The following is a 112,892-nucleotide window of genomic DNA, read 5'->3' as shown; positions in this document are numbered from 1 at the left end:
CCCGACAAGGCGATCGACCTGATCGACCAGGCGGCCGCCCGTGTGCGGATCGGTGCGACTTCGCGTCCGGCCGATATTCAGGAACTGGAAGCGGAAATCGCGCAACTCAAGCGCGAGCAGGACTATGCGTCGTCACGCAAGCGTTACGATGAGGCGAAGAAGTTTGAAGAGCGCATCAACGAAAAGCAGTCGAGGCTCGATGAGCAGGTTGAAGCATGGCAACGGAAAACAGGATCGGAAACGCTCGAGGTGACGGTTGCATCGATCGCGGAAGTAGTGTCCCGTTTAACCGGCATTCCGGTCACTGAACTTACTCAGGAAGAACGCCAGAAACTGCTCGATATGGAGAACAGGCTGCGCGAGCGCGTGGTAGGGCAGGACGATGCCGTTGTTGCCGTCAGCGACGCCGTGCGCCTGTCGCGCGCGGGCCTCGGCCAGGCGAACAGGCCTATCGCGACCTTCCTGTTCCTTGGACCCACCGGCGTCGGCAAGACGGAACTTGCAAAGGCGCTCGCTGAAACCGTGTTCGGCGACGAGCAGGCGGTCATTCGTATCGACATGTCTGAATACATGGAGCGTCACGCGGTGGCGCGGCTAATTGGCGCGCCTCCTGGCTATGTGGGCTACGACGAAGGTGGTCAGCTGACCGAGCGTGTGCGGCGGCGACCCTACAGCGTGATCCTGCTCGACGAGATCGAGAAGGCGCATGCGGACGTAAGCAATGTCTTGCTGCAAGTCTTCGACGACGGGCGCCTGACCGACGGCAAGGGCCGCGTCGTGGATTTCAGCAATACGATCATCATTGCCACGAGTAATCTCGGTGCACACCTCATCATGGACAACCTCGAGAAGCCCGAGGGGGATCGTTTGCCCGAGAAGAAGCTTCGCGAGGAGTTGATGGGCGTGCTCAAGGGCCATTTCCGCCCCGAATTCCTGAACCGGATCGACGAGGTCATCGTTTTTCATGGGCTGTCTCGCGACAACATCCGCTCAATCGTACAGATTCAGCTTGAACGGGTCATGCGTACCGCGGCCGCCCAGGACATCTCGCTCAAGATGGACGAATCGGTCATCGATCATCTCGCCGAGGCCGGTTACCGGCCGGAATTCGGCGCGCGTGAGCTGAAGCGGCAGATCCGACAGGAACTGGAAACGCGGCTCGCCAAGGAGATTCTCAACGGTAACCTGAAGCCGGGCGACAGTGTCGAGGTCAGCTACGACAAGGAAAGTGACGAAGTAAAGTTCGGCAGGAGCGAGGTATCTCCGCCGCCTAAGGCGACAGGCGCGAAAGGCGGGGGCGGACGCGCGAAGAAGAAGGCGTCCAAAGGGGAGGTCACGAGCCCTGAGTCAACCGAAAGTGCGCACGCTAAGGGGTGAGCATGGTGCGAACTGGGAGGCGCCGCCAGGTCACGCCTGATGCTGTGCGGTGTCCCAGTCTGGAGAAACGCGAGACTGTCGCGTTCACGAGGTTGGCCTGTTGCGGCGTTCTCCATGACCGTATCCGCCTTGGCGGATCAGTCACTTGCTGTCCTTCTCAAGCTGCTCATGGAGATTCCTCCGACAATTCCCATGCGGCGCGCAGCGGCGTTTACCGGGCCTCTTGCCCGGTTTGAACGGCGCTTGCGTGGCCCTGCCGCCGCCTCGCGCGAAGACCGTGGCAGAACTGTACTGATCCAAGTCAGCCGGATGTGTGCACTCTACGGCAGCTGGCCCCACCTTAATCTGTACCCATCAGTTCAACATTGCCGGACCCCCGGATCGGGACCTTTCGATGCGTCAGGGTTGGTTCGATTCGTGCGAAACCGGCACATACGGAGGATGGGTACTATGAATCTGCTGGAAGCCATGCGGATTTACGTCAGGGTGGTTGAACGAGAGAGCATCTCCGGCGCGGCGAGAGATCTCAACATTGGGCAGCCGGCCGCGAGCGAGCGCATCGAGCGGCTCGAGAAGCATCTCGGCTGCCGGCTTCTGCTGCGTAGCGCACGCGCTTTCAACTGTACGCCCGAAGGCGCCACCTTCTACGAGCGCAGCAAGCGGATTCTGCGTGCCGTGGAACAGGCGGTCGCTGAAGTGTCGAACGACGGGCAGGATATCAAGGGAACGATTCGCATAGCGGCTCCCCATTGCTTTGGCGAGACCATCGTGCCGGAGGCGTTGGCGCTTGTGCGCGCTACCTATCCACAACTGGATCTGGAGCTGGTTCTCAATGACAGGATCGTCGACCTCGTCACCGAGGGCGTCGACATTTCTTTTCGTCTTGGGCAGCTCGGAGAAGGGGCATTCATCGCCCATCAGTTGGGACAGGTCGGTCGGGTTCTCGTCGCGGCGCCAGACTATCTGACCCGGCACGGACCGATCACTGAGCTGCCGGACCTGATAAAACACCCTTTTATTCGGGTTCAGAGTATGTTTGGCACCGACCAGTTGCCGCTCAGACATGCTGAGACCGTCGTGGAGAGCGCGCCGATCCGTACTGCGATTAAAACGAGCCACTGGCGGCCCATGTATGAAATGATCCTCTCGGGTGTCGGCATCGGGGTGCTGGAAGAGCCGGCTTGTGTCGAGTCTCTATCAGACGGCCGTTTAGTGCGCATACTGCCGCAATTCGAAGTGTTGCCCTTCGATCTCAATGTCCTGATCCAGGCGCAACGCCCTTTGCCGCAAAGGGTACGGATGATTGTGACGATGTTGAGAAAGTGCACCTCCGAAATGCTGGAGAGGGTACACGTCGACTGTGACGTAATGACAAGCTGCGTTGAAAGATGTCTGGGCGACAAGGTGGCGGCATTTCAAAGGCCCTCTTTGCCGACTTAGTTCGACAACGATTATGAGGCCCGGAAAGGTGCGGCCTGGTTCCCTAGGGGTTTCCGCATGAGGCAAGCGAATCCTGCTTGCTGCAGAGCAGGCCGCGCGGGATCTATCGAGAGACAGGCAATGTTTCAGGAGCGCGGTCCGTATCGCGGCGCCCGGCTGTCTTGGTGAGACGATCGTGCCGGAGGCAATGACACTTGTCCGCGGTGCAAATCCGCAGGTGGATCTGGAGCTGGTTCTGAGCGACAGGGACGTCGACCTTGTCGCGGCGGATATAGATATCTGCTTTTGCCATGGACCGCTCGGTGAGGGCGCCTTTGTTACTCATCGGCTTGGCCAGGTAAGCAGCGGCCGATGCACATTTCGCGCGATACCTGGAAGCAGAGCCGGAGAAGCGGCATCAAGGAAAAAAATCGATAGAGAATTGGTCGCTTGGGTTGGAGCCGGCTGCCAAAGGGGGGCTGTTGCGATATGCGCGGAACCGCACAGAGCCATTTGGATCAGGGCCATATTCTGTTCGATGCAGCAGACACGCCTCCACCTGAGCTGCTGGAGCCGTATTTCTGTAGGTCCTTCGCAAGCCCCGCTCTACGAAAAGTTGGGGAATGGACGCGCACAACGCCGGGTCGACATTGGGGGCCGTGCTGCCCCGCCGAAAGCAGCTTTACGCAATCAGGTGCCGCCGATGTGTCTTCGAGCCATCAAATATGCCTTGATTCTTGCCTGCGGGTGCGTGGCGGTCGCCGATGCGCTGGCCGCCGATGCTGCCGGCGTCGTCAAGACGGTTAAGGGCACGGTGAAGATCGAGCGGGCTGAAGGAAGTTCGGGTGCGGCCATCGGCAGCGAGGTTTACGGCAACGATCGCATCGTGACGGGCCCGGAGTCCTCGGTCGGTATCACGCTGCGGGACACCACCCAACTTTCGGCCGGCGCCAATACCATCCTCGAACTCAACAAATTCGCGTTCAATACCAAGACCCATGAAGGCACGCTCGACGCCTCCATCAAACGTGGCTCCCTGGCCGTGATTTCCGGGAAGTTGGCGAAGGCGAATCCGGATGCGGTCCGCTTCAGCACGCCGACTACCACGCTGGGCGTGCGCGGGACCGAATTCATCATCGAAGTGGGCGATAAATAAAAGGGAGGGGCACGTTGAAGGCTGCAATTCGACCGCACGGGCTGGCCTTTGCCGCGGCATGCGTCATGCTGCTTTTCCTCGCTGCGTGCAGCACGCCGGACAAAATTATTCTATTGCCGGATCCTGATGGCAAAGTCGGAGCGGTCATCGTTCACAGCGCCTCGGGAGAGCGGAAGATAGACAAGGCCTACGCCGGCGTCGATGTCACCAAGGGCGGAGCCATAGAAAAAACGATGGATAGCCAATCCACCGTGGAGACACGATATGGCGAGCTGCTTGCGGCCCGGCCGCCTCGCCCCATGACATTTACGATCTTCTTTCTGTTTGATTCCTCCACTGAATTGGCCCCTGAGTCGGCGGCCACGGTCAAACAGCTAAAAGCCGTTCTGGCGACCTGGCCCGCGCCGCAGCTGGTGGTGGTCGGTCATACCGACCTGGCGGGCTCTCAGGAATTCAATGACCAACTCTCCATGCAGCGGGCGAAGACGGTTGCAGCATTCCTGATCAAGCAAGGCGTTCCCACCCAAAAAATAGAGACCGCTGCCCGCGGCAAGCGAGAGCCACTGGTGCCCACCGCAGATGGCGTTCCCAATCGCATGAACCGGCGCGCAGTCATCACACTCCAATGATCCGCGCCATTCATCGGCGCTGAATGGCCTTCCCGTCGATGAAACGTTTTTTCGACCTATGGCATGCCCGTATCAGGAATCTGCTGAAGGCGGCTCAGGGTCGTCCGGTGGCACTGGCGGTGCTGTTTGGCCTGAGCCTGCTCAACCTGTGCAGCGAATGGCCGAGCGACATAGCGCGTCCCGCTTTCGTGGATACGCTCGACGAGGCGCTTCCCGACTCTTTTAAAACGGCCCGGCAAATTCTATTCGATCAGTATCAACGCCACTTCCCACGCATTCCGACTGCTCAGCCTGTGACTATTGTCGAGATCGACGAGGAGACGCTCGCAACCGTCGGTCAATGGCCCTGGCCGCGAAATCGACTTGCGAGCCTGATCGATGCCATTGCGGCACTGAAACCGCTGGCTATCGGTCTCGACATTTACATGCCGGAGCCGGACCAAACCTCACCCGACAAGGTCGCCGGCAATCTGCCGAAAACGGCTGAAACGCTCGCCGCCGGCTTACGGGCTTTACCCAGTCACGAAGCCATTCTCGCCAGATCGTTGCGCGCGGCGCCGACTATCCTGGGTGCCGCGGCGCTCGATCATTCCGCCTTCGCCACCAGCACTGATATGCGAAGCGCTCCGATCCTCGTGCACGGCACCGACCCACTGGACTACGTGAGACGGTTTGACTATGTGCTCGCCAGCCTGCCGGAGCTGCAGGCGGCGGCGCACGGGCAGGCGATGCTGAGCGTGGCGGTCGAACAAGGCGTCGTCCGGCATATTCCTCTCATCATGGGATTGAGGGAGAAGCTGGTCCCCGGTCTGCCAATTGAAATGCTCCGCCTCGCCACGGGTTCAGCTGCGATCGACGTTTTTGCCGACACATCGGGCGTGCAAGCGGTGGGTGTTGCTGATGCGCTGGTGCCCACACAGCCCGGCGGGGACATCTGGTTGCATTTCGCGTCCATTCGATCGACGCTGAGCCGCTACGTATCGGCACGCGACCTCCTGCAGGGAACAGTCGATCCGGAACGGATCCGGGACAAATTGGTGCTGGTCGGACTGACCGGTGCCGGCGTGACTGACATGCGCACGACCGCGTTGGGCGAGTTGGTGCCGGGTATCGAGATTCAGGCGCAGGTCATCGAGACGATTTTCGAGGGACGTTTTCTGCGCCGCCCCACGTGGTTGAAATGGGCTGAATGCGCGTTGATCATGACGTTCGGTATGCTGATCATCTGGTATGTGCCTCGCCCCCATTCTCGGTTCGCGTTATTCATCAGAACCCTCCCCAAGGGTGTCACCGCTCTGGGTATATGCCTGCATCTGCTGAATCTTCTGTGCTGCTTCTTTATTTTCATGCGCTTCGGACTGTTGGTCGATGCGGCCGCCATATTTATTATTCTGTCCGCGGTCATGGGCTGCTTCCTTTCACCGGCGTTACTCGGCCTCGACGAACCAATCAGAACGGAAGTCGTGGACGCGCCGGCGCGGGGGCAAGACAACGGCCGCGCCGGCAAAACGCCATAAACCTGAGGTGGCGGTTGTGCGTATCGAATCGACAACGGTCGATGCACATCACACCAGGTCGTCTGCCGCCATGGTCAGGATGATCTTTCCAACATTGGTGGCTGATTCCATGCGCCGATGTGCATCAGCGGCCCGAGCGAGCGCAAATGTGCTGTCCACGACCGGCTCCAGGCGGGCACCGCCGTCGAAGCGCTCGAGCCAATGCTCGCGAAAACGCCGCACCATCGCGTGTTTCTCCTCTTGCGGGCGGGACTTCATCACCGTTCCCTTGATCTGCAGGTGACGGTAAAGGATCTGCTCCAGTTCGACGGCCACCTGAGCGCCACCGCCAAGAATGCCGACCTGGATCAGCCGTCCGCCGTTGGCTAGCGTTGCCACGTTGCGCGCGAAATACGGGGCGCCCACGAAGTCGATCACGACGTCAACACCTCGGCCGTTCGTCGTCTTCTTGATGACTTCAGCGAAATCTTCAGTGCGATAGTCGATGACCACGTCGGCCCCAAGTTGCACCACGCGCTCAAGCTTGCTACCTTCGGCTGTAGCGAAGACCCGTGCACCGGTCGCATACGCCAGTTGGACCGCGGCCGAGCCCACGCCCCCTGCCGCCGCGTGAATCAGAACGGAGTCGCCGCGCTTTAAGCCCCCAAGATGCAGCATCGCTTCGTGAGCGGTGACGAACACTTCAGGAATCGCCGCGGCGTGCACGTAGTCGAGCACGGCGGGAATCGGCATTGCCATGCGCCAGTCGATGCGTGCAACCTCTGCGTACGCGCCCCCGCCTACTACGCCCATCACGCGATCGCCCACTTTGTAACCCTGCACCTCGTTGCCGACCTCGATCACTTCACCCGCTATTTCAAGGCCCATGATGGTCGAGTCGCCGAAGTTGGGACGGCCATAGCCGCCCCGGCGATGTGTCAGATCGGCGCGGTTCACGCCGGCGGCATGCACGCGCACCAGCAGATCGTCGGGACGCACCTCCGGTACCGGGACGTCGGCAAGTTTCAGCACGTCGGCATCGCCGAATTCCTCGAGTGTGATGGCTTTCATGATTGCGCTTCCTTGGTTGTTTGGCTCGGGTTCAAAGCACGCTCGTGTGGCGTGGCAAGCGTGGCCTGCGCAACGGCAGAGGCCGAGATCGCGGCCGGAAAACCTGCGTAAAACGCGAGGTGGGTGATCGCGGCGGACAGTTCTTTGGATGTCACGCCGTTATTCACGGCGCGGCGCAAATGCGCGGGGAGTTCGTCGAGGTGGCCGCCCGCGATCAGCGCGGCGACCGTCACGAGACTACGGTCGCGCGGCGAAAGCGCGGGATCGTTCCAGATTTGCGGATAGAGCGTGGCGTCGACGAACTCTGCGAGTTTCGGCGTGAAGGCGCGCGCTGCTTCGCGTGGGCTGCTGAAATCTGCGTGTGACATGACGATTCTCCTTTCAAGCCTGGCTGATGAACTTGTGCGTGAGGTAGTACTCGATACCCTCGACACCGCCTTCCGAACCGTGACCGCTTTCCTTCATGCCGCCAAACGGCAGTTCGGTCGCGACAATGCGGTATTGGTTAATGCCGATCATGCCGGCCTCAAGGCCATCGCCTACGTCGATCGCGGTGCGTGCGTTCTGCGTGAATGCATAGGCGGAAAGGCCGTACGGCAGACGGTTCGCTTCGGCAAGACCGTCGGCGAGTGATTCGAAGCGCATCAGCACGGCGATCGGGCCGAACGGCTCTTCGTGCATGACGCGTGCGTCCATCGGCACGTCGGCGAGCACGGTCGGCTCGAAAAAGTAGCCGTCGCCTTCAATCCGTTTGCCGCCCGCGAGCACTTTTGCGCCGCGCGCCACCGCGTCCGCCACCAGTTCTTCCATCTTGGCAAGCTGGCGCGGATTGGCAAGCGGCCCGACCTGGGTGTCGGGGTCCATGCCGTCACCCACCTTGAGTGCCTTTGTTGCCCGCACAAAATGTTCGACGAACTCCTCGTAGACGCCGCGCTGGATCAGGAATCTCGTCGACGAGATGCAGACCTGGCCGGTGCCGCGAAAGCGGTTAGCCGCACCGTCGACGGCCGCCTTCTCCACGTCGGCGTCGTCGAATACCAGCACCGGACCGTGGCCGCCGAGCTCGAGTGTGATGGGCTTGACGCCTTCCGCCGCGCGCGCCGAGAGCAGACGGCCGATGGGCACCGAACCCGTGAAGGTGACTTTGCGGATCACCGGTGATGCGATCAACCGCTTCGAGACCTCATCGGGCACGCCGAACACAACCTGCAGAACGCCTTTGGGCAGGCCTGCATCGTCGAGCGCGCGGGCCAGCGCGAGGGCTGTGGCGGGGCTTTCCTCGCCGGGCTTGATGATCACGCTGCAGCCTGCTGCCAGCGCCGCCGAGAGCTTGCGAGCGGGCGTGATGGCCGGGAAATTCCAAGGTGTGAAAGCGGCCACCGGACCGATTGCCTGCTTTTTCACAAGTTGCTGCACGCCAGGGCGGTTCGACGGCACGACGCGGCCGTCGATGCGGCGCGCCTCTTCCGCGAACCATTCGAAGTACTCCGCGGCACGCAGTACTTCATCGCGGCTCTCGGCAAGCGGCTTACCTTCTTCGAGTGTCATCAGTTCTGCGATTCGCGGCGCGCGTTCGCGCATCAGCTCGGCGGCGCGCCTGAGAATGCGCGCGCGTTCGGCGGGTACCGTCTTGCGCCAGACCTCGAATGCGCGGCGTGTGACAGCGAGCGCGTGGTCGAGATCGGCGCTAGTAGCGAGCGGCACGCGACCCAGTTCGCGTTTCGTGGCAGGGTTGACGACCGGTGCGGTTTCGCGTTCTTGTGCAGCAATCCATTTGCCGTCGATAAACAGGTATAGCGGTTCGTAGCTTGCGTTCATGATGTTACCTCCGTCAGTAATTAAAAATTAGGCATCCGTATCAAGAGAGCGGTATGTTCGCGCAATCGAAGCGCGTCTGATCAGGTTGCTCGGATAGGCACCGCGAGCGTGGCGGCGAGCATGAGCATGGAAAGCGTGCGTTTCATCTTTCGACTCCTGGAAGGAAAGCGGTGTTCGATTCGATGTGAAGTGCAGTGAGTGCCTGACTACGGAACCAAGTCTAGGCCTGAAGACGATTGGCTTTTAGGGGAGCAGGAAAGAATCAGTCTTGTTGCTGGAGGAAAAATCGCGCCGTTGTTATGGAACGCCCGTGCTGTTTTTGAACGTGCTGCCTGGGGGAATAGAGCTGCCTGACCCCGTCGCTGCTCTCGGCGAAACCCACGCGTATCATGCTGGGTGTGCTTGTGGCGTGGCGTTGAACCTGTCGCACGCGATTGAGGAAAGAAGAATGAAAGCTCAACGGGAAGAATCGGAATGGACAAGGTCTACAACATGTCGGTATTCGTGAAGGTCGTGGAGATGAGCAGTTTCACTGCCGTCGCCAACCATCTCGATACCACGGTCGGTAATGTTTCGCGAGCCGTTTCAGTGCTCGAGGAAGGGCTCAACACGCGACTGTTGCAAAGGTCAACGCGACGCCTCGTCGTCACCGACGCGGGCCGCCGCTTTTACGAGCGCTGCGTGTCGATCCTGGCCGACATCGAGCATGCCGAAGCCGAGGCGAGCAGCGCGTTGCTCGAGCCGCGTGGGACGTTGCGCGTCCACGCTGTGCCGGGACTAGGGCGTGAGCTTGTAACGCGTGCGGTGCTTTCTTACCGCGAAGCGTATCCGGAGGTTTCGGTCGACTTGCTGCTCTCGCAACGCATGCCCAACCTCCTCGAGGAACAACTCGATCTGGCTGTCGTGATCGCCCGCGCGTTGCCCGATTCTGCCTATGTCAGCCAGAAGATCGGGAGCAGCCATTGTGTGCTGGCTGCTTCCCCTGCGTACCTGGCGCGGCATCCCGCGCCCGAGAAGCCGGAAGATCTGGCCGATCATGCGCACGTCCTGCTGAGCACCGTGGATTACACACCCGACGAATGGCATCTTCAGAGTTCCTCCGACACTGCCGTTTTCCGGCCCTCCGGCCCGCACTTCAGTGTGAACGACATGGAGGCCATGGCCGTGGCGTTGCGCGACGGCGCTGGAATAGGGTTGCTTGCGGCATTCTCCGCGATCGACGACCTGCGTAAGGGAACGCTCGTTCGTGTGCTGCCGCAATTTCACACCTACGAGCGGAATGTGTACGCGGTCTATCCGTCACGGCAGTTCGTAGACGCGAAAATCAAGCGCTTTGTTGATGCGCTAAAAGCTCAGGTCGGCGAGCAGTTGCAAACTTACGCAAATGAGCTTGCGATCGAATGTGCGCCATCTTAGACGGAACAGTGTGTTCCGATGTCAGCTTGTCGCGGCTGAAAGAGGAGGACCGTTGTGCCTCTGGTCGAACTGGACGCAGCCGTCGTCGCTGTGTAGCCATCTGACGATCAGGTCAGGAATCTGCACACGCGGATCAACGATTCGGTGCGGTAGATTCGCAAGCAGGTCAATGCGTCATCCCGCGTCAAGCCGCTTCTCCAGCCAGCGCGTGAATTGCGAAATCCGACGAAGCCGGTTCGAGCGCCGGTTGAATGGTCCGGTAATCGCGCCATTCAGGGTCGCGCTGTTGTAACGGATAAAGCAGCGGTGCAGCGTCATGTACAGCCGCGACACAACTCCCGCCGCGCAATGCGGGCAGCGATTGCGACGCGCCGGGAAACGCGCGTGGAAGCGCGCCGTACCTCTCCACGACCGGCCGGATATGGCTGCTGCCCTGCGAGATGCACACGGGCTTGCCGCGCAGATTTTCCCATTTCGTGATGCCGCTCGATTTCGGGATGATCGCCGTACCGCCCACACGATAGTACGGTGTCGGCACGTGATCGCGAATCTCCCCACGCTGCCGGTTGTATTCCATATTGGCGATCAGGATGTCGACCTTGCATTGCTGCAGGAACTGTACACGAGTAGTGGGCTGTACCGAAACCAATTGGACCTTGGCACAGGGGCGCTTGGCGATGTCGTTCGCAAGGTCCACGTTGATGCCGCGCGGCTGCGAGTTTTTCTCTCACATAGCAGATCGATAGATAAGGTTTCGCGCATTCATTGGTTAGCGAATGTCTTCTGCGTTCCTAAAATAATTTGCGGCTGATTCGGCGGCCGGTTGATCGGCCGTCCACTCGAATACCGGCACGACCGCCCCGCACTCACGACAGGACACCCAACGAATGACGAAACTGGCTCTCTCCGAGCGCGTGGCGCGCATCGGTATCGCGCCCAACGCAGCGGCCACGGCGCGCGCGCAGACGCCGGCCGCGCTCGCCGATAGCGATACCCTGCAAGTCGCTCGACAGCGCGGTAACGGGGCATTGCTGTCACTGCGCAACGTGCCGCGAACCAGCGAGATTCACGTCGACGGCATCGACGTGCGCGCGAAGAGAACCGACACCCATGTGCTGCTCGCCAAAGTGTGTCTCGCGGACAAAGCCCGATGTATCCGGGCGCATTGTCGGGCGGTCAGCAGCAACGCGTAGCAATAGCACGCTCGCTGGCAATGCAGCCCGACCGGATCCTGTTCGACGAAGTGATGTCGGCGCTCGATCCGGTCCTCGCCGCGAGCGCAATTCGTCCCATTCCTCACGATCATGACCACGACCACCACCACCACGACTGACGAAACCCGCAACGACCTCTCCGCTCAACGACACGAAGCCGTGCAGGCACTACTCGCCGACGCCCGCCGCATCATCGGCGAAAACGGCGTGAGGCGCGAGGCGCTCAAAGCGCTGAGTGAACGGCTGGTCGAACTCGCGGCCCAGCGCACGCTGTTCGATGCCACTGACTTTCCACCGCCGCAACCCGGCAGCGGCGACACGTCGACTCGCTACCGGCTCAACCCGGGCGAAGACGGTTTCGCGCTTTATCTGAACTCGCTATTGCCGGGCAAGACGACAATCCCGCATAACCACGACACATGGGCCGTGATCGCTGCAATCGACGGCGCGGAACTCAACCGCCTCTACCGGCGTATCGACGATGGCCGCGACCCGGATCGCGCGCAACTCGAACTGGCGCAGGAAGTGGTGGTGCGCCCAGGCGTGCCGATCGCATTTCTGCCGGACGAGATCCACAGCATTCATGTGGGCGGCGCGGAACCTACGCTGCACTTTCACCTGTACGGCCGGCCGCTCGAAACGTTGACAGGGAGACTTGGCTTCGAAACTGACACAGGTCTCGTGGTGCGTTACAACGCGACGCACATGCAACGCGCGACCCAGGCGGTCGGCTGATGTCGGCGCGCGGCGATGGATTGCTGACGCGCGTTCTGCACGCATCGATCGCGCCGACGACAGGATCGCCCAGGACCGGCACGGCACGGGCTTCCTGACCGACGAAGGCAACAAGTCACACAGGCCGCCTTCGCAACGGTTGCGCGAACTGAATCGGCAATATGCCGCCAACAAGGAAAACAGATCGATGACACACACGACTCACCCCGACGACGAAGCGCGCCGCACCCTCGAACTGCTCGGTCCGGCGCCCGAGAACTGGGTCCCGGACCAGCCGGGTATCGATCACAACGTGTTCATCGTCGGTGGTGGGCAGACCGGCTGTGCGTTCGCGTTTGCGCTGCGGCGGGCCGGCATCGGCCGAGTGAGCGTGATCGATGCAGCCAATGACGCGTCGAAGGCCGGCGTGTGGCTGACTCGCGCGCGCATGAACAAGCTGCGTACGCCGAAGTCGCTGGTCGGGCCTGAAGTCGGTTTACCGGGGCTCAGCTTTCAGGCGTGGCACGAAGCGCGTTTCGGCGCGGCGTCGTATCGTGAGATCGATCGCATTCCGCGTGAGCAGTGGGCGCAGTATCTGGCGTGGTACCGCGAATTTCTCGGCATCCCGATTCGTTACGGCACACGGCTCGTGAGAATCGAACCGCTGGGCACACATTTCCGCCTGCATCTCGAAGAGAGTGGCAACGCGCGCGTCGAGACGGCGCGCAAGGTGCTGCTGTGCAACGGTGTAGCGGGCAATGGCGGCGCGTTCGTGCCGCGCGTATTGGCACAATTGCCGGCGTTGTTAGTGGCGCATACGTCGCACGACATCGACTTTGCCGCGTTGCGCGGCAAGTCAGTCGCGGTGCTCGGCGGCGCGGCCTCCGCATTCGATGCCGCGGCGAGCGCACTCGAAGCGGGCGCGGCCAACGTGCATCTGTTCGTGCGACGTGCGGCGCTGGCGGCCGTGCCGGTCTCACGTGCGCGCGCCTACCCCGGCGCCTACGACAACTATTTCGATTTGCCCGACGCGCTGCGTTGGGCGCAGGCGCTTCGCTTCAAGCGCTCGGGATCGACCGCACCGCTGGACTCGCTTCAGCGCGTCACACGTTTTCCGAACTTTCACCTGCATACCGGCGCGCAATGGGAATCCGCGCGTGAAGTGGAAGGGCGCATCGCGGCGCAGGTGTCGGGCGAAACGTTCGAGTTCGACTTTGCGATTGCGGGCACGGGCTATTTCATCGATCCGTCGGCGCGGGCAGAGCTTGTGGATTTCGCGTCGCACATCCGGCTGTGGAGCGATCAGTACGCACCACCCGCCAGCGATGCCGACGAAGGGCTCGGCGCGCATCCGTATCTCGGCGCGGCGCTGGAGTATCTGGAGAAATCGCCGGGACAGGCGCCGTATCTGAAAGACATCCACGTCTACAACCCGGCGGGTTTCGTCAGCGCCGGTGTGCCGGTAGGCGACGTGCCGAGTATGAAGCGCGATATTCCCGCGGTGGTCCGCCGTATCAGCCGCGACCTCTTTCTTGCGGATCTCGATTCGCATGCCGCGCGACTTGCGGCGGATGTCCCGGCGGATTTCGACGAAACGGCGTATGCGTCGAGCGTCTGGCAGCGTGAGGCGTCCAACGCTTGAGGTGGAGAGATGCAGGTGCGCCTGGCATCTGCATCTCCGTTGTCACGACTGTCGTTTGTGCGCCGGAGCAGAGTCCACGTAGTTGATGCCGAGGTCGATTCGGTCAGCAAAGCAAGGTGAGCCGGGTATTACCCGCAAGGTCTCATTTAGCTGTGGTCGCTACGCCGGAGATCGCGACACGCCGCGGCACGAGCAGCGTGGCGCAAAGCAGGCTGCCGATCCCCATCGCCGCGATCACGGCGCCCATTGGCCAGGGCGTGCCATCGGCGAAGAAGCCCATGAGTGCCGAGCCCAGAACGCCGGTGCCGTACTGGCTTGCGCCGATGAGCGCCGACATGGTGCCGGCGCGCGCGGGGAATGTGCCGAGCGCACCCGCAATCGCATTGGCGACGATAAAGCCGGTCGCTGAAACGAAAAGGAACAGGGGAATCACGAGGCCGGCCAGCCCGCCCCAGTCCGTCCATGCGTCGATGGCTAGCAGCATGCCCGCGATTGCCGCGCCCCATGTGCCGGCACGCATCAGGCGATCACTCCCGTAGCGTCTCACCAGCCTCGCGTTGATCTGGTTCGTGATCATGATGCCAGCGATGCCCGCTGCAAACAGCACGCCATAGCGCTGCGGCGAAACGTGGTGATAGGTGATGTATGCGAACGGCGTGCCGGCAACATACGCGTACACGCCGCCGTAAAGGAATCCGCCTGCGCCCGCGTAGCCGAGCACCCGGCGATGCTGCAATAGCGTGGCATAGGCGGCGAGCGCGCGGCCGAGCGGTTCGTGATTGCGGCGCGCCTCGGGTAGCGTTTCGGGCAATGCGCCCAATGCGGCGAGCGTCGCCAGCCCGACACCGACCAGCACCCAGAAAATCGCGCGCCATGACGCCACGTGAAGAATGAGGCCACCCACGCTCGGTCCGATCAGCGGTGCGATCGCCATGATCGTCATCAATGTCGACATCATCTGGGCCGCGCGATGGCCGGTGTAGAGATCGCGCACCATCGCGCGGGCGAGCACGACACTCGCGCACGCGCCCCCGGCCTGCACGACTCGCCAGCCGACCAGCGCGCCGCTGCTGGCCGACAGCGCACAGCCGGCCGATCCAATGATGAACAGCACGAGTCCGATGGCGATCGGCATACGGCGGCCGTAACGGTCGCCGATAGGACCCCACAGCAGTTGGCCCACACTGAACCCGATCAGATAGCTGGAGATCGTCAGCTCGATCGCACCGGTGTCGGCGTGCAGCGAGAGCGCCATCGCGGGCAGGGCAGGCAGATACAGGTCCGTCGAGATCGACGCGAACGCCATCAGGAGGCTCAATATGGCGAGGATCCGCAGACCGTGCTGGTCGGCTGCGGGTGTCACGCGTTCCGTTGCAGTGCCGGGCAATGATGCCGCTGGAGCGGGCGAGCGATTATTCAACGACATGATCTGGCATTTCTTTTAAGCCAATAGCGCACCTGCGTTGCCGCAACCTTGCGACGACGCAGGAGCAAACGGGTGGGGCGAAACGTTGGACTAGCGGTCGACGCGCTGCTGCAAATGGGCCGGATAACGATCACCCACGACCTTGATCTGCTTCAACGCCGCTTCGATAGCAGCGAGATCGGCCGCCGACAATTCGACCGCGGCCGCGCCAATGTTTTCTTCCAGCCGATGGATCTTGGTCGTGCCCGGAATCGGCACGATCCACGGCTGTTGCGCCAGCAGCCACGCAAGCGCGATCTGCGCGCGCGTCGCACCCTTGCCATCGGCAATTTTGCCGAGTACCTCGACGAGGCCGGCGTTGGCCTTACGGTTCTCTTCGGAGAAACGCGGCACGACATTGCGAAAATCGGTCTTGTCGAACGACGTGGTCGCATCGATCGCGCCGGTCAGGAAGCCCTTGCCGAGCGGGCTGAACGGCACGAAACCGATGCCCAGTTCTTTCAGCGTGGGTAGCACCGTCTCTTCCGGCTCGCGCCACCACAACGAATACTCGCTCTGCAATGCTGCCACCGGCTGTACAGCGTGGGCGCGGCGGATCGACTGCGCGCCGGCTTCGGACATGCCGAAGTGCTTGACCTTGCCTTGTGCGATCAGATCCTTGACGGCGCCGGCCACGTCTTCGAGAGGCACATTCGGATCGACGCGATGTTGGTAGAAGAGGTCGATACGATCGGTTTTCAGCCGCTTGAGCGATGCCTCGGCGACCGCACGGATGCGTTCGGGCCGGCTGTCGACGCCTTTGGTCACGTCGCCTTCCGTGAAGCCGAACTTGGTTGCGATCACCACCTGATCGCGAAACGGCGCAACGGCTTCTCCGACCAGTTCTTCGTTGAAGAACGGACCATAGGCTTCGGCGGTATCGAAAAACGTGACGCCTTTTTCGAAAGCCGACTGAATCAGCTTGATGCCTGCCGTCTTCTCGGTGGCCGGTCCATAGCCGTAGCTCAAACCCATGCAGCCGAGGCCTAGTGCCGAGACTTCGAGACCGCTGTTTCCAAGTTTGCGCTTTTGCATCTGCATTCTCCTTTCGAAAAGTGACGAGCGTGGAAGGCGGCCTGTTCGCACGGGCGCCACGCGACGTTCAACAGCCTCAAGCTTAGGCTGTTGTGCGTAGCTCAACAATATGGCTAGAATTGCAAAAGGTTATGAGGAAAATTCACTTATGTTGCGAGCCGGCTTATCTGAACTGACCGCATTCGTCGCGATCGCTCATCAGCGCAGCTTCAGTGCGGCGGCGCGGACCTTGGGGGTGTCGCCGTCCGCGTTGAGTCACGCCATGCGGGGACTCGAAGCAAGACTCGACGTGCGCCTCTTCAACCGGACCACCCGCTCGGTCGCGCTGACCGAGGCGGGCGAGCAATTGTTGCGACGAGTCGGGCCCGCCATTGCCGATCTCGAAGACGCCGTGAACGAGGTCGCTTTCGCACGCGACCGCCCGTCGGGTTCGATCCGTATCAGCGCCTCCGAATCAGCCGCGAAGTCGATCGTCCAGCACGTGCTGCCCGATTTTCTGGCGACTTACCCGGATATCCACGTGGAATTCGTCGTGGACACGCGGCTCGTCGACATCGTGGCCGACGGTTTCGATGCGGGCATCCGCGTTCACGAGGATGTGCCACGCGACATGATCGCCGTGAGGTTCGGCCCCGACCTGCGCTTTGCCGCGGTGGCGTCGCCTGATTACTTTGCGCGCCATGAGGCGCCGAAGGCACCGCACGATCTGGCGAAACACCGCTGCATCCGGTTCCGCTTCGAGAGCGGCACGCTCTATCGATGGGATCTCGAATATCACGGCAAAAGCGCGAGTATTGATGTCGACGGCCCCATGACGCTGGGCAACACGAACCTGATGGTCGAGGCGGCGCTGGTGGGCATCGGCATTGCCTGGGTGCCTGACTATCTGGTTGCCGAACACCTCGCAGCGGGGCGGCTCATTCAGGTGCTGGCGGAATGGAGCCCTTCGTTTCCGGGCTTGAGCCTTTATTACCCCGCTAACCGCCATCCTCCCACTGCGCTACGGCTATTCGCACAGGCGGTGCGGGATTGGGCCAACACCGCCGGTGTGCGTTGATTGCCGGCTTCGGGCAGCACGCCGCGCGCTTGGTCGGGTGTTTCGTAGAGCTTGTCGATTTCAATTTGGAGAGTCTTTCCCGCGCGTTGGGTTGAGACTCCCTGCTAGTGTTGCGTGCTTAAAGACGATTTGTGAATTGCGCGCACGTCGCAGGGCGCGATTGTCGTGCTGGGCGCGCGGCGGCTCGACCGGATCAATGCGCTGGCCGAGACAATCGTCGCGGATGGCGGAGTGGCGCTGGCCGTCGCGACCGATGTCACCGATGCGGCACAGGTCAAACATCTCGTCGACACGGCGGTCGAGCAATACGGGCGGGTCGACGTCATGCTCAACAACGCGGGCCTGATGCCGCACTCGTCTCTCAGTGGCGATCCGGCACGAAGGCGATCACATCACCACGATCGAAGGGCTGGAGAGAAACGGTGAACTCCATCCTGTTCAGCAAACGTTCTGGGAGTACGACGCATATCAATGCGGCTACTGTCCAACCGGACAGATGACGAGCGCCGTCGCGATTCTGCGCGACCCCAACATGGCTGCCGACGACGCCAGCGTGCGCGAAGTCATGAGCGTGACGCAATGTCGACCTCGCGCAAAAATAGAATCTTCGTTTGAGACTCGTCGTTCCGACGCCCCGCGTGCTCCATGAATGCAAGCGGACGACATTGACACAATTCTTCTAATCTGGAATAGTATTCAACAAATAACGTCATTCATATCTTCAGACGTTGACTGGGGGCTCGGTCGTCGATGAGCCCGGCCATGGCAGATTCAGCGCCCCACCAGGGCTCATCTCGTAGTAACTGTGGAAATGAACACTTCAACCCAGATGGACTGCGACCTGCTCGTGATCGGCTCCGGCGCCTCGGGGCTGGCCGCGGCGGTCACTGCGGCATGGCATGGTCTCAAGGTCGTCGTAGTGGAAAAAGACGCCGTATTCGGTGGTGCAACGGCGTGGTCGGGCGGCTGGATGTGGGTTCCAGGCAATCCGCTGGCGAGGCGCGCGGGCATCAATGAAGACCCCCAACAGCCCCGCACCTACCTCAGGAACGAACTCGGCCACCGCTACGATCCGGAACGTATCGATGCATTTCTCGACAACTGCGCGCACATGGTGTCCTTCTTCGAAGAGCACACGTCGCTGCAGTTTGTAGACGGCAACGGCATTCCCGATGTACATGGCAACGTCGAAGGTGCAGCAACACAGGGTCATCAGGTCATTGCCGCACCGTACGATGGGCGGCAGGTCGGCCCGCTGATCAAACGTCTGCGCAAGACAATGCGCGAAACCTCGTTCATGGGCATGCCGATCATGGCGGGCGCGGACCTGATGGCTTTTCTGAGCGTGACGCGCTCTCTCAAGTCCTTCACGCACGTCACAAGGCGTTTCACGCGGCATCTGCTCGATCTGGCGCTGTACGGCCGCGCCATGCAACTGGTGAACGGTGTCGCACTGGTCGCGCGCCTTGCCAGGTCGGCGCAGGACCTGGGTGTGACCTTGATGGAGTCCGCACCTGCAACGAGGTTGGTGTTCGAGGGTAAGGCGGTTCGAGGGGCAGTCGTCTCGACGGCCCGGGGCGAGATAACGATTCGCGCGGCGAAGGGCGTCGTGTTGGCCGCCGGCGGGTTCCCCAATGATGTGACACGGCGCAAGGCGCTTTTTCCACGCACACCCACCGGCCGCGAACACCTCGCCTTGCCGCCCGAGAGTTGCTCTGGCGACGGCGTGAGTCTGGGCGAATCGGCGGGTGGCTGCCTTGTCACGGATGTCGCCTCGGCTACCGCCTGGGCGCCCGTGTCGAAAGTTAAGCACGCTGACGGCAGCATTGGCCACTTCCCGCACATTATCGACCGCGCCAAGCCCGGTGTCGTCGGCGTGCTCTCCAACGGCAAGCGCTTCGTGAACGAGGCGGACGGTTATTACGACTACACCTCCGCCATGGTCGCGGCGGCGCCGGAGGGGCAGGAAGTAGCGTCGTGGCTTGTCTGCGATCACCGGTTTCTGCGCCGGTATGGTCTGGGTTACGCACGGCCTTTCCCTGTGCCGGTCGGATCTTTAATCCGCAGCGGTTATCTGCAACGAGGTTCAACGATCGAAGAGCTGGCGAGGCGTTGCGGTATCGATCCTGATGCGCTGGCAGCTACGGTCAGGTTCTACAACGAGCATGCGCGCCGTGGTGAGGACCCTCTGTTTGGACGCGGCTCCACGCCGTATAACCGAAAGGGGGGCGACCCCTTGCACAAAGGCCCGAATCCTTGCGTCGCGCCGATCGAGCACGGACCCTTCTACGCGGTCAAGGTATTCCCGGGCAGCTTCGGCACGTTCGCAGGCCTGAAGACCAACGGCTCCGCTCAGGTGCTCGACGAGAATGGCCAACCTGTTGCCGGCCTGTATGCGGTGGGAACGGACATGGCCAGTGTGATGGGCGGTTTCTATCCGTCGGGCGGCATCAACCTCGGTCCTGCAATGACGTTCGGTTACGTCGCCGGCCGCCATGCGGCCAATGCGACGGACTACGAACCTCATGACGTTGAGGCGCTCGCCACCACCGGCGCATCAAAGGTGTCGAACCGGATGCCGCTTCCCACCCACTGACGGCAGGACTTCTTCTAGCGCGCTGTGCACACGCTGTTTCGCGTGTGCACAGCGCGTTTTACTTATCGCGGCACGTCCAGCAAAAACTCCACCATGCGGTCGCAGACGCGGCCGAACATCTGCGTGCCTGTCACTGTCTGGCATCCCCGTGCGCGCGCTGCTTCGATCAAGGGTGTCAGCGGCGGTTTGGTCACGACATCGCCCACGAAGGTCCCGGCTCGAAGGCGTGACACATCGATCGGCAATGGGTCGTCCGCACGCATGCCGAGCGGCGACGCGTTGACCACGATATCGAACGTGTGCGCTTGCACATCGGAGGCGACGCTACGCACCCTGCCGCGTTGCAGCGCATTGAGCCGGTCGACCAGAGATGTCGTACGGCCCGCGTCGTTATCACGTATGTCGAGCGATGTCAGTCCCGCACTCACTAGCGCGTGACCGATCGCCGATCCCGCCCCGCCTGCGCCCACGAGCAACGCGCGCTTGCCGGTCAGATCACAACCCGCATTCGTCAGCGCTGCCACGAATCCTGTGCCGTCGAACATGGCGCCGTGCCAGTCGCCGTTGGGCGTGCGACGCAGCGTATTGACCGCGCCGAGGAAACTCGCTTCGTCGGAAAGCGTCGCGCAGTACCCGGCCGCGTTGAACTTGTGGGGCACGGTAATGATCACGCCGTCGACGTTGCGCATCGGCGTGACGCCCGCGAAGAACGCGGGCAGATCGGCCGGCGCCACGTGGGCGGGTACCACCAGCGCGTCGCGCCCCGCTGCCCGCAATGCGCCCGTGACGCCGGCTGGCGAGCGGACCTGGGCGATCGGGTCGCCGACAATGAAATAGATACGCGTCGCGCCGCTAAGGCCTTCATCGAGCGACGGGGAAAACGAAGATGGGTTCTGCTGGCTCATGCTGTGTTCGACCTCCTGTTGTGTCTATGTGTCCCATGCGCAACGAGTACCACGGCCCGCTTCCATCAAGGCGCCGCGATCGTCGTCGCTGCTCAGTTTCGATGAACTTTAATCTTTAGTGGAATAGTATTCAACAATTAAAGTTGATTCGATGTGTGGCCGATGCCTGTCGGGCTGGATGCGCCGCAGCGTACAGGTCAACGTGGAGCAGACGAGCGGGAGCCGGACGAGTCGCGACAGGGTAGGGATAAGTCCTGTTTGAATAAAATAGTAAAGTGGAATAGTATTCAACATAAATGAGGTATCCCTTCTGAGACGAAACGGGTTGGTAATGAAGCGTGAACCGATGCTCGAATGTGATGTGCTGGTGTTGGGCTCAGGCGCGGGTGGTCTGGCCGTTGCGGTCACCGCCGCTGTGCGCGGACTGCGTGTGATCGTTGCGGAGAAGGAGGCGGTTTTCGGGGGCACGACGGCGTGGTCCGGCGGATGGATGTGGATACCACGCAACCCCCTCGCCGTGCGCGCAGGGATCACCGAGGCGGCGGATGCGCCGCGCACCTATCTGCGCAACGAACTCGGCTCTCATTTCGATGCGGCCAGAATTGGCGCGCTGCTGGAGCACGGTCCGCGAATGGTCGAGTTCTTCGAGCAGCATACGTCGATGCGTTTTGTCGACGGCAACCGGATTCCAGACTTCCACACCACGCCGGGCTTTGGGACCGGAGGCCGCTCGGTCTGCGCGATGCCGTTCGACGGCCGCGAGCTGGGACCGTTGATCCACAAGCTACGACCGCCGCTCGGCGTCACGACGCTCAAGGGGATGGCGATCGCCTCGGGTAGTGACCTCGCTCATTTCTTCAACGCGACACGCTCTCTGCGTTCCGCACTGCATGTCACCCGGCGATTAGCGACATTTGCCGTGCATAAGCTTCGCTATGGTCGCTCGATGCATCTGGTCAACGGGCACGCGCTGGTTGCGCGGCTGCTGAAGTCGGCCGCGGACCATGGCGTCGATCTGCGCGTGAACGCGAAAGCCGTAGGGTTGCTTCGCGAGGCGGGTCGCGTGGTGGGGGCCCGCGTCGAGATTGATGGTGTCGCCAACGAGGTGCGAGCTTTGCGCGGCGTCGTCCTGGCCTGCGGCGGCTATCCGCATGACGCTGCGCGGCGCGCGCAAACCTTCGCTTACACGCCGTCGGGACGTGAGCATTGGTCGGCCGCGCCACGCTCGAATACGGGCGACGGCATTCGCATGGGCGAGGCGATTGGCGGCCATTTCGATGGCGCGCTTGAAGCGCCCGCGGCGTGGGCGCCTGTGTCGCTCGTGCCGCAGCGAAATGGCCGGCCTGCCGTTGCGTTCCCGCATCTGATCGAACGCGCCAAACCGGGTGTGATTGCGGTGACGCGCGCAGGTAAGCGGTTCGCCAATGAAGCGTCGTCCTATTACGACCTGATGAGCGCGCTCTTCGATGCCACTCCGGCAGGCGAAGAAGTGTGCGCGTGGCTGGTGTGTGACCATCGTTTCCAGCGCCGTTACGGTCTGGGCGTGTCGAAGCCGTTTCCGTTTCCGACTCGCCCGTACCGTCGTACGGGGTATCTCAAGCGGGCGAGCAGTCTCGCCGAGCTGGCAATACAGTGTGGCATCGATCCACAGGGTCTCGCGAGCACCGTGGCGGCCTACAACACGCATGCAAAGGACGGCGCCGATCCGCAGTTTCATCGCGGCACCACACCCTACAACCGCGTGCAGGGCGATGCACGGCACAAGCCGAATCCGTGCGTCGCGCCGCTCGAAAACGGCCCGTTCTACGCGATCAAACTGCTTCCCGGCAGCCTCGGCACATTCGCCGGCCTCGCGACCGATGCTGCCGCTCGCGTTCTGGACAAGGAGAACCGGCCGGTGGCCGGACTCTACGCCGTCGGCAATGACAGCGCGAGTGTGATGGGCGGCTGTTACCCGGCTGGCGGCATTACGCTCGGCCCCGCGATGACCTTCGGTTATCTCGCGGGCCTTTCTCTCTCCGGTCTGAATCAGACGGAGTCGGTTGAAGAATCCTCACATCATGCGCAAGGACAAATGCAATGACTCTCTACGACGTAGTGACGCTCACCGTGAAAATAGGCTCGAATCCGCAGGTTTTCGAAAGCATCAGGTCAAGCGGCAAGCAGCCCGGCTCGACACTGTTCGGCTGCTGGTATTCGGACATCGGCGCGCTGGGGCAAGTGATGGTGTTGCGCGGCTTCGAATCGGAAGCCGCATTGATCACCGAGCGCAAGCGCATGCTGCTCGAAGGCAACCCGTTCGGTTGCGGCGAGTTTGTCACCGACGTGAAGATCGACAGCTACTCGCTGTTCCCCTTCCTGCCGCCGATCGAACCTGCCGTGCACGGCGGCATCTACGAGATGCGCGTCTACGGCACGAAGCTCGCGAGCCTGCAGCACACCATCGACGCGTGGGAAAAAGCATTGCCTGAACGCACGCAGCGCTCGCCGCTGATCGGTGCGATGTATTCGCTCGATGGCACGGTGCCGCGCTTCCTGAACATCTGGGCATATGCGGGCGTCGACGAACGTTCGCGGATTCGCGCCGAAGCGGTGAAAGACGGCGTCTGGCCGCCCATGGGCGGTCCTGCGCATCTGACCACGATGGAATCGACGATCTATGTGCCGGCACCGTTTTCACCGCTGCGCTGAACACGCTCTGCAAATGAAATGACTAACCGAACCGAAGGAAACGACATGACACAGCACAACGCTCGCGCGCTTTCTCTCTCGGCGCTGACCGTGCTTGAGCTGACGCCGCCGCAAATGGTGGAATGCGCGGCGCAGGCGGGCTATGACTACGTCGGGCTGCGTCTGTTGCCCGCCACCGATCAGGAAGTGCGTCACGAGATCGTCGGCGATACGCCGTTGAAACGTGAAACGCTGGCGCGCTTGCGAGACACGGGCATCAAGGTGCTCGACGTGGAGATTCTCCGCCTGAAGCCGGAGACCGATGTGACGGACTACGAGCCCATGCTCGAGACCGCGGCGGAACTGGGCGCACGCTACGTGCTTGTGGCGGGTAACGACCCCGACGAAGCACGCACGTCGGAGCGCCTCGCGCAACTCTGCGATCTCGCGAAGCCGCTCGGACTGTCCCCCTCGCTCGAACCGATGCCGTGGACGAATGCGAAGGACATCACGCAGGGCGCTCGCATCGTCAAGGCAGCGGGCCGCTGCAATACTGGTCTCATCATCGACCCGCTTCACTTCGATCGTGCCGGTTCGTCGACTGCAGAACTCGCTGCACTGCCGCGCGAGTATTTTGGTTACGTGCAGTTTTGCGATGGGCCCGCGGAGCGTCCGACCGACCTCGAGACACTGCTGTTCCAGGCCCGCTGCGAGCGGATGATTCCGGGCGAAGGCGGGATCGATCTCGTAGGCATCCTGCGCGCGCTTCCCGATCATTTGCCGCTCAGCATCGAAGTGCCGACGGAGCAATGGGCGAAAACCGCGCCTGCGCTCGAACGTGCGCGCAAGCTGCGCGAGGCGACGCTGAACGTGCTCGCCCGGGCTTACGCGGTGGACTGATGCGCGTGACAGGGTAAAACGCAGTCCGTCGAAGCGCGCGCAAGATGCTGCTCGGACTGGCATCCATTATCGACAACAACAAATAACCTTCCGGAGACAACCTATGAATGCTTCACTCAAGGCCAACCGGCCGAACACACGGGCGTCGGCTGTCATCGACGTACAAAAGCTTCTCGACGAACAGCCAGTCGGACGGTTCCAGATTCTCGTCCTGATGATGTGCATGGTCATCGTCACTCTCGATGGCCTCGATACCGTGATGATCGGTTTCATCGCGCCGGCGCTATCGGGCGCGTGGGCCATTCCACGCGATGCGCTGGGTCCCGTCATGAGCGGCGGCCTGCTCGGGCTCGCTTTCGGCGCGCTGTGCGCGGGACCTCTTGCCGACCGCTTCGGCCGCAAGACGGTCATGACGATCGCCGTGCTGTTCTTCGGCGTGTGGAGCCTCGGTTCGGCGTTCGCGAGCAACGTGACCGAGTTGACCGTGCTGCGCTTTCTGACCGGCCTCGGGCTCGGTGCCTCCATGCCTAATGCGGCGACATTGATGGCCGAGTACGCGCCGCAGCGCTGCCGCGCACTGATGGTGACGACTGTGTTTTGCGGCTTCACGCTCGGTGCCGCGGGCGGCGGCTTCGTAAGCGCCTGGCTGATTGCGGCCTACGGCTGGCACTCGGTGTTGATACTCGGAGGCGTACTGCCGATTCTCTATGTTCCGCTGATGATCAAGTGGTTGCCCGAATCGGCGCGCTATCTGTCGCTCAAGGAGACGCGCCGTGCGCGGCTCGTGGGCGTGCTGAACCGCATCCAGCCGGACATGGCGGACGAAGCAACGCGTTTCGTCGCACAGGACACGCAGCAGCGCGAGCGCAGCCCGGTGCGCCTGATCCTGTCGCGCGACTACGTATTCGGCACGGTGATGTTGTGGATCTGCTATTTCGCGGGCTTGCTGACTGTTTATCTGTTGGGCAGCTGGCTGCCGACATTGATTCGGGGCGCCGGGTTCACGCTCGGGCAGGCGGCGATCGTCGGCGCGCTGTTTCAGGCGGGCGGCACGATCGGCTCGCTCGCAATCGGCTGGCTGATGGACCGCCTCAATCCCCACCGCGTGTTGGGCGCAACAGTGTTCGTGGGGGGTGTCTTTGCGTGGTACATGGGTTTGCCGGGGCATGGAATCACGGGTATCGGCATGCTTGCGTTCGGCATGGGCTACTGCATGAACGGCTCCAACACCGGCTTTTGCGCGTTGGCCGCCGGTTCCTATCCGACCCGCATGCGCGCCACTGGCACTAGCTGGATGCTCGGCATTGGGCGCTTTGGCGGCATTGCAGGGGCGATGCTCGGCGCCAGCATGCTGCACGCGAATTGGGGCTTCGGTGAAGTGCTCACGGCGCTTGCGGTTCCCGCAACGGTAGGTGCCGCGGCGGTGCTTCTCAAAGGCGCCCGCCATCGCGGCTCAGTACTGCGGGTTGAAGGCAGCGCAAGCCACTAGGCAGTCGACACGAACCGCAGCGCGATTTGCCTCCGCTTGAGTTCCGGTGTGGAATCGTGTTCTCATTCGGTATCTAAGTCGAATTGAGAGTGCAATCTATGGCTGGGAATCTTGAGCGGGCATTGGCCATCATCGAACTGCTCGCGAAACAGGGCGGCAGTTTGCAACTGGCCGCGATCGCCGACACGCTGAATATCCCGCGCAGCGGCACGCATCGCTTGCTGGCCGAGCTCACCGAAGAAGGGTATGTGCGGCAGGACGAGCACGGCGAGTATGTGCTGGCGCTCAAGCTGGTCTCGCTTGCATTGATGTGGCTGTCCACCGGGGGTGTGCTCGATATTTCGCAGCCCGTGCTCGACCGGCTGGCGTCGGCCTCGGGCGAACTCGCGCGGCTCGGTGTGGTCGAGGACGATCACATTACGTTTGTCGGCAAGGCGCAGGGCGCCCGCTCCGGTCTTCGCTATGACCCGGACATGGGCAGTCAGCCGCCCCTTCACTGCACTGCGAGCGGGCAGGCGTGGCTGTCGAGCATGAGCGACGAAGAGGCGCTCGAGCTGGTTTCGCGCCAGGGAGGCATTGGCAAGGCGGGGCAGACCGGGCCGAGAGCGCCGAAGTCGATCCAGCAGTTTCTTCAGGATCTGGCCGGCGCGCGCAAACGCGGCTATGGCGTCGCAAGCGACACGTATGAAGTCGGCATGACCTCGATGGCAGCGGTGATCCGTCATCCAGTGACGGGCCTCGTTGTCGGCGTGGTGAGTCTGGCCGGACCGACGAGCCGGTTGCCGGATGCGCGGCTGAAGGAACTTGCGCCTGCGTTGCTCGAAGCGGCATCGGATATGGGAGCGGCCACGCTCAGTTCGCCGTATTTCAAGCGCAGCCTGAAAGTGGTGCCCGTTGCTGCGGCGAGCGATGTGCGGCCCGTCGTGGCCAAGCGCAAAGGACGGCCTCGGGCGGCGTGACCGTGCGCGGAGCCGGGCGGGGCGCCCGGCTCGCGGTATGTTCATGTCGGTGAGCCACGAGGGCGCTCACCAAAAGTCTTCCTGTTTACAGATTCACCAACGGTTTCACACAGTCGCGCGCGGCGGCGGCGCGATTGCGTCGGACTGCTTCAGCGCAACCGAACCCGACGCGGCGCGTGCCGCATGCTTTGCGACTCGCCAGCCAAATACGATCGCGGGTCCGAGCGTGGTCCCAGGGCCGGGGTAGGTGCCGCGAAATATCGAGGCGAGGTCGTTGCCGCATGCGTAGAGGCCAGGAATGACATGGCCGTCGTTGTCGAGTACCTGGCCGTTGGCGTTGCCGGCCAGACCCGCGCTGCAGGCCAGATCGGCAGGCCAGACCGTCACCGCGTAGTACGGCCCCGGGCCGATCGGGCGAATGCACGGATTCGGCTGTTGGGCGGCATCGCCATTGAAACGGTTCATCGGGCTCGAGCCGCGGTGAAACGCGGGATCCAGACCCTGCGCCGCGTCGCGGTTGTAGATGCTGACGGTGCGCTCGAGTCCCGCCGCGTCGACCCCTAGCTTTCCAGCGAGTTCGGCCAGCGTGCCGCCCTTGATCAGATAGCCCGCCTTTTCAAAACTGGCGATACGATTGTGGCTTCGCTCGCGCATGAGCAGGCCGAGACCATAGTCGCGAACGAAGGCGGCATCCACGACCAGGTGGGCAGGCACGCTTTGAGCGTTGCCCGCGCTGCGCAGCATGCCCATGACGAAGTCGTGATACGAGTCCGACTCGTTGACGAATCGTTCGCCGAGCTTGTTCACCGCGATCAGTCCTGGTTTCGCCCGATCGAGAATGATGTGCGGCCAGATCCTGTCCTGTCCGTCGCGCGAACGCAAAATCGAGCAGGGCATCCAGAGGCCGGGACTATCGTGCCCATCATCGAGCTGCGCGTTGATCTTGAGCGCACTGCCTACGCCGTCGCCAGTATGCGTGTCGGGCGAAAGCGATAAGGGTTGGGCGCCGGCGGGGAACAGTTGCTTGCGCAGAACCGGATGGCGGGTAATGCCGCCGGTAGCAAGCACCACGCCGCGACGCGCGCGAATACGCTTGCGACCAGCGCCTTTCTGTTCGACCACAGCGCCGGTGACTTCGCCTTGCTCGATCACCAGCTCGATCAACGGTGTTTCGAAGCGGACCTCCACTTTCTGTTTGCGCAAGCTGTAGAAGAGCCGTGCGGCCAGCGCATTGCCCATGACAAGCTGAGTGCCGCGTGGATAGCGCAGCCTGTCCATCACGTAGCGGCCCACCACCGCCAGCGTGCGCGAGAAGTTCTTCCTGGAGGCGAACGGCGCGAGCAGCGCGTCGAGATCGGTGCGCGCCACCATCATGCCGCCGAGACCCATGAACTCTTTGCGTGGCGGTCTCACACGGACGAATTCGTCGCCGAGCAGGCGTCCGTCGAACGCGACCGGCGCGAGCGCGCGCCCACCGAAGGCCGCGCCGGGCCCCGTCACGTAATCCGGGTGCGCGGTCGCGGCGACGAATTTCACCTCGCTGATGCGCTGGAGTTCGTCGATCGCTATCGGCCCGCTTTCCAGAAACGCCTCACGCGCTTCGTCGCCGCCGCGATCGCCGACCACCGACGCGAGAAAACGCCGCGCGTCGTCGACGCTGTCGGGCACGCCCGCGCTCGCGCTCAATTGCGTGCCTGGCACCCAAGTCGTGCCGCCCGAGGTGGACGTGATTCCGCCGACGGCGTCTGTCTTTTCACACACGAGAACCTTGATGCCTTCGTGATGCGCGACCAGCGCGGCGGTCATGCCGCCTGCGCCGGCACCGAAGACCAGCAGGTCAACTTCCTCGTCCCATTGTGTTTGCCTTGCTTCGTTCATGCCTCGTGTGTCTCCGTCTGCTTTGTACAGAAATGTGTAGAACAAGTTTTGTTAATGGAATAGTATTCCAAAAAAGATGAAAATCAAATATTTCCCTGTAGAGGAGGAGCGAGCGATGCGGATATTGGTGACGGGCGGGAGCGGGTTTCTTGCTGCATGGATCATGCGCCGTCTACTGGCGCGCGGTGTTGGCGTGCGAGCGTTCGACCTGCGCCGCGACGCGCGTTTGCTGGGCGAGCTCGCGCCCGATCAGGCAGGTGAAGTCGAATGGATGACGGGCGACATTGCTGTCGCGGGCGACGTGACCCACGCGATGCAGGGTTGCGATGGTGTCATTCACCTGGCAGGTGTGCTTACGCCCAGTTGCGCGAGCGACCCCGTACGCGGCGCGCAAATCAATCTGATCGGTACGCTGAACGTTTTCAACGCCGCGCGCGCGGTGGGTGTGCGCAGCGTGCTTTATGCCAGCAGCGCAGGCGTTTTCGGCCCCGACGACGGCGCGTTGCCCCGTCCCGAAACGCACTACGGCGCGTTCAAGCTGGCCTGCGAAGGCTCGGCGCGAGCGTATTGGAACGACTGCGGCCTCGCCAGCATTGGCTTCCGGCCACTCGTTGTGTATGGCGCGGGACGGGAAACCGGCTCGAGTGCGGGCCCGAGTCTCGCGTGCCGCGCGGCGGCTCGCGGCGAGGCGTACACGATTCCATTCACGGGATCGACCGGCCTCGTATTTGCCGACGATGTCGCCGCGGCGTACGAGGCCGCACTCTTCGCGCCGGCGCAAGGAGCACACGTGTTCACGCTCGCAGGGGAGATCGCCGCGGTCGATACCGTGATCGAGCTGCTGTCCGCGTTGGCGCCCGGCGCCCGCCTCGATAGTGCCGGGCCGCCATTGCCCATCGCCACCGAATTCCCGAGCGATCCGGCGCTCGGCCGTCTGCTTCCGGGTTTGCCCGCTACGTCGCTGGAAGAGGGATTGCGACAGACGTTCGCGTTCTACCGCTCGCGGCGATAGATTGGGCTCCGCTTGTTCTTGCGCTGATCGGTTGGTTCATTTGGGGCTCGTGTTAATCAGCGCGGTGGCTTTGCGGAGCGGGGCATCGTATATTTTGATTCTTGGGGATCGCAGGCGCATTGAATTGCGCGAAGACGGTCGTGCGACAAAGAACGTCGCATGAGCCCCCTAGTCAAGGATTGATGCATCCTAAACCATGGAGCTTCGAAGGCAATCAGATGGAACGTTTCGATTACGCACGCGAAGACACGGGCAATCTGGTCCTGCTCGAACACGTCAACCTCACGATACCGGACCAGCGCCTCGCGACTGCTTTCTATGTCAGCGGACTTGGACTCACCCGCGATCCCTTCTTGATGACCGGCGTAAGCAATATGTGGATCAACATCGGTCGTTCTCAGATTCACTTGCCGCACGGCGCCGCACAACGCCTGCGTGGGCGGGTCGGTTTGATCGTGGGCACGCGGCAGTCGTTGATCGAACGACTGCGCGCAGTTCAGTCAGTGCTTGAAGGGACTAGCTTTGGATGGAGCGAGCGGGCCGACTGCATAGAGGTCACCTGCCCATGGGGAAACCGGTACGACTGCCTTGATCCGCACGCGTGCGCAGCGGGCGCGCCGTGGTCGGGCATCGATCTCGGCATCGCTTATGTGCGACTCGATGTGCCCATCGGTTGTGCGGCGCCGATTGCGGGGTTCTATCGTGAGTTGCTCGATGCGTCCGTCGACGTGCGCGATCACAATGGTTCGCAGCAGGCGGTGATCGCGGTCGGCACGCATCAGCAACTTATCTACGCGGAAACACCTGATGCAAGCCCGGACTATGACGGGCACCACCTCCAGATCTATGCGGCCCAATTCTCCGAACCGTATGCACGGCTCGCAGCGCGCGGGCTGGCCTATGGCGAAGAGCCGCATCAATATCGCTTCGCCGATCTCATCGATCTCGCGAGCGGTGCGCATTGCTTCAGGCTCGAACATGAGGTTCGCAGTTTGCGGCATCCGCTCTATGCGCGACCGCTCGTGAACCGGAATCCGGAGCAGAGTAACCGGGACTATCGTATGGGTGGAGACGTGCGCAGCGGCGCGTTCTAGGCGGGCCTCGCAACTGCGCCGATTCGGGGCCTTCATTCAGCCCGCCGGTTCGCTATGTAGTGTTGCTTGGCCCGTACAACGGCGCGAGGCATTCTAGCGCCAGGCCTCTGAATGAGGAGGCTCTGCACCCCACCAGGCGATTGCGCAGCCCTCGAGTGGGCAGAATGACGTTCGCATCTCCGCGACAGGCGGCATGATCCGACGATCGCCGCCTGTTCTGTGCCCGTTCGTCGCGAAGCATGCGGGGTTATCGCTATTTGTCGAGCGGGCTCACGCGTCGATAATCGACAATTATGACCATGCCGTGAATCGAGATGCGCGACCGAATTGACGACGAGATCACCTTTCGCAAGCTGGAAGTCCTGCTCGCATTTATGGAGACGGGAAACCTCTCGAAGGCGGCAGAGGCGCTGAACGTGAGCACGGTGAGCGTGCATCGCGCGCTGCATTCGCTCGAACAGGGCGTGCGATGCGCGCTGTTCAGGCATGAAGGCCGCAATCTCAAGTCGACGGAGGCGGCGCAAATGCTCGCCGATGTGGCGCAAGAGGTGCTCACGCTGATGTCCGATGGTATTCGCGCGACGCGTGAAGCCGCCGGCTATTCATCGGATCGGCTAAAGATCGGCTCGCTTTACTCGCTGACCATCAGGACTGTGCCCGGCATCGTCATCGACATCAAGGTGCGGCGGCCTACGCTTCAGGTCGAACTCGCGCTCGGGTCGAATGCCGAGTTGCTCGACAAGCTGAAGCAAGGCGCGGTCGATGCGGCGTTGATGGCCTTGCCGGATGCCGAGCCCGAAGTCGAATCCATCCCGCTGTTCGAAGACGACATTTTTTTCGCGGCGCCCGCTGGGTCGCCGTACGCGCATCAGGAAGCCGTCGATTTGCGGGACTGCCGCGATGAAACATTCGTTTCGCTCGGCGAGGGGTTCGTGACGTATCACGGATTTCTGGAGGCCTTCCGCGTCGCGGACTTCACTCCGAACGTGACGATGCGAGTCGGCGATATTTTTTCGCTGATGAACCTCGTGAGCGGCGGGGTCGGCTATACGCTATTGCCGGGCCGCGTGCGCGGCGTGTTCGGTGACAAGGTGCAATTCATTCCTCTCAAGCCGCAATACCTGATGCGCCAGACGATCGGTGTCAGCTTTCTGCGCGCCCGTGAGCGCGATCCGAACCTGCTGGCGCTCATGGCCGTCTGCCGTCTTCGTACGAGAAGCGTCGGCTGAGGTTGTCGCCTCATTCGCTCAGCCTTTCCCGTTCGATCAACGCGCTCAGGTCCGGTAGCGCGGTCTCGCTGCAACTCACGGCGATGCCCTCCGTAAAGATCGCGCTGCTCAAGCGGGTCAGCACGTTAGCAGGCGGCATCTCGACGGCCAGACGCGCGCCTCGTTCCCACGCAAGCCTCACCGTGTCATGCCAGCGCACCTGCCGCGCCATGTTGGTTGCCAGATCCGACGCGATGCGTGGCCCGTCGAAGAGCGGGCGCGCCATGCTGCTGCTCAGATAGACGATCCCAGGCGCACGCATGGCGACCTGGCCGAAGGCGTCGGCGAGCGCTGCCGCGGGTGCGTCGAGCAATGCGCAATGCGAAGGCACCGCTACGTCCAGACGCTCGCAACGTTGCGCTCCGCATTTGAGCGCCAGCGTGGCGAGACGTTGCATGGCCGCATCGCTGCCCGCCACCACCATCTGCGTCTGTGCGTTGATGTTTGCCAGAAAGACCGGCATGGCGGCACTGTTCACTTCCGTGATCAAGCGTTCGAGCGCGCGCTGCGTCATGCCCACGATGGCAGTCATCCCATATCCGTGCGGGAAGGCTCGTTCCATCAACTGTCCGCGCAACGAGACGAGCCTGACAGCGTCGGCGTAGTCGAGCGCGCCGGCGATGACGGCGGCTGGATACGCGCCGATCGACAGACCGGTGACGATATCGGGCGCCTGACCGTGAGCGCAGACTACCCGTGCCTGTGCGACGCCTGCAATCAGCAGGCACAGTTGAACCGCGATAGTGGAGCGCAACGCGTTCGAATCGTCCAGCGACAGGGCGTCGTAGCCCAGCGAATCGCTGGCCTCTTCGAGCGCATGAGCGGCCTCGGGGTGATCCGGCAGCGTGTGCAGCATGCCGGTGCGCTGGGCACCCTGGCCCGGAAACGTGAACAGTACGCTCATGATGCGGGTGACATGGTCTGCTCCTTCACGCGGCGCAGGCGGAGATCGCCGCACTCAAGCGCCGACCAGCGCTTTGGTCGCGAAGTAGAGCAGGGACGGTCCGAGCAGGCAGCCGACGCCTGTGTGAAACGTGGCGATCAGCGCGCCGTAGGGAACGAGGCGGCGATCCGTAGCGGCCAGTCCCGCGCTCACGCCGCTGACCGTGCCGGCGAGCCCGCCGAAGATCATTGCCGAGCGCGGTGTCTTCAGTCCCATGAAGCCGGCGGCGAGCGGCGTGCCGATCATCACGATGATCGCCTTGATCAGCCCCGTTGCGATGCTGAGTGCAATCACGTCGGAGCTTGCTCCGATGGCCGCGCCGGTCACCGGCCCTACGATATACGTGACGGCGCCCGCGCCGATGGTCGTCATGCTTACGGCGTCGGTGTAGCCGAATGCATGAGCGATGCTCGCGCCGACGATGAACGGCAGCACGGTGCCGAGCAGCAGCGACACCACGCCGATGAGTCCTGCCTTGCGGGCTTCCGTTGCCTGCACCTCGAACGCGGTCGCGACAATGGCGAAATCACGCAGCATCGCGCCGCCCATCAGGCCGACGCCGGTGAAGAGAGGAAGGTCGGCGAGTCCTTTTTGTCCGCCCGTGAGGATGCCGCCGAAATAAGCCAGTACGAGGCCGATCACGATAGCAATGGCCGAGCCGTGCACGCGTCCAAATGTCAGCTTGCGCGAAATCAGCGACGACACCCACATGATGAGCCCCACCAGCGCGAACGAAGCGACGAGGCCGTTCTGGATCAATACTTTATCGAGCATATGCAACATGGTGGACCCCTGCTTCAGATTTCTTCGAGATGCGGCGCGTTCACGAACGACGTGCTGTCGCGACCGGTGCGGGAAAGAACGGCAATGCAGCAGGCACAGACGGCGGCGGCGCCCAACGCCGAAAGCAGCGCGACTGGGCCGCCCTTGAGCGCGGCCACGACGTTCTGATTGGCGGCCATTGCCACGACGACGGGGATGTACATGGCGCCCCAGAAGCCCACGCCCGCTTCCGTTTCCTTCGGCAGCAGGCCCTTCTTGTGCAGATAGAGGCGCAGGAAGATCAGCAGCAACATGGCGATGCCAACGCCGCCGACATTCGTTTTCACGCCGATCGCGACCCCGAGCAGGTCGCCGAGAAAAAGTCCCGCCAGATGGCAGAACGCCAGCAGTGCAGTGCCGTAGATAATCATGTCGTGTCTCCAGTATTTGCTTTATCGGCTTGGGGTCCGCAGGGTTGGTATGTGCCGTGAGCCACGGCGCATCAGGGCTCGCGTCGCGGCGAGTTCAGTGCCATTGTTCGCGCAGCTTCTGCCTCACTTGCACCGACGCCGCGCGGTGCTCGCTGCCGAGCCGGCTGCCCAGACCGCGCGACGGGTCGGCGCGAATATCGTCGAACGCGGCATGCAGCGCCTTTTCGACGATGGATTGATCGGCCCCGGTCGGCGCATCGGGGTTGGTCACGTTCAACAGCTTCCACAGCAAGCCGAGCGACGCATAACTGTCGATGTCGTAGGCCATCGGCGGGACGCGGGCCGTGAACGCTTCGAGATCGGCGACCGAGCGCAACGTGACGCGTGCGGCGGATTCCTTGCCCATCGCATGGACCATGACCTGCGGATCGGCGAGCGCGATGAGGCGATTGGCCTGATAGCCGTGCGCCAGAAAAGCGCCCGACATTGCCCGGCCGACGATCAGCCCGATCACCGGATGGCCGGCAAGGCGCGCGCTTGCGTATGCGTCGGCGGCACCGGCCAGGGCCTGATGGATGCCGTAGGCTTCCTCGCGCCGTCCATAGGCCTGACTTGCGACGTCGATCACCGCGACGAGCGCGCGCTTCTCGCGGCGTTCGGCATCGGCATCGGCATCGACAACTTCGCGCACCGCTCGCGCGATTTCCCATCCTTCGACGAGACCGACCTCGCCGCTGCGTGCGCGCGCGAACGGATTGTCCGGGTCCGGCACGACAGCAACGAAACGCGCCGGGTGTTCGCCGAGCCGTGCGTCGACGACCCGCACCGAAGGCGGGTAGCCTGGCCGCAATGGTGCACTGTAGGTGAGCGCATCCAGCCAGACGGCGCCGCGCTTCGAAAGCTCTTTTGTGCTCATGACTGGAACCCCTTGCCATAGAGGGCGGCCGCCGCTTCCGGGCTGGCCTGCTCGTCCGGATTGATTTCGGAGAGCCGTTGCAGAAAGCCCGTGACCTGTTCGCTGCGACATGCGTGCGGACGTCCTGCGCGAAAGCGTGCAATCACAGCGGCGCGGATCGCATCGGTATCGTCGCCGACGTATACATCCACGAGCCCTGTGCGATATCGCTGTTCACCCCCCGTGAAGCTCCAGATCATCGGCCGGTCGCGCGAATCAAACTCCGCGATGCCCGCTTCCTGCTCGATCACGGCAGGTCCGTTCAGGCCGAGGCGCGCTTCACGCGTCGCGATCAGGCAACTGCAAAGACCCGCGGCGATCGACATGCCTCCGTAGCATCCGATCGGCCCCGCCGTAATCCCGATCACCGGCTGATAGCGCCGCAAATCGACGATCCCCGCATGGATCTCGGCGATGGCCGCGAGCCCGAGGTTGGCCTCCTGCAAGCGCACGCCGCCCGTTTCGAAAAGAATCACGGCACGCGTCGGAATGCCGTTGCGGTTGTCTTCCGCAGCGAGTTCGAGGCTGCCGGCGATTTTCGCCGCGGACACCTCGCCCATGCTGCCGCCCTGAAATCCTGCGTCGATGCCCAGCACGACGGCGGGCTGGCCGTCGATCGTTCCTTTTGCGACGACGGTGCCGTCGTCAGCCTGAGTCACGATGCCCTGACGCGCGAGCCATGGCGACCTGATGCGCTGGAACGGGTCGAGCAATTCAGTGAACGTGCCTTCGTCGAGCAACTTCTTCGCGCGCTCGCGCGCACTCAGTTCAATGAAGCTTTCGCGCTCGAGCATTTCTTCTGTATTCATGGTCTTTACGCTCCGCCTGTCCGGGTCAGCTCTTCGAATACCTGTCCGATCCGCATGCGCACGACGCCTGGCGTCGCACCAAAATCATTGATCTCGAGCCTCGCCGCTGGCAGCGAGCCGTCGCGAAAGATGCGCGCGAGCACGGCTTCCCAGACGCGGCCCATGCCGTCCACCGAAGTAGTGATGTTCACCACGGTGCGAGGGGCGTCGTGCGCTTCGAGCAGCACTTCGAGATCGCCCGACGCGACTACGCCGGCGAGCGCTCGGCCCCGGGCGGCCCGGCCCGCCGGGAATTCAAGGACGATGTTTTCCATTTGGTTTCCTATGCTTTCGTCGTGTGACGCGCTTCGCTCTGAAGCCTGTCTAGAAATAGGGCGGCGGCAAGCAGATCGGCTGCGCCGCCGGGCGAGACATGGCGTTCGACGAGCCGTGCGTCGAGCACCTTCAGATGACGGCGGCCCGCGAGCGTCGCGGCGCCGCCGTGTTCCAGCACTCGCCGCGCGCCGCTTTGCGTCTCGGCGAGCGCGCCGCGGCCGCCGCGCGCGAGCACGCAGGTGTCGTCGAGACGTGACATGACCGCGAGCAGGGCGTTCAGCCGGGCGGCTGTTTCGCTCTCGCCGCGCAGGCGTGAGCGCGCAAGTTCGGGCAGCGCCACCTCGACCACGTGCGGAAAGTCCGCATGCGCCTGCCCCCGCGCGCCGCCGACGTTGTAATCGATGCAGGCCTGCTCGCCTTTATGACCGGTCAGCGCGGGCGTGTGGCGGTCGGGCAGGCGCGCGATCGACCCGGCACGCGCGGCCACACGATCGCACGACAGGTCGGCCGGTTCGCGCGCGGCGGCCGTCACCAGCAATCCGAGCGCCCAAATCGCGCCGCGATGCGTGTTCACGCCATTCGTCGCCGTCAGCATGCACGCTTCACCTTCGCGGCCGAGTGCGCCGATCCGCTCGCGAAGCGCCAGCATGGGCCGGGTTTCGGTGCCCGCGCGCGCCATGTCGGTGAAGATCGGCTCCAACGTCCGGGCCGAGACGCACATCAGGTGCCAGTCGAGATCGTGATGCGCGCCGCGGCTGCGCGGATCGACGAGTCCAGGCTTCGGCGCGAGCGTGACTTCGTCGATCAGCGCTGCTGTGACGTGCGCGCCTAGACGTTTGGCGAACCAGTCCGACGCTTTGGCTTGCGGTTCGCGAACCGTCGCGAGAGCCGTTGCAAGGTTCTCGCGCATCACCAGCTCCGAAAGCGTGCAGGCGGCTCGTACAGACCGTCCGACCAGTCGACGAGATCGGCCATGCTCTTCGCCGCCAGCAGCGACCGGTTCGCTTCGCTGCGGTGAATGCCGAGATCTTCGGGCAGCGCGACAAAGCCGTCACGCCGCAGCGCCGCGAGCTTGTCGGGGCTGCTCGTCAGGCCGACGGGCGTGACGCCGGAAACCGCGGCGATCATCTCCTTGCGGTGTTCGAGCGAGCGGGCCTTGTAGAGATAGGCGATGCCTTCTTCCGTCAGCACGTGGGTGACGTCGTCGCCATAGATCATGATGGGCGCGAGCGGCATGCCCGACTCGCGGCCCACGTCGACTGCGTCGAGCGATTCGACGATGCTTGGCTGGCCGCCTGCCTGAAAGGTTTCGACTGTCTGCACGACGAGCTTGCGCCCGCGTTCGAGCGGGCTGTCGGTCTGCAGCAGATCGAGCCATGCCGGAGTCGCATGGCGCCGGCCGTGCGGATCGTGCCCCATGTTCGGTGCGCCGCCGAAGCCGGCGAGGCGGCCATGCGTCACCGTCGACGAGTTGCCCGCGCCGTCCATCTGCAACGTCGAACCGATGAACATGTCGACCGCGTACTGTCCCGCGAGTTGGCACATCGCACGGTTGGAGCGCATCGAACCGTCGCGGCCCGTGAAAAAGATGTCCGGCCGTTGCGCGACGTAGGCGTCCATACCCAACTCGCCGCCAAAGCAATGCACGCTTTCGACCCAGCCGGTTTCGATCGCGGGGATCAGGGTGGGATGCGGATTCAGCGTCCAGTGGCGGCAGATCTTGCCCTTGAGGCCGAGCTTTTCACCGTACGTCGGCAGAATGAGTTCGATCGCCGCCGTGTTGAAGCCGATACCGTGGTTGAGTGACTGCACCTGGTGCCGCTCGTAAATGCCGCGAATCGCCATCATCGCCATCAGCACGTGAATCGGCGTGATGAGACGCGGATCGCGAGTGAAGAGCGGTTCGATGAAGAACGGCTTATCCGCCTCGACCACGAAGTCGATCCACGAACCGGGGATATCCACGCGCGGCAGGTCTTTCGGGTCGTCGACGATTTCATTGACCTGCGCGATCACGATGCCGTCGCGAAACGCGGCGGCTTCGACGAGCGCGGGCGTGTCTTCGGTGCTGGAGCCCGTGTATAGATTGCCTTGCCGATCCGCCTTATAGCCGGCCACCAGTACGACGTTCGGTGTCAGATCGACATAGAGCCGCCCATAGAGTTCGATGTAGGTGTGGATCGCGCCGATTTCGAGGATGCCATCCTGCAGGAACTGCGAGATACGCAGGCTTTGCGCGCCGGCAAATGCGAAGTCGAGCTTTTTCGCAATGCCGCGCTCGAAGAGATCGAGATGTTCGGCGCGGCTCACGCTCGGGATGATCAGGTGCAGACCGTTGACGATGCCCGGATCGACCTTGGCAAGCGAGCGTGACAGAAAGTCGGCCTGCTTCTGGTTATTACCCTCGACGACGACGCGATCACCGGGCGCGATAAGCCTCTGCAGGACGTCGACGATACGATCGGTGGGGAGGATGACGCCATCCGCAATCGAGGCGACGCTCGCGAGGCGGCGATGCTTTTCCTCGCGGCGCGTGGCCCAGCGGGATTGATGCGCACTTTGACTGGACATGTGTGATCTCGCTCTAGACATGAAGCGAGTCTAGGGAGCGGGACATGGCGGTTCAATCACCTTGGGGACGCGTCTGTTATCCCGAGGGTAACGATCTTGTAGGGCGAATGCTGAAACCGTGACTGGACGGGCTGTTGAGGGACGCCTCGTTGTTCTGGGGGTTCCCCCTGGGTGGGCTTCCCGGAAACAGTTACCTCAACCGGCCGGACCTTGGTGCAGATACCGTCTTGGCAATCAAGCGTTCACGGGGTCGAGATTGCACCGTAAAAGTTGTCAGTGGAAGTAAGCGCCAAATAATGCAGCGCATCTTATGGCCTATGCTAACCCCGATGCGACTGGCTAAACTTTCTTACGAAATAATGAACAGCTTCGATTCATCTGTTGAAACATATCTGTCCAACTTACACTTCGGTCATTTCGCGACCCAATCCATAGAAGTCATCGCCGACCTTTACACCTTCAAAGGCCTCGTGCTCATTCCCGTGCTGTGGTGGATGTGGTTTCAGCAGGACAAGCGCCGCGAATGGCGGCGGGAAATGGTTCTCGCCACGCTTCTCAGTAGCGTCGTGGCGCTCTTCGTCGGAAGACTGCTGACTCACTGGTTGCCGTTCAGGGTGCGCCCTATCTATAGCGACGAACTGCATCTGCACTTTGCAGGTAGCGCTCTCAATGACGCACGGCTGACAAGTTGGAGTTCCTTCCCGAGCGATCACGCGATGCTATGGATGGCGGTCGCCACCGGTATCTTCCTCGTGTGGCGGGGTATCGGTGTGCTGGCGCTTTCCTATACCGTGCTGTTCATTTGCGTTCCGCGCGCCTACCTGGGCTTTCACTACCCAACCGATTTGCTGGTGGGCGCCGCCTTGGGAATCGGAATTACCTATGTCGTGACGCGAGATGCGATCCGCGTGCGCTACGCGACTCCTGCGCTGCGATGGATCGAACGCTACCCGGGGCCCTCAGCGATGCTGGCCTTTCTTCTGTGCCTCGAACTCGTTACGCAGTTCGACGAACTGCGCAGGCTGGCGAGCGGTGTGCTCAAACATCTATGAACCACGCGTTGCGGTGCGGCGCTGGGAGCATCGGTGGTGGCGCCGCCCCAACGGGGGATTTTATCGAAGCCTGTTTCATCGACGCGGCACGTGCGCCGTTCGCTCAAGCGCGATCTTAGCGGCGGATCGTGCAGTCCAAGGATCATCCGAGACCTCGCAACCAGCATTTGAGTCGCGCGTCTTAATCTGGTCGTTGAAGGTCTTTTCTACGAGCCAGGTTAATTTTCTGTCTCCATGAAGTGTCGCGCTCTCGGAGCGGGCTTGGAAGGAGCGTTGGGTGCCCCGCATGCCTCCAAAGCTGCTACGGCTTTGTTGGCAAGCGCAATCGTTTCTTCGCAAGCAGCCGGGTCGGCGATTGATTGGCATCCGCCGCCATTATTGACACGCGCAATGGCGTTGCGCACCTTCTCGAGTGCCGCACCGGGAGATCCGTTGTCCGAAATGAGCGCCGCTAAATTAAACGCGCTCCCTGCCGGGGTGACGACCCAGTCTGGACAAGCAGGCTTCGCGAGCGCGCCGACGGCAACGAAGGTTAGAAGAAGGCCAGCGCCCGGCCAACGGCGGGGCGATAGCGCAGATGAGTCGAGCATAAGCACCGCCAAGGCCGGCTATTGGTGAGCTGTAGGATTCGGAACGCCATGACATTTATTCTGATTAATTTGCTTTAAATGGAGTATTGTCTTCATTCGAAATGTATTAATGCAGGCTACATTTATGGTAGCCGATGAAGAGGCCAATGCAAGGAATCGGCCGAGAAATCGAGCCCTGATCCGTCGGCACGAGATTGCGCCACTTACAGTTGGTTACAAGGGTCCAGCGTCCTGCGAGCGCCCCGTTGGACCATCAGTCGTCTCAGCAATTCCCCTTTTTGGCTTGTCCCGGTGGGCAGAAGCCGTTGCCCGGACCGCCTTGGGGCCCACCCTGCGGCGCGACGACCACGCCCGGCGAATCAGGCACATAGAGCGCACAGCCGCCCAACAGGGCGGCACTCGTTATCAGGAGACAGAAGATTTTTTTCATGGGGTTCCTCGAGGAAGGGCATTCGCCCTTCCTTCATCACGTAATGATCGTCAGAAACTGAAGTTGACGTTGGCCTGATCGGCTGTCGATACATTGACTGCGGACGATTGGGTCGCCCCGCTCACGCTATCGGCTTCCGCGGTGTACTGTCCGGCGGCACTCCCAGCGGAAAGCGCAACCGGCAGGTTTCCTGTATAGGTGCCAGTAACTGGCGCGGCGGCGGGCAGGTTCAGCGCGTAGTTGCCGGTATCCAGGTTGGCGTTCGCGGTCGTGATCTCATAATTAAGACCGCTGATCGATTGCAGCGCTCGTACGATGGCCTGCGCACTGACCGGCAGAACGGTCCCGCTTGCGACGTGCATCGCGGAGGGCGGCAGCACGATCGGTGCCGACGACGTGGCCACGACTGTCGATGTATTCACAACGACCGGCACCGAGCGCACGATACCCGTCGCAACGTTATTCTGCACGATGACGACATCATAGTTGCCGTTGGTGGAACTCTGCTCGAGCGGCGTCAGGACGAACTGTCCGTTGCTGTCGGCAACGGTGCCCTTGATGACGTGGCCGTTCTGCTCCGCATAGACAGCGGCTCCGGCTTCGCTTGGCGCGACATAGCCAGAGATCGTGCCGCTCACGACCGTCGGCGTCGCTGTCACGACCGGCTTCAGACTGTACGAGCCGTTACCTTTCTGGACGATCGATTTGCACGCGTTGAAGTCGAGTACGAGATCGACCAGTGTGTTGGGCTGGACCGTGAACGGCCGGATGATCTTGTAGCCGCTTTGCGTGGCGCTTGGCGTGTCAAGCGGCTGCTCGCTGCCACCCGTTGGAACAATCGAATTCGCCAATGCGTTGCCCTGATTCTGCGCGAGCACCAGACGAACCTGTTGATACTGGCCAGAGGGCAACGCGGTTTGTCCGAGGTCGGCCAGCACGCCGTTGGTCAACGACAGCAGATCGATCTTCTGCGGACTCGCCAACGCCACGTCAGTCCAGCCGCCGTCAGCGTCACCGGCCTGCGCGTTCGTGTTGACGCGAACCTTGCTGACCGTCACATAGACATGATCGAAGCCGCATGACGGGGAGTCTGTCATCTGGACATGGAGCGTGCCAGTGGCCGTGCTGCCGCCATCGCCACCTCCGCCTCCACATGCGGCAAGCGCGAGTGGAAACGCCAGCATGCACGTCAGCGTTCTGAGTATCGTTTTCATGGGGAATCCTCCTTCATTGTTGTGAGCTGAAGAATACGGAAACGCCCTGTAAGTGAATCGAATAAATTGCAACGATCAGTAACCAGAATGTTTGGCAAACTGCTGGCGTGCCGGGAGAAATCTTGGGCGCCAATTTGCATGTGATGCAGCGTGCATCCGCAGTGCCAGGCCAATGCGCAATTGCGCTCGCTCGACAGCCTGCTGCCGCATCAGGGAGAACGCGAGGCCCGGATCTCGAATAAATTCACCCTCGGGCAGCAGTCAGTACTCGCTAATGGCTCTGATTAGCTGAATAGGAGATGCGGCGATTCCCGATTGCCCGTTTCAGTGCTTCCCCAAGCCGGTAAGCCGCGGATCTGACAGGAGATAAGACATGAAGAAATCTCGCGTACTTCTCGCGTCGCTGATCATCACGGGTATGCTGGCCGCGTGAAATCGGAAGGTTGCAATTCAAATGGGCACATCCCCATCCATTTCCGCACCCGTATTGTCTGAATCCGTATCTTCCGCGACGTGCATTCCGTAAGCGACCATTCGCCGATACAGCGTGCCACGCGAAATGCCGAGGGCCGTCGCTGTTTCTCCCAGCCGGTAATCGTGTCGCAGCAAAGCGGTTTCAATGACACTGCGCTCGGCTTGTTCACGTATACAATCGAGCGTCGCTGTTCTTCCGGCCGTCTGCGATTCGAGGTCGAGATCGAGATCTCGGGCTGTCAGCAGCCTGCCTTCAGCCATGACTAGCCCACGGCGCACGCGATTAATCAGCTCGCGCACGTTCCCCGGCCAGTGGTACTTGTGCATTGCGTCTATGGCCGACGGCGTGAAGCCGTGAATCTTGTGGGTGCTGTCGGCTTTGTACTTCTGCAGGACGTAGTACGCCAGGACTTCGATATCCTTACCGCGCGCGCTCAGCGGTGGTTCGTCAACGCGCAGCACGCACAGGCGATGGAACAGGTCGGCGCGGAAACGCCCTGCGAGTATGGCGGCCTCGAGGTCGACGTGGGTCGCTGAAATGATGCGTATGTCGACGGGAATCGACTCGTTGCCACCGAGCCGTTGGATTTTTCCTTCCTGTAGAAAGCGCAGCAGGCCGGCTTGGGTCTCAAGCGGCGTGTCGCCAATTTCATCGAGAAACAGGGTGCCCCCGTTCGCCGATTCGATGCGGCCGATCCTGCGTTCGTGCGCGCCAGTGAATGCGCCACGTTCATAGCCGAAAAGTTCAGACTGCAAAAGATGATGTGGAATCGCGCCGCAATTTATCGCAACGAAAGGCGCTTTTCGGCGCGGTGAGCACCTGTGAATCGCGAGGGCGGTGAGTTCCTTTCCGGTACCTGATTGGCCGGAGATAAACACGCTGGCGTTCGTGTTTGCGACCTTGCGGATGGTGCTGAACAGCTGTTGCATCGCTTCGCAGGTGCCCACCATCGTATTGTCGTCCGTGACCAGGGTGCCGGTGGCCGTATCGACGTAGTCCAGTGCCGCCATCCCTCGCGCGTGGCCAAGCGCATGCGAAATCCACTCGGCCGGCAGCGGCAGCGTGACGTAGTCGAAACAGAAGTTGCGAATCAGTTCGCGAACCGCCTTGCTTGCCGATTTGCCCTCAGCAGTGATTGCCACCCAGCCGATCGTAGTCTGGCTCAGACATGCCTTCAGGGTAGGAAAGTCGCGCGGCGTAAAACCGTCGAAATCTATCAGGCCCGCGGCTACGCCACATTTCTTCGTCGCGGCCTCGGCTCCGGCGGCGGTTTTCGCCAGGACGACTTCCCAGCCGGCTGAACGTATCTCTTCGATCAGCGCTTCGTCGGGTGCGCGAGCGACGCAGATCACCCGGCGCTGGGTGTCCGACTGGAGTGGGGGGGCGCACTGCGCCGAGTCGGCACTCACGCAGGAACTCGTTCGAAAATGGTCGGGTGAATTTGCCATGACACTCCCCCTGTCCTACTTTCTTTTTTCATTGCCCGCCTGACAATCGACAGCGCAACGACGTTTGGTATGTCGATGCTACTCGCTGTGAACGCCAAAGAAAATAGTCTTGATACTGTTGCTCCAGCGTCGTGGTCAAAGATCATGTACAGGAATAACGTCCCGACTTGCTGATGGGTAAATGCGTACTTATACCTGGGAAGTCAGATTCGATGCACATCGCCGATGTCCGACGCGCGTCATGCCGTCTCGTGTGTCCCTTGCTGTCTAACCCGTTTGATCACGTGCTAGCCCCCGCTCAACGTGGGGAGCAGAATCCTGTAGATGTGAATAAACGCCGGACCCAGCAGGACAGTAAGAAGGGCAGGAAAGATGCAGAAAATGAGTGGGAAGAGGAGCTTCAACGCGATCTTCGAGGCCTGCTCTTCGGCACGCATCCGGCGGCGTGTGCGCAGGGTGTCAGAAAGTACGCGCAACGAAGAGCCGATGCTGGTGCCGAAACGTTCGGCTTGAACCAGCATTGCGCAAAAGGCGTCGACATCCTCCACGCCGGTGCGCAGAGAAAGGTTGCGTAGCGCTTTCTCCTTGGTAAACCCGGAGCGCATTTCCAGTAGCATCAGTTGGAGTTCGCTTGCGACCACTGGGCTTCGCAGTTCGATTTCTCCCGCCACTTTCACTAGCGCCGCGTCGAGGCCGAGACCCGCTTCGACACAGACTGTGAGGAGGTCGAGCGCGTCGGGAAAATCTTCAAAAATTGCACGCTTTCGCCATGCGATGCGACGCGTCAGCACGAAATTCGGCAGGTAATAGCCGATCGCGCCGAGCAGGGCGAGCAGGGCCATCGACATGTACTTCTGCGCCGCGAGTGGCGTACTGGCGAGCCACGCAAGCGCAATCAGCGGCAGCGCGAGCGCAAGCACGGTTTTCGCGGCGAAGTAGAGCGCGGCAGCCCCCTGAGTGCGCCAACCTGCGTTCATCATTTGCACGCGCAGCGCCGAGTTTTCCCAGCCCTCAACGGGGACCGATAGTTTCGAAATCGGCTGTGAGATCTCAGCGAGCTTTTCGAGCCATGCTGACCCAGTTGGCATGTTGCCTTGTTCTGATATGGGCAGGTTGGCTCCTCCTGCCTGTTCGATCCGCCGACGCATATCGCGCGGAGAGAACAGCAGCATTGCCGCGAATACCGCGCCGAACACCAGCGCGAAAAGGCCGGCCAGCAACAACATATGCATCGAGTCGAGCGTTTGCATGAAAAACTCCTAAATATTCTGTTCCGCGGCGAGCGTGTGAGAAGCTCTATCAGACGCGAATTTTCACGATGCGCCGCATCCACAGCACGCCGAAAAACATGGAGAAGACCACAGCCTCTATGATTTTGATGCCGGCCGGGTCCTGCCACAGTACGTCGAGGAAAGTCGGGTTCAGGACCATCATGAAGCCCGCGGTGGCGAACGGAAGCAGGCCAAGTATCCACGCCGACAACTTGCCTTCGGCCGACAGCACGCGGATCTTGTCGAACAGCTTCAGCCGTTCGCGGATCAGCATTGCAATGCCGTCCAGTATTTCCGCCAGATTGCCACCCGTCTCCCGCTGAATGAGGACCGCGATCACGAAGTAACGCAGATCGCGGATCGGTACGCGTGTAGCGAGGTTCATCAAGGCCTCGTTCAGTGAGACGCCATAGTTGATTTCGTCGAACGTGATGCGGAATTCGGCACCCATCGGCTCGGCGAACTCAGAGCCGACCATGCCGATGGCGCTGGAGAACGCATGTCCGGCGCGTAGCGCGCGGCTAATCATGTCAGCGACATCGGGCAACTGGCGTTCAAGTTGACGCAGCCGCTTGCTGCGCTGACGGCTCACATGGAGAAACGGCAGTACCGACGTGCACAGGGCCGCGAGTACCGCGAACATTGTCGGTACGGGCGTGAATGTGGCCAGAGCGAGTACGGTTGCAGGCAGAGCGAAGGTCGTGCCGATCAACCGCGCTATCGACCACTTCAGTCCGCTTTGCTGAATCCACAGGTCGAGCGTCTGGATGCGAGGCATTTGCATCAGCAGCTTGTCGAGCAGTTCCGACTCGCTCAACATGCGCTGCTTCAGGATCGTCAAACGTTCCTTGTGGACCTGACCTCCAGCGGACAATGCGCGAATACGTGATTCGATCCGGCGGGCTGCTGGGCCGTGACGATTGTTCCACCACTGATACCCGCCCTCGAGTGCGAGAACGACTGCGAGGAACAGGAAGACGGCGAATGCGTAGAAGATCGGGTTCATGCAGGTCTCCTTAGACCGGCGATTCAAAAAGAGCGGATCGGTTCAGCCGGATCACGTGGTTTCAAAGTGCCGCCCCGGGTCGTAGGTCTGGTCGGGCAACGCGACGCCGAATGCCTGCAAGCGTTCGGCGAACTTTGGCCGAACGCCGGTTGCGCAAAACCGCCCACGCACAATACCGTTCTCATCGACACCAGTTCGCTTGAACGTGAAGATTTCCTGCATGTTGACGATGTCTCCCTCCATGCCGGTGATCTCCTGGATGCTCACGATCTTGCGTCGGCCGTCGGTCAACCGCGCTGCCTGAACCACAACGGAGATGGCCGATGAAACCTGCTGACGCATGGTTTTGGTCGGCAGCGACAGGCCCCCGAGGTTGATCATGTTTTCGAGGCGTGTCAGCGCATCGCGCGGGGTGTTCGCGTGAATGGTGGCAAGCGATCCTTCGTGACCGGTGTTCATCGCGTTGAGCATGTCGAGCGCCTCGGCTCCGCGCACCTCCCCGAGGATGATGCGATCTGGTCGCATCCGCAGGGCATTGCGCACCAGCGTGCGCTGCGTGATCTCGCCACGCCCTTCGATGTTCGGTGGCCGCGTTTCGAGCCGCAGCACGTGCTGTTGCCGCATTTGCAGTTCCGCCGCGTCTTCGATCGTCACAATGCGCTCATTGTCCGGAATGAAGCCCGACAGGACGTTGAGCAGCGTCGTCTTGCCGCTGCCGGTTCCCCCCGAGACCAGAATGTTCACCTTCGCGCGCGCCAGTGCATCGAGCACCTCCGCCATCGGCGGTGTGAGGCTCTGCAAGTCGATGAGGTCGGAGATTTGCAGCGGATTGACCGCAAACCGCCGGATTGAGAGCAGCGGTCCGTCCACCGCGGAGGGCGGAATGATTGCATTTACCCGTGAGCCATCTGGAAGCCGTGCGTCGACCATCGGGCTCGATTCATCGATCCGGCGTCCCACGCGCGACACGATCTTCTCGATCACCTTCATCAGGTGAGCGTCGTCGTAGAACTTCACGTCGGTCAATTCGAGCCGCCCTTTTCGCTCGACGTAGGTGTGCTTGTAAGTGTTGACGAGAATGTCGGATATCGTCGGGTCGCGCAGCAGGCTTTCCAGAGGACCGAACCCGAACATCTCGTCGTAGACGTCGATCACCAGCTGCCGCCGTTCGAGATCGTTGGCCGGCGCCTTTTCTTCTTCGAGAATGCGCGTAATGAGCGCACCGATTTCGTGACGGACCTGCTCAGGCGGCATTCGCGCCAGGCGTTCCAGTTCGACTCGCTCGAGCACGCACTGATGTATTTCGCGTTTCAGCGTCTGATAAGCGGTCCGCGCCATGTGGTTTGGCGAGTGCTGCCCGTTTTCGCGTTCGCCGAACGGCTGCACGCGTTGAGCGGAAATCTGTTCACGCAGCGACATGATGGTCTCCTATGGTGTCTGTTACATAGCCTTGAGCTTCGGTGCCGGGCTGCGTCCGAAGAAGCGGCTGAGCAGCGGCTCAGCCTTGACGCGCGCCTCTTCGGATCCCGCTGAAAGGCTGACGATGTTGTTCGCGAGCGCAAGCAGACTGCGTGACACCGCGCTGTTGTGGCTCAGCTTCGCTACCGGCACGCCGTGATTGACTGATTCCGACACGGTGTCGGCGTCTTCCGGGATGATCTGATAGGGACGCATGCCGAGAACCTCCTCGAGCGCGGTCCGTGCGCGTTCCTGATGGCGCGTGTACCGGTTAAGAAGCAGCCGCGTACGGTCAGGCGGATACGCGAGCGACGCCAGAATCTCCTGGAGACGGCGGCCTGCACGTACATGCGGCATGCTCGCCTGCAAGACGAGATGGATCTGATTGCTGCGGTCAAGCGCCACGATGGAGAGCGGATTGATCGATTGTCCGAGATCGAAGATCACCATGTCGTAGCGCGGAACGGCGACGCCCAGAATCCATTCGAGCCTTTCTTCCTTGATCTCCGATGCCTTGATCGGATCGCCCGCGCCGGCGAGGATATGAAAGGTTTCGCTCACGTGCACGAGGCAGGCATCGAAGAAGGCCGCGTCCATCCGCTCCACCTGCGCGCACACCTGCGGCAACGTCGACGGTGGTCTTTCGTCGGTGACCAGAAAGGCGGCATCTCCGTAAAGCTGGTTGAGGTCGATCAGCAGCACGCGTTTTTGCTGGCTATCGGCGATCGCATGAGCCACATTGCTGGCGATGAAGCTGGTGCCCGCTCCGCCCTTGCAGGACAGGAATGAGACGATTTGCGTTTCATGTGTGCCAGTCAATGCCAGTTGACTCTCGATGCGCGACAGTGCCTCACAGAGCGAAGCCTTGTTGAGCGGCCAACCGAGCACGTCGCGAAAACCGGCCCGCATGGCTTCGATCAGCGTCTGCGGCGACGCATCTGGAATCAGCAGGATGGATGTGACCTGGGAGCGTCGATTGCACAGCTTGCCGACGACCGGAAGCTCGGCGGTTTCGAGTGACACTGCATCGACGATCAGCACGTCGAAGGCGTCCAGACTGTCGCCGCGTTCAACGAGCGAGGATGGTCTCCCGGCCACGCGGGTCGTGCGATAGTTGCCGCATTCACCGATCAGATTCACGATTTTGGCCAATCGCGTGGCGTCTTCCGAAGCAATGAGAATATTGATCATGGTCGTGGCTGCCTGGGTGTGTTGTGTTATTGACAGACGGCGCCGCCCGTCGACGTTGCGAGACTTTCGCGCGGCAGGGTGGTCGTGAGCGGTGGCATCTTTAGCGTGAGGGGCACGAACGGAATCATGGTTTTCACGCTGACGTTGGTGACGCTGACGGAGACCAACGTGCACGTGCTGCGTGCCGTGGTGGCGTCGGAATCACAACCGGACGGTGTATACGTGACGGCGACATTGGATGCGGCGAGCAGAGGCAGCAGGCTTGTTATCCTGCTTTTGATCACCGCGGCATTGGCGTCGCAAACCGTGGCGGTACGTGCGCCGAGGCGGACCGCTTCACTCGCCGTGTTCCAGTAAAAGAGCACGCGGCCCATTTCGCAAATGCCGATCAGTAAGGTGCACAAGATGCCTGCCACCAGCGCGAATTCCACCACGGCCGCGCCGCGTTGTGCGCGCAGTCGCGGTGACCGGGAAAGAGGGCTCGGATTCATGACACTTGCCTCATCACGGTGACGATGTTGCCGAACGTCAGTTGCGACAGATTGAAGTAGGTCAGGATCGGTGAGTACGGATACCCCTTGATCTTGACCTCGACGAGGTTGATGCTGCCGGCTGCGTTCGAAGGACCGGTTCCGTTGTCGTTGTCGTACGTCGGGACGTTGGTGAACTGCGCGGGGTCCGAGGCATCGGCGCAATTGGTCGTGTGAGCACTGTCGCACACGACCACCATCGCGGTCGTCAAGCCTGCTACGAGCTCCGCGCCGCTGCCCGGCGCCGCGCAGGTCGTACTGCCGTAGACGGCGAGGCACTGCGCCTGTGCGAGCGGGTAGGCGCTATCGGACGGCAGGTAAGTCGACAGATAGCGAGCAGCATTGCGGGTGGCCTTTGTGAGCGCTTCGTACTGGTAAATTGCGTGGCCAAATTCGGCCACGCCGGCGACGAGCGTCACGAGCGGTATCAGCACGATGGCGAATTCCACTGCGGCGACACCGCGCATGCGTGCTGGACGGCTGGAGCGTTTGTTCATGACAGTCCCCTATTGAAGCAACACTGGTACTTGCGGCCCGACCGAGCTGCCGGAACCAGGAACACCCTGCGTCGCACACGGGCTTCCCGGCGCCGACGACGAACCGCGGTACTCCAGATGGACCGGGCCCGGGTTGCCACCGGAGTCCATCGGGTCAAGCATCAGCACACAGTCCCAGGAAATGACCGGAGCCTGGTGGCTGCTTGCCAGCACCCCGCAGTCCAGTTCGGGCGCAAGCGCGAGACGCCGGTCGGCACCGAGCGGGTAGTTGCTCGCGCTGTATGTACCTTTGGTGTTGGAGCCGGAGAGCGTGTCGCCCTGGTAAGGCTGAAACGTTTGACGTTTGCTGACGAAGTTGCTGTATGCGTCCTTCAGCGTGGGCCACGACGTTGCGGTGTACGCATATCCGGTGAAGTCGGGTGCGCCGTCGGCTGGCCCCTTGTACGAGGTGCCGTAGATCCCGAAGCGTGTGTTCCAGGCGCCCGAGTCGGCGACCATGTTGCCTGCCGAGCCGATGTTCGCGCCGGCAGCGGGCAGAGCGCAATAATTCCCGGTTAATTCATTCTTGATGGAATTGGCGCTATTGCTGCCGTCGAGGGCGGCCCATCCAAAGTTGCCAGGGCCGAACGCCGGCGACGCACCGGTTTTTGACGCGATCCACTGGCCGACCGTATACGTTTCGCCTGCTGTCGGTGGCGTGGTTTCGGTTCCTGCCTTACAGATGAACGCCGGAATCGCGCAGGTGGTTTGCGCGGCGCCGACAGTTGCGACGGCCGTGGCGGAAACGGTGGCATTCGCTATGCTCGTGCCGCTGAACGCGCCAAGCACCTGTATGAACCAGTTTGCGATATTGGCTTTGGCTGTCGTGCATTTTGCGTACTTGATGTTTGCCGGCGTGGCGACGGAGCTCTTGGGCAGGAACGGATTGTTCAGCGAATCGCTGAACAGCACGCTGCTGTCTGTTGTCATCTGCACGGCGCCGCTCTGGAACAGCGCGTAGTTGAGGTGGCCGGCAGTCATGCCGGCCGCCTCGGAGACAGACAGATTGACTGTTGCACCGGTGAGATCGCGTGCGGCGGCCAGCGCACAGGCATCGGCGCTGTTCTGCAACTCGCTTCGGGTCACATACAGCTTGCCGAGATCGAGTGCAAGGCCGACGAAGCCGATCAGCGCCACGAGCGACAACGCGACGATGATGGACACTGCGCCGCGCTCGCCTCGACGAGCTGCACCGCACCTGCCAGATTGATTGACGCTACGCATGTTGCCCCCCGGTGCATATTGTTCTTATTGACCGCTGGCCCCGCCGCCCCCGCTTCCGACGCCGATGACAAACGCGTTCGGCGAGGGTGCGGGTTGTTGAAATGACTTGTCGTAGTTGCCCATTGCCGCTGCGGCGGATTTGCCGTCCAGACCCTGAGCCGACTGCGCATGTTGAGCCGCGTGCGGATCGATGATCTGCGCCTGAGTGACGGATTTGAGTGCCTCGCCAAAATGCGCGTCCCAGATCGGTGTGCTGGACATGCAACCGCCCAGCGCTGCGCAGACCGGCACGATGAGCGTGGCCCAGCGTGCGAAAGCAAAGTGTTCGTGTTTCATGAGATTCCCCTTGGCATCACATCAATGTTCGATCGCGTGATTGGAAGCGTCCGCGTTCGCGACGTCTTGCCGACCCTTGCGGGAGGCGATCCCTGCCGCGGCGCTTTCGATGCGGGTGGCGCGGGCCGTTTTTCCGGTCTCCGCGGATGGCGGTGTGTCCGCTGGGCCCGTAGTCCCGGCCGTGGCATCCGGCATGAGGCGCGGCCGGTCGGCGCCGAGCGCTGCCGCTTGCGCGCTGGACTGCGGCGACGCCGTTGCGACGGGTCCGGTTGGCGGTTGCGGCGCCGGTGCGGGCGAGGGCAACGGCGCCGGTGGGTTCACCGAAGCCGGGGCTGGCATGGGTGAAGCGGCCGGAGGAGTGCCGGCAGGCGCGGTACGCATTTTCGGGTGACGCCCTTCCATGTTGCCGGTTGCGTAGACGTCAGCCTCGTTCGGCTGCGAGAAGCTGTCAGTCGGCAGTGGCAGGTCGGCAGTCTGCAGCGGCTTGACGAGATGCGGCGTGATGATGAACACGAGTTCCGTGAGGTCCTGCTGGAATGACGTGCTGCGCGCCAGAGCGCCGAGCACGGGCACTTCGCCGATGCCGGGAATGGCTTTCAGCGCGCCTGTCACATTGCTCTTCATCAGGCCGCCGATCGCAAACGACTCGCCGTCGCTCATCTGGACCATCGTGGAAGCACGGCGCGTCGTGATGAGCGGCAGAATCGACACACCGCTGACGTTGGTCGCGCTGAGCGTGATGCCGGTCGGCGACAGCTCGGATACTTCAGGTGCGACCTTCAGGCTGATTCGGCCGTTGGCGAGCACGGTCGGCGTGAACTTCAGGCCGACACCGAACTCTTCTTCCTGCAAAGTGATGGTCGTCGCCCCCGTGCTGCTGCTTTGCGGCACCGGAATGAAGATTTTCCCGCCTGCGAGGAACGTGGCCTCCTGGCCGCTGATGGCGACGAGGTTCGGTTCGGCAAGGATCTTGACGAGGTCGTCCGTCTTCTGCGCATCGATGGCAAAGCTTAATGGGCGGTTGTTCGCCTTGCTGCCCGAAATGAGGCTCGATACGCCGGCCAGCAGGTTACTCACGAGCACGCCGCTCCATGAGCCGAAGCCGCCCTGGATGTTGAGCGCCGAGCCCAATTGGTTGATGAGCGTTTTCGACACTTCGGCGACCTTGACTTCGAGCATCACCTGTTGCGGCGCGTCCACCGTCATCATGTTGATCACCTCGGCCGGCTTGCTGGTGCTCGAACTCTGCTGGTTCACGTTGGTCCCGTTGCCAAGGGTGCCGGACCCGTTCTGCGATTGCTGGGTCGGCTGTGCGCTCGCAAACGCCTTCGCGATCTCCAGCGCCTGTTGGGCCGACGGCGAACTCGACACGTGCCCCCCGAGAACCAGGTTGCCCGCAGCGGTCGATACACGGATGCCACGCTCGTCGGGCAACAACTGCCCAAGCGATTGCTGCAAGCCGTTGGCGTCGATGTTGACAATCACGTTGATAATCTGACATCCGCCGCTGCGTCCCTGAACGATCATGTTGGTCGTGCCGACAGCCATGCCGACAAGGTAGAGTGTGCGTGGCGACACGAGCGTGGCTTGCACGATCGTGGGGTTGCCGAGCGTACGGTTGCGTGCCGGTTCTGCGAGAGGCAGGAGTGTCGACTTCCCGACCGGCACGACCACGCTGGTTTCTTCGTGGACCTCGCCAGTGCAGTTCGGGCCGCGCAGCGGCACGGATGCGCCGGCTGCCCCGCCAGCCGGCATGGGCGCCATGCTGACCATCATCGGTATTGGCGCACGGCCCGCCGGCAGCGGCGTATTCGGTCGGGCCTTCTCGAGCGCCGGGCCCTCGACCGCCTCCTGCGCCGTGCCACTTTGTGCAACGAGCAATCCGGTGCACAACGCCGAGGTGAGAACGACGCCGCTCAGCGAACGGCTACGCATCGCACCACCGGTTGAGAACCTCAGTTTCGTTTTCATTTTCCTGCCCCCGTTTCTCGACTTCGGTCGATCGAGACTTCAGTTATTTGCCTTGGTTGAGTCAACTGCGGCGGCTCGTCTTCGCAGATGCCGCCGCGTCCGCCCTAGAAACATTCCACACTGCCCAACGCACCCGAGAGCACGCCGACGCAATCTCGCTTCGCCGCTGGTCGTGCGGCGTAGTGCACGCGCGCCGGCCGCGCGGGCAAAGCTGCGGGTGCCGAGGCTGGTGCGGCTACCGGCGTGCCTAGCAGCGTGATCTTCGTGGCGCCGCCGGTCGGTAGCGTCGCCTTGTCAACCTGGTTGCGCAGCACCAGCGACAACGTGCCGACGCTGCGCGCCAGGTCGAGTTTTTCTGCCTGGTCAGGCGAGACTTCAAGCGTGACCGCGTTGACGACCTTTGGCGCCGTGTCGTCGCGATTGACCTGCTGGGCCACGGCGAGCACGAGGATCTTTTCCAGCACGATCTTCGAGATGCTTTGCTGAGCGTCGCTCTTGCCCGGCTCCTGGGTATTCACGATGACGTCGACGTAGTTGCCCGGCAGGGCGAAGCCCGCTACGCCGACCACATCGTTGACGCGGACCGTGATGGCGCGGTTGCCTTCACCGATGACGGCGGAGAGGCCGCCCTTGGTGCCGATCGGCGCGAGCTTCGACTCGATCACGGGTTCGCCGCGACCGAGACTCGCACGCACCACACGGCCCTCGAGCGCTTTCGGATCCGTGAACGCGCCAGGCGGCACACTTCCCGTCGGCCAGTTGACGGTGCGAATCAGATTTGCATTGAGCGGCTCGCCGAGACTGACGTCGCCCGCCGCGACCGCGATGGGCGTAACCGCGTTCGACGAGGTTTGTATCAGCCATCGAGAAGCAAAGACTACGGCGGCCAGACCGGCCACCATGGCGACGGCCAACATGACTAAAGCGCGACTGTTTTTCATGGTGATACTCCTGCGTAGGTCATTGGATACTTGCCGGTCAACCGACTGCCAACTGCTGGCCCGGCCGGTCGGTCATAGGTGGGTAAGTACTGTCGTGGTCCATCGCGGTGCCGAAATAGCTGTGCCATGCTTCGCGCAGTCCTTCCCCCGTCACTTCCCGCGCCGCGCCGCGGTAGTGCACCGTGGCGGAGACCAGACTGAGCAGATCGCCTGGATAGCAGGCCAGGAACGGTTTGCCGCTCGGCAGATGCAGGTTGTGCAGCAGGTAGTCGAATGAGGTCTGCACTGCAGTGAGCTTGAGGGCAGCGCAACGCGCGTTGAAGACGGCGCGATAGTCATCGACCGATAAGGGGCCGACGTACAGCTTCGAGCCGAGACGACGCAGGAATGCTTCGTCGAATTGTGTCGGAGCGAAATTGGTGGAGAACACCGGCCATACGTCGAAAGGGGCAATGAAGCGCGAGCCGGATTGCAGCGTGTACTGATCGACGCCCCGATCGAGCGGCATCAACCAACGGTTGAGCAGGTCGTGAGGCGCGATGCGCTGGCGCCCAAGATCATCGACGATATACAGCCCCATGTTTGCTTTCATGTGCGGCGGCGCCTGGTAGAAGCCGGCCGTGGCGTCATGGCGCAGGTCGAGCGCTTCGAGCGTCAGTTCGCCGCCTGAGATCACTACCGGGCGGCGGCACATGCGCCAGCGCCGGTCCGCCACCTGCGTCTGACTTTGCTCGGGCGCATCGCGATGCACGAGTGGGTCGTAAAGCTGCACGATTTCGCCGCCGACGTAGAGCGCGTAGGGAATCGGCACATTGCCGCGCAGCAGCAGTCCGAGACGCTCGGCGAGGAAGGTCTTGCCGCTGCCCGCGAGGCCGTGCAGCATCAGGGGGCGCCCAGCATTGAGCGATGTCGCCGCTGCGTCGAGCAGCGCGTAATCGATGACCACGTCGCGAAAGGCCGAACTTACATCGCCTTGCGTGATGCGGACCCGACGAATCGAATGTTCGCGCACGCTTGCTGCATAGCCGTCGAACGCGACGGGAGCAGGGCCGCAATATCTGCAGCGTGTCATTTCGTCTTGTGCGAGGTTGCGGCCACTGTCCGTGAGGCGAAGCTGCACGTCGATGTCATTGGCACCACGGTGGGTGATCTCGACCAGATGTTCGCGCACGAGAAATGCCAGCACGTCGTCCAGTACGCCCACCGACAGCTTGTGCCGCTCGGCGAGATCCGCGAAACTCGACTTGCCGTGCAGCAGGACGGACTTGAGTACGAGCCGCGCCACGAACTCCTGTGGCAGTCCGGTCTCTGTGAGCGTGCGCGGAGCACGCAGCGACACGGTGGATTCCTCCGCATGACGGCTGTACGACGGCGCAGGATCGGGGAGGTGCGTAACCTGTGCGACACTCCCGCCTTCAATGTTCTGCTGGTTCATCGCTCTGTTCTCCTGGACCGGTTTGCGACCGGCATCACAGGCTGTAAAGTTCTGGCTGTCCATGCTGGCGGCAACCCCGGATTTCCTCGGCTATGCAGCCGATGCGAACAACACACCTAATGTGCCAGCGGCAATGGCGACACCGTAGGGCAGTGATCCAACCGATTCGATCTGCTGGTACTGAGGATTCCCGGCCATCTGTCGTCCGGGGCGCCACGCGCTGCTTACAATGCACCAGAGATTCACGAACAGTTGCCTTGTACGACCGCGACGCAGGGTGACGCATAGCGACCAGATCCCACCAACAACGAATGTTGCCAAGGCGATACGGACGGTCATCGCCGGCCCGACCCAGGCGCCGATCGTCAGGAGCAGTTTCACGTCGCCGGCCGCCATGCCCCGTAGCAGATAGAAGGGGAGCAACACCGCGAAACCGGTCAGGGCACCCGCTAACCAGTGCGCACTACCGGCAAGCGGACCGTTCAACCAGACCTGCACGAGAAATGCAGCGGCGAGGCCAATTGCGATGATGCGGTTCGGAATCCGACGGCATGTGAGATCCGTGCTGGCCGTTACGATAGCCAGGGCGATCACGCATGCCGGAATGGGTTGTGGGGGCAGAAACATGGCGAGTCTCGATTCGGTTCGTCTGCGTTTATCCAAGCGCCGTCGCGACTTTGGTCGCAATGCGCTGATAGAGATTGCCCAAGGAGCTGCCAAGCGTGGCGATCGCGCCGAGGATCGTCACTGCAATGAGCGACCCGATCAGTGCGTATTCGATCGAAGTGACGCCGCCGTCATCCCGCAGCAATTGCCTTGCAATGGCTCTCCATGCGTACATGGCTATCTCCCGAATTGGTTCGTCGTCGGATTCGCTCGACGGTTGAACACCCAATGATTTCTGGGAAGACGGGAGAGACGGAAATCCGCTCACCCGTCAAATCCCGTCTCTACAGGTCGTTTCCGATCGTGGTGAACACCGCGTTCAGGTCTGTCCCGACTAGCGTTACGGCACCGATGATGACCACCGCAATTAGCGAGGCGATAAGGCCATACTCGATGGCCGTCACACCTTGTTCGTCCGACACGAAACGTTTGATGCGGGCTGCGTCAATCCGGAAGGACTGCATCAGCGTAACGAATCGTGCCGCTTCTCTCATCGCATTCATTGCCCTCTCCTATGTAGGTTGTAGAGCGCTGTCAGAATGGAAAGCCCGGCGGAGACGGACGAATCAACGCATCGAAATCGTCCGTCGGCGCGCGGCTTATAGGTCATTCCCAATCGTCGTAAAGACCGAATTCAGCTTGTTGCCGACGGTCGTTACGGCGCCGATGATCACGACAGCGATCAAGGCTGCGATCAGCCCGTATTCGATGGCGGTTACACCGTCTTCGTCACGAACGAAACGCTTGGCATGGTCGATGATATGTTGCATGGTCAACTCCTTTGGATAGCTAATTAAAAGCCATCGGCCTGAATTGGCTGATGGAAGGTACTACAGGCACTGCGAAAAAGAAGGGCGCAGAGTCTAGGTCGGCCGCGCCGGCGTGCACACTGATGCGTGCCAGCCAATCTGGCCGGAAGAGTTGCTGCGAGTGAACAGATTGCGGAGCGCGTGTCTGGCGAATTGCCAGGCACAGGGTCCGTGGATATCGTTGGCGGCGCGATGATGCGCGCGGCGAATGAACGACGTGGGTGCTGCAGGGAACGTGAGACCGGTGTCGCCGTAGCAACGGCAATCCTGTCGTTTTATTTGATTGATCTTCATGTCTTGGTCCTCGACTTCTATTGCTCGTTATTGGCTTCCGGCCTAAGCCGGAGCCCGCTAGTTAGTCGGCGACCACCATCTGTTCTCCTGCCATCCGCGCCGTCTTGATAGTTGCAGCTGCGTATGTGAAGAAACTTCCCCGTGGCTGACTCCAGTTGCGTTTTTCAGGATCTCCCTTGCACCTGCTGCCTGAATCGCAACGGTCGTCACGTCGTCGACTTCCGCGCTCTTTCCTTTGCAAGCACCGGGCCAGCTTCTCAAAACGCGAGGAAATACGGGCGTGAGGCCAGTTTCATCATGGTTCGCTCTCGTCCTTGGCGCACAGGTTGGCTCTAATCTGCAACAATTTCCGGAGGAAATCGGTCCGGTAAAAAATCCCGCAGAGGCCCGCCGTTCCTTGCGCAGCGGTAAATGTCTTGGGACTTACCCTAGTCCGGTGCGAACGCTTGCGTCGACGAAATCGGCGGCATTTCCATAGTCCTCTGAGTCCAAATCGTTTCAAAGTTGAAACGCGTCACATCCAGGGCAGGAAAAAACGTGTCGAATTTGACCCGTGGCGCGCGTTTTTGACGGGTGCCGCTGCCTGTGAGGAAAACGATGGCTTGAAAGTCAACGTATTTCCTACAACAATGAATCCGACCACAAGCGTGCGATGAACCATTCGTTCGCTTAGGAATAGAAACAAAAAATCAGATAGACCGGATGAAAAAAATATCCGGCTTTCGTGCGAGGCGGGGATCATGTACTTTTCAGATCGGGGAGCGTTCGGCGCCGAACGTCGCATCCATAGTTGGCTGACACGTGAACGCGTGCTGCTGTACAGCTGCGCGATGCTGGTGATGAACATCATCGTACTGGCGGCATGGGGTTGGTCCAGCAGCGGTTTCATGGCAACCGATGTCACCCGGCCGGGCGTCGACTTCTCGGTGTTCTGGACCGCGTCGCACATGATGTTGAACGGCTCACCGGCGGCGGTCTACGATTACCCTACTTTTGCACGGGAAGAATCAGCGCTTTTTGGTGCGTATGTGAATCATGGCTTTCTGCCGTGGCTTTATCCGCCAACGCTATTGCTGCTCGTCACACCGCTTGCTCTTCTGCCTTACACCTTTTGCTATTTATTGTTCGTGTGCGTCAGCGCCTGGTTGTTCGCTACAGGCACGCTAGCTGTCAGCGGTATTTCCGCGCACTTTCGCCGCCCGTGGATTGCGATGCTCGTCGTGCTGGCATACCCGGGTGTCTATGTCGCAGCCGTCATTGGACAGAATGCGCTATTGACCGCTGCGCTGATGGCCTTCGCTGTTCGCTGGGCCGAGAAAAAGCCCGTACTGGCCGGTATCTGCATCGGCTTGCTGGCGATCAAACCGCAATTGGCGGTGCTGTTTCCAGTGGTGCTGATCGCTGCGCGTGCGTGGAGAACCATGTGGGTAGCGGCGATCAGCGCAGCGGCGTTTGGAGCACTCAGTGTGCTGGTGTGTGGCACTCAATCGCTCCACGCGTTCGCAGCCAGCACGAGCTTCGCGCGGGAGATGGTGCTCGAGAGCCGCATGCAGTATTGGTTTGCTTCTCCGACCCCGTTCGCCGCGTTACGCCTCGCTGACGCGTCGGTCACCATGGCTTATGTCGCGCAAGGCGGCGTCGCACTGATTGCGGCGGTGGCCGCATGTTATGTGTGGAAACTCACAGACGATCTGCGTCTGCGAGCCGCCGCGTTGGCCGTGGCGACAATGCTTGCCAACCCCTATCTATGGTTCTACGAATTGACCTGGCTCGGCGTGGCGCTTGCCTGCCTTGCGGTATGTGGTCTGGAAAAGGGCTGGCGGCGTGGCGAGCAGGTCATTCTGGTGCTGGCGTGGCTGCTGCCGCTATACGAGTACGTCAATCGGCTGATGCAGCTGCCGCAAGTCGGGCCGCTAGTCCTGTTGATCGTTTTGCTTACTATCGTTCAGCGTGTGCGGCTCGATAAGCAGGAGGCGGCATGAACATGAACGTGTTGCGCCGCGCGTCGCGCAAATGCCGGCCGTTTCCTCCATTGCACGCAGCGGGGCCGGCGAGGCGTCCGCATTGGCTCAACGCCAACCGTCTGCGGCTATACCCGATTATCGTATTTGGATGCTATGCGTTGTTCATCGCAATCTATCTGATCCGGCTGAGCCGGCAGAATGAGGTGAGCGGCATGAGTCCATTCGTCGTTGATTTCCTGCCGTTCTGGAGTGCAGCAGTTCTTGCATTGCACGGGCACGCAGTCGACGCGTACAACATTCAGGCGCTGTCTGTCATCGAGATCCGCACGGTGCCGTACCTGGGCACCGTCAATGGCATCCTGCCGTGGCTGTATCCGCCAAACACGCTGCTGCTGATCGTTCCGCTCGCGCTGCTTCCGTATAAGGCAGCCGCGGTGTTATGGCTCGGTGGCGCATATGTGCTCTTCGTAAAGGTGATCCGGGCCATCGTGCCGGACCGGCACGCCATGCTGCCGGTGCTGTTCTTTCCTGGTGCGCTTTTCGTCATCAGCGTCGGGCAGAACGGTTTGCTGACAGCAGCGCTTGCTGGGTCTGGCCTTGTGTGGTTGCGCACCCGGCCGGTTGCTGCAGGGGTCTGTCTGGGCCTGCTCTGCATGAAGCCACAACTGGTCCTGCTGTTTCCGCTGGCGTTACTGTGCTCGCGTTCGTGGCGCGCGCTCGCCGCTTTCTTGCTGACGGCCGGGACCACACTTGCGTTGGCTTTGCTCGCGTTCGGCGCGGAAACCCTAACCGCATTCCTGCATAACACCGGAATTGCCACTTACAGCATCGAGTCAGCGCACGCCACGCTGGCACGCGTGCCGACTGTATTCGCGTTCGCTACATTGGTCCATGCGCCGGCTGTGCTCGCCTACGCAGCGCAAGGCGCGTGCGCATTGCTCGCCGCAGCTGCCGTCTGTTACGCCTGGAGCCGGGAATGCGCGTATTCACTGCGCGCGGCAACGTTGATCTGTGCAAGCCTGCTCATGAGCCCCTATCTCTACGACTACGACCTCGCATGGTTCGGTGTCTTGATCGCGTGGTATTGCCGGCATGCGCTGGTCGCGGGTTGGGAGCGAGGTGAGCGGGAATGGCTGGCCGTGCTCTGGGTCGCCCCGCTTGGGGGCATGTTGATCGTTGCCTGCGGGCTCTTCCAGTTCTTGCCGTGGATCTCGCTGACAACGCTCGGACTGTTGGTGCGGCGCATCGTGCTGGAAGGACGCGCGGCCCCGGTCTTCCAGCGTTATGGGGTCGAGTGACGGCCGTTAAAACAGAGAAGGAAACGGCGGTAGTCAACGTGCGCGATATGCGTTGAAGGCCCGGACCGGCTCATGACATCAAATCGGATTTACGGGGAGGCAATCATGTTTGAACAAAATAATATGCAGCTGATTTCAGTAGTAGTGCCGTTCTACAACGAAGGCGAGGCGGTCGGCCAATTCTTTAGCGAAATCGTTCCGGTGCTCGAGGGGATCGCGTCGACGCGGTTCGAAATAGTCTGCGTCAACGACGGCAGCAGCGACGGCACGCTCGACAAGTTGATCGCTGCCAGCGCGCGCGATACGCGCATCCGTGTGATCGATTTGACGCGAAACTTCGGTAAGGAGGCGGCGCTGACGGCGGGGATCGACGAGGCGTGGGGCGATGCGGTGATCCCGATCGACGCGGATCTGCAGGATCCGCCGAGCTTGATTCCCGTCATGATCGAACATTGGAGGGAGGGGGCGGAAGTTGTCGCTGCCAAACGGACCAATCGGGCGTGCGACACTTTCGCGAAACGTACCGCCGCCGCGATCTACTATCGTGTTCACAATGCCCTATCGGAAGTGAAGCTTCCGGAAAACGTCGGTGATTTTCGCTTGATGGACCGCCAGGTCGTCAACGCATTGCGAAACCTGCCGGAGCGGCGGCGCTTCATGAAGGGACTCTTTGCTTGGGTCGGCTATCGGACCGTGATCGTCGAGTACCAGCGCGAACCACGCAGCGCTGGTCATTCGAAGTTCTCCGGATGGCGCTTGTGGAATTTTGCGCTCGAGGGCATTACGAGTTTCAGCACCGTGCCGCTGCGGAGTTGGAGCTATATTGGGCTTGCGATCGCCACGGTGGCTTTTGTGTATGGCGGCTTCATCATCGGGCGCACGCTTTGGCTCGGCAACCCAGTGCCGGGCTACGCGTCACTGCTTTCCGTGATGCTGTTCCTGGGCGGTATCGAGTTGGTGGGAATCGGCGTGGTCGGCGAATACATCGGCCGAATCTACTACGAGACGAAAGGGCGGCCAGTCTATCTCGTGCGCCGCCGCTATCAGGAAAATAGCAAGGTCAGCACGCTGCCTGTCGGGCGCAACAGTTCACGCGTGACGAACACATTGCGGCTCGAATCCTCGCGTAAGCGCGTGCGCTTCGCTGGACGTTGATTTGTGGAGGTATGAATCATGTCCCCTGATGCTTATCTTCAGATGGCCGAGACCGAGGCCGAACATTGGTGGTTCCGCGGTCGGCGCGATGTGGTGCGTTCGGTGTTGAACCGACTTGCGTTGCCGTCGAGCGCCCGTGTGCTCGAAATCGGTTCGGGCACAGGCGGTAACCTCGAAATGCTGGCCGAGTTCGGCAGCGTGAGCGGATTGGAGATGGACGAGACGGCGCGGATGCTGACGGCAAAAAGCACCGGAGCACGTTTCGATGTTCGCGCGGGGCGTTGCCCGGACGATGTGCCGTTCGACTGCGAAGTTTTCGACCTGATCTGTTTCTTCGATTGCCTCGAGCACATCGCTGACGACGTCGGCGCGCTTGCGCGTATGCGGGAAACCCTGGCCCCGAGCGGAAAAATCGTCGTGACAGTGCCGGCATACCAATGGTTGTGGGGCGCGCACGACGTCTATCTTCACCACCATAGACGCTACAGTCGAGCGGCCCTTGCGGCGTGCGCCGACGAAGCAGGCTATCGAATCGAACGCATGACTTACTTCAACGCGCTGTTGCTTCCGCTGGCGATTGCCGTGCGCTTGATCGATCGTCTGCTCAAGCACGACCGGTCGAGCGGCGATGCCACGCCAGCCGCGGCTCTAAACATGCTCCTCTATCGGATTTTCAGTGCAGAGCGTCATTGGGTTTCGCGGGGTACATTGCCGTGCGGCGTGTCGCTGCTCGCCGTGCTGACGGCGAAGTGACATCCCCGTGGAAAACAGCGCTGGGTTGATAAGACCGTTCGGCTTCGGTGTATGCGGATCGTCGGCGTGGCGGTCGTGCTGATATTGCACGTTTGTTTTATTAGTCGTCACCTGTCGAATAAAGCGAAATCTGGAAAAAATAAGGAAAAGCCGAACGGTAATCTGCGGCTAGATATCTGTCTCGGCTTGTCCGCTTAAACCAGAAGGTGGTCGATTTTTTCAGAATTAAACCAGAAGCTGAATTTAATTTCGACTGACGCGATCTGCGCCTTGAACTGCCCAATCTCGAGATCGCGCTCGGCAAGCAGACTATGGGCCAAGACCAGCAAGGTCTTCAGCAGTTCGATATCGCCAGGGGAGATCGGCGCCGTTCGACATGCGCCGTGGTTGACGAGTCCGCCGCGCGGTTTACGACATCGATAGTGCGCAAGTGCGAAGCGGCTGTCGCCAGTCGATACCCTCAAGCAGAATCGACAGTTGCGCAGAGCTCAGATGGACCTTGCCACCGTCGGCCTTGGGCCATATAAAACGGCCTCGTTCAAGCCGCTTCGCGAGCAGCCAGATTCCGTCCTCCGTGGCCCAGAGAATCTTTACCAGATCGCCCCGACGGCCGCGGAAGATGTAGACGTAGCCGCCCAGCGGATTCTCCTCAAGCGCTGTTTGCGCCTTCGCTGCCAACCCCTGAAACCCGCATCGAATATCGGTGACGCCCACAGAGATCCAGATGCGCGTGCCTGCCGGTAGGGAGATCATGAGCGCAGACTATCCAGCACGATCCGCAGCATATCCGCGTCAACCAGGCCGTCCACCAGGCCGTCCACTTTAACCACCGCACGACCGATCCGGATCTCGATCGTGCCGCCAGGTGAACAGCATGTTCGCGTTGATGCCATTCTGCCGAGCCAGTTTTGCGACTGATACGCCCGGCACGCGAGCGGTCGCTGCCAGTCGCTCACGAAGCTCGCGGGGGCAATTCGGGCGCCCCGTAGCCTTGAATGTCAGATGCCGATGCGAGTGAATGAGTACTCGCGACCCGGAGCTGCCTTTCGACGCATGGCGGCCGAACGGCCGTTTGCTGGAGTACAACAGACGCTAGATATTCCCGGCGCTTGACTGAAAAGCGAGTTCACTGACTACCCGGCCGCCATTGAGTATTCCGCACGGATCAAGCAAGGCTTTCAGCTTGAGCATCAGGTCGACTTCCTCAGGAGACCGGCTCAGATGGAGGAACTCCTGCTTGACTACACCAATGCCGTGCTCGGCGGAAATACATCCGTCGGCGGCTCGCACCCCCTCATAGAGCAGCCGCTCCACCTCCTGCATTGCTCCAGCTTCAGCGTACGGACCCGACAGTAGATGCAGGTTGCCGTCGCCGAGATGGCCGAAGAACAGATGAGTCTGATCCGGGAAACGCGACGTCAGCGCTTCCCTCATCGTTGTGACGAAGCGGTCCATCGCAATGAGCGGCAAGCCCACGTCGAACGCCGCATGCGGTGCCAGGCGGCCCAGCAATTCGCCGATGGTTTCCCGATACGCCCATAGCTGTCTGGAGTGGTCGAGGGACTGCGCGACGATCACGTCATCGACGATTTCACTTTCGAGCGCATATTCGAGGACTTCTTCGAGCGCTCGTCGCTCGCTTTCTTCCGAGGCGCCCAACGTTTCGACAATCGCGTATACCGCTGAGCGCTTCGCGAAGGGCGCCTTGAGTGCGCCGATCTCCATTGCGGCGCTCATGTAATCGTCCCACATCAATTCGAACGACGACAGCGCCGGTAAACGGCGCCGCAGCTCTTTCAGCAACCGTGTCGCGGCATTGAACGAACCAAGCGCACACAAGGCGGTATTCGACACGGTTGGCTTCGGCTCGAGTTTCAACACGAGCCGGGTGATCACGCCGAGAATGCCTTCGGAGCCGATGAACAGTTGCTTCAGATCGATGCCTGTCGTGTTCTTGGTGACCTTGTTCATCATCGAAAGAACGGTGCCGTCCGCGAGCGCGACTTCCATGCCGAGAATCAGATCGCGCATTACGCCGAAGCGCACGACGCGATTGCCGCCTGCGTTGGTCGCCGCATTGCCGCCGATCTGGCAAGAGCCGCGCGCGCCCAGATCAAGCGGAAAAAACCATCCCTGCGCTTCCACGTGCGTTTGCAATTGCTCGAGCGCGATGCCTGCCTGAACCGTGATCGTGCCGCCTATGCAGTCAAACTCTTCGATCGCATTCATTCTGGCGAGCGAGACCGCCACTTCGCCAGCTTGTGGCGTAGCGCCACCCGCGAGACCGGTCAGGCCGCCTTGCACGACGACCTTCTGGCGGAGCTTCGAGAGTACGCCGAGCGCCTTGGCCACTTCGTCCGGCGTACGCGGCATCAGTACCAGTTCCGGGCGTCGCTTTTCGGCTTCGCTCCAGTCGCCGGCGTGCGCATCCAGCACGCCCGCGTCGAGCGACACGCACTGTTCGCCCAGTTGCTCGATGAGTGTCCGTTGCAGGTCCGTCATATCGTTTGTCTGCTGTGTCATGTATCGATCAACGCTTTTCCGAGGCGCGGCCGATCTGTCCGCCGAAGCGTTTCAAGCCCAATCCGGCAGCCAACGCAATCACGGCAATACCGGTCAGAAAAAGCCCCGGGGCAGCCGCTGAACCCGTCTTGTGCAACAACTGGGTCACAACGAGCGGCGTGATGCCCGTGAAGATGACCGTAGCGAGATTGAGAGACAACGCGATGCCGCTAAAGCGCACGTTGGTCGGAAACAGATCCGCGAGCAGATAGGCATACGAACCGTTGACCAGCCCGCCGACAATGCCGATCACGACGAACGCGAAGACCGGATCGATTTCATGGGCGGCGATCAGCCGGTAGAACGGGTAACTGCCGAGCAGCATGAGGATCGAGCCGATGCGATGCCAATGACGCGAGGCCACCCGATCGCCGATCCAGGCAAAGAACAGCAGCGACGCCGACATCGTCGCAATGCCGACATTCTGGCCGGCGCTCGCCAGACCCGGCGAGATATGAAGCACCGTGGTCATATACGACGGCAACACCACGAACAGCAGACTGTTCGACGCATTCACGATACCCGCCACGCCGACGCCCACCGCCACCTGCTTCGGATACTCCGTCAGCACGACCCGGAACGGACGCTTGACCTTATGGCTGCGCAAGCGCTGAAATTCCGTCGATTCCTCGAGCGAGGTACGCAACCAGTACGAGACGAGCCCGATCACGCCGCCGAAAATAAATGCGATCCGCCAGCCGAACGACAACACGGCCTCAGCGCTCAAGCCCGCATGTAGCGCGAGGCTGATCAGCGTCGCCGTCAGCACACCCGAGTTCAGACAGAAAATGACGAGCCCGCTCACGAGACTCGCACGTTGCGGGATTTCCTCCACCACATAGGTGATCGAACAGGGCAATTCGCCCGCGAGGAAAAAACCTTGCGCGAGGCGCAGCAGAATCAGGAGCGCGGGCGCCATCACGCCGATCGACGTGTACCCGGGGATCAGTCCGATGCCGATAGTCGACGCCGACATCGCCAGCACGGAAACGAGAAACACCAGCCGCCGCCCGAAGCGGTCGCCGAGACTGCTGAGCACGATGCCGCCGAGCGGCCGCGACACATAGCCAATCGCGAACACGCCGAAGGTACTGATCAAGGAGGCGATCGGGTCCGCGGCCGGAAAGAACTGTCGCGCGATTTCACGGGCAAACACGCCGTAGATGATGAAGTCGTAAATCTCCAGCGAGCCGCCGAGGCTCGCGAGAATGACCGTCTTCCATCGGGTTTGGCGCGTCGGCTCATGCGCCGTCGCTGCCAGTTCTGCTGAGGCCATCGCGTTGTCTCCGTCGATCATTTGTCTTGTGTGCTGCAACGGCTATTGAGCCGGATCCTATTCGACCGGCACGGGCGTCGCCGCGGGTGTGCCGGTTCGCAGCGCTGCCTCCCGTCCGCCGAACGCGTCGACAAGACGCGCCTGATCCGCTTTCGCGAGCCGGTCCACGCCTTCAGGATCGAGCAGTTCCCGCAGACGCCGCTCGAACAGGTCTTTGACACCCGCGTAATCCGGCAACGCCGCGAGGTCGCGCAACTCCTGCGGATCGCGGCGCAGATCGAACAACTCGGGCGGCAAGCCGACGTAGTGATGGTATTTGTAGTCGGCATCCGCGAGCATATAGGCCGCCGTCTCCGAGCCGACGGCATGGTACTCGCTAAACGCAAGCCGCCCGGGTTGATCCGGCGCATTGGCCAGTTTTGCCAGCGACTCGCCGGGGCTGGTGTTGCCGGGTGCCGCGCAACCGGTGCGCTCCAGAATCGTATTCTGGATATCGATCAGCGACACCGGTGTTTCACACACCTTGCCTTTGGGAATACCGGGGCCCGCGACAATCATCGGCACGCCGGTCGACTCGCGATACATCAGGCATTTGTTCCACATGCCGCGCTTGCCGAGGTTATCGCCATGATCGCTGCTGTAGATGATCGTGGTCGTTTCGTCGAGACCGTTGGATTTCAGCGCTGCGAGAATCTTGCCGACCTGCGCGTCGAGGAACGTGACCAGGGCGAAATAACAGGCCATCGCAAGACGGCGCCGCCCGTCGCTTCCGATGGCGGCGTCATGGTCCATATGGACCGCCTGCCGTTCGACCCACGGGTGCCGCGCATAACCGCTGGACGGATGCAGCAACGGCAGTTCGATGTTGTCGGGATCGTAGAGATCGAGGAATTCCTGCGGCACCACCAGCGGGAAATGCGGCGCGACGAGGCCCGCGAACAGCACCCAGGGCTTCGAGTTGCCGCGCTGCTCGCCGAGCCATTCGACGGCCGTATCGGCCACGCGCATGTCGAAGCGGTTGTAGTTCGACAGGCCCGGACCGATCTTGTCGTAGAGGGGCGAGCGGCCCATGGTGTGCGGCAGCGGATTGCGCACGGAGCCCCAGACCTGGCCGATCCCATCGAGGATATGCACGGGATGATGCTGACGGCGGAACCCAACGGGCGCTGCGTCGCTCCGGTAATGCAGTTTGCCGATTGAGTCGGTCAACATGCCGCTCGCCGTCAGATATTGCGCCCAGCCCGGCGTGCCGCCGTCGTACGCGATGGCGTTATCCCAGCAGCGGATGTCGTGAACATAGCGCCCTGTCGCAAGGCTCGCACGCGCCGGCACACAGATCGGTGACGGCGTATAGGCGTTGCAAAAGCGCGTGCCGCGCGCAGCGAGCGAATCCAGATTGGGTGTGTGAATGAAGGGGTGGCCGGCACAGCCCATCAAGTTGTGCTGATGTTCGTCCGACAGAATGAACAGTATGTTCGTGGCATTCATGGTGGGTATGTCAGGGCGCGCTGTGAGTGCGGCTGTCTCCTGAGCTTGATGATGGTACGCGGACGCATGACAAGCAATTGACATTTTATCGAATGCGCATAACCATAAGTTATTCGCAATGAGGAGCGCCGTGGACCCGATCGAGCGTTTTTTTCAGGCCGGATTGAAACTGAGCCACCTAAGGCTGCTGACCTTGTTCGACAGTCTTGGCCAAATCCGGCTGGTTGCCGAAACGCTGAATGTGACGCAGCCCGCCATATCGAAACAGCTTGCCGAACTCGAGGCCGGCCTCGGCGTGTCGGTCATGACGCGGGTCGGCAACCGGCTTCAGTTGACGGCCGTCGGCGAGACGCTCACGAAGCGCGCGCGAGAGGTGTTCCATCAACTCGAGCAGGCACGCTACGAAGTGGACGCGCTCACTAGTGGCCTTTCCGGCAAAATTTCAGTGGGTGCGGTCGCCACTGTGCTGCCGGTGTTCGCGCCGGAGTTGATACTTGAGTTGAAGCGGCGCGCGCCACACGTCAATGTTGCGTTGCACGAAGCGACTAGCGACCGGCTCTTTCCCTTGCTCGCGAACGGCTCACTCGATTTCGTGTTGAGCCGCACCGAGCCGGTCGGATTCGGCAAAGGGGATTTTGCGTCGCGCGCGATCATGGACGACCCGATCGTGGTGGTGTGCGGGCGAGATCATCCGCTGGCGAGCCGCAGAAACGTCGTACCGGAAGACCTGGCCGGTTCGCCCTGGATCCTGCCGCCGAAGGAGGCTCCGACGTACCTCGCTTTGCAAAGCTGGCTGGCCCAGTCGGGACTCGCGTTTCCCGATGGCTGCGTTCAGTCTATTTCCTTGCCGACCAACGAGACCATGTTGGCGAACTACCCGTTTCTGGCGTTAATGCCGCTGGCCGTCGCGCGCAAGCGAGCAGGCCGTGCCGGTCTCGCCATCCTCGCCCTGCCTGGCGCGAGCTTTCTCGAGACCGTGCAATTGTTCTATAGCACTTCGTCTGTGAATTCCGTGTTGCCGGCCGCGCTGGAATGCGTCAACGCAGTTCAGGAGCGTCTATGCCGGTCGACAGCTGATTGACGTGAGCCGGTCCAATGGCCCGGAGCGAAAGACGGCTTACGAGTCGATCGCCAAGCCTGAACGGACGCCCGCCGATCGGCCCAATTAGGTCATTCGGTGATCGACAGACCTATGCGCAGAGCCTACGACGCTCCGAATGAAGCGATCAAAGCCGCGCCGTGTCGGGGGTGACGGTAACTCGATCACACCACCATTCAGTCTCCAGGCAAGCAAACTCTATACGACAGAAAGAACCGCAGGATCTCCAGAGCGCCAGACATTGTCGACCGTGTTCCGCGTGATGACCCAGACGTCACCCTCTCTTGCCAGTTCGACATCGTAGCGGTTCTTCATCAGATAGTGACGAGTGTGATCGTCCCGTGGGACATGCAGGGCTTCCACAAGTGCATCCAGGCGCGCCGTGTCACCGTTGATGGTGACGCGTGGGTTTGTCACGGAGTGCGTTGTATCCAGTGTCGCGAGAGAGGCAGTCAAGGCAGCAACGATAACTTCTCTGCCCTCGATGACCGGGTAGTCGAACCCGGCTTTAGCAGCGGCCGGGCGAAAGTCCGATACGGCGTTTTCTGCGAGAGAGGACGATAGAAGATTCCTGTCACGAAGGTCAATGCCAGCGGCGAAGCGGAAGAGGGCATCGACAGCCGCAAGCCTGTCCGCTGCGTCGCTAACAGGTGCGATCAGCCTTCGGATCTCGGCGACGTAGGCGCGCCGCGTATGCGGCGATCGGACGGTGCGTTCTGCCAGGAAGGCCATGACGGCGGCACCGTCATCCGGGACGGCAAAGCTGTTGGTCGCGCGGTCGCGGTTCGCGAACCTGCCCGTCCTTTTCAGCCAGGGATCGTTCCCGAACGACTCCAGCGTTGATGTGGTGGTGACAAATAAAGCGTAAGGTGACCGGTAGAACGGCCTTATGCTTCATTTGTCAATCACCTCACGCACCGAAACCCCGCATACACATACTGATAATGCGGCTGAAACCAGTTGCGGAAAGTCGGCCGCAACATGCACTGCGCGGTGCGCGCCGAGCCGCCTTTGATCACAAAATGCTGGCCGTCGAAGAAGTTAGCGGAATAGCCCAGATAAAACGAAAACGCTTCGAACCCGGGCAGGGCGTCGAACACCGTCGAGGTCCACTCCCAGCCATTACCGAATTGACCTTCGACACCGAATGCGCTGACGTTATCCGGATACGCGTCCACCGGTTGCGGGTTCCAACTGCGAAAATCGAAATTGCCCGACGCGGCGTGCGGGGCGCCGTGTGCGGCACGCTGCCATTGCGCCTCGGTGGGGAGCGCCTTGCCTGCCCAGCGGGCGTAAGCGCTGGCTTCGGCGTGGCTCACGTACGCGGGCCAGTCGAGCGGCAATGGGACTTCGTCGAACATGGTGCGTAGCATCCACGCGCCGCCTTCGCTATCTTCGCCGTGAGCGCGCCGCGACCAGCAGGCGGGATGCTCGATGTGCTCGGCCTCCCGCCACGCCCAATCCTTTTGCGACCACCATTTCGGCTCGCGATAGCCGCCTGCCTCGATGAACTCGCGAAACGCGCCGTTCGTCACCATGTAGCGATCGATCTCGAAGGCGGGCACGTCGACACGTATTTCGCCGAACTCGTTGTCCCAGCCGAAGCGGCCGCCTTCGCGCGCCATACCCAGCACCGTCGCGCCGGCCGGCACGCTCACCATCGACGACAGCGCGTCCCGTTCTCGGCCGCGCGTCAAGACGGGCTCGCGCAGTTCGGTGACCTTCTGCGCAAGCGGCAACTGATGGAGCATGTACGCCAGCGTCTCGGCGTGCATCAACCGGTGCTCGATGGCGACATTCAGCAATTGCCCGGCGGTCGCGGTTTGTGTGTCGTCGCGGCCGGGTTGCGCGGCGTGCGTCAGCGCATCCAGCTCGCGGTCGATCTGCTCGCGCGCGCGCAAGCCGTAGCCGCGAACGGTGTCGAGCGACGGCCAGTCGCTGGGCTGATCGGTTGGAAAACCGCCATCGACAGGGTCGATGCCGAAGGCAAAAAGCTGGTCGAGCTGCGGATCGAACGCGGGCAGATCGCACAGGCGCTGATCGAGCAGATTACGATCGAAAGCTTCCAGATGGCCGATGTAAAACACGATCCGGTGGCGTTCACGGATCGGGCGTTCATACAAAAACTCGGGTTTGACGATGGAAAACAGTGCGTCGGTGACTTGACGCGCTTCGATCAGACGCTGAACGAGCGGGTGATGCGGGGCGGGGTCGCGATTCATTTCGCCGGGTCTCCTTGCGGGGGACGGACTAAAGACTGTACCCGCTCGCAGGAGCCATGCCAAGACGAAAGCGCGTTAAAAGAAGTGGGCGTGGAGCATCGGCTGGGCTCCTGGCGGCAGGCTAGACCCGCCGCAGACCTTCCAGATCGACGATCCGTATGTGCTTGCCCTGTGTGTCGATCAGGCCGCGCTTTTGAAATCTTGACAGGGTCCGGCTCACGGTTTCAAGCGTCATGCCGAGGTAGCTGCCCATGTCTTCGCGTGTCATGCGCAGATTGAATTCCGCCGACGAATACCCCCGCTGTGCATTGCGCTCTGACACGTCGAGCAGGAATGCGGCGACCCGTTCGTCCGCCGAGAGCGAGCCGAGCACCATCATCTGCGCTGCTTCGCGCACGATCTGCTCCCCGAGCAGTTTGTGCATGCGTTCCTGCATCGAACTGATTTCTCGGCATAGCGACTTGAGTGCGGTGTAGGGCACGATGCACACGGTGCTGTCTTCGAGAGCGACGGCGCTGCAGGCATGCACGTCGTTGCTGATGCCGTCGAGGCCGAGCGCTTCGCCGGCGAGCCGCAGACCCGTGACCTGTTCGCGGCCACCGCGGTGCGCCATGATGGTTTTCATCGAACCGGAACGCACCGCGTAAATATTGTCGAAACGGTCCCCGCTGCGATACAGCGCCTCACCTCGCGGTACGGAGCGCGCGGAGCATATGAGCGTTTCGAGTTTCGCGAGTTCGTCGGGCGACAGGCCGTGAGGCATACAGAGTTGCCGCATGGCGCAACTCGAACAGCGCGCAGTGGTGCGCGTGCTTGCCCTTGACGACACCGCACGGCGGCTGCCGCGCGTCGGCAATGCGCTAGCGGCGGACGCGGTGGATTCAGCAGTTCCGTCGGAGCGCGTAACAGCAGTAGGAGTGAGCATGTTCTGCAGCCAATGGTCAGGTATAGAAGGATTGTCCCACCGGCCACACTGCCTGCTTCGCGACAAAATGACGCGTTCAGGAAGTTAGGTATCTTGATCGATATCGCTGGCGGCGATTCTGATGGAACTGCTATAAGCAATGAGCGGTGAGGCCCTGCTCGCGCTCTTGCACGAGGTCGTGCGTTGAAGCTCGGGCGCACGAGCAGCGAATACGCCGCGTGCATGGCGCGCCGTTGCATTCAGTCTGCGTCGCCGGTCTTGCCTGCGGCGGATGGAACCAGTAGCACGGGCAAGCTCGCCTGGCGCACGCAGCGTTCGGCGACACTGCCGAGAATCAGGCGTTGAAAGCCGCGCCGTCCGTGCGTGCCCATCACCAGCAGATCGGCCTTGAAATGGGCGGCGGCTTTGAGCACTACCGTTGCCACATCATCGAGCGACGACGCCTCGCCTACCACCAGCTCGCCCTTCACGCCGTGTTCGATCATGGTCTTGGCGAATTCAGCGCCGAGTTCCTTGCCCTCTTCGACGAGACGGTTTCGCAATACGGAGGGATCGTAGCCGGGCGCTTCGAAATAAAGCGGCGTGTTTTCGACGACATAGAACGGCCGCAAGATTGCGCCGTTGGATTTGGCGAGCGCGAGCGCTGCTTCGAACGCACGGCGCGAGGTATTGCTGCCGTCGACCGCTACAAGGATGCGTGTGTACATATCGACTCCGTGTCTCGAGGAACTGAATGCCGCTGCCGTTTCGATTGGCTGGGGCGATTGCCACGTTGATTGGCACTTCATTGCCAACGAAAGCTTAAATGGTCGCTGAAGAACATGCACTCAACCTGGATGTAAATCAAACTCTTGTCAAATTTTGCGTCGAGGTGTCTTGCCGGATAAGCGCCGGGCGGCCGGCACCTGTGGCATTCGCCGCACTTCGGACCGCATGGACGTGATCAGACCAGCGCCGGGTTTGCCTTACAATTGGAGCCTACTCAGACAAGCTGCCGCAGCCCGCCGATGAACGAGCGCAAAACGAAGGGTTTGCCCGACAGAATCTACGGCGACATCCTCAACCGCATTGTCGAAGGCGAGTACAAGGAAGGGGAGCGCTTGCCAACCGAGCATGCGTTGGCCGAACGTTTTGCCACATCACGGCCAACGGTGCGCGAGGCGCTGGCGCGCTTGCGGGCCGACGGCATCATCGCGACGCGGCACGGATCGGGGACAACGGTCGCGCGTCGCCCGGACCCCGACGTGCGCCGCTTCGCCCCACTCGAAACGCTGTCCGACATACGCCGCTGCTATGAATTCCGCATCGTCACCGAAGCGGGCGCGGCGGAGCAGGCGGCGCTCAAAGCCGATGCCGACGACATGGCTGCCATCCAGCATGCATGGGACCAGTTGGAGCGGATCATCGAAACGCAGGGTATCGGCGCCCAGGACGACTTCATGTTCCACCTCGCGGTGGCGCGTGCGTCGAAGAACCCGTTTTTCATCACGGTCATGTCGTTCATCGAAGAGCAGATCCTCTTCAGCATGAACCTGTCGCGCAATCTTTCGCTGGTGAAGACGGTAGAGCGGCAGCGACTCGTGCAGGCGGAGCATAAGGCGGTGCTCGAAGCGATCCGCCGCAAGGACGGGCTGGCCGCCGGAAATGCGATGCGAGCGCATCTCGAGAACGCGCTCGACCGAATGTTCGGCTCCTGAGTCTCCCTCGCTCCGTCGCCGAACCGTTGGGCCGAAGCGCCATGGCGCCGGCGGGTCGAGGCGAGCCCGACAAGGCCCGGCCCGGCGCCGGTGCCGCTCCGCCCGCTGCGGCGAAATGGCGGCGCAGCAACTGCGGTGCAGCAGCTAGGCAGCGACGGCGATCGGCCCGAACAACGCGGTACGGGTCTTCGGACTCACCGCGATATCCAGCGCCACGGCCCGCTCCACGCCGATCTGCAACGGCGACCCAAGCCGGCTGATTTCGATGCCAGTCTTGCGCAGCAACCGCTCGATCGGCGTGGTGGTGACCGTGACATAACGCGTAATGCCCATCTGGTCGGCGAATGTCACCAGTTCGTGAATCGCCTGCATGGTGACGTCCGCAAAGCCAAACGATTGCTCCTCGCCGCCGGTTTCGATCGCGAACCGGCTCAATTCCCAGATATGCCGCCCAACCGGCGCCGCCGCGCCGTGGAGCAATTGCGGGAAAGTGTCCTTCAGCATATTCGGCCCTTCGGTCGGCATCAGGCGCCAACAGCCGCGCACCTGCCTGTTGTCGCCCTGGATCAGCATGTAATGCGGCCCGAGCGCGTCATAGCCGTCGATTTCCATGCCGGCGATTGTCGGGATATCCCACCCGAGCCGCCCGTGAAATACCCGGGCGCGCAGCCGGTACATCTCGTTGATGTCCTCGTTATCGAATTCCTGACGCATTCCAATCCGGATTGCTGTTTGCATGACGTTCTCCTGAACGTGTTGGGGTACCCAATACGCAAGAAAACTTATGCATTTTGAATCGTTCCGCCACCTACCTACCTGGATAGGTGTGCATGCTTATCGGGTAAAGCAGAATTCGAGACAAGCACTTGCCCTCAACCGACAGGACACGAAAATGGAACTTCTCGAAAATCATTGGCAGCCGCAAACCGGCCTTCAAACGCGCCCGGCAGAGCCTTCCACGGCGGTTGACCGGGTTCTGATCATTGCTTACCGCAAAAAGAAAAAAGAGAGTCAGCGCCGTTTCTGGGCCCGCTTCGGTGTGACGCAGTCGCGTGGCAGCCGTTTCGAGTCGGGTGCCGAAATCCCGGCGCCGGTCGCCATCCTGCTCGGCCTGTATTTCACCAAAACCGTGTCCGACGCCGATCTGGGCCGAGCCGAGCGCGTGCTTTACAGCCGTGACGCCGCCTTGCTCAACCCGGGTCAATAAGCCCGAGCTGGGCTGCGATTACGGCCGCCGCGCGCCGCGAATTCACACCGAACTTCGTTCTGATGTTCTTCATGTGGAAGTTCACCACGGCTTCCGAACAGTTCAGGATGTGGGATATTTCCCACGTGGATTTGCCGCGTGCGGTCCATTTCAGGCATTCGCGTTCACGCGGCGTCAATTTGGGCAATAAGGTCTGGGCGTGCGTATTCAAATGCCGCTGGCTGGTATCAATGACGAGATCACGCAGCAGTACCAGATTCGGCAATGCCACGTTGATATGACGCCAGAACTCGTCGTTGGGATTGCTGTCATTGACGAAGCAAATCATGCCGGCTTCCTGGTTCGGTCCATGAATCGGCAATGTCACGCCGGCGCGCAGTCCGTGCGCACGCGCTTCCTCGTACATGGAAAGCTGCGGCGCGGTCGTGAAAATATCCGGTGACCAGATCAGCGGCGCCGCGCGTGTCGCGCAATGCGACACGGTCGGATCGATATGGACCAGTCCCTGCTCGTCATATGTACGGCGCCATACGGGCGCGTACGTGCTACGCACATAGGCGTCTTCGAGGCGGATCGTCGGGCGCGGCAGCATGGCGATCAGCAGCTTGTCGAACCCCCACGTCTCCGCAAGACCCGAGATTGCACCGAACCATTCCGCTTCGTCGGCGGCGTTCAGTAGCGGTGCCATCTCCTCGATAAAATGTAGCGGCAATTTTTACTCTCTCAGGCTCGCAAACATCCCGTTGCGGTTAACTGCGGTCGGCATTCCGTCCGGTGGTTTTTTATCTGCACAATCTATCACTAAAATTTAATTTGCAAAGCCGGAATGATTTCTAACAAAAAGGTTAAGGCCGCACTTTGGCGATCAGTGAGTTGCCTGTTTTGCCGCGATTTTATGCGCTAATTAACATTTGCCGGCTGTTAATGGCGCTAAATGTCTCGCAACAGCGTTTTGATGCCAATCGTTGGCAACTTTATTGTGAAACGATTCTAATTGGCGATCCTTGCCAAAATATCAGTCATAATCGCACTAATTGCCGAAATCGACCGGCATTGCCAGCCGATTGCCGCAGCATGCGTTCCCCACCGGCTCTATTGTCATACAAAAGAGAGGCAGAGTAATCTGCGATCTTCGCAAGCAATACAGGGAATTCGCGAGGCTCGCGTTGGAGCACGAATTCGCGCAAGCCAACCCCTACTTGAACCGCCAGCATGACCGACAACAGCCGACGCTATCCCGATCCTTCCATCCGTCAGTTCGATCCGCGCTTCAAGCCGCTGATTCTCGCTTCCGCCTCCGTCGAGTGTTTGTATCAAGGCGCGCGCTGGTCCGAGGGGCCGGTCTGGTTCGGCGACGGACGTTATCTGCTGTGGAGCGACATTCCGAACGACCGGATCCTGCGTTGGGACGAACCGAGCGGCACGGTGTCGACGTTTCGCCAGTCGTCGAACAACGCCAATGGGCATACGCGCGACCGGCAAGGCCGCCTCGTCAGTTGCGAACATCTGACGCGCCGCGTCACGCGCACGGAATACGACGGCTCGATCACCGTGCTCGCCGATCGGTATCGCGGCAAGCGCTTCAATTCGCCGAACGACGTGATCGTGAAATCGGACGGGTCGATCTGGTTCAGCGATCCGACCTTCGGTATCGACGGTTTCTACGAGGGTGAGCGGCAGGAGTCCGAACTGCCGGCATGCGTGTACCGGGTCGACGGCCAAACCGGCGAAGTCTCCATGGTTGCCGACGACGTGTTGGGACCCAATGGCCTCGCGTTTTCGCCGGACGAGTCGGTCCTGTACATCGTCGAATCGCGCGGCGAGCCGCGCAAGATCCGCGCGTTCGACGTGGAAGGCGCCGGCACCGGCACCACGCTGACGAACAACCGGGTGTTGATCGACGCGGGTCCGGGTACGCCGGACGGCTTTCGCGTCGATATTCACGGCAATTTGTGGTGCGGCTGGGGCATGGGCACGGACGAACTCGACGGCGTACGCGTCTTCACACCGCAAGGCGAGCCGCTCGGCCATATCGCGTTGCCTGAACGTTGCGCGAACGTGTGTTTCGGCGGGCGACATCGCAACCGTCTGTTCATGGCTGCAAGCCACGGGCTTTATTCGCTGTATGTGAATACGCAAGGTGTGCAAGGCGGCTAGTTGTCTGGCAAGTTGTCGTCAGATTTCATGAATGGCTCCGGGTTTGCCCTTGGATGCCGCGCGCAAACCATTGAACGGCAAGGATTCAGCGCCAGAACTGTTATTTTCGGTAGCCGGAAGCTGCCGCGAGCATTTGCTTGACATCAGCTGTCCCGCTTCGCTATGTTCCATTGGTAGAAAGACACCGTCCGCAGCGCAACCGATCGGCGGACTTACATACCAAGAAGCGAGGAGACGCAATGACTGTTTCAGACAGGTTGGCGCTCAGGCTGGTGTCCGTATGTCTCGCGGCGAGCGCCGCTTTCGCATCTGCCGCGCACGCGGCCGATCCGGTCACGCTCAATATCGTCGACGTGGCCGGCGACCTTCAACTCACGCAAAAGGGCTTCGAGGCCTTCAAGGCGAAGTATCCGAACCTCGTCGCCAATCTCACCTTCACGAACGCGCCCGCTCCACAACTGCCCGGCAAAATCAAGGCGATGCAGGCCGCGGGCCGCTCCGATATCGATCTCGTGCTGACCGGCACCGACGCGCTCGCCGCCGGCATCGAACAGTCTCTGTGGATGAAGCTGCTGCCCGACAACGCAGCGGCGTTCCCCGGCGTGCTCGACAAATACGCGCCGGGCCCGCGCAAGATGCAGGATCTCGCGCAGGGTTTCGGGCTCGAGGTCGCCTATATGCCGGCCGGTCCGCTGCTCGAGTACAACCCCGCCAAAGTCAGCGATCCGCCGAAAACGCCTGAGCAATTGCTGCAATGGTGCAAGGCGCATCCGGACAAACTGATCTACGCACGGCCGGCGAATTCCGGTCCCGGCCGCACGTTTCTGATGGGCTTGCCCTACGTGCTCGGCGACAAGGATCCGCAGGATCCGATTCACGGCTGGGACAAGACGTGGGCCTTCCTCAAGCAACTGAACGATTGCATTCCTTACTACCCGGGCGGCACGTCGGCAGTGATGAAGGAACTTGGCGAGGGCACGCGCGACATGACCGTGACGGTCACAGGCTGGGACATCAATCCGCGCGCGCTCGGCATCGTGCCGGCCGAATTCCGCGTGCAAGCGTTCGACAACATGACGTGGGTGAACGACGCGCATTACATGGTGATTCCGAAAGGCGTGCCGAAGGAAAAGCTCGACGTGCTCTACAAGCTGATGAATTTCATGCTCGAGCCGGCGCAGCAGGCCATGACCTACGACGACGGTTATTTCTATCCTGGTCCCGCGATCAAGGGCGTGAGCGTCGAGCAGGCGCCCGCGCACAGCCAGGACGTGCTGAAGAAATACGGCCGGCCGGAATACGCGAAGCTACTCGCCGAGCGTCCGCATGCATTGCCGCTCAATGCCGCCGCGATGGTCGCAGCATTCAAGAAATGGGACACCGAGGTCGGCGCGCAGAAGACCAAATAGTCTGCGCGTGTGGCCATGCATGCATGGCGTTGCGATCCACGCGTGGTGCGTGACACGACGCGCCACGCGCATCAGGAAACCGCCATGAAGCATCACTTTGAGCAGTTGCGGCTCGATTCGGTGAGCCGCAGTTTCACGAATGCGGAAGGCCAGGCGGTTGCGGCGTTGCGCGGACTCGACCTGACGATCCGGCGCGGTGAGTTCATCGCGTTACTCGGGCCTTCGGGTTGCGGCAAATCGACGGCGCTGAATTGCATCGCCGGATTGCAGCCGTTGAGCGGCGGCGGCATCTGGCTCGACGACAAACGCATCGACGTGCTGCCGCCGGAGAAGCGCGGCTTCGGCATGGTGTTTCAGAACTACGCGCTATTTCCGCATATGAGCGTGCTGGACAATGTCGGCTTCGGGCTGAAAATGCGCGGCGTCGGCAAGAGCGACGCCACGCGCCGCGCGCGCGAAGCGTTGCAGCTCGTGCAACTGGTCGGACATGAACGCAAGCTGCCCGGACAATTATCCGGTGGCCAGCAGCAGCGTGTGGCGATTGCGCGCGCAATCGTGATCGAGCCGCCGCTGATCCTGATGGACGAACCGCTATCGAACCTCGATACCAGACTGCGGATCGAAATGCGCGCGGAGATTCGCCGCATTCATAGCCAGCTCGAACGCGCGACGCTCTACGTAACCCACGATCAGGACGAAGCGCTTTCCATGGCCGACCGCATTGTCGTGATGAAGGAGGGTGTGGTGCAACAGGTGGCCACGCCGAAAGAGGTCTATACGCGGCCGCAGAATCTGCATGTCGCGCGTTTCATGGGCTATCGCAACGTGGCCGAATTCGAACTCGAAGGCATGCAGGGCGAAGGCGTGCTGGTGAGTGCAAACGGTGTACGTTTGATCGGCATGCCAATGGCCGGTTTCAACAGCAAATGCGTGAGTGTCGCGCTGCGTCCCGAAGATATGGAACGCGCCGCGCCCGGCGCGGACAATGCCTTCGACGCGCTGGTGACTACCGTCGAATACGGTGGCCGCGATTCGTTGCTGCGGGTGAAGACCGCTTTCGGTGATATCTGGGCGCGCGTGGGCGGAGAATTCGCGGAGGGCGAGCGCATCAGCCTGCGTGTGCCGCCCTCGCGCACGCTAGTCTACGAGGCAGAGGCCGCATGAACACGCCCACGCTGTCGCCGCCGCTCGCGCCGCGCGACGCCAAGGCGTGGCTCGTCGCGCCGGCGTTGATCTTCATTGTCGCGTTGTTCATCTATCCGTTCGCGTATGGTCTGGTGCTGTCGTTCCGGCCGATGAACGGCGGCGGCCTTTGGGCCAACTATCTGGCGTTCTTCACCGACACGTCGATGTGGCCCACCATTCTCGTCACGCTCAAGCTCGCGGTGCCCGCCACGCTCATCAACGTGGGCGTTTCGGTGCCGGTGGCGTTTGCACTGCGGCGCTACTCGCGCTATCAGAAGCTGGTCACGACGCTGCTGGTGATTCCCGTGACTCTGGGCACGGTGTTGATCGCGGATGGCATGCTCACGTACTTCGGCCCGAACGGCTGGTTTCCGCAGGCGCTGCAGGGTCTGCATCTCTATACGCGCGAAGTGCGCCTCACGCATAACTTCTGGGGCGTGCTGATCTCGCTGATCGTGTCGGGTTTTCCGTTCGCGTTTCTGCTGACGCTCTCGTACGTAACCGGCATCGACCCGACGCTCGCGAGCGCGGCGGCGACACTCGGCGCCAGTCCGTGGCAGCAGTTTCGCCGCATCTATCTGCCGCTGCTCGTGCCGGGGCTGACGATGGCGGCGTGTCTGTCTTTCGTGCAGGCGTTTTCGGTGTTTCCTTCGGCGGTGCTACTCGGCGCGCCCGCCGGCCCGACCCGAGTCATGTCGATCGCCGCCGCCGAGGCTGCCTTCGAAAGCTACGATTATTCGCTGGCCTCCGCGATCGCGATGGTGATGGGCTTCGTACAGTTGGTGGTGGTTGCGGCGATGCTCGGCGCGCGCCGCTTCTTCTACAGCGGTCCGGTGACGGGAGGCAAAGGCTGATGACGACCGAGCATCGCGCGGCGCCGCGTTCGTGGCCGGCGTCGGCTTCGAAAGATCACGACGACGGCGCGCACGAACCGGATAAGCGTACCGGCCACAGCCGGCAGCGCACCAGCGTGCCGGGCCGCGTCTGGCGCGTGCTCGTATGGGGCGCGATGGTGTTCTTCCTCCTCAACGTGGTGCTGCTCATCGCGACCGTGGCGGTCAATTCGGTGGCGACGCGCTGGTTCGGCACCCTGTTGCCGCAAGGCTTCACGTTGCATTGGTATGCGCAGGCGTGGGGCGATTTTCAACTGGCGAGCGTGTTGTGGGTGACCGTCGAAGTGGTCGGCGCAGTCGTGCTGCTGTCGGTTCTGCTCGGCGTGCCGGCGGCCTATGCGCTTGCCCGCGTGCAATTTCCCGGCAAGCGCCTCGCGATGCTGATCTTCCTGTTGCCGTTGATGGTGCCGCCCGTCACGTATGGCATTCCGATGGCGACGGTCATGTACAAGGTCGGCCTTGCCGGCACGCTGAGCGGCGTGATCCTGGCGAACCTCGTGCCCGCATTGCCGTTCGTCATTCTCGTGATGACACCGTTCATCGAACAGATCGATCCCAATCTCGAAGCGGCGGCGCGCATTTTCGGCGCCAACACGTTCCGCTATTTCCGCTACGTGCTGCTGCCGCTGCTCGTGCCCGGCATGCTGGCGGCCGGCTTGCTGGTGCTCGTGCGGACCATCGGCATGTTCGAGCTGACATTTTTCACCGCGGGGCCCGCGACGCAAACGCTCGTGGTCGCGCTGTACTACGCTGTATTTTCGACCGGCGTGCGCGCGCCGCAGTCGATCGATGCGATGGCGATGATTTACATGGCGATCACGCTGATCTGGGTGCTGATCGCCCTGCAATTCGTGAGCCCGACGCAAATCGTGTCGCGCGTGAAGGAACAGAAGCGCTGAAGCAGACCCGAAAAAACGGGCGAAAAAGAAACGTGGAGTGGACATTGACGAAGAGAAAGCAACCCGAGGAACTGCGCAGTCACCGCTGGTACGGCGTGAACGATCTGCGCTCGTTCGGCCATCGCTCGCGCACCGCGCAGATGGGCTACAACCGCGAGGAATACGCCGGCAAACCGGTCATAGCAATTCTCAACACGTGGAGCGAGATCAACGCTTGCCACACCCATTTCAAACAGCGTGTCGAGGAAGTGAAGCGTGGCATCTGGCAGGCCGGCGGCTTTCCGGTCGAACTACCGGTGCAGACGCTCTCCGAACCCTTCCAGAAGCCGACTACGATGCTGTACCGCAACTTCCTCGCCATGGAAGCCGAAGAGACCCTGCGCTCCTATCCCGCCGATGGCGTCGTGCTGATGGGCGGTTGCGACAAGACCACCCCGGCGTTGCTGATGGGCGCGATCTCGATGGACCTGCCGGCCATCTTCCTGCCCGCCGGCCCGATGCTGCGCGGCAACTGGAACGGCGTGACGCTCGGCTCCGGCTCCGACTCGTGGAAGTATTGGGCCGAACTGCGCGCGGGCACGATCACGCAGGATGACTGGCAAGGCATCGAAGGCGGCATCGCGCGCTCGCCGGGGCACTGCATGACGATGGGCACCGCGTCGACCATGACGAGCGCGGCCGAAGCGCTCGGCTTCACGCTGCCCGGTTTCGCGTCGATCCCCGCCGCGGATTCCCGTCATGCGCAGATGGCGGCGAAAACCGGCATGCGCATTGTCGAGATGGTGTGGGAAGACCTCAAGCCTTCCGATCTCCTCACTGCCGGTTCCGTCGATAACGCGGTGACCACGTGCCTCGCGCTCTCCGGTTCGACCAACGCGATCGTGCATATGATCGCGCTGGCGCGCCGCGCGGGCATCGAGTTGACGCTCGATCGATACGACGACATTGCGCGCCGCACGCCGGTGCTGGCGAACATTCGTCCGACCGGCGCGTATCTGATGGAGGACTTTTTCTATGCGGGCGGTTTGCGCGCTTTGCTCGCGGAACTGGGTGAACTGATCGACCGATCGCAGCAAACCGTCAATGGCCGCACGCTCGGCGAGAATCTCGAAGGCGCGCAGATTTTCAACGACGAGGTGATTCGCCGCCGCGACAAGCCGCTTCTGCCCAACAGCAGCCTTGCGGTGCTACGCGGCAATATCGCGCCCGACGGCGCCGTGATCAAACCCGGCGCCGCCGAGCCGCATCTGCTCGTGCATACCGGCCGCGCGGTGGTGTTCGCGGATTACAACGACATGGCCGCGCGCATCGACGACGAGATGCTCGACATCGACGAGAACTGCGTGATCGTGCTTCAGCATGCCGGGCCGGTCGGGGCGCCGGGCATGCCTGAATGGGGGCAATTGCCTATACCGCGGAAGTTGCTGCAAAAAGGCGTGCGCGATATGGTGCGGATCTCGGACGCGCGCATGAGCGGGACGAGTTACGGCGCGTGCGTGCTGCATGTGGCGCCGGAGTCATTCATCGGCGGGCCGTTTGCGCTGATTGAGAGCGGCGACATGATCGAACTCGACGTTCCGCAACGCAGACTCAACCTGTTGGTGACGGACGAGGAACTGGCGCGGCGCAAGGCCGCGTGGGTCAAACCGGCGCCGCGCTTTACGCGCGGCTACGGCGCACTGCATCAGGCGCACGTGATGCAGGCGAATCAAGGTTGTGACTTCGATTTCCTGCAGCGCGGCGGCGCGCATGCAGCGCCGGAGCCGGACGCCGCGGGCGAGCCGGAGATTCACTGAGTTTATCGAGGGCCGTCGAGAGCGTGACGTAGCCGCCGCAGAGTGGCGACAACACTGAGAGGGGCGCGCGATGCGGCCGGGCCGCCTCGCGCGAATCCTTGCGTCAATATCCCACGCGATACACGCGGCCGGTTTGCGCGCCTTCCACACTGCGCAGATAGGCCATCGCCGCACGTTGCGCCGTAACCGGATCGAAGCCGCGGAAGTAGGGCGCATAAGCGTCCATCGCTTCCGTGAGCACGGTCGGGCTCACCACGTTGATGCGAATGCCACGCGGCAATTCGATCGCCGCGCCGCGCACGAAACCTTCGAGTGCCAGATTCACGGTGGTCGCGCTCGCGCCCTGCAGAATCGGCTCGTCGCCGATGATGCCGCTCGTCAGCGTGAACGAGCCGCCGTCGTTCACATATTGCTGGGCGGCGAGCACCACGTTGATCTGCCCCATCAGCTTGTCGCGCAACCCGACCCAGAACTGTTCGACGCTCATGTCGGGCAGCGGACCGAAATGCACTTTGCCGGTCGTGGTGACGACGCCGTCCACTTTGCCGATCTCGCGAAAGAGCCGCTCGACGCTCGCCGGGTCGGTGCTGTCGACCTGATATTGGCCGCGCGTCGCGCCGACTTCGATCACCTCATGGCGCGCCTTCAGTTCTGCGCTGACTGCCTGGCCCAACGTGCCCGTGGCGCCGATCACGACGATTTTTTTCATCTCATGCTCCGTTGAGGGTTAACGTCCTGTCGATTGTGCCGGCACTCGTCAGAGGGAAAAAGACTCGCCAGCGCGCAGGTCCTGCAACCCGGAGTTTCTAATCACAGTAAAAAGCGCGCATCGTGAATCAAACGATGCGCGCTTCGCAATATACGGATTAATCGGGGCCGCCGTCGAAATTCAAACGGCGACGATAAATAGAGACGCAACGCGAATGTTTTATTTCACCCGATGTAATTCGATCAGCCGGGTAGGCCGCAGATGATTCAGGGCGTAATGAATGCGGCCGCGTTCCTGACGGCTGCCGGCCGGGCGCGGATCGTCGAATTGATGATCCGCCGAATACGCGCCCTGGGGCTCGACCATGCCTTTGTCGATGACCGTATAGCCCGGCTCGAGCGCGAGCAGCAGATGATTGCCGCCAACCCGGCTGTCAAAGCCGGCCATACCGTCGTGCGCCTCGGGCACGCTGTTCGAAAGGGTGGCATTGCTGGTGGTGATCTCGTCGGGCGAGATCGGGCTGTGGCCTGCTATGCGCGCGGCTTCGAGATTCTTGCCGTCGGTGTCGACGGTGCTGTCATGTGTGCGGTCGTTGTGCAGTTCCGTCGAGTTCGTGCCGCTGCTGGCCGCGGGTTGAGTCGAATCTGCTGGCTTGTTGATATCGCTGTTCATCATGCATTCTCCTTTAAAGAGGACATGGTGTGACGTGCAGCAAAACCCGTTCCGCCTCGCACAAACCCTCATTTACTTGCGCACGCACCGCGCTTTTGCCGCAGTGGCGTGACAGGGTATTCCGCTGGCGATTGCGTCCGCTATTCTTTTCGTTTTTTTTAATGGACGCGTATTTTCTACAGAGTATGATCTTACTCCGACGAGCGAAGCGCGGTTAAATTCACGACACAGGGCACGGCTGTTTTTTCACAGTCGGCAGCCCGTCTGCGCGCTACTCAAAACATTCTACGGGGCCGTCAGGGCGGGTGACACATGCACTTCGATGCTGCATTCACACATCGCGGCTATTTGTTGAATTGCGCGCCTGCGCGCGCGGGAGATGGTACTTGGCAACCTTACGTGGTCATCTCCCGTTCGAGCGACGGCGAACTGGTCGCCAATCGTTTCTTCCCCACCGACTTGCGCTTTCCTGACGAAGCGGGCGCCATTGCCCATGCGCGCGATTGGGCAGTGCGCTGGATCGATGCGAGCAGCGTGACCATCTGAGCAGCGCCTGCGCCTGCACGTCATGGGCCGTATCTCATGACCCGCGTGTCGTGCTCGCGCTCGCGCGGTGCTGCGCGAGCCGCGGGAAAACGCGGTAATCTCTTGGCATAATCACTTCGAACCGTGCTCATCGCACGGCGCTGTCCTTTATGCCTAACGTGCCTTCCCAGAACTGGGGCCTCGAACAGATCGTCGCGGACCTGCGCGCGTCGCGTGAAGAATTGCATCGCACGCGGCATCCGCTCGGCATTCGCGAACTGCCTTCGCGCGAAGCGGTCGTCAATATCGTCGCCGGCCTGCGCGCCGCGCTCTTTCCCACGCATTACGGCGCGCCTGATCTGACTGACGAAACCGTCGACTACTACGTCGGCCACACGCTTGAAAGCACGTTGCGGCTGCTCGCGGAACAGATTCGCCGCGCCTTGCGGTTCTTGCCCGAGTTCGGCGAAACACCGGATGCGGATCTGCAAGCGCGTGCGTTCGACGTGGCGCGTGAATTCGGCACGCAATTGCCAGGCATTCGCGCGCTGCTGGTCAGCGACATACAGGCAGCTTTCACCGGCGATCCGGCTGCACAGCACATCACCGAAATTCTGCTCTGCTATCCGGGCGTGTGGGCGATGACACATCATCGGCTCGCCCATGCGTTGCATCGCCTGGGTGTGCCGTTGCTGGCGAGGTTCATCAACGAGATCGCGCACTCGGCAACCGGCATTGACATTCACCCGGGCGCGACTATCGGGCCGAGTTTCTTTATCGACCACGGCACGGGTGTCGTGATCGGCGAGACCGCGATCATCGGCGAACGCGTACGGGTGTATCAGGCCGTGACCCTAGGTGCGAAGAGTTTCGCCGCGGACCTCGACGGCACGTTGATCAAGGGCAATGCACGCCATCCGATCGTCGAGGACGACGTGGTGATTTATGCCGGCGCGACGATCCTCGGGCGCGTGACGATCGGGCGTGGCTCGGTGATCGGCGGCAACGTGTGGCTCACGCACAGCGTTCCGCCGGGCAGCAGCGTGTCCCAAGGCAAGATTCGCGAAGGCGAGCGGACCGACGAGGGGCGGCAGTGATACGCGGCCCGGCTGGCGAGCCGTGGCGTGCCCTGACGCGCGAACTTCACGTTAGCGGCTGAGAAGCGACCATGCCGCACGGCCGCGTTCACATGCCTCGCTGCGCAATTGCGGGCGTCGAAGCGACGGTCGCTGAAACGGCGCATGCGTTTCCACGTCATTCGCACGACCGCTTCGGCGTTGGCGTGATCGTCAGCGGCGGGCATCGGTCGGCGAGCGGACGCGGCCTCGTCGAAGCGCGAGCCAACGACGCGATCATGGTCAACCCCGGCGAAGTCCACGACGGCAGTCCGCTCGACGAGCGCGGGCGCGCATGGCGCATGTTGTATTTCGAACCGGCCATGCTCATCGGCGCCGCGGCCGAACTGACGGGCACGGCGGCGCGCGAAATCGAACTCACGCAGCCGGTGGCGCACGATCCCTTGCTGAAGCGTTGGTTCGAGCGGCTTTTCGCCGTCGCGGTGGAGGCGCGATCCGTGCAGGACGAGCTGATGCGCGAGGAGGCGTTGCTCGACCTGTTCGGCCATCTGGTTCGCGTGCATGCCACGCAGCCCGCACGCGCACGGTCGACTGACGCATGGGGGCCGATTGCGCGCGCGAAAGCACGCATCGACGACGATCCATCCTCTCCGCTCACGCTGGCCGATCTCGCGGCCGATGCCGGCATGAGCCGATTCCAGTTGTTGCGAGGCTTCGCGCATGAGACGGGGCTGCCGCCGCACGCGTACCGAATGCAGCGTCGCGTGGCACTCGCGAGGCACTGCATCGCGCAGGGCGCAGCGCTTGCCGATGCAGCCGCCGCAGCGGGCTTTGCCGATCAGAGCCACATGACACGAGCGTTCGTGCGCCTGCTCGGCGTGACGCCCGCGAACTTCGCCGCAGCGTTGCGCTGACGTTTATCCGATTCTCAAATGCTGCAGCAGAGAAACGCCATGTACGCCGTGCAACCAGACGTGCTGCCCGACAAACCACGCCGCCGCCCACGAAGCCGCCACCACGATCAGATCGCAGTGCCCGCTATTCCAAAGATTCAACGAATGCCTGCCGGCGACCCAGGGCACGCCTAGCGGATTCGGCCAATCGGCAAACAGATGCATCAGGCCGCCGCAGGCGAATCCGAACGCCGGCGCGGCATAGACCGAATGCCCGAGCCAGTGGTACGACATGGCGAGCAACGCGAGCCATCCCACGCCCCAATGCGTGAGCGTGCGATGCGTGATCCACAAACGCCGGGCGCGCGACCACCACGCCACTTCGAGCCAGTCCGGCGCCGTACTCCCGGCCACGCCGGTGATGAAACTCAACAGCACCCCAAGATGAAATGAACCGCCGCCGCCGATGCGCGCGACGATCGCCGCCGCGATGACGCCGGCTGCAAAACCGGTAGCGTGATGTGCCTTGCTGGATGCCATCGAGACTCGCGGCGCAGCGCCGCGTAAAAGACAAAGGGCGGCTATGTTCGCAGATGCGCGGATAAAAAAATAGCCGACACGCGAGTTAAAAAAATCGCGTATCGGCGTGGCGTTCGAGACGTGCGCGTTTGACCGAAGCTCAGGTCGCGCAGCGTGCAATGTCGAAGCGCATTTCCGGTTCCGGTGGATCGTCCGGAGCGTTCGCCGGATGCATCACCTTGATGACGGATCCTGCGTGCGACGGCGTCAGCGTGACGAAATACGAGTTGTTCGAATCCGAGCCGACCGCGATCTCCGTCGTGCCGCCCACGCGCGACGTGCGCATGCGTGACAAACGGCTTTCAAGACAATCGGCTATGTCGGCAGGAGCGCGTGATGAAGACACGTAGATCATCGGCAGGGACGCGTCGCGGGCGGGGCCGCTGGATGAGCCGCAGCCGGCCAGAACAGCAAGCGTGGCAGCAGCGGGGACAAGCAGGAGAAGTCTTTTCATGGTCCGGTCGTCGGCGTCCCCGGTCGTATGCGGGAACTTGGGGCGCGGGCGAAGCGCAGCGCGATTGAACGCAACGTGATGCTTCGCGACGAAGCTACCGTTCAGCCGCAACGACACGCAGGTGTGACGGCAAGGAAGGCAGCCGGGCTCAGTATACCCACCGGGTGCGCGCGCCGTCACTAGTCATAGCCGCCTGCATTGTGTCCAAACGTAAGGCCATGAAAAAACCCGCGACGTGATCGTGCCACGCGCGGGTTGACTGCGCAGCGAATCGGTAGACTCGCTGCGCACAGACCACTGAAAAGGCTTAGAAGCGGTGACGCAGGCCGACTGCCGCCGCCACCTGATTGCCGGTCGACGAGGGCGCCAGCGTGTTGATCGCCGCGACGTTCGAGCCGAAGTTGCCGAGCTCGCCCGAAGCATGCTGGTACACGCCTTCCACGTACACGTCGGTGCGCTTGCTCAGCGCGTAGTCGCCTTGCAGCGACACCGTGTGCCACTTCGGATCGCCCGAGCCGTTCGAGCCGGACATCTTGCCGTCGGTGAACGTGTACGACGCCGCAAGGCTCAGTGCCGGCGTCAGTGCATAGCGGCCGTTCACTTCGTAGTTGTCCATATGCAGGTTGGTGCCTGCGACGCCAGGCAAGGTCGTGCCACCGACGTCCACGCCGCTGATGCCGTCCAGTTGCGTGTGCGTGTAGACGAAGCCGACCGTTGCCGGGCCGTACGTATAGTTGATGCCCGCGCCGTACGTGCGTTGCAGATCGGCCGCGACTGCTGCGGTTCCGTCGCCTTGCGACACAGCACCGCTCAGGTTCGAGCTGCCCGACTTGTTCAATTGCAGGTAAGCCGCGGCAAAGCTCAGCGGACCGTTGTCGTAAGAAGCACCCACGCTCCATGCGCGGTTGTTCGAGAACTCGCCGGACGCGTTGCTGAAGCCGTACAGGCCGCCGAACTTGAGGCCCGCGTAATTCGCGCTCGTGTACTTCACGGCGTTCTTGATCGAGAACGAGTTGTCCAGATTGTCGTTGTCGAGCGGGTGAGCCGCGAGGTTGTTGCCGTAACCCGCGCCGGCTGCGGACAGCGGTGCCAGGTAGTCGACCACGGAGTCGTATTGACGGCCAAGCGTCAGCGCGCCGTACTTATCGCTCTGCAGACCGACGAAGGCCTGGCGATTGAACATCGTGTTGTTCTCCGAGTACTTGCCGTTGTTCAGGTTGAAGCCGCTTTCCAACGTGAAGATGGCGTGCAGACCGCCGCCCAGATCTTCATTGCCGCGCAGGCCGAAGTACGTGTCCGATGCCACGCCGCTGCCTTGTTGCCAGTTGCTGTGGCCGCCCTGGTTGTTCGAGTACACGATACCGGCGTCCAGCGTGCCGTACAACGTCACGCTGCTCTGCGCGTGGGCGGTGATGGCAACCGCGCCCAGGAGGCCTGCTGCGATGAGGGGTTTTTTCATGGTTAGATAGCTCCGAAACAGTGCGTAGAGAATCGCATCCCAGTGCTTACCGCCGATTACGCCGGCTGCCTGACGATCCGGGGCGAAGTGTAGTCCCGTTATTCCTATCTTAAATTGCAAATGACACAACAATTAGTTTTGAAATTCGTAATAGATGGCTGTTAATTGGATAAGTGCGGATAAATAAAGAAGAAACATGTCGGGTGAGAAATGCACTCTGCCCATGTCAATACCAAAGATGTTGTCAGACTGCGACGCCACGTCGCAGACCATGAGCAGCAAGGGTTGGCTTTATTTAGAGATACATTGGGATTTATTCTGTTTTCTGCAACGTACTCTTCCATTTCATGTGCTCTATCCTCGCGAATTAGGGTTATACAATTCGGCTCACCCCTTGACCAAGGGTGTCTTTTTCATCTTTTAATACGCGGCTCAAGGGCCGCGTTTTTTTATGGTTTTTATAATTGGCTTATAGCTTCCGCGAATAGCGGCATTGATGATTACCATTGGCGATTGCATGGTCCGGGCTTGTCCGTTCGTCAGAGGGCGGCGTTCGCCGCGTGTGAGGCGGGTAGAATTGCGTGCCCGAGAATGTTTCCGCCCCGCGAACGTGAGTGAACCTGCAATGACCGATACACCCCTTCCATCGTCCGACTCCCCTGAAGATTTCACGACGGAAGGCTCGTCCGAACTGGGCGAAACCGTGCACGAAGCACGCCTGTGGCGCGACGACGGTTGGACCGCGCGCGTCATCAAGAATGAAGACGACGAAGGCTGGGCCGTCGAAATGATCAAGGACGGCGAAGCGGAACCCGCCCTCGTCGGACCGTGGACGATGGGCCGCAACAAGAAAGATCCGAAGCCGCTGGACACGTCCGCGTTCAACACGCTGGTCAAGACGGCGTCTGAAGTGCTGCGCCGTCATGAGCAGCAACTGCGCGCGCAGCTGCATAAGGAAGTGCGGGTGGCGAGCGCGGATGGCAACGACGAACTCGACATCACGCTCGACATCGTTCCCGACGAAGACGAACCGTACGCCGTGCTGACCGCGCTCGACACCTTCGGCGAGCAGCTCGCGCAAGTGCAGGTCGCGCCCAATTTCAAGCTCAGCAAGGCGAGCGCCGCGGCGTGGGTCGAGAACGAGTTTCGCCGGCCGGGTTAGAAACCGGTCGCGCGTGAGAGCGGATTGGGTGAGCCGGGTGGCTGACCGAAGGCTAAATAAAACATTACCAAAGCCTGTCAATATACTTTCACAATCACTTCATAGAATCCTCGCGTCATAGCGGCGCGAGCGTGAACCATGTGGTTTGGGTCTGAGTGCGTGCCGGCTGTGCATTCACCCACGCTACCCAAACACTGGATCACTACAACATGGCAGAGCCGTTCGACCTTTCCCGCCGCAAGGCCCTGAAACTCATCGCGGGCGTGCCGATGCTGCCGCTCGGCGGGCTTGCCACGGCCTCGATGCTGACCGCTTGCGGGGGCAGCGACGATCTGGCGACGCCGGTCAAACCGGCCGCCAACTTCGTCTCCGCGGCGTTCGCCAGCATGGCCGCGCCGACCCTGGCCGATCCGGCCGCGATGGCGAAGACCACGGTCGCCTCGACCTTGACGGTGCAACTGAGCGACGGCAGCAGCCGCACGTTCAAGCTCGCGTACCAGCCGTTCTTCGTGACCGGCGACAGCGTGCCGAACATCAAGGGTGGGACGATCCTGGCGGGCGGCTATTTCGACATCAACAATCAACCGATCATCGATAAGTCGGTTGCGGGCAAGGAGCGGCAGTTCTACTCGGATTGCCCGGACGGCAGCTCGCTGATCCGTCTCGACAATCCGACGGTGAAAGGTCTCAAGGGCAACGCCGTGTTCGCCGTCGTGCAGTTCGAATACACGACGCGCGATCAGAGTCTGGTGTCGATGTACGGCCAGCTGCCGTCGCCGATCGCCGTGCTGACGCTCGATCAGGACCCGGCCACCGGCAAGCTCACGCTCGCGGGCTATTCCAACGTGGATACGTCGAAGGCACATGGTTTGTGGATTACCTGCGGCGCGAGCCTGTCGCCGTGGAACACGCATCTGTCGAGCGAAGAATACGAGCCGGACGCCACCACGATTGCCACAAACAGCCAGTTCAAGGGCTTCAGCCGCAGTCTGTATGGCGACGAAACGACCGCGAACCCTTATCACTATGGCCATTTGCCGGAAGTGACCGTCAATCCGGATGGCACCGGCACGATCAGGAAGCACTATTGCCTCGGCCGTATCTCGCACGAACTGATTCAGGTGATGCCGGACAAGCGCACCGTCCTGATGGGCGACGACGCGACCAACGGCGGCCTGTTCATGTTCATCGCGGATCGCGAAGCCGATCTGTCGGCGGGTACGCTGTACGTCGCGAAGTGGACCCAGGTGTCCGCGAGCGGTGCGGGCGCGGCGACGCTGTCGTGGATCAAGCTGGGTCATGCGACCAGCGACGAAATCGAGGCGCTTGCCAACCGGCTGCGCGCGAGCGACATCATGGACGTCGCGACCAAAGACCCGCTCGATCCGACCTACACGAAGATCAACTACAACGGCACCTTCAACTGGGTGCGCATCAAGCCCGGCATGACGCAGGCGGCGACCTTTCTCGAAACGCATCGCTATGCGGCGCTGGCCGGCGGCAGCATGGGTTTCACGAAGCTCGAGGGCACGACGGTCAATATCAAGGACAAGGTGCTGTATTCGGCGATGTCGCGTATCGAGAAGTCGATGGTGCGCGGCAATGCCGCTTCCACCGACGTGGCCGTCGACAAGACGATCAACGCCGGCGCGGTCTACGCGCTGAATATGAAGGGCGGCCAGCGTGACCGCAGCGGTGGCGCGATCAACAGCGAATGGGTGCCGGTGGACATGGCGGCGCCCGCGGCGCTGGTCGGCGAGGATCTGTCGACACCCGACGCGCTCGGCAACACCGCGAATCCGGAGCGCATTGCGAACCCGGACAATCTCAAGTTCTCGGAAAAGCTGCGCACGCTCTTTATCGGCGAGGACAGCGGCCTGCACGTAAACAACTTCCTGTGGGCGTACAACGTCGATACGAAGATGCTCGCGCGCGTGCTGTCTTGCCCGGCGGGCGCCGAGTCGACAGGCCTGCACGCCGTCGACGAAATCAACGGCTGGACTTATGTGATGAGCAACTTCCAGCACGTCGGCGACTGGGAAAGTCCGTTGCACGACAAGGTCAAATCGACGCTCGACCCGCTCGTGCGGGCGAACTACAAGGACCGCTTCGGCGCGACGGTGGGGTATCTGACAGCGGACCCGGCGGCGATCAAGTTGTAACGTTGTGAGACGGGACGGCCTGTCTTAGGCCATCCGGCTGAGGAGTCAGCAAAGGGGAATCTCGCGATAATTTGCGGTTTCTCCTTGGCTGGCTCATGCAGTGGACCAGCACGGCTGGGCCCTGTTGGACAGGAGGCAGATAGACGCCCTGGCAGGCCGCGGAAAATCCATCTGCCGTCGTTGTAACGGGTGGTGCGTCGGCTTTCTATCCGCCTATTGGCCATTCCACCCGACATGCCTAGCCGCCCCGCCTCAACTCCGCTTGCAGAAAATCGCGGTAATGAGCGGCGCTACGCGATGCACGATCGCCGTGCTGCCCGAGCCGGCCACCGCTTTCTGCACCTTGGCCTCGCTGCCGACCACCACGACGCCATAGGCCGAACGGGCGACGGGCTCGCCGTCGCCGACGCGGAACATCGGGTCGTCTTTTTCGTATCCGACCACCGCGAACACATGAAAGCCGTATGCGGTCAGATCCGCGCCCGACACGGGCGAGAAAGCGTTGATCGAATTGCTTTCCACGCGCGTGGGCTTCGGATCGATCATCTGTTGCTGCGCGAGGTCGGCAATGAACTGATGACCGCTTTCGTTACAGGAGAGCGGTGCGTCGAGCGCGGTGGCGTAGCTGACGAGTGGCAGCGCGGCGGCGCCCAGAGCAAGGAGTACAGACGAAAGAAAGCGTTTCATAAGCGTGGACGGCGGCCCGGTTCGATGTAGTGTGTTCGCAACGGGCGGGCGCGATGTCGAGACCCGGAGAGAGCTTGCGCATCGAAATGTTCCCGCGTGGCAGGCGCAACTGCCTTGCACTTTATCGCGATTCGGCAAATCTTGCTTCGCGGCTGGCACCCGGCGGCAACGATTGAAGCGTCGAGAAACGTACACGAAGAAAGCAATCTTTTTCGATCCCGTATATATTTCCGGGTTATGAATTCGCGACCCCAAACTCCAACTACCGTTCCGCCGCCCAGAACATGGGACGCGCGGCTCGCTCGCCGGCTCGTGACTCCGCTTGTGAACACGTGGGTCACGCCCAATCATCTGACCACGCTGCGCCTCTTGATCGGGCTGGCAGGCGCGCTGTGCCTCGCTCACGGCGAGTTTGCGTGGGTCAACGCAGGCGCCTTGCTGATCGTGCTGTCGAACTTCGTTGACCATACGGATGGCGAACTCGCGCGCATCGGCGGAAAGTCGAGCCGGATCGGTCATTTTTACGACCTCGCTTGCGACGCCCTCGTGACCGTCATGCTGTTCGTCGGCATGGGCGTCGGGGCGGGCGCCACGCGCATCGGCGCACTGAACGTTGCCCCGGGTGTGCTCGGCGCCGTGGCCGGCGTGGCGATCGCGCTGATCTTTTTCCTGCGCATGCGCATCGAGGAGATGGCCGGCAAGGCGGGCACGAAGCAGGCCTTCGTCGGCGGTTTCGAAACCGAAGACGTGTTGTATCTGCTGCCCATCGTCACGCTGACGAGCGTCGTCATGCCCTTCGTCGTGGTGGCGTCGATCGGCGCGCCGCTCTTCGCCGCCTGGGTGGTGCTCGACTACTGGCGTGTGGCGCGCCGTGCCGCTCGCCCGGCGTCCGTTAAAGCCGACGCTTCCGAAACCAGTGAAATGTGGGCCAGCGAATGAGTATGCACGCCGAAGACGACGTGATTGCGCCTGTGCCCGTAGAAGGTTCGCCGGCTGCGTCGCCCGCACCGAATGCCGATCGTGCGGTCGCGAGCCGCACGCGCACGTTCGACAACTCGCGTCTGCGCAAGGATTTTGCCGACCAGGACGCGTTCCTTTATCTGGAAGACTTCCTCGCGCCCGAAGTCACGGCGCAGCTCGTCCACAGCGCCCGATCGCTGCTCGACGAAGTGAACCGCAACTATTTGCCGGGGCATAAGCAGGGCGGCAGCGTCAGCCGTCATACGATCGACCGCCTCGCGCCGTTCATTGCCGAGCTGTACCGCTCGAAGGAATTGATCGGCTGGCTCGAGCAACTGAGCGGCGACAAGCTGCAGGTTTCGCCTGCCGACGATCCGCATGCCTACGCGCTGTACTACTACACCCGGCCAGGCGACCACATCGGCTGGCACTACGATACTTCGTACTATGACGGCCGCCGCTACACGCTGCTGCTTGGCGTGATCGACGAATCGTCGTGCCGGCTCGACTACGAACTGCACACGCGCAATCCCAATGTCGCGGATCAACCGGGTTCGGTGCAGATCCCGCCGGGCGGCCTCGTGTTTTTCGACGGCGACAAGCTGCGCCACCGCATCACGCCCGCCGGCCCGAACGAAATGCGCGTGTCGCTCACGTTCGAGTACGTGACGGACCCCAACATGCGGCCGTGGCGTCGCTTCATCTCGAACATGAAGGACGCGATTGCGTACTTCGGTTTCCGCCAGGTTTTTCGTCAGATGACCCAGCGCGGGAAGGATCACGCATGAGCCGCGCGGCCCTGATTCTGCTGTCGATCGGGACGGCGTTGTTTGTCGGCTTGCTCGCGTGGCAGGGTTTCGGCTCGGTCGCCTCGACGCTGCTTACCGCCGGCTGGGGGCTCGCGCTCGTCGCGGCCTTTCACCTCGTACCGCTCGTTCTCGACGCCGGCGCGATCTCGGTGCTGTTCCAACGCCGTCGCGACGGCGTGCATCACGATCTGTCGTTGCGCGACGCGATGTTCGCGCGCTGGATCGGCGAATCGGTGAATAGCCTGTTGCCGGCCGGCCAGATCGGCGGGCCGGTGGTCATGGTGCGGCAATTGTCCCAGCGTGGCATGCGCATGCGCGACGCGGCCGCCGCGATCACCGTCAGCACGACCGCGCAGGCGCTCGCGCAAATCGTCTTCGCGCTGGGCGGCCTGCTGCTGTTCGGCGCTTATGCGGCGCACGGCGCGCTGCACGACCTGCAAACGGCCACGCTGATCGCCACCGGCGTGCTGGGCGCGATGATCGTCGGGTTTTACTATGCGCAGCGGCGTGGTCTGTTCGGCCGGCTGCTCGGCGTGGTCTCGAAGGTGTTCGGCAAGCGCGACTGGTCGTCGTTGATGACGCGGGCCGAAGCCGTCGACGCCGCCGTACAGGCCATGTACCGCGAACGCGGCCGCGTGGCGGCGAGCTTCGCCATGAGTCTCGTGGGCTGGATCGTCGGCACGGTGGAAGTGTGGCTCGCGCTGCGCTTTCTCGGCCATCCGGTCGACTGGGTCGACGCACTGTTGCTCGAAAGTCTGGGGCAAGCCATTCGCGGCGCCGCATTCATGATTCCCGGCTCGCTCGGCGTGCAGGAGGGCGGCTACCTGTTGCTCGCGCCACTGGTCGGTTTGCCGCCAGACGCGGCGTTGGCGCTGTCGCTCGCCAAGCGCGCGCGCGAAATCCTGCTAGGCTTGCCGGGTCTGCTGGTTTTGCACTTCAGCGAAAGAAGCTGGCAACGGCGCCGCGCCTTGGGGCGCGTGCCCGCTGTCGATTAATCTCCGTATTTTTTCAAAGGACCGCGCATGCGTGCCATCATCCTCGCAGCGGGCCTCGGCCTGCGACTCCAGCAACCGCCACAAGCTCAGTTCCCGAAGTGCCTGCTGCAATTCGACGGCGTGAGCCTGCTCGAACGGCATCTGCAAATGCTCGAAAACGCCGGCGTGACCGAAGTCGTGCTGGCGCTCGGCTTTCAGCCGGAATCGGTGCAGGCGGAACTGGAGCGCATCAACTGGCCGCATAAGGTCGAGACCGTGCTGAACAAGCGTTACGACTTGGGCAGTGTGCTGACGGTACACACGGTGGCCGAGGCACTCACGCGCGGCGGCGACGTGCTGTTGATGGACGCCGACGTGCTTTACGACGAGCGCATTCTGAGCGCGCTGGTAGCGGGCGAGACGGTGAACCGCCTGTTGATCGACCGCGATTTCGAAGCCGGCGACGAGCCGGTCAAGCTGTGCCTGAAAGACGACGTGCCGGTCGAACTGCGCAAGCAGCTCGCCGTGAATCTGGAGTACGACACCATCGGCGAGTCGGTCGGGTTCTTCCGCTTCCGTCAGGAAACCGCGCAACGCTTCGCGCAAATCGTGGCCGGCTATGTGGATAGCGGCCGGGCCAACATGCCGCACGAAGAGGCGGTGCGCGACCTGCTGCTGGAGCGCAGCCAGGTGTTCCATACCGCCGACGTGACCGGCGCGCCGTGGATCGAAATCGACTTCCCGAACGACGTGGCTCGCGCGAGCACCGAGATCCTGCCGCAATTGCAGCCGCTGGTGAGCGCGTCGCGCTAAGTTTTCCGGCGCATTGTCGTCGACACTGAAGTATCCGAGCTTGGGCCGGCTGAATGCCGGCCCAAGCTTTTTTGCGCTTATCCCTCGCGGTTTCGCCTCGTCCGCTGCTTCGTTGCGCGCTCAACCATCGCGCGCGCATGCATACGAAAACACCTTGCGCAACAACATCTGTTGCCGATGCGATGCCATAATCGACGCTTTACACCGACGGCGTTGCAACCCGTCGTCCTGCCAATGCCTCTTGCTTTAGGCACTTTCATTGTTCCGCTGATCGTCGCGTGTGCGATGTTCATGGAAAACGTGGACGGCACGGTCATCGTGACGTCGCTGCCCGTTCTGGCGCGCGATCTCGGCCAGGATCCCATTACTCTCAAGCTGGCCGTGACCGCGTATGTCATCGGCCTCGGCGTCTTCATTCCTATCTGCGGCTGGGTGGCTGACCGCTTCGGTTCGCGCACGGTGTTTCGCACGGCCATTGGCATTTTCATGGCCGGCTCGCTGATGTGCGCGGCCTCCACCTCGCTCGGCACCTTTGTGGTCGCGCGCTTCGTGCAAGGCATTGGCGGCGCGATGATGGTGCCGGTGGGCCGCATCATCATTTTCCGTTCCGTGCCGAAATCCGACTTCATTCGCGCGGTCAACTATCTGACCGTGCCGGCTTTGCTCGGACCCGTGGTCGGGCCGCCGCTGGGCGGTTTCATCACCACCTATCTGCATTGGCGTCTCATCTTCTTCATCAACATTCCAATTGGACTGCTGGGGATCTGGCTGGCGAACAAACACATCGCCAACGTGCGCGAGGCGCATCCCGGCCGGCTCGACTGGACCGGCTTCGCTTTGTCCGCGAGCGGCGCGTCGCTGTTCATGCTTGGGCTTTCGCTGGTGGGCGGCGAGCTGGTGTCGAACACGGTGTCGGTCGGCATGTGCGTGGTCGGCGTGGTGTTGCTGTTGCTTTACGCGCTGTACGCGAGCCGTGTCGAATTGCCCGTGCTCGATCTGCGGCTGTTGCGCATTCCGAGCTTTCACGCGAGCGTGGTGGGCGGCTCGCTGTTTCGCATCGGTTTCGGGGCTGTGCCGTTTCTGCTGCCGCTTGCCTTGCAGGAAGGCTTGGGCATGACCGCGTTCAAGTCAGGGTCGATCACGTGCGCGTCCGCGTTCGGCTCGATTTTCATGAAAGCTGCAGCGTCGCGCATTCTCGGGCGGTTTGGTTTCCGCACTGTACTAATGTTCAACGCGGTTTGCGCGGGTCTTGCCATTGCCGTATACGGTCTGTTTTTTCCCGGCACGCCGCACTGGCTGATCTGGGGTGTCGTGCTGTTCGGCGGCTTCTTTCCCTCTCTGCAATTCACGTCGCTCAATACCTTGGCCTATGCGGACATTCCCAGTCGCGACGTGGGGCGCGCGACGAGCGTGGCGAGCGTCATCCAGCAGATTTCACTGGGCCTCGGTGTGACGATCGCGGGCATCGTGCTGCAAATTTCACATAACTTGCAGGGTCATTCCGCGATCGTGTTCTCCGATTTCTGGCCGGCTTTCCTTGTGGTCGGCCTGTTCTCGCTCATGTCGATTCCCATCACTGCGCGGCTGCCGCATGGCGCCGGCGACGAGATTACGCGCGGCAGTCGCGGCCGCGCATAAGCAGAACGCATGTTGCGCATTGCCGCGGCATGCGTTTTGCTGACCACGCCTGTCCAGGGCGTTTCGAGCGGCGATTCTCCGCGCGACCAAACCGACTTCTTTGCGTGCCGCTATATCGACCCTACGATAACTAGCGGCTTCGCAAGCGAGCGGTTCACATGGTAAAAGCCCAAGGCAATGTTTGTAATCATTAGTCGAAGGTCGTCTTGGGGGATTGGCAATGAGGTTGTTCCACAATGTTAAATCGTCGGTCAGCGGATTCGCGCTGGTCACGCTCGTTTCTGTCTCGACCGGTTTTCTGGAGGCCACGCCCGCACTCGCGAAGCCGCCTGCGAAAGCCCAGCCCGCCGTACTCACCGCCTCTGCGATCGCGGTGGCCGACAAGTTCAGCGCCGATGCTGCCGAGCAGATCTTCAAGGAAGGCGGCAATGCCGTCGACGCAGCGGTCGCGATTGCCTTTACGCTCGCCGTGACGTATCCGGAAGCGGGCAACATCGGCGGCGGCGGGTTCATGACGCTCTACGTCGACGGCAAGCCGTATTTTCTCGACTATCGCGAGCGTGCTCCGCTCGCCGCGACCAAAAACATGTATCTCGACGACAAGGGCGAGGTCATCAAAGGCATGAGCCTGTTCGGCTACCGCGCGGTGGGTGTGCCGGGCACCGTCGACGGCATGTGGCAGGCGCAGCGCCGCTTCGGCAAGCTCACGTGGAAGCAGGTGCTTGCGCCCGCCATCCACTACGCGCGCGATGGTTTCGAGGTCAGCCAGCAACTGCAGGAACGCCGCGACGATGCCGCGAAAGACTTCGCCGGCAAGACCAACTTCGATACTTACTTCGGCAATCTGAAGCAGGGCGTCAACTTCAAGCAACCGGATCTCGCCGCTGTATTGCAGCGCATTTCCGATCAAGGCGCCAAAGACTTCTATCAGGGCAAGACGGCCGATCTGATCGCGGCGTCCATGCGCGGTCACGGTCTTATCACCAAGGCCGATCTGCAGCAGTACAAAGCAGTATGGCGTGAACCGATTCAGGCCGACTGGAATGGCTATCGCGTCTACACGGCGCCGCCTCCGAGTTCGGGCGGCATCGGCCTCGTGCAATTGCTGAAGATGAAGGCCGACATTGCGCCCGACTTCAAGGACGTCACGCTGAATTCCGCGCAATACGTGCATCTGATCGCGGAGATCGAAAAGCGCGTGTTCGCCGACCGTGCGCAGTATCTCGGCGACCCTGACTTCTACAAAGTGCCCGTCGCTCAACTGACCGACGACGCGTATATCGCCAAACGCGCCGCCGAAGTGAATCCGAATGCGCCTTCGGACACGAAGAGCGTGCAGCCCGGCCTCGGCACGTCGATGCCGGAGAAAGCGGAAACCACGCACTTCTCGGTGATCGACAAGTGGGGTAACGCCGTGTCGAATACGTACACCATCAACGGCTATTTTGGTTCGGGCGTGGTGGCGGACCGCACGGGCATCGTGCTGAACGACGAGATGGACGACTTCTCCGCAAAACCGGGCGTCGCGAATATGTTTGGCGTAGTGGGCAGCGACGCGAACTCGATCGAACCGAAGAAGCGGCCGCTCTCCTCGATGAGTCCGACCATTCTCACGAAGGACGGCAAGGTCTCGCTCGTGATCGGCACACCGGGCGGCTCGCGCATCTTCACGTCGATCTTCCAGGTGATCAACAACGTCTACGACTACAACATGCCACTGCAGCAGGCTGTTGCCGCAATGCGCTTTCATCATCAACTGTTGCCGCCGAATACGATCTTCTGGGAGCCGTACAAGCCGATCGAGGGCGAACTGGCCAGGCAGATCGAAGCCAAAGGCTACAAACTGGAGGGGCAGGACTTCAGCGGAGATATTCAGGCGATCAAGGTCAACGGCGATACGCCGGAAGCCGCAGCCGATCCACGCGGCCGTGGTGTGACGCGTGTTATTCAGTAAGCGTTGTTGCAGGGAGTCGGGCGCTGCATTTCCTAAGATGCATCGCCGCTAATGGAAAGCCTCGTGTTCAATCGAACGCGAGGCTTTTTTGCTTCGCGGGTGCGCCTAGTGCCCTTGCATCAGCCAGCCTGCTCGACCGGTGTCAGCGTTAATTCGAGCCGCTGCGCGCCGCGCAATACCGTCACTTTGACGGGTCTGTCGATACGCGATGCGTCGAGTGTGCGCTGCAGGCTGTCCACGTCCTGCACGGTCTGCGTATCGATCGCAATGATCGTATCGTCCGTGCGCAAACCGCCGAGCGCGGCCGGGCTGCCTTTGACGATCTCCATGACGTGCACGCCGCTTTCCGAGTTCAGGCCGAAATAGCGCTGCACACGGCGCGACAGCGGCGTGGTGGTGCCGGCCACGCCGATATACGCCCGCCGCACGCGGCCATGCGCGAAGATCTGCATGATGACCCACTTGGCGGTGTCGATTGCCGTGGCAAAGCAGATCGCCTGCGCGCCGGGAATGATCGCGGTATTCACGCCGATCACCTGACCCGCGGAATTGATCAGCGGCCCGCCCGAATTGCCGGGATTGAGCGCTGCGTCGGTCTGGATCACGTCGTAGATCATGCGACCCGAGTTCGAACGCAGGGAGCGGCCGAGCGCCGAGACCACGCCGGTCGTGACGGTTTGCGCGAGGCCGAGTGGATTGCCGACCGCTATCGCGATCTGCCCGACGCGCAACTTCGACGATTCGCCGAGTTCGACGTGCGGCAACGGCTCGGGAGAGCCGATCCGCAAGACGGCCAGATCGCTGCCGGGATCGTCGCCGACCAGATCGGCGTCGAATTTCGCGCCGTCGGCAAGCGTCACCTCGATATGGGTGGCGCCGTGTACGACGTGGCTATTGGTGAGCAGATAACCGTCCGGTGTGAACAGAAAGCCCGAGCCTGTGCCGCCACGCGTGTCGCGGCGTCCGCGACTCGACGGGTCGCCGGGCAGCCGGCGTTCGACGGAAATGAAGGCGACCGCCTGCTGCACGCGTTCCAGCGCGCCAATCACGGTGCGGGAGTAGGCGTCGAGCAGGGCGTCGTCGGCTAAAGGATTGAGTGTTTCGGGCCCGGGGGCGTCGGATGCGGCGCGCGACAGGTCATCGATGAAGCGTGGGCGGCTTCCCATGGCGATGCTCCGGATAAACGGAATTGCAGATGCGGGGCGTCGCGAAGGTTTTCAAGTGCGCTGGGGCGAGTTGCGCAGGCGCGGCCTGTGAGACACTTTCTGAGCGAGCCGCAAGCCAGCGAGCCGCAAACCTGCAGTCCGGCCGGCCCAGCCCAATCCAGCCCGCTCGGCACGAGCGCCACGCTCGATTGCGCGGCATGCACCATGCTAAACACATCGAAAGCCCGCCATACCCAGGAGACAGCCGCCATGAACTCACCCGCCACGTCACCCTCGTCGAACGGGCCCATTGAACCGCGCATCGAATCCATCAGCGCGATCACGCTCGCCACCCGCGATATGCCGCGCGCCGTGCTGTTTTACGAAGCGCTCGGCTTTCCCATGAAATTCGGCGGTCCACAGGAGGCATTTACATCGTTCGCCTTCGGCGGTTCGTATCTGAACCTGATCGTGGATGCGCGCGCGCCGGTCGCCTGGTGGGGCCGCGTGATCATTTATGTCTCCGACGTCGACGCGCTTTATCGCAAAGCGCTGGCGGCGGGGCTCAAGCCGTCGCTGGAGCCGTCCGATGCGCCGTGGGGCGAGCGCTATTTCCACATCACGGATCCGGACGGCCACGAAATCAGCTTCGCGAAACCGTTGCGCTAGCGCCGGATCGCCGCACAAAACTCGCTATCATGAACGTCGAAAGGCGCGGGCCCTGCCGGTAACACGGCTGACACTTGCCGCTTCGATAATCGAGCGCGTCCGCGTCGCGCTTCCCGCCGCGCGCCTAACCATTTCCGTTGCCAGGAGAGCCGCAATGAAAGAGCAGGACCCGAGACCTGAAGCCGAATTGATGGCAGAGCGGCAGCGCCGTTTCGAAGAGGACCTGATCGATGCGTACGACGAGGAACTCGAGATGGAGGTCGACGACCGCATCATCGACGGCGCGGAGGGTTTCACACCGGAGCACCGCGAAGCGCGCAAGATGTACTTCCGCGAGCTGTTCCGGCTGCAAGGGGAACTCGTCAAGCTGCAGGACTGGATCGTGCAAACCGGCCACCGCCTCGTGGTCATTTTCGAGGGGCGCGATGCGGCCGGCAAGGGCGGCGCGATCAAACGCATCACGCAACGGCTCAATCCGCGGGTGTGCCGCGTGGCGGCGCTGCCCGCGCCGAACAACCGCGAACGCACGCAATGGTATTTCCAGCGTTACGTGTCGCATCTGCCGGCGGGCGGCGAAATGGTGCTGTTCGATCGCAGCTGGTACAACCGCGCGGGCGTCGAACGCGTAATGAATTTTTGCAGCGACGAAGAGTACGAAGAGTTCTTCCGTTCGGTGCCTGAATTCGAAAAAATGCTGGCCCGAAGCGGCGTGCAGATCCTCAAATACTGGTTTTCGATTACCGACGAGGAACAGGAAATCCGCTTTCAGAACCGCATTCACGACCCGCTGAAACAGTGGAAGCTGAGTCCCATGGACCTGGAAAGCCGCCGCCGCTGGGAGGCCTATACGCAGGCCAAGGAAGTGATGCTGCAACGCTCGCACATTCCCGAAGCACCGTGGTGGGTCGTGCAGGCGGTGGACAAGAAGCGCGCGCGCTTGAACTGTATTCATCACTTGCTGAGCCAGGTGCCGTATCACGAGATCGAGCACTCTCGTGTCGAATTGCCCGCGCGCGTCTATCACGACGAATACAGCCGCCAGCCGGTGCCGTCGTCGATGATCGTGCCCGAAGTGTATTGATTCATCGGCATACGGCGGGGTGAAAAAAAGCGCGGCCATGAGCCGCGCTTTTTTACGTCGCGGCCGGTTCCGGAACCGGCCGTCGCGCGGAGTTCAGAACACCGCCCGAAAAACCCAGTACAAGCCCGCAGCCAGCGCGATGGAAGCCGGCAACGTCAGCACCCAGGCAAGAACCAGACTGCGCACGGTGCCCCACTGCAGGCCGGAACCGTTGGCCGCCATCGTGCCGGCCACGCCCGAGGACAGCACGTGCGTCGTGGAAACCGGCAGGCCGTATGCGTCGGCGGCGCCGATCGTCAGCATCGCCACCAATTCCGCCGATGCGCCCTGTCCGTACGTTAAATGCTGCTTGCCGATCTTTTCGCCGACCGTCACGACAATGCGCTTCCATCCCACCATGGTGCCCAGACCGAGCGCAATCGCCACCGCGACCTTGACCCACGTCGGAATGAACTTGGTGGCGTGATCGGTCTGCGCCTTGAAGTTGTTGATCGCTTTGGCGTCGTCGGGCGCGAAAGCCGGTTGCCTGGCTTTGTCCATCAGGCGGATCGCTTCGGAAGCCACGTACATGTTGTTGCGCACGTTGTCCACGAGGCCCTGCGGCACGGCGGCCATCGATCCCGACGCGCCCACCTGGCCGGCAATGATCTCGGTCAGTTGCTGCAAGGCCGGCAACGTGGCGGGCGTCAGCTGGCGCGTGCGGACATAAGCCTCGACATCGGCGCGTGGATTGGTGGAAGGCGCGGCGCCCTGGGTGTACTTGGCGAGCGTCGCGGAGGTTTGATGCGCGACGGCGAGGAAGGTTTGCGTTTCCGCCGGCGTGACAGCCTTGTTCAGCGCGTAGGCGGTGGGTACCGTGCCGATCAGGATCAGCATGATGAGGCCCATGCCTTTCTGGCCGTCGTTCGAGCCATGCGCGAACGAAACGCCCGTGCAGGTCAGAATCAGCAGGCTGCGGATCCAGAAGGGCGGCGGCTCCTTGCCCTTCGGCTCGGCATACAGCGCCGGAATGCGCACGACGGCCTTCAGGATCAGCAGCAGCAAGCCAGCTGCGAGAAAGCCCACCAGCGGCGAGAACAGCAGCGACTTGCCGACGCCGAGCGCCTGGTTCCAGTCCACGCCGCTCGTGCCGTTGCTGCCGTGTATCAATTGATTCATCAAGCCGACGCCGATAATCGAGCCGATCAGCGTGTGCGAACTCGACGACGGCAGTCCGAAATACCAGGTGCCGAGATTCCAGATGATCGCGGCGATCAGCAGCGCGAAGACCATCGCAAAACCGGCACTGCTGCCGACCTGCAAGATCAGCTCGACCGGCAGCAACTGCAGAATGCCGAAGGCGACGGCGCCGCTCGACGTGAGCACGCCGAGAAAATTCCATCCGCCCGACCACACCACGGCGATATTCGGCGCGAGTGAATGCGTATAGATGACAGTCGCAACCGCGTTCGCCGTATCGTGAAAGCCGTTGACGAATTCGAAGCCGAGCGCGATCAGCAGCGCAACACCGAGCAGCAGATAAGGCAGAGCCGAGCTTTCGCGAACAGGCTGTAAATCATCCATTAAGTGCACGGCGCAATACACGGCGCCGACCAGAATCACGGCGAGAAAGATGATGAGGCCGATACTGCGCCCCTTTCCGCTAGCGGTGCCTGATTGTGGATACGAAAGTTCCGGCATGACGGGAGCCCTGAAGTTTGTCGCGGAACTTCCGATGCTGCGGGGGCGGTGTGTCGCAATGATGACAGTTGCGTGACGCCCGAGGTGCGCAGCCGCTAGACGCGCACCGCTGCGGAGCACGGTGCGAAAAATTGTCCGATCGGAATGCTCAGCTGTCCGAAAAGGACTTTGATGGGCGGACAACCGGGAGGCCGAAATGCTGGCCAAGCGCTTACCGACTGGGCCCTTTTTTTGCTAGGCTGTCAGAACGGTGTATTCAGGGATCTTCAATGAAACGCGAGAGCCACAAAGCCGACCCACGCTCCAGCGACAGCGATCCACCCGCTGCTGCGCCTTCCGCGCAAGCGGCCTTCGCCTCGTACGCGGCGCCGCTCGTCGATGAAGCGATCGAACACACCAATGCGGTGCGCGAAGACGCATCACCTGAAGCACTGCACAAACTGCGCGTCTCGCTGCGGCGTTTGCGTTCGTTGTGGTGGGCCTTCGCACCATTGCTCGAAAAAGGCGAGAGCACGCGGCAGCGCGCGCTCTACCAATTTCTGGCCACGGCCGCCGGCAAAACGCGCGATTGGGACATTCTGATCGAATTGCTGACGAGCGACGACCGCGGCGCACTCGGCGCCGCCGCCGACCTGGCGCCCAAACTTCAGGGCGCTCGCGGCGGCGCAATGGCGACGAGCCGCGAAACGCTCTCGAATGCCGACGTCAAACATCTGTTGCGCGAAGCCTTGTCGAGTGCTTCCAAAGAACTGAACACCTCGCATGAACGCATGCCGCTGCGGAAGTTCGCCACTCAACGCGTGGCGACTTCCGAGAATTCCTTGAAAAAACGGATGAAGCGCGCGCGTCGGGCGAAGCGATCCAACTACGCTGCCTTTCACAATGTCAGGAAGGCGGGGAAGAAGCTGCGCTATCTGCTCGAGTTTTTCGGGCCGGTCCTGAGCGGCGGGCGCAAACGTACTCTCAAACGCTTGAAGCAGATCCAGAAACGTTTCGGTGCGCTGAACGACGTGGTCGCTAGCGAAATGTTGTTGCACGAGAATAGGGCCCTGTTCGACGGCGCCGGCACTGGCGATACCGACGCGGCGCTTCAGTGGCTCAAGAAGGAACGCAAACGTAGGATGCGCGCGGCGGCGGGTTTGCTGCGCAAATTATGATGGCGCGCCCATCGTTGCGCGCTTCTGCGAACGAAATGGCACAGATGGCATCCGCATAACGACCTGGGACGCGCGTCCGCATAAGTGGGACGCATGCGGCTCAAGTGCTTTGACTGCTGCGCGGAGCGAAGCCGCGCAGCGTGATGGCCCCGTGGGCCTCACCGCCTGGCAGCGGCGCGCGTCTGCCGGTGAACAGCTCGTCGGCGGGTGGCAGCGGTTCGACCGGAAAGCCACGCCGCTGCCAGGCGTCGAGGCCGCCCCTGAGTGCGCGAATCCTCGTATAACCGTTGTCCCGCATGCGTTGCGTGATATCGACAGCCGTCGCGCTGTCCGGGCAGATGCAGTAGATCACCGTATCGTGCGCCCGCAAGGCGCCGTCGATCTGCTCCGGCGAGTGCGGATCGAACGCGAGCGCGCCCGGAATGAGTCGCGGCGCTTCGAACGAAAGGGCTTGCGGGCGGGCGTCGAGCACCTTGGGCGGCGCGACGTGGCGCCAGCCGGGAACGGCGGTTTGGGCTGCGGCATCCGCGGCGGCTTGCGCGAAACGGCGGCGCTCGCGGCGCCGTTGCTGCAAGCGAAACACGAGATAAATCAGGGCGGCGGCCAGCAGAATGTCGATGACAGTGCCGCCGCGCGCTTTGACAAACTCGAGCAGCATGTGCAGTTGCCGTTCCGCGGCAGCGCCGCCGAGCAGCCAGAAATTGGCCCAGGCGAGGACGCCGGCAAGGTCCCAGGCCGCATAGATGCGCGCATCGACGGCGGTCGTGCCCATCAGCGGCGGGGTGATGAGCGCGAGCCCAGGGACGAACTTCGAGATCGACACGAGCGGCACGCCGAAACGCTCGAACAGCGCGCGCGCTTTATTGACCTTCGGATAGACAGCCGGCGAGAGGCGGCCTAATGCGGCGATCAGCTTGCGGCCATACAGGCGGCCGGCCGCGAACCATGCGCCGTCGCCGATCAGCGCGCCGAGTACGGCGGCGGCGAGGATCGGCCAGAAGGACAGCGTACCGGCAGCGATCGCGGAGCCCGCGAAGAGCAGCACGGGAACCGCGGGAATCGGCACGCCGAGTCGCGTCAACAGGACGTTGAGGAACACGACCGCGCCGCCCCAGGTCGATACCGCCGAAGACGGAAATTCTACCAATTGAGAAACTCCTGTTCTTGCGCTTGAACCGGCGTGCTATGCGGCTTTTCTACCGGGATGCAAAGTGTGTACCCGAAGGGCCCGATTGTTGGCTCCGCGCCGACCGTTGTAGCCGCTCGCTCAGGATACTCGATGGATTTGGCGCGGGGCCAGCATTGACGGCATGTCGTGATTCCACGAACCCGATTCATTGACTCACTCTCTCGCTGCAATTTCATTCAAGACCGTCGGCCGACGTACGCCTAATCTTCGTGCTCGTTCCAACTACACAGGACAGCACCATGAACTCGCGGCATGCCGGATACCTGTTTTGCGCGCTGGCCATGATCGGAGTCGGCAGCACGGTGGTGGTCAGTAAATCGATCGCGGCCGGGCTGCCGCCGTTCAGCGCCACCGCGCTGCGTTTCGCGATTGCCTTTCCCCTGTTCGTGCTGGTGATGCGCTGGCGCGGCGTGCGCTGGCCGCGTCTGGACCGGCGCGATACCTTGCTCGTGATCGCCCAGGCAGGGGCGGGCAGCGTCGGCTACACGGTGTTGCTGATCTGCGGGATGAAGCTCGCCTCGGCTGCCGATGCCGGCGTGATTGCCGGCACCTTGCCCGCCGTGTCGGCCGGTGTCGCCATGCTCGCGCTCGGTGAGCGCCCCGGGCCCGCGCTGCTCGGCGCGATCCTGCTGGCGACGGCCGGCGTGCTGGTCTGCACCGTGCATCTCGACGCGTTCCCTGTGCCGCATGCAGCCAGTTCTCTGGCGGGCAACGCGCTCGTGTTCCTTGCGATTGTCTGCGAGGCGTTGTTCATCCTGCTCAATCGCAAGCTGCGCACGGCGGTTGCGCCGTTGCCGCTGTCGGCATTGATGTGCGGTATCGGCTTCGCGGTGGCGGTCGTGCCGGCCTGCTTCGAACGACCGTGGACGTTGCCGGTCGATGCCAGTGCCCTCGTTGGCGTGCTCTATTACGCGCTGGTGCCGACCGTGGCGGGCTTCGTGCTGTGGTACGCGGGCGCCGCGCGAATCAGCGGCGCGGAAGCGGGGCTGATGACCGCGCTCGTGCCGGTGAGCGCGGTGGCGTTGGCCGCGCTGCTGCTGCGCGAACCCGTCAGCGCGGCGCAACTGGCCGGTGTCGCGTGCGTGCTGGGCGCGGTGTTGCTGGCCACCTTCGGGCAGATGCGCACAAGGCCCGGCGTGGCATGAGGCGCTGTTGTCGAAGCTGGGCTGTGCCTACGTGTTGGAGACAGCCACCACGCCCGGATTGCCGACGATCGACAGAAACTCGCGGCGCGTGGACGGATCCGTGCGGAACGTGCCGAGCATGCGCGAGGTGACCATCGTCACGCCGGCCTTGTGCACGCCGCGAGTCGACATGCATTGATGCGCGGCTTCGAGAATCACGCCGACACCCGCCGGTTGCAGCACGTCGTTCAAGGTGTCGGCGATTTGCACCGTCATCTTTTCCTGGATCTGCAGGCGCTTGGCGAACGCATCGACGAGGCGCGCCAGCTTCGAGATGCCGACCACGCGATGCTGCGGTAAATACGCCACGTGCGCGCGCCCGATGATCGGCACCATGTGATGTTCGCAATAGCTCTCGAAGCGGATGTCTTTCAGCACGATCATTTCGTCGTAGCCGTCCACTTCGGAGAAGGTGCGGGCAAGGATCTCGCGCGGGTCGACCTGGTAGCCCGCGTAAAACTCCTCGTATGAGCGCACCACGCGCGCGGGCGTATCGAGCAGGCCTTCACGCGCCGGGTTGTCGCCGGCCCAGCGCAGCAGCACGCGAACGGCTGCTTCGGCTTCCTCGCGGCTCGGGCGCTCTGCTGCGGCCGTGGGTTTGATCTTCTTTGCCTTGCTGCTGGTCATCCGTCGCTCCTCCGGGATCGCGCGTCGACGCTGTACGGAGCGCGCGGGTTCAATGAGTGCGGCCATTGTTCCATGTTTTTCGCCGCGCCGTGGCGATGTCCCTTCTCCTCTCATGCAACATTGCCGCTATCAGTGCGCCGATAGTCCGCCGCTCATTTCGGCCATTCGTCCATCGCGTCGTTGAACAGTTCGGCGACCACGCTGCGCAGCCAGCCTGCGCGCGGATCGTTATGAAACTTGCGATGCCAATGCTGCCGCAGATCGAAATGCGGCAACGGCAGCGGCGGCTCGACCAGCGTGATCGACGCGTGCTCCGACACGTACGCGAAGCCTATCGCGTGCGGCACGGTCGCCAGCAGGTCGGTGCGCGCGAGGATGAACGGCAGGCTCATGAAGTGAGGCGTTTCGAGCACCGCGCAGCGCTCGATGCGCTTCTTCTCCAGGTAGTGTTCGAGCACTTCCTGGCTGCGTCCTTCGGCGCGCACGACCGCATGGGCCGCCGCCACGTATTGCGCGGTGCGTGTGTCCTCCACGTTGTCGAGGCAAGGGATCCGTTTTAGATCCAGGCTCGTTCCAGACATGTTTGCGTGACCCGCGGCGCCGGGCGGGGCGGCGTACTGGATATGAGGATGGAGGTTCGTCGGGCAATCCTGACGCGGGATAGTGCCGCTTGCCCGCTATCGACACGCGAAGCACGCAACAAAACCTGCACAACGCGCGGCAAAACCTATGATTAAGGGGAATTCCCTGCCTTGACAACCTGCCCGAAGGACAACCATAATCGCCTAAACGTTCGCTAAACGAATCCATGTTCATACAACGAACAAATTTGAAGCGAGCTAACCGACGGCGCCAGCCCGCATCCGCACTTGGCGAGCCACCGCCCGCATTGGCCCGGAGACCGTTCCGCCCACGCTCTGCCTGAAACGCAGCCAGCCTCGCGGCACGCAGCGCCCCAAAAGGAAATTCGACATGATCAACAAGATTTTCGAGTCACTTCAGTCGGCCGTCGCCGATGTCCAGGACGGCGCGACCGTCATGATCGGCGGCTTCGGCACGGCCGGCATGCCGTCGGAATTGATCGACGCGCTCATTGAACAGGGCGCGCGCGACCTGACCATCGTCAACAACAATGCCGGTAACGGCGATATCGGCCTCGCGGCGCTGCTCAAGGCCAAGCGCGTGCGCAAGATCATCTGCTCGTTCCCGCGCCAGACCGACTCGTATGTGTTCGACGCGTTGTATCGCGCCGGAGAGATCGAACTGGAACTGGTGCCGCAGGGCAATCTCGCGGAGCGCATTCGTGCGGCAGGCGCGGGTATCGGCGGCTTCTTCACGCCGACCGGCTACGGCACCAAGCTCGCCGAAGGCAAGGAAACGCGCCTGATCGACGGCCGGCACTACGTGCTGGAGTCGCCGCTGCATGCCGACTTCGCGCTGATCAAGGCGTACAAAGGCGATCGCTGGGGTAATCTCACGTATCGCAAGACGGCTCGCAATTTCGGACCGATCATGGCAAGCGCGGCGAAAACCGCGATCGTGCAGGTGTCGCAAGTCGTGCCGCTCGGAGCGCTCGATCCCGAAGTGATCGTCACGCCCGGCATTTTCGTGCAACGCGTGATCGAAGTGCCGCAAGCGGCGCACGCCCCGCTGCCCAATCCTCACGACGCTGCCGCCTGAACCGGAGACCGACATGAAAAAACTGACCCGCGATGAAATGGCCAAGCGCGTTGCGCTGGATATTCCCGAAGGCGCCTACGTGAACCTCGGCATCGGCGTGCCGACGCTGGTGGCCAACCACCTCGCCGCCGACAAGGAAATCTTCCTGCACAGCGAAAACGGTTTGCTCGGCATGGGCCCGGCGCCGGCCAAAGGCGAGGAAGACGACGAACTCATCAACGCCGGCAAGCAGCACGTCACGCTGCTCACGGGCGGCTGCTATTTCCACCATGCGGATTCGTTCGCGATGATGCGCGGCGGCCATCTGGATTTCTGCGTGCTCGGCGCCTTCCAGGTGTCGGCCACGGGCGATCTGGCGAACTGGCACACCGGCGCGCCCGACGCGATTCCCGCCGTTGGCGGCGCGATGGATCTCGCGATCGGTGCGAAGCAGGTCTATGTCATGATGGAGCACCTGACCAAGCAGGGCGAGAGCAAGATCGCCGCCGAATGCAGCTACCCGGTAACGGGTGTGGGTTGCGTCGACCGCATCTATACGGACCTTGCGATGATCGATGTCACGGATCAGGGGCTGGTGGTGCGCGAGATCTTCTCGGATATCGATTTCGATGCACTGCACAAGCTGACCGGCGTGCCGCTGATCGACGGTACGCAAGCCGCAAACGCGGCCTGACGCGCGGCGGCGCTTTTACTTTCGATACTTCGGCCACTCACGCCATCATGCTCGACTCCAGCGCCCGTCTGACGGGCCTTCTTTGCGGCACGCAGCCCATGAACGACATCTGGGCGCCGCGTGCCACGCTGCAACGGATGCTCGACGTGGAAGCGGCGCTCGCGCGCGCGTCAGCCGCGCATAACGTCATCCCCCATACCGCGGTGGGCGCCATCGAGGCCGCTTGCCAGGCCGATCAACTCGACGCCGACGCGCTCGCGCGCGACGCCGCGCTCGGCGGCAATCTCGCGATTCCGCTCGTCAAGCAGCTCACCGCGCGCGTCAAGGCGGCCGACGCCGAAGCGTCGAAATAC

At 62.0% G+C, this 112,892-nt stretch carries 105 protein-coding genes and 4 pseudogenes (2 of these 109 cut by a window edge); 54 read left to right on the top strand and 55 right to left on the bottom strand.

Annotated elements, in window-relative coordinates; translation table 11 throughout:
- The 6 genes and pseudogenes from P0D68_RS12420 to P0D68_RS12395 form a co-directional block, all read left to right on the top strand.
- Positions 1–1,377, top strand: the 3' end of a protein-coding gene (locus P0D68_RS12420) for an ATP-dependent Clp protease ATP-binding subunit (RefSeq protein ID WP_408293933.1). 1,428 nt of this gene lie to the left of the window's left edge; 1,377 of the gene's 2,805 nt are visible here — the last part of the coding sequence; the start codon falls outside the window, past its left edge; it ends in the stop codon at positions 1,375–1,377.
- A gap of 450 nt (positions 1,378–1,827) precedes the next feature.
- Entirely contained in the window at positions 1,828–2,817 is a 990-nt protein-coding gene (locus P0D68_RS12415) for a LysR family transcriptional regulator (protein ID WP_408293930.1), read from the top strand.
- A 70-nt stretch (positions 2,818–2,887) separates the two neighbouring features.
- Positions 2,888–3,145 (top strand): annotated as a pseudogene (locus P0D68_RS12410) (LysR substrate-binding domain-containing protein); the annotation flags it as partial.
- 354 nt (positions 3,146–3,499) lie between these two features.
- Entirely contained in the window at positions 3,500–3,952 is a 453-nt protein-coding gene (locus P0D68_RS12405) for a FecR family protein (RefSeq protein ID WP_408293928.1), read from the top strand.
- 14 nt (positions 3,953–3,966) lie between these two features.
- Positions 3,967–4,581 (top strand): OmpA family protein, encoded by a 615-nt coding sequence (locus P0D68_RS12400; protein WP_408293925.1) that lies wholly within the window; start codon positions 3,967–3,969, stop codon positions 4,579–4,581.
- A 38-nt stretch (positions 4,582–4,619) separates the two neighbouring features.
- Positions 4,620–6,098 carry a CHASE2 domain-containing protein gene (locus tag P0D68_RS12395; RefSeq protein WP_408468457.1) on the top strand — a complete coding sequence of 493 codons (1,479 nt, stop codon included), beginning with the start codon at positions 4,620–4,622 and terminating at the stop codon, positions 6,096–6,098.
- 48 nt (positions 6,099–6,146) lie between these two features.
- Here the strand turns inward: P0D68_RS12395 and P0D68_RS12390 are convergent, their stop codons facing one another.
- From P0D68_RS12390 to P0D68_RS12380, 3 genes are read right to left on the bottom strand one after another with little or no spacing between them, the layout of a single operon-like run.
- A complete protein-coding gene (locus P0D68_RS12390; RefSeq protein WP_408293920.1) occupies positions 6,147–7,148 on the bottom strand; it encodes an NAD(P)H-quinone oxidoreductase in 1,002 nt (333 codons plus the stop codon).
- On the bottom strand, positions 7,145–7,516 hold the full coding sequence (locus P0D68_RS12385) for a carboxymuconolactone decarboxylase family protein (protein ID WP_408293917.1): 372 nt from the start codon (positions 7,514–7,516) through the stop codon (positions 7,145–7,147). The genes P0D68_RS12390 and P0D68_RS12385 overlap by 4 nt, the downstream gene beginning before the upstream one ends.
- Positions 7,517–7,529: 13 nt before the next feature.
- Positions 7,530–8,966: an NAD-dependent succinate-semialdehyde dehydrogenase gene (locus P0D68_RS12380; RefSeq protein WP_408293914.1), complete on the bottom strand. Its 1,437-nt coding sequence runs from the start codon at positions 8,964–8,966 to the stop codon at positions 7,530–7,532.
- A gap of 474 nt (positions 8,967–9,440) precedes the next feature.
- Between P0D68_RS12380 and P0D68_RS12375 the strand changes: the two genes are divergently transcribed.
- Entirely contained in the window at positions 9,441–10,382 is a 942-nt protein-coding gene (locus P0D68_RS12375) for a LysR family transcriptional regulator (protein WP_408293911.1), read from the top strand.
- A 184-nt stretch (positions 10,383–10,566) separates the two neighbouring features.
- Here the strand turns inward: P0D68_RS12375 and P0D68_RS12370 are convergent.
- Positions 10,567–11,094, bottom strand: a pseudogene (locus tag P0D68_RS12370) (transporter substrate-binding domain-containing protein); the annotation flags it as partial.
- Between the two features lie 175 nt (positions 11,095–11,269).
- Here P0D68_RS12370 and P0D68_RS12365 point away from each other — a divergent pair.
- The 3 genes and pseudogenes from P0D68_RS12365 to P0D68_RS12355 all read left to right on the top strand — a co-directional run.
- Positions 11,270–11,646 (top strand): annotated as a pseudogene (locus tag P0D68_RS12365) (ATP-binding cassette domain-containing protein); the annotation flags it as partial.
- A 40-nt stretch (positions 11,647–11,686) separates the two neighbouring features.
- Positions 11,687–12,331, top strand: a complete 645-nt coding sequence (locus P0D68_RS12360) for a cysteine dioxygenase family protein (protein WP_408293908.1) — start codon at positions 11,687–11,689, stop codon at positions 12,329–12,331.
- 187 nt (positions 12,332–12,518) lie between these two features.
- Entirely contained in the window at positions 12,519–13,952 is a 1,434-nt protein-coding gene (locus P0D68_RS12355; RefSeq protein ID WP_408293905.1) for an NAD(P)-binding domain-containing protein, read from the top strand.
- A 142-nt stretch (positions 13,953–14,094) separates the two neighbouring features.
- Here P0D68_RS12355 and P0D68_RS12350 read toward each other — a convergent pair whose 3' ends face one another.
- Positions 14,095–15,378: a multidrug effflux MFS transporter gene (locus tag P0D68_RS12350; protein WP_408293902.1), complete on the bottom strand. Its 1,284-nt coding sequence runs from the start codon at positions 15,376–15,378 to the stop codon at positions 14,095–14,097.
- A 90-nt stretch (positions 15,379–15,468) separates the two neighbouring features.
- Positions 15,469–16,452 carry an aldo/keto reductase gene (locus tag P0D68_RS12345; RefSeq protein ID WP_408293899.1) on the bottom strand — a complete coding sequence of 328 codons (984 nt, stop codon included), beginning with the start codon at positions 16,450–16,452 and terminating at the stop codon, positions 15,469–15,471.
- A gap of 148 nt (positions 16,453–16,600) precedes the next feature.
- Here P0D68_RS12345 and P0D68_RS12340 point away from each other — a divergent pair, with 148 nt between their 5' ends.
- The 4 genes from P0D68_RS12340 to P0D68_RS12325 all read left to right on the top strand — a co-directional run bounded on the left by P0D68_RS12340 (position 16,601) and on the right by P0D68_RS12325 (position 20,105).
- On the top strand, positions 16,601–17,509 hold the full coding sequence (locus P0D68_RS12340; protein WP_035483067.1) for a LysR family transcriptional regulator: 909 nt from the start codon (positions 16,601–16,603) through the stop codon (positions 17,507–17,509).
- A gap of 135 nt (positions 17,510–17,644) precedes the next feature.
- Positions 17,645–17,935, top strand: coding sequence for an SDR family oxidoreductase (locus P0D68_RS12335; protein ID WP_408294418.1), 291 nt, complete (start codon positions 17,645–17,647; stop codon positions 17,933–17,935).
- Positions 17,874–18,158, top strand: coding sequence for a (2Fe-2S)-binding protein (locus P0D68_RS12330; RefSeq protein WP_408293896.1), 285 nt, complete (start codon positions 17,874–17,876; stop codon positions 18,156–18,158). The genes P0D68_RS12335 and P0D68_RS12330 overlap by 62 nt, the downstream gene beginning before the upstream one ends.
- A 162-nt stretch (positions 18,159–18,320) precedes the next feature.
- Positions 18,321–20,105: an FAD-dependent oxidoreductase gene (locus P0D68_RS12325; protein ID WP_408293893.1), complete on the top strand. Its 1,785-nt coding sequence runs from the start codon at positions 18,321–18,323 to the stop codon at positions 20,103–20,105.
- A 62-nt stretch (positions 20,106–20,167) separates the two neighbouring features.
- Here P0D68_RS12325 and P0D68_RS12320 read toward each other — a convergent pair whose 3' ends face one another.
- Entirely contained in the window at positions 20,168–21,010 is an 843-nt protein-coding gene (locus P0D68_RS12320) for a shikimate dehydrogenase family protein (protein WP_408293890.1), read from the bottom strand.
- Positions 21,011–21,341: 331 nt separating this feature from the next.
- Here P0D68_RS12320 and P0D68_RS12315 point away from each other — a divergent pair, with 331 nt between their 5' ends.
- The 5 genes from P0D68_RS12315 to P0D68_RS12295 all read left to right on the top strand — a co-directional run bounded on the left by P0D68_RS12315 (position 21,342) and on the right by P0D68_RS12295 (position 27,028).
- Positions 21,342–23,093, top strand: a complete 1,752-nt coding sequence (locus P0D68_RS12315) for an FAD-dependent oxidoreductase (RefSeq protein ID WP_408293887.1) — start codon at positions 21,342–21,344, stop codon at positions 23,091–23,093.
- The gene (locus P0D68_RS12310) at positions 23,090–23,701 is read left to right on the top strand and encodes an NIPSNAP family protein (protein WP_408293884.1); all 612 of its coding nucleotides are present in this window, start codon (positions 23,090–23,092) and stop codon (positions 23,699–23,701) included. The genes P0D68_RS12315 and P0D68_RS12310 overlap by 4 nt, the downstream gene beginning before the upstream one ends.
- A 45-nt stretch (positions 23,702–23,746) precedes the next feature.
- Complete coding sequence (locus P0D68_RS12305; protein ID WP_408293882.1) at positions 23,747–24,580, top strand: sugar phosphate isomerase/epimerase family protein; 834 nt, start codon at positions 23,747–23,749, stop codon at positions 24,578–24,580.
- A gap of 103 nt (positions 24,581–24,683) precedes the next feature.
- Complete coding sequence (locus P0D68_RS12300; protein ID WP_408293879.1) at positions 24,684–26,069, top strand: MFS transporter; 1,386 nt, start codon at positions 24,684–24,686, stop codon at positions 26,067–26,069.
- A 98-nt stretch (positions 26,070–26,167) separates the two neighbouring features.
- On the top strand, positions 26,168–27,028 hold the full coding sequence (locus P0D68_RS12295; RefSeq protein ID WP_408187286.1) for an IclR family transcriptional regulator: 861 nt from the start codon (positions 26,168–26,170) through the stop codon (positions 27,026–27,028).
- Positions 27,029–27,133: 105 nt separating this feature from the next.
- On the opposite strand, the gene P0D68_RS12290 is transcribed toward P0D68_RS12295, so the two are convergent.
- Positions 27,134–28,906, bottom strand: coding sequence for an FAD-dependent oxidoreductase (locus tag P0D68_RS12290; protein ID WP_408293876.1), 1,773 nt, complete (start codon positions 28,904–28,906; stop codon positions 27,134–27,136).
- A 115-nt stretch (positions 28,907–29,021) separates the two neighbouring features.
- Here P0D68_RS12290 and P0D68_RS12285 point away from each other — a divergent pair, with 115 nt between their 5' ends.
- From P0D68_RS12285 to P0D68_RS12275, 3 genes are all read left to right on the top strand, one after another.
- Positions 29,022–29,918, top strand: a complete 897-nt coding sequence (locus P0D68_RS12285; protein WP_408293873.1) for an NAD-dependent epimerase/dehydratase family protein — start codon at positions 29,022–29,024, stop codon at positions 29,916–29,918.
- Positions 29,919–30,136: 218 nt separating this feature from the next.
- On the top strand, positions 30,137–31,012 hold the full coding sequence (locus P0D68_RS12280; RefSeq protein WP_408293871.1) for a VOC family protein: 876 nt from the start codon (positions 30,137–30,139) through the stop codon (positions 31,010–31,012).
- Positions 31,013–31,326: 314 nt separating this feature from the next.
- Positions 31,327–32,241, top strand: a complete 915-nt coding sequence (locus tag P0D68_RS12275; RefSeq protein ID WP_408187282.1) for a LysR family transcriptional regulator — start codon at positions 31,327–31,329, stop codon at positions 32,239–32,241.
- A gap of 10 nt (positions 32,242–32,251) precedes the next feature.
- On the opposite strand, the gene mdcH is transcribed toward P0D68_RS12275, so the two are convergent.
- From mdcH to mdcA, 8 genes are all read right to left on the bottom strand, one after another.
- Entirely contained in the window at positions 32,252–33,184 is a 933-nt protein-coding gene (mdcH, locus tag P0D68_RS12270; RefSeq protein ID WP_408293867.1) for a malonate decarboxylase subunit epsilon, read from the bottom strand.
- A gap of 54 nt (positions 33,185–33,238) precedes the next feature.
- A complete protein-coding gene (gene madM / locus P0D68_RS12265) occupies positions 33,239–34,006 on the bottom strand; it encodes a malonate transporter subunit MadM (RefSeq protein ID WP_408187280.1) in 768 nt (255 codons plus the stop codon).
- A gap of 14 nt (positions 34,007–34,020) precedes the next feature.
- A complete protein-coding gene (gene madL, locus P0D68_RS12260; protein WP_408187279.1) occupies positions 34,021–34,416 on the bottom strand; it encodes a malonate transporter subunit MadL in 396 nt (131 codons plus the stop codon).
- 94 nt (positions 34,417–34,510) lie between these two features.
- Positions 34,511–35,332 carry a biotin-independent malonate decarboxylase subunit gamma gene (mdcE, locus tag P0D68_RS12255; RefSeq protein ID WP_408293863.1) on the bottom strand — a complete coding sequence of 274 codons (822 nt, stop codon included), beginning with the start codon at positions 35,330–35,332 and terminating at the stop codon, positions 34,511–34,513.
- Positions 35,329–36,180 carry a biotin-independent malonate decarboxylase subunit beta gene (locus P0D68_RS12250; protein ID WP_408187277.1) on the bottom strand — a complete coding sequence of 284 codons (852 nt, stop codon included), beginning with the start codon at positions 36,178–36,180 and terminating at the stop codon, positions 35,329–35,331. The genes mdcE and P0D68_RS12250 overlap by 4 nt, the downstream gene beginning before the upstream one ends.
- Before the next feature lie 5 nt (positions 36,181–36,185).
- Complete coding sequence (locus tag P0D68_RS12245; RefSeq protein ID WP_408293860.1) at positions 36,186–36,494, bottom strand: malonate decarboxylase subunit delta; 309 nt, start codon at positions 36,492–36,494, stop codon at positions 36,186–36,188.
- A gap of 8 nt (positions 36,495–36,502) precedes the next feature.
- Positions 36,503–37,405, bottom strand: a complete 903-nt coding sequence (locus P0D68_RS12240; RefSeq protein WP_408293857.1) for a triphosphoribosyl-dephospho-CoA synthase — start codon at positions 37,403–37,405, stop codon at positions 36,503–36,505.
- Positions 37,405–39,066, bottom strand: a complete 1,662-nt coding sequence (gene mdcA / locus P0D68_RS12235) for a malonate decarboxylase subunit alpha (RefSeq protein WP_408293854.1) — start codon at positions 39,064–39,066, stop codon at positions 37,405–37,407. The genes P0D68_RS12240 and mdcA overlap by 1 nt, the downstream gene beginning before the upstream one ends.
- Before the next feature lie 359 nt (positions 39,067–39,425).
- Between mdcA and P0D68_RS12230 the strand changes: the two genes are divergently transcribed.
- The gene (locus tag P0D68_RS12230; protein ID WP_408293851.1) at positions 39,426–40,118 is read left to right on the top strand and encodes a phosphatase PAP2 family protein; all 693 of its coding nucleotides are present in this window, start codon (positions 39,426–39,428) and stop codon (positions 40,116–40,118) included.
- Positions 40,119–41,188: 1,070 nt separating this feature from the next.
- Here P0D68_RS12230 and P0D68_RS12225 read toward each other — a convergent pair.
- The 17 genes from P0D68_RS12225 to P0D68_RS12145 all read right to left on the bottom strand — a co-directional run bounded on the left by P0D68_RS12225 (position 41,189) and on the right by P0D68_RS12145 (position 57,610).
- Positions 41,189–42,352, bottom strand: a complete 1,164-nt coding sequence (locus tag P0D68_RS12225) for a DUF4382 domain-containing protein (RefSeq protein ID WP_408184351.1) — start codon at positions 42,350–42,352, stop codon at positions 41,189–41,191.
- A 450-nt stretch (positions 42,353–42,802) separates the two neighbouring features.
- A complete protein-coding gene (locus tag P0D68_RS12220) occupies positions 42,803–44,275 on the bottom strand; it encodes a sigma-54 dependent transcriptional regulator (RefSeq protein ID WP_408293848.1) in 1,473 nt (490 codons plus the stop codon).
- A 287-nt stretch (positions 44,276–44,562) separates the two neighbouring features.
- Complete coding sequence (locus P0D68_RS12215) at positions 44,563–45,525, bottom strand: type II secretion system F family protein (RefSeq protein ID WP_408184349.1); 963 nt, start codon at positions 45,523–45,525, stop codon at positions 44,563–44,565.
- Positions 45,526–45,574: 49 nt separating this feature from the next.
- Positions 45,575–46,552 (bottom strand): type II secretion system F family protein, encoded by a 978-nt coding sequence (locus P0D68_RS12210; protein WP_408293845.1) that lies wholly within the window; start codon positions 46,550–46,552, stop codon positions 45,575–45,577.
- Between the two features lie 51 nt (positions 46,553–46,603).
- Positions 46,604–47,971, bottom strand: coding sequence for a TadA family conjugal transfer-associated ATPase (locus P0D68_RS12205; protein WP_408342143.1), 1,368 nt, complete (start codon positions 47,969–47,971; stop codon positions 46,604–46,606).
- Between the two features lie 21 nt (positions 47,972–47,992).
- Positions 47,993–49,201, bottom strand: coding sequence for a CpaE/TadZ family protein (locus P0D68_RS12200; RefSeq protein WP_408293839.1), 1,209 nt, complete (start codon positions 49,199–49,201; stop codon positions 47,993–47,995).
- Positions 49,202–49,227: 26 nt separating this feature from the next.
- Positions 49,228–49,692, bottom strand: a complete 465-nt coding sequence (locus tag P0D68_RS12195; RefSeq protein WP_408293836.1) for a TadE/TadG family type IV pilus assembly protein — start codon at positions 49,690–49,692, stop codon at positions 49,228–49,230.
- The gene (locus P0D68_RS12190) at positions 49,689–50,198 is read right to left on the bottom strand and encodes a TadE/TadG family type IV pilus assembly protein (RefSeq protein ID WP_408184357.1); all 510 of its coding nucleotides are present in this window, start codon (positions 50,196–50,198) and stop codon (positions 49,689–49,691) included. Before P0D68_RS12190 ends, P0D68_RS12195 begins: the two co-directional genes overlap by 4 nt.
- A gap of 39 nt (positions 50,199–50,237) precedes the next feature.
- On the bottom strand, positions 50,238–51,491 hold the full coding sequence (locus P0D68_RS12185) for a pilus assembly protein TadG-related protein (RefSeq protein WP_408184344.1): 1,254 nt from the start codon (positions 51,489–51,491) through the stop codon (positions 50,238–50,240).
- Between the two features lie 24 nt (positions 51,492–51,515).
- Positions 51,516–51,827 carry a hypothetical protein gene (locus tag P0D68_RS12180; protein ID WP_408184343.1) on the bottom strand — a complete coding sequence of 104 codons (312 nt, stop codon included), beginning with the start codon at positions 51,825–51,827 and terminating at the stop codon, positions 51,516–51,518.
- A gap of 21 nt (positions 51,828–51,848) precedes the next feature.
- Positions 51,849–53,798, bottom strand: coding sequence for a type II and III secretion system protein family protein (locus P0D68_RS12175; RefSeq protein ID WP_408293833.1), 1,950 nt, complete (start codon positions 53,796–53,798; stop codon positions 51,849–51,851).
- 104 nt (positions 53,799–53,902) lie between these two features.
- On the bottom strand, positions 53,903–54,739 hold the full coding sequence (gene cpaB / locus P0D68_RS12170) for a Flp pilus assembly protein CpaB (protein WP_408184341.1): 837 nt from the start codon (positions 54,737–54,739) through the stop codon (positions 53,903–53,905).
- Positions 54,740–54,776: 37 nt separating this feature from the next.
- Positions 54,777–56,174, bottom strand: a complete 1,398-nt coding sequence (locus tag P0D68_RS12165; RefSeq protein WP_408184340.1) for a DUF8689 domain-containing protein — start codon at positions 56,172–56,174, stop codon at positions 54,777–54,779.
- Positions 56,175–56,264: 90 nt separating this feature from the next.
- A complete protein-coding gene (locus tag P0D68_RS12160) occupies positions 56,265–56,801 on the bottom strand; it encodes an A24 family peptidase (RefSeq protein WP_408184339.1) in 537 nt (178 codons plus the stop codon).
- 28 nt (positions 56,802–56,829) lie between these two features.
- On the bottom strand, positions 56,830–57,015 hold the full coding sequence (locus P0D68_RS12155) for a Flp family type IVb pilin (RefSeq protein ID WP_408184338.1): 186 nt from the start codon (positions 57,013–57,015) through the stop codon (positions 56,830–56,832).
- A gap of 109 nt (positions 57,016–57,124) precedes the next feature.
- A complete protein-coding gene (locus P0D68_RS12150) occupies positions 57,125–57,343 on the bottom strand; it encodes a Flp family type IVb pilin (protein WP_408293829.1) in 219 nt (72 codons plus the stop codon).
- A 96-nt stretch (positions 57,344–57,439) separates the two neighbouring features.
- A complete protein-coding gene (locus tag P0D68_RS12145; protein ID WP_408184337.1) occupies positions 57,440–57,610 on the bottom strand; it encodes a Flp family type IVb pilin in 171 nt (56 codons plus the stop codon).
- 1,073 nt (positions 57,611–58,683) lie between these two features.
- Here P0D68_RS12145 and P0D68_RS12140 point away from each other — a divergent pair.
- From P0D68_RS12140 to P0D68_RS12125, 4 genes are all read left to right on the top strand, one after another.
- Positions 58,684–59,925, top strand: coding sequence for a glycosyltransferase family 87 protein (locus tag P0D68_RS12140; protein ID WP_408293826.1), 1,242 nt, complete (start codon positions 58,684–58,686; stop codon positions 59,923–59,925).
- Complete coding sequence (locus P0D68_RS12135) at positions 59,922–61,205, top strand: glycosyltransferase family 87 protein (protein ID WP_408293823.1); 1,284 nt, start codon at positions 59,922–59,924, stop codon at positions 61,203–61,205. Before P0D68_RS12140 ends, P0D68_RS12135 begins: the two co-directional genes overlap by 4 nt.
- A 105-nt stretch (positions 61,206–61,310) precedes the next feature.
- Positions 61,311–62,360 carry a glycosyltransferase gene (locus tag P0D68_RS12130; RefSeq protein WP_408184333.1) on the top strand — a complete coding sequence of 350 codons (1,050 nt, stop codon included), beginning with the start codon at positions 61,311–61,313 and terminating at the stop codon, positions 62,358–62,360.
- Positions 62,361–62,378: 18 nt separating this feature from the next.
- Positions 62,379–63,113: a class I SAM-dependent methyltransferase gene (locus P0D68_RS12125; protein ID WP_408293821.1), complete on the top strand. Its 735-nt coding sequence runs from the start codon at positions 62,379–62,381 to the stop codon at positions 63,111–63,113.
- 408 nt (positions 63,114–63,521) lie between these two features.
- On the opposite strand, the gene tnpB is transcribed toward P0D68_RS12125, so the two are convergent.
- From tnpB to P0D68_RS12100, 5 genes are all read right to left on the bottom strand, one after another.
- On the bottom strand, positions 63,522–63,866 hold the full coding sequence (gene tnpB / locus P0D68_RS12120; protein WP_408293818.1) for an IS66 family insertion sequence element accessory protein TnpB: 345 nt from the start codon (positions 63,864–63,866) through the stop codon (positions 63,522–63,524).
- A gap of 69 nt (positions 63,867–63,935) precedes the next feature.
- Positions 63,936–64,043: a transposase gene (locus tag P0D68_RS12115; protein WP_408293815.1), complete on the bottom strand. Its 108-nt coding sequence runs from the start codon at positions 64,041–64,043 to the stop codon at positions 63,936–63,938.
- A 162-nt stretch (positions 64,044–64,205) separates the two neighbouring features.
- Positions 64,206–65,636 (bottom strand): FAD-binding oxidoreductase, encoded by a 1,431-nt coding sequence (locus P0D68_RS12110; protein ID WP_408293812.1) that lies wholly within the window; start codon positions 65,634–65,636, stop codon positions 64,206–64,208.
- A gap of 7 nt (positions 65,637–65,643) precedes the next feature.
- Complete coding sequence (locus P0D68_RS12105) at positions 65,644–66,951, bottom strand: MFS transporter (RefSeq protein WP_408293809.1); 1,308 nt, start codon at positions 66,949–66,951, stop codon at positions 65,644–65,646.
- 57 nt (positions 66,952–67,008) lie between these two features.
- A complete protein-coding gene (locus tag P0D68_RS12100; RefSeq protein ID WP_408184328.1) occupies positions 67,009–68,439 on the bottom strand; it encodes a sulfatase family protein in 1,431 nt (476 codons plus the stop codon).
- Positions 68,440–68,569: 130 nt separating this feature from the next.
- On the opposite strand from P0D68_RS12100, the gene P0D68_RS12095 reads away from it, so the two are divergent.
- Entirely contained in the window at positions 68,570–69,520 is a 951-nt protein-coding gene (locus P0D68_RS12095; protein WP_408293805.1) for a LysR family transcriptional regulator, read from the top strand.
- 216 nt (positions 69,521–69,736) lie between these two features.
- Here P0D68_RS12095 and P0D68_RS12090 read toward each other — a convergent pair whose 3' ends face one another.
- The 4 genes from P0D68_RS12090 to P0D68_RS12075 form a co-directional block, all read right to left on the bottom strand.
- Positions 69,737–70,270, bottom strand: coding sequence for a nuclear transport factor 2 family protein (locus P0D68_RS12090; protein ID WP_408293802.1), 534 nt, complete (start codon positions 70,268–70,270; stop codon positions 69,737–69,739).
- 173 nt (positions 70,271–70,443) lie between these two features.
- A complete protein-coding gene (locus P0D68_RS12085) occupies positions 70,444–71,760 on the bottom strand; it encodes an SUMF1/EgtB/PvdO family nonheme iron enzyme (protein ID WP_408293799.1) in 1,317 nt (438 codons plus the stop codon).
- 121 nt (positions 71,761–71,881) lie between these two features.
- On the bottom strand, positions 71,882–72,685 hold the full coding sequence (locus P0D68_RS12080) for a helix-turn-helix domain-containing protein (protein WP_408184324.1): 804 nt from the start codon (positions 72,683–72,685) through the stop codon (positions 71,882–71,884).
- Between the two features lie 239 nt (positions 72,686–72,924).
- Entirely contained in the window at positions 72,925–73,392 is a 468-nt protein-coding gene (locus tag P0D68_RS12075) for a universal stress protein (RefSeq protein WP_091806619.1), read from the bottom strand.
- 300 nt (positions 73,393–73,692) lie between these two features.
- Between P0D68_RS12075 and P0D68_RS12070 the strand changes: the two genes are divergently transcribed.
- Positions 73,693–74,382: a FadR/GntR family transcriptional regulator gene (locus P0D68_RS12070; RefSeq protein WP_091806624.1), complete on the top strand. Its 690-nt coding sequence runs from the start codon at positions 73,693–73,695 to the stop codon at positions 74,380–74,382.
- A 144-nt stretch (positions 74,383–74,526) separates the two neighbouring features.
- On the opposite strand, the gene P0D68_RS12065 is transcribed toward P0D68_RS12070, so the two are convergent.
- The gene (locus P0D68_RS12065; protein WP_091806628.1) at positions 74,527–75,120 is read right to left on the bottom strand and encodes an acyl-homoserine-lactone synthase; all 594 of its coding nucleotides are present in this window, start codon (positions 75,118–75,120) and stop codon (positions 74,527–74,529) included.
- 154 nt (positions 75,121–75,274) lie between these two features.
- Between P0D68_RS12065 and P0D68_RS12060 the strand changes: the two genes are divergently transcribed.
- Complete coding sequence (locus P0D68_RS12060; protein WP_091806631.1) at positions 75,275–75,589, top strand: helix-turn-helix domain-containing protein; 315 nt, start codon at positions 75,275–75,277, stop codon at positions 75,587–75,589.
- Here P0D68_RS12060 and P0D68_RS12055 read toward each other — a convergent pair.
- Positions 75,573–76,277, bottom strand: a complete 705-nt coding sequence (locus P0D68_RS12055) for a helix-turn-helix transcriptional regulator (protein WP_091806633.1) — start codon at positions 76,275–76,277, stop codon at positions 75,573–75,575. The genes P0D68_RS12060 and P0D68_RS12055 overlap by 17 nt on opposite strands.
- A 524-nt stretch (positions 76,278–76,801) precedes the next feature.
- Here P0D68_RS12055 and P0D68_RS12050 point away from each other — a divergent pair.
- From P0D68_RS12050 to araD, 6 genes are all read left to right on the top strand, one after another.
- Positions 76,802–77,746, top strand: a complete 945-nt coding sequence (locus P0D68_RS12050; RefSeq protein ID WP_408293794.1) for an SMP-30/gluconolactonase/LRE family protein — start codon at positions 76,802–76,804, stop codon at positions 77,744–77,746.
- A gap of 239 nt (positions 77,747–77,985) precedes the next feature.
- Positions 77,986–79,155 (top strand): extracellular solute-binding protein, encoded by a 1,170-nt coding sequence (locus tag P0D68_RS12045; RefSeq protein ID WP_091806641.1) that lies wholly within the window; start codon positions 77,986–77,988, stop codon positions 79,153–79,155.
- A gap of 84 nt (positions 79,156–79,239) precedes the next feature.
- On the top strand, positions 79,240–80,319 hold the full coding sequence (locus P0D68_RS12040) for an ABC transporter ATP-binding protein (RefSeq protein ID WP_408293791.1): 1,080 nt from the start codon (positions 79,240–79,242) through the stop codon (positions 80,317–80,319).
- On the top strand, positions 80,316–81,194 hold the full coding sequence (locus P0D68_RS12035) for an ABC transporter permease (protein WP_408184317.1): 879 nt from the start codon (positions 80,316–80,318) through the stop codon (positions 81,192–81,194). Before P0D68_RS12040 ends, P0D68_RS12035 begins: the two co-directional genes overlap by 4 nt.
- The gene (locus P0D68_RS12030; protein WP_408293787.1) at positions 81,194–82,132 is read left to right on the top strand and encodes an ABC transporter permease; all 939 of its coding nucleotides are present in this window, start codon (positions 81,194–81,196) and stop codon (positions 82,130–82,132) included. Before P0D68_RS12035 ends, P0D68_RS12030 begins: the two co-directional genes overlap by 1 nt.
- Before the next feature lie 44 nt (positions 82,133–82,176).
- Positions 82,177–83,928: an L-arabinonate dehydratase gene (araD, locus tag P0D68_RS12025; protein WP_408293784.1), complete on the top strand. Its 1,752-nt coding sequence runs from the start codon at positions 82,177–82,179 to the stop codon at positions 83,926–83,928.
- Positions 83,929–84,031: 103 nt separating this feature from the next.
- Here the strand turns inward: araD and P0D68_RS12020 are convergent, their stop codons facing one another.
- On the bottom strand, positions 84,032–84,637 hold the full coding sequence (locus P0D68_RS12020) for a short chain dehydrogenase (protein ID WP_408293781.1): 606 nt from the start codon (positions 84,635–84,637) through the stop codon (positions 84,032–84,034).
- 219 nt (positions 84,638–84,856) lie between these two features.
- Complete coding sequence (locus P0D68_RS12015) at positions 84,857–85,309, bottom strand: DUF3005 domain-containing protein (RefSeq protein ID WP_408294413.1); 453 nt, start codon at positions 85,307–85,309, stop codon at positions 84,857–84,859.
- 312 nt (positions 85,310–85,621) lie between these two features.
- On the opposite strand from P0D68_RS12015, the gene P0D68_RS12010 reads away from it, so the two are divergent.
- The 3 genes from P0D68_RS12010 (at position 85,622) to P0D68_RS12000 (ending at position 87,824) form a co-directional block, all read left to right on the top strand.
- A complete protein-coding gene (locus P0D68_RS12010; protein ID WP_091806656.1) occupies positions 85,622–85,855 on the top strand; it encodes a hypothetical protein in 234 nt (77 codons plus the stop codon).
- A 149-nt stretch (positions 85,856–86,004) separates the two neighbouring features.
- Positions 86,005–86,931 carry a serine O-acetyltransferase EpsC gene (gene epsC / locus P0D68_RS12005; RefSeq protein ID WP_091806657.1) on the top strand — a complete coding sequence of 309 codons (927 nt, stop codon included), beginning with the start codon at positions 86,005–86,007 and terminating at the stop codon, positions 86,929–86,931.
- Between the two features lie 71 nt (positions 86,932–87,002).
- Positions 87,003–87,824: an AraC family transcriptional regulator gene (locus P0D68_RS12000; RefSeq protein ID WP_408293776.1), complete on the top strand. Its 822-nt coding sequence runs from the start codon at positions 87,003–87,005 to the stop codon at positions 87,822–87,824.
- Between the two features lie 3 nt (positions 87,825–87,827).
- Here P0D68_RS12000 and P0D68_RS11995 read toward each other — a convergent pair whose 3' ends face one another.
- The 3 genes from P0D68_RS11995 to P0D68_RS11985 form a co-directional block, all read right to left on the bottom strand.
- Positions 87,828–88,343 carry a metal-dependent hydrolase gene (locus tag P0D68_RS11995; protein WP_408293774.1) on the bottom strand — a complete coding sequence of 172 codons (516 nt, stop codon included), beginning with the start codon at positions 88,341–88,343 and terminating at the stop codon, positions 87,828–87,830.
- A 139-nt stretch (positions 88,344–88,482) separates the two neighbouring features.
- Positions 88,483–88,953 (bottom strand): hypothetical protein, encoded by a 471-nt coding sequence (locus P0D68_RS11990; RefSeq protein ID WP_408184353.1) that lies wholly within the window; start codon positions 88,951–88,953, stop codon positions 88,483–88,485.
- A gap of 190 nt (positions 88,954–89,143) precedes the next feature.
- Entirely contained in the window at positions 89,144–90,295 is a 1,152-nt protein-coding gene (locus tag P0D68_RS11985; RefSeq protein ID WP_408293771.1) for a porin, read from the bottom strand.
- 625 nt (positions 90,296–90,920) lie between these two features.
- On the opposite strand from P0D68_RS11985, the gene P0D68_RS11980 reads away from it, so the two are divergent.
- Both P0D68_RS11980 and P0D68_RS11975 read left to right on the top strand, forming a co-directional pair.
- The gene (locus P0D68_RS11980; protein ID WP_091806669.1) at positions 90,921–91,457 is read left to right on the top strand and encodes a hypothetical protein; all 537 of its coding nucleotides are present in this window, start codon (positions 90,921–90,923) and stop codon (positions 91,455–91,457) included.
- A gap of 209 nt (positions 91,458–91,666) precedes the next feature.
- The gene (locus P0D68_RS11975; protein ID WP_408293768.1) at positions 91,667–93,619 is read left to right on the top strand and encodes a PhoX family protein; all 1,953 of its coding nucleotides are present in this window, start codon (positions 91,667–91,669) and stop codon (positions 93,617–93,619) included.
- Between the two features lie 252 nt (positions 93,620–93,871).
- Here the strand turns inward: P0D68_RS11975 and P0D68_RS11970 are convergent, their stop codons facing one another.
- Entirely contained in the window at positions 93,872–94,306 is a 435-nt protein-coding gene (locus tag P0D68_RS11970; RefSeq protein ID WP_091806675.1) for a hypothetical protein, read from the bottom strand.
- 237 nt (positions 94,307–94,543) lie between these two features.
- Here P0D68_RS11970 and P0D68_RS11965 point away from each other — a divergent pair, with 237 nt between their 5' ends.
- The 6 genes from P0D68_RS11965 (at position 94,544) to ggt (ending at position 101,454) form a co-directional block, all read left to right on the top strand.
- On the top strand, positions 94,544–95,245 hold the full coding sequence (locus P0D68_RS11965) for a CDP-alcohol phosphatidyltransferase family protein (RefSeq protein WP_408293765.1): 702 nt from the start codon (positions 94,544–94,546) through the stop codon (positions 95,243–95,245).
- Complete coding sequence (locus P0D68_RS11960; protein WP_091806681.1) at positions 95,242–96,054, top strand: HalD/BesD family halogenase; 813 nt, start codon at positions 95,242–95,244, stop codon at positions 96,052–96,054. Before P0D68_RS11965 ends, P0D68_RS11960 begins: the two co-directional genes overlap by 4 nt.
- Positions 96,051–97,070 carry a flippase-like domain-containing protein gene (locus tag P0D68_RS11955; RefSeq protein ID WP_408293762.1) on the top strand — a complete coding sequence of 340 codons (1,020 nt, stop codon included), beginning with the start codon at positions 96,051–96,053 and terminating at the stop codon, positions 97,068–97,070. The genes P0D68_RS11960 and P0D68_RS11955 overlap by 4 nt, the downstream gene beginning before the upstream one ends.
- 27 nt (positions 97,071–97,097) lie before the next feature.
- Positions 97,098–97,862, top strand: coding sequence for a phosphocholine cytidylyltransferase family protein (locus tag P0D68_RS11950; protein WP_408293759.1), 765 nt, complete (start codon positions 97,098–97,100; stop codon positions 97,860–97,862).
- A 234-nt stretch (positions 97,863–98,096) separates the two neighbouring features.
- Entirely contained in the window at positions 98,097–99,500 is a 1,404-nt protein-coding gene (locus P0D68_RS11945; RefSeq protein WP_408293757.1) for an MFS transporter, read from the top strand.
- Between the two features lie 220 nt (positions 99,501–99,720).
- Positions 99,721–101,454 (top strand): gamma-glutamyltransferase, encoded by a 1,734-nt coding sequence (ggt, locus tag P0D68_RS11940; RefSeq protein WP_408293754.1) that lies wholly within the window; start codon positions 99,721–99,723, stop codon positions 101,452–101,454.
- 119 nt (positions 101,455–101,573) lie between these two features.
- On the opposite strand, the gene P0D68_RS11935 is transcribed toward ggt, so the two are convergent.
- Positions 101,574–102,620, bottom strand: coding sequence for a S1C family serine protease (locus tag P0D68_RS11935; RefSeq protein WP_408293751.1), 1,047 nt, complete (start codon positions 102,618–102,620; stop codon positions 101,574–101,576).
- Positions 102,621–102,869: 249 nt separating this feature from the next.
- Here P0D68_RS11935 and P0D68_RS11930 point away from each other — a divergent pair, with 249 nt between their 5' ends.
- Both P0D68_RS11930 and ppk2 read left to right on the top strand, forming a co-directional pair.
- Positions 102,870–103,268, top strand: a complete 399-nt coding sequence (locus P0D68_RS11930; protein ID WP_408184305.1) for a VOC family protein — start codon at positions 102,870–102,872, stop codon at positions 103,266–103,268.
- A 154-nt stretch (positions 103,269–103,422) separates the two neighbouring features.
- A complete protein-coding gene (gene ppk2, locus P0D68_RS11925) occupies positions 103,423–104,349 on the top strand; it encodes a polyphosphate kinase 2 (protein WP_091806702.1) in 927 nt (308 codons plus the stop codon).
- Between the two features lie 93 nt (positions 104,350–104,442).
- Here ppk2 and P0D68_RS11920 read toward each other — a convergent pair whose 3' ends face one another.
- Positions 104,443–106,029, bottom strand: coding sequence for an inorganic phosphate transporter (locus P0D68_RS11920; RefSeq protein ID WP_408293748.1), 1,587 nt, complete (start codon positions 106,027–106,029; stop codon positions 104,443–104,445).
- A 269-nt stretch (positions 106,030–106,298) separates the two neighbouring features.
- Between P0D68_RS11920 and P0D68_RS11915 the strand changes: the two genes are divergently transcribed.
- The gene (locus P0D68_RS11915) at positions 106,299–107,186 is read left to right on the top strand and encodes a CHAD domain-containing protein (protein WP_091806707.1); all 888 of its coding nucleotides are present in this window, start codon (positions 106,299–106,301) and stop codon (positions 107,184–107,186) included.
- 100 nt (positions 107,187–107,286) lie between these two features.
- Here the strand turns inward: P0D68_RS11915 and P0D68_RS11910 are convergent, their stop codons facing one another.
- A complete protein-coding gene (locus tag P0D68_RS11910) occupies positions 107,287–108,333 on the bottom strand; it encodes a VTT domain-containing protein (RefSeq protein ID WP_091806710.1) in 1,047 nt (348 codons plus the stop codon).
- A 281-nt stretch (positions 108,334–108,614) separates the two neighbouring features.
- On the opposite strand from P0D68_RS11910, the gene P0D68_RS11905 reads away from it, so the two are divergent.
- Positions 108,615–109,520 (top strand): DMT family transporter, encoded by a 906-nt coding sequence (locus P0D68_RS11905; protein ID WP_408293743.1) that lies wholly within the window; start codon positions 108,615–108,617, stop codon positions 109,518–109,520.
- A 27-nt stretch (positions 109,521–109,547) separates the two neighbouring features.
- On the opposite strand, the gene folE is transcribed toward P0D68_RS11905, so the two are convergent.
- Together folE and P0D68_RS11895 are read right to left on the bottom strand one after the other, a co-directional pair.
- The gene (folE, locus tag P0D68_RS11900) at positions 109,548–110,186 is read right to left on the bottom strand and encodes a GTP cyclohydrolase I FolE (protein WP_091806717.1); all 639 of its coding nucleotides are present in this window, start codon (positions 110,184–110,186) and stop codon (positions 109,548–109,550) included.
- A gap of 152 nt (positions 110,187–110,338) precedes the next feature.
- Positions 110,339–110,689: pseudogene (locus P0D68_RS11895) on the bottom strand (type 2 periplasmic-binding domain-containing protein); the annotation flags it as partial.
- A 469-nt stretch (positions 110,690–111,158) separates the two neighbouring features.
- Between P0D68_RS11895 and P0D68_RS11890 the strand changes: the two are divergent.
- The 3 genes in view from P0D68_RS11890 to P0D68_RS11880 are tightly spaced (at most 47 nt apart) and all read left to right on the top strand, a layout consistent with a single transcriptional unit that may run on beyond the window.
- Positions 111,159–111,866 carry a 3-oxoacid CoA-transferase subunit A gene (locus P0D68_RS11890; protein ID WP_091806720.1) on the top strand — a complete coding sequence of 236 codons (708 nt, stop codon included), beginning with the start codon at positions 111,159–111,161 and terminating at the stop codon, positions 111,864–111,866.
- 13 nt (positions 111,867–111,879) lie between these two features.
- Complete coding sequence (locus P0D68_RS11885) at positions 111,880–112,539, top strand: 3-oxoacid CoA-transferase subunit B (protein ID WP_091806724.1); 660 nt, start codon at positions 111,880–111,882, stop codon at positions 112,537–112,539.
- A 47-nt stretch (positions 112,540–112,586) separates the two neighbouring features.
- Positions 112,587–112,892 carry the 5' portion of a 3-carboxy-cis,cis-muconate cycloisomerase gene (locus tag P0D68_RS11880; RefSeq protein ID WP_408293739.1) on the top strand. The gene runs 1,074 nt beyond the window's last position, so 306 of the gene's 1,380 nt are visible here — the first part of the coding sequence; it begins with the start codon at positions 112,587–112,589; its stop codon lies off the right edge, out of view.

Origin of the sequence: Paraburkholderia sp. RL17-380-BIE-A (assembly GCF_046028085.1) — a bacterium.
GTDB lineage: Bacteria > Pseudomonadota > Gammaproteobacteria > Burkholderiales > Burkholderiaceae > Paraburkholderia.
Note: the sequence above shows the minus strand (reverse complement) of the source record. Positions and strands in the feature narration are given on the sequence as shown.

Coding starts and splice junctions, on each gene's coding strand:
- P0D68_RS12415 (WP_408293930.1), top strand. CDS start 1,828: ATGAATCTGCTGGAAGCCATGCGGATTTACGTCAGGGTGGTTGAACGA.
- P0D68_RS12405 (WP_408293928.1), top strand. CDS start 3,500: ATGTGTCTTCGAGCCATCAAATATGCCTTGATTCTTGCCTGCGGGTGC.
- P0D68_RS12395 (WP_408468457.1), top strand. CDS start 4,620: ATGAAACGTTTTTTCGACCTATGGCATGCCCGTATCAGGAATCTGCTG.
- P0D68_RS12390 (WP_408293920.1), bottom strand. CDS start 7,148: ATGAAAGCCATCACACTCGAGGAATTCGGCGATGCCGACGTGCTGAAA.
- P0D68_RS12385 (WP_408293917.1), bottom strand. CDS start 7,516: ATGTCACACGCAGATTTCAGCAGCCCACGCGAAGCAGCGCGCGCCTTC.
- P0D68_RS12380 (WP_408293914.1), bottom strand. CDS start 8,966: ATGAACGCAAGCTACGAACCGCTATACCTGTTTATCGACGGCAAATGG.
- P0D68_RS12375 (WP_408293911.1), top strand. CDS start 9,441: ATGGACAAGGTCTACAACATGTCGGTATTCGTGAAGGTCGTGGAGATG.
- P0D68_RS12360 (WP_408293908.1), top strand. CDS start 11,687: ATGACCACGACCACCACCACCACGACTGACGAAACCCGCAACGACCTC.
- P0D68_RS12355 (WP_408293905.1), top strand. CDS start 12,519: ATGACACACACGACTCACCCCGACGACGAAGCGCGCCGCACCCTCGAA.
- P0D68_RS12350 (WP_408293902.1), bottom strand. CDS start 15,378: ATGTCGTTGAATAATCGCTCGCCCGCTCCAGCGGCATCATTGCCCGGC.
- P0D68_RS12345 (WP_408293899.1), bottom strand. CDS start 16,452: ATGCAAAAGCGCAAACTTGGAAACAGCGGTCTCGAAGTCTCGGCACTA.
- P0D68_RS12340 (WP_035483067.1), top strand. CDS start 16,601: ATGTTGCGAGCCGGCTTATCTGAACTGACCGCATTCGTCGCGATCGCT.
- P0D68_RS12325 (WP_408293893.1), top strand. CDS start 18,321: ATGAACACTTCAACCCAGATGGACTGCGACCTGCTCGTGATCGGCTCC.
- P0D68_RS12320 (WP_408293890.1), bottom strand. CDS start 21,010: ATGAGCCAGCAGAACCCATCTTCGTTTTCCCCGTCGCTCGATGAAGGC.
- P0D68_RS12315 (WP_408293887.1), top strand. CDS start 21,342: ATGAAGCGTGAACCGATGCTCGAATGTGATGTGCTGGTGTTGGGCTCA.
- P0D68_RS12310 (WP_408293884.1), top strand. CDS start 23,090: ATGACTCTCTACGACGTAGTGACGCTCACCGTGAAAATAGGCTCGAAT.
- P0D68_RS12305 (WP_408293882.1), top strand. CDS start 23,747: ATGACACAGCACAACGCTCGCGCGCTTTCTCTCTCGGCGCTGACCGTG.
- P0D68_RS12300 (WP_408293879.1), top strand. CDS start 24,684: ATGAATGCTTCACTCAAGGCCAACCGGCCGAACACACGGGCGTCGGCT.
- P0D68_RS12295 (WP_408187286.1), top strand. CDS start 26,168: ATGGCTGGGAATCTTGAGCGGGCATTGGCCATCATCGAACTGCTCGCG.
- P0D68_RS12290 (WP_408293876.1), bottom strand. CDS start 28,906: ATGAACGAAGCAAGGCAAACACAATGGGACGAGGAAGTTGACCTGCTG.
- P0D68_RS12285 (WP_408293873.1), top strand. CDS start 29,022: ATGCGGATATTGGTGACGGGCGGGAGCGGGTTTCTTGCTGCATGGATC.
- P0D68_RS12280 (WP_408293871.1), top strand. CDS start 30,137: ATGGAACGTTTCGATTACGCACGCGAAGACACGGGCAATCTGGTCCTG.
- P0D68_RS12275 (WP_408187282.1), top strand. CDS start 31,327: ATGCGCGACCGAATTGACGACGAGATCACCTTTCGCAAGCTGGAAGTC.
- mdcH (WP_408293867.1), bottom strand. CDS start 33,184: ATGAGCGTACTGTTCACGTTTCCGGGCCAGGGTGCCCAGCGCACCGGC.
- madM (WP_408187280.1), bottom strand. CDS start 34,006: ATGTTGCATATGCTCGATAAAGTATTGATCCAGAACGGCCTCGTCGCT.
- madL (WP_408187279.1), bottom strand. CDS start 34,416: ATGATTATCTACGGCACTGCACTGCTGGCGTTCTGCCATCTGGCGGGA.
- mdcE (WP_408293863.1), bottom strand. CDS start 35,332: ATGAGCACAAAAGAGCTTTCGAAGCGCGGCGCCGTCTGGCTGGATGCG.
- P0D68_RS12250 (WP_408187277.1), bottom strand. CDS start 36,180: ATGAATACAGAAGAAATGCTCGAGCGCGAAAGCTTCATTGAACTGAGT.
- P0D68_RS12245 (WP_408293860.1), bottom strand. CDS start 36,494: ATGGAAAACATCGTCCTTGAATTCCCGGCGGGCCGGGCCGCCCGGGGC.
- P0D68_RS12240 (WP_408293857.1), bottom strand. CDS start 37,405: ATGCGCGAGAACCTTGCAACGGCTCTCGCGACGGTTCGCGAACCGCAA.
- mdcA (WP_408293854.1), bottom strand. CDS start 39,066: ATGTCCAGTCAAAGTGCGCATCAATCCCGCTGGGCCACGCGCCGCGAG.
- P0D68_RS12230 (WP_408293851.1), top strand. CDS start 39,426: ATGAACAGCTTCGATTCATCTGTTGAAACATATCTGTCCAACTTACAC.
- P0D68_RS12225 (WP_408184351.1), bottom strand. CDS start 42,352: ATGAAAACGATACTCAGAACGCTGACGTGCATGCTGGCGTTTCCACTC.
- P0D68_RS12220 (WP_408293848.1), bottom strand. CDS start 44,275: ATGGCAAATTCACCCGACCATTTTCGAACGAGTTCCTGCGTGAGTGCC.
- P0D68_RS12215 (WP_408184349.1), bottom strand. CDS start 45,525: ATGCAAACGCTCGACTCGATGCATATGTTGTTGCTGGCCGGCCTTTTC.
- P0D68_RS12210 (WP_408293845.1), bottom strand. CDS start 46,552: ATGAACCCGATCTTCTACGCATTCGCCGTCTTCCTGTTCCTCGCAGTC.
- P0D68_RS12205 (WP_408342143.1), bottom strand. CDS start 47,971: ATGTCGCTGCGTGAACAGATTTCCGCTCAACGCGTGCAGCCGTTCGGC.
- P0D68_RS12200 (WP_408293839.1), bottom strand. CDS start 49,201: ATGATCAATATTCTCATTGCTTCGGAAGACGCCACGCGATTGGCCAAA.
- P0D68_RS12195 (WP_408293836.1), bottom strand. CDS start 49,692: ATGAATCCGAGCCCTCTTTCCCGGTCACCGCGACTGCGCGCACAACGC.
- P0D68_RS12190 (WP_408184357.1), bottom strand. CDS start 50,198: ATGCGCGGTGTCGCCGCAGTGGAATTCGCCATCGTGCTGATACCGCTC.
- P0D68_RS12185 (WP_408184344.1), bottom strand. CDS start 51,491: ATGCGTAGCGTCAATCAATCTGGCAGGTGCGGTGCAGCTCGTCGAGGC.
- P0D68_RS12180 (WP_408184343.1), bottom strand. CDS start 51,827: ATGAAACACGAACACTTTGCTTTCGCACGCTGGGCCACGCTCATCGTG.
- P0D68_RS12175 (WP_408293833.1), bottom strand. CDS start 53,798: ATGAAAACGAAACTGAGGTTCTCAACCGGTGGTGCGATGCGTAGCCGT.
- cpaB (WP_408184341.1), bottom strand. CDS start 54,739: ATGAAAAACAGTCGCGCTTTAGTCATGTTGGCCGTCGCCATGGTGGCC.
- P0D68_RS12165 (WP_408184340.1), bottom strand. CDS start 56,174: ATGAACCAGCAGAACATTGAAGGCGGGAGTGTCGCACAGGTTACGCAC.
- P0D68_RS12160 (WP_408184339.1), bottom strand. CDS start 56,801: ATGTTTCTGCCCCCACAACCCATTCCGGCATGCGTGATCGCCCTGGCT.
- P0D68_RS12155 (WP_408184338.1), bottom strand. CDS start 57,015: ATGTACGCATGGAGAGCCATTGCAAGGCAATTGCTGCGGGATGACGGC.
- P0D68_RS12150 (WP_408293829.1), bottom strand. CDS start 57,343: ATGAATGCGATGAGAGAAGCGGCACGATTCGTTACGCTGATGCAGTCC.
- P0D68_RS12145 (WP_408184337.1), bottom strand. CDS start 57,610: ATGCAACATATCATCGACCATGCCAAGCGTTTCGTTCGTGACGAAGAC.
- P0D68_RS12140 (WP_408293826.1), top strand. CDS start 58,684: ATGTACTTTTCAGATCGGGGAGCGTTCGGCGCCGAACGTCGCATCCAT.
- P0D68_RS12135 (WP_408293823.1), top strand. CDS start 59,922: ATGAACATGAACGTGTTGCGCCGCGCGTCGCGCAAATGCCGGCCGTTT.
- P0D68_RS12130 (WP_408184333.1), top strand. CDS start 61,311: ATGTTTGAACAAAATAATATGCAGCTGATTTCAGTAGTAGTGCCGTTC.
- P0D68_RS12125 (WP_408293821.1), top strand. CDS start 62,379: ATGTCCCCTGATGCTTATCTTCAGATGGCCGAGACCGAGGCCGAACAT.
- tnpB (WP_408293818.1), bottom strand. CDS start 63,866: ATGATCTCCCTACCGGCAGGCACGCGCATCTGGATCTCTGTGGGCGTC.
- P0D68_RS12110 (WP_408293812.1), bottom strand. CDS start 65,636: ATGACACAGCAGACAAACGATATGACGGACCTGCAACGGACACTCATC.
- P0D68_RS12105 (WP_408293809.1), bottom strand. CDS start 66,951: ATGGCCTCAGCAGAACTGGCAGCGACGGCGCATGAGCCGACGCGCCAA.
- P0D68_RS12100 (WP_408184328.1), bottom strand. CDS start 68,439: ATGAATGCCACGAACATACTGTTCATTCTGTCGGACGAACATCAGCAC.
- P0D68_RS12090 (WP_408293802.1), bottom strand. CDS start 70,270: ATGGCCTTCCTGGCAGAACGCACCGTCCGATCGCCGCATACGCGGCGC.
- P0D68_RS12085 (WP_408293799.1), bottom strand. CDS start 71,760: ATGAATCGCGACCCCGCCCCGCATCACCCGCTCGTTCAGCGTCTGATC.
- P0D68_RS12080 (WP_408184324.1), bottom strand. CDS start 72,685: ATGCTCACTCCTACTGCTGTTACGCGCTCCGACGGAACTGCTGAATCC.
- P0D68_RS12075 (WP_091806619.1), bottom strand. CDS start 73,392: ATGTACACACGCATCCTTGTAGCGGTCGACGGCAGCAATACCTCGCGC.
- P0D68_RS12070 (WP_091806624.1), top strand. CDS start 73,693: ATGAACGAGCGCAAAACGAAGGGTTTGCCCGACAGAATCTACGGCGAC.
- P0D68_RS12065 (WP_091806628.1), bottom strand. CDS start 75,120: ATGCAAACAGCAATCCGGATTGGAATGCGTCAGGAATTCGATAACGAG.
- P0D68_RS12060 (WP_091806631.1), top strand. CDS start 75,275: ATGGAACTTCTCGAAAATCATTGGCAGCCGCAAACCGGCCTTCAAACG.
- P0D68_RS12055 (WP_091806633.1), bottom strand. CDS start 76,277: ATGGCACCGCTACTGAACGCCGCCGACGAAGCGGAATGGTTCGGTGCA.
- P0D68_RS12050 (WP_408293794.1), top strand. CDS start 76,802: ATGACCGACAACAGCCGACGCTATCCCGATCCTTCCATCCGTCAGTTC.
- P0D68_RS12045 (WP_091806641.1), top strand. CDS start 77,986: ATGACTGTTTCAGACAGGTTGGCGCTCAGGCTGGTGTCCGTATGTCTC.
- P0D68_RS12040 (WP_408293791.1), top strand. CDS start 79,240: ATGAAGCATCACTTTGAGCAGTTGCGGCTCGATTCGGTGAGCCGCAGT.
- P0D68_RS12035 (WP_408184317.1), top strand. CDS start 80,316: ATGAACACGCCCACGCTGTCGCCGCCGCTCGCGCCGCGCGACGCCAAG.
- P0D68_RS12030 (WP_408293787.1), top strand. CDS start 81,194: ATGACGACCGAGCATCGCGCGGCGCCGCGTTCGTGGCCGGCGTCGGCT.
- P0D68_RS12020 (WP_408293781.1), bottom strand. CDS start 84,637: ATGAAAAAAATCGTCGTGATCGGCGCCACGGGCACGTTGGGCCAGGCA.
- P0D68_RS12015 (WP_408294413.1), bottom strand. CDS start 85,309: ATGAACAGCGATATCAACAAGCCAGCAGATTCGACTCAACCCGCGGCC.
- P0D68_RS12010 (WP_091806656.1), top strand. CDS start 85,622: ATGCACTTCGATGCTGCATTCACACATCGCGGCTATTTGTTGAATTGC.
- epsC (WP_091806657.1), top strand. CDS start 86,005: ATGCCTAACGTGCCTTCCCAGAACTGGGGCCTCGAACAGATCGTCGCG.
- P0D68_RS12000 (WP_408293776.1), top strand. CDS start 87,003: ATGCCGCACGGCCGCGTTCACATGCCTCGCTGCGCAATTGCGGGCGTC.
- P0D68_RS11995 (WP_408293774.1), bottom strand. CDS start 88,343: ATGGCATCCAGCAAGGCACATCACGCTACCGGTTTTGCAGCCGGCGTC.
- P0D68_RS11985 (WP_408293771.1), bottom strand. CDS start 90,295: ATGAAAAAACCCCTCATCGCAGCAGGCCTCCTGGGCGCGGTTGCCATC.
- P0D68_RS11980 (WP_091806669.1), top strand. CDS start 90,921: ATGACCGATACACCCCTTCCATCGTCCGACTCCCCTGAAGATTTCACG.
- P0D68_RS11975 (WP_408293768.1), top strand. CDS start 91,667: ATGGCAGAGCCGTTCGACCTTTCCCGCCGCAAGGCCCTGAAACTCATC.
- P0D68_RS11970 (WP_091806675.1), bottom strand. CDS start 94,306: ATGAAACGCTTTCTTTCGTCTGTACTCCTTGCTCTGGGCGCCGCCGCG.
- P0D68_RS11965 (WP_408293765.1), top strand. CDS start 94,544: ATGAATTCGCGACCCCAAACTCCAACTACCGTTCCGCCGCCCAGAACA.
- P0D68_RS11960 (WP_091806681.1), top strand. CDS start 95,242: ATGAGTATGCACGCCGAAGACGACGTGATTGCGCCTGTGCCCGTAGAA.
- P0D68_RS11955 (WP_408293762.1), top strand. CDS start 96,051: ATGAGCCGCGCGGCCCTGATTCTGCTGTCGATCGGGACGGCGTTGTTT.
- P0D68_RS11950 (WP_408293759.1), top strand. CDS start 97,098: ATGCGTGCCATCATCCTCGCAGCGGGCCTCGGCCTGCGACTCCAGCAA.
- P0D68_RS11945 (WP_408293757.1), top strand. CDS start 98,097: ATGCCTCTTGCTTTAGGCACTTTCATTGTTCCGCTGATCGTCGCGTGT.
- ggt (WP_408293754.1), top strand. CDS start 99,721: ATGAGGTTGTTCCACAATGTTAAATCGTCGGTCAGCGGATTCGCGCTG.
- P0D68_RS11935 (WP_408293751.1), bottom strand. CDS start 102,620: ATGGGAAGCCGCCCACGCTTCATCGATGACCTGTCGCGCGCCGCATCC.
- P0D68_RS11930 (WP_408184305.1), top strand. CDS start 102,870: ATGAACTCACCCGCCACGTCACCCTCGTCGAACGGGCCCATTGAACCG.
- ppk2 (WP_091806702.1), top strand. CDS start 103,423: ATGAAAGAGCAGGACCCGAGACCTGAAGCCGAATTGATGGCAGAGCGG.
- P0D68_RS11920 (WP_408293748.1), bottom strand. CDS start 106,029: ATGCCGGAACTTTCGTATCCACAATCAGGCACCGCTAGCGGAAAGGGG.
- P0D68_RS11915 (WP_091806707.1), top strand. CDS start 106,299: ATGAAACGCGAGAGCCACAAAGCCGACCCACGCTCCAGCGACAGCGAT.
- P0D68_RS11905 (WP_408293743.1), top strand. CDS start 108,615: ATGAACTCGCGGCATGCCGGATACCTGTTTTGCGCGCTGGCCATGATC.
- folE (WP_091806717.1), bottom strand. CDS start 110,186: ATGACCAGCAGCAAGGCAAAGAAGATCAAACCCACGGCCGCAGCAGAG.
- P0D68_RS11890 (WP_091806720.1), top strand. CDS start 111,159: ATGATCAACAAGATTTTCGAGTCACTTCAGTCGGCCGTCGCCGATGTC.
- P0D68_RS11885 (WP_091806724.1), top strand. CDS start 111,880: ATGAAAAAACTGACCCGCGATGAAATGGCCAAGCGCGTTGCGCTGGAT.